The sequence below is a fragment of the Luteolibacter algae genome (assembly GCF_042683045.1).
Classification (GTDB): Bacteria; Verrucomicrobiota; Verrucomicrobiia; order Verrucomicrobiales; family Akkermansiaceae; genus Luteolibacter; species Luteolibacter algae.
The window spans coordinates 1-115,343 of the sequence record NZ_JBHUIT010000003.1; the positions used below are offsets into that span (position 1 = coordinate 1).

General features: G+C 52.3%; 83 protein-coding genes, 4 tRNA genes and 1 CRISPR repeat array (1 of these 88 running past the window's edge). Of the genes, 26 read left to right on the plus strand and 61 right to left on the minus strand.

Annotation, left to right across the window (positions count from 1 at the left end; genetic code table 11):
* Positions 1–247: 247 nt before the first annotated feature.
* The 4 genes from miaB to ACFSSA_RS04395 all read right to left on the minus strand — a co-directional run bounded on the left by miaB (position 248) and on the right by ACFSSA_RS04395 (position 5,072).
* Positions 248–1,618, minus strand: a complete 1,371-nt coding sequence (gene miaB / locus ACFSSA_RS04380; RefSeq protein ID WP_386818690.1) for a tRNA (N6-isopentenyl adenosine(37)-C2)-methylthiotransferase MiaB — start codon at positions 1,616–1,618, stop codon at positions 248–250.
* 13 nt (positions 1,619–1,631) lie between these two features.
* On the minus strand, positions 1,632–2,132 hold the full coding sequence (locus tag ACFSSA_RS04385) for a hypothetical protein (protein WP_386818692.1): 501 nt from the start codon (positions 2,130–2,132) through the stop codon (positions 1,632–1,634).
* A gap of 97 nt (positions 2,133–2,229) precedes the next feature.
* Positions 2,230–3,696 carry a DUF3482 domain-containing protein gene (locus ACFSSA_RS04390; protein ID WP_386818693.1) on the minus strand — a complete coding sequence of 489 codons (1,467 nt, stop codon included), beginning with the start codon at positions 3,694–3,696 and terminating at the stop codon, positions 2,230–2,232.
* Complete coding sequence (locus tag ACFSSA_RS04395; RefSeq protein WP_386818695.1) at positions 3,693–5,072, minus strand: DUF2868 domain-containing protein; 1,380 nt, start codon at positions 5,070–5,072, stop codon at positions 3,693–3,695. The genes ACFSSA_RS04390 and ACFSSA_RS04395 overlap by 4 nt, the downstream gene beginning before the upstream one ends.
* 193 nt (positions 5,073–5,265) lie before the next feature.
* On the opposite strand from ACFSSA_RS04395, the gene ACFSSA_RS04400 reads away from it, so the two are divergent.
* The 3 genes from ACFSSA_RS04400 (at position 5,266) to ACFSSA_RS04410 (ending at position 9,089) form a co-directional block, all read left to right on the plus strand.
* Positions 5,266–6,450, plus strand: coding sequence for a PA14 domain-containing protein (locus ACFSSA_RS04400; protein WP_386818697.1), 1,185 nt, complete (start codon positions 5,266–5,268; stop codon positions 6,448–6,450).
* 92 nt (positions 6,451–6,542) lie between these two features.
* Positions 6,543–7,883: a hypothetical protein gene (locus ACFSSA_RS04405; RefSeq protein WP_386818699.1), complete on the plus strand. Its 1,341-nt coding sequence runs from the start codon at positions 6,543–6,545 to the stop codon at positions 7,881–7,883.
* 108 nt (positions 7,884–7,991) lie between these two features.
* Positions 7,992–9,089: a CNNM domain-containing protein gene (locus ACFSSA_RS04410; RefSeq protein ID WP_386818701.1), complete on the plus strand. Its 1,098-nt coding sequence runs from the start codon at positions 7,992–7,994 to the stop codon at positions 9,087–9,089.
* A 29-nt stretch (positions 9,090–9,118) separates the two neighbouring features.
* Here the strand turns inward: ACFSSA_RS04410 and ACFSSA_RS04415 are convergent, their stop codons facing one another.
* Positions 9,119–9,937 (minus strand): helix-turn-helix transcriptional regulator, encoded by an 819-nt coding sequence (locus ACFSSA_RS04415; protein WP_386818703.1) that lies wholly within the window; start codon positions 9,935–9,937, stop codon positions 9,119–9,121.
* Between the two features lie 519 nt (positions 9,938–10,456).
* On the opposite strand from ACFSSA_RS04415, the gene ACFSSA_RS04420 reads away from it, so the two are divergent.
* The 7 genes from ACFSSA_RS04420 (at position 10,457) to cas2 (ending at position 18,585) form a co-directional block, all read left to right on the plus strand.
* Positions 10,457–12,826, plus strand: a complete 2,370-nt coding sequence (locus tag ACFSSA_RS04420; protein ID WP_386818705.1) for a CRISPR-associated endonuclease Cas3'' — start codon at positions 10,457–10,459, stop codon at positions 12,824–12,826.
* Between the two features lie 5 nt (positions 12,827–12,831).
* The gene (gene cas5c / locus ACFSSA_RS04425) at positions 12,832–13,545 is read left to right on the plus strand and encodes a type I-C CRISPR-associated protein Cas5c (RefSeq protein ID WP_386818706.1); all 714 of its coding nucleotides are present in this window, start codon (positions 12,832–12,834) and stop codon (positions 13,543–13,545) included.
* A 5-nt stretch (positions 13,546–13,550) separates the two neighbouring features.
* Positions 13,551–15,461: a type I-C CRISPR-associated protein Cas8c/Csd1 gene (gene cas8c, locus ACFSSA_RS04430; RefSeq protein WP_386818708.1), complete on the plus strand. Its 1,911-nt coding sequence runs from the start codon at positions 13,551–13,553 to the stop codon at positions 15,459–15,461.
* Positions 15,462–15,490: 29 nt separating this feature from the next.
* Positions 15,491–16,363 (plus strand): type I-C CRISPR-associated protein Cas7/Csd2, encoded by an 873-nt coding sequence (gene cas7c, locus ACFSSA_RS04435; protein WP_386818711.1) that lies wholly within the window; start codon positions 15,491–15,493, stop codon positions 16,361–16,363.
* 217 nt (positions 16,364–16,580) lie between these two features.
* A complete protein-coding gene (gene cas4, locus ACFSSA_RS04440) occupies positions 16,581–17,207 on the plus strand; it encodes a CRISPR-associated protein Cas4 (RefSeq protein ID WP_386818713.1) in 627 nt (208 codons plus the stop codon).
* 14 nt (positions 17,208–17,221) lie between these two features.
* On the plus strand, positions 17,222–18,262 hold the full coding sequence (gene cas1c, locus ACFSSA_RS04445) for a type I-C CRISPR-associated endonuclease Cas1c (protein ID WP_386818715.1): 1,041 nt from the start codon (positions 17,222–17,224) through the stop codon (positions 18,260–18,262).
* A gap of 32 nt (positions 18,263–18,294) precedes the next feature.
* Positions 18,295–18,585 (plus strand): CRISPR-associated endonuclease Cas2, encoded by a 291-nt coding sequence (gene cas2 / locus ACFSSA_RS04450; RefSeq protein ID WP_386818717.1) that lies wholly within the window; start codon positions 18,295–18,297, stop codon positions 18,583–18,585.
* A gap of 131 nt (positions 18,586–18,716) precedes the next feature.
* Positions 18,717–29,924: a CRISPR direct-repeat array (repeat unit 31 nt; unit sequence ATCGCTCCTTCACGGGAGCGCGGATTGAAAC).
* Positions 29,925–29,999: 75 nt separating this feature from the next.
* Here cas2 and ACFSSA_RS04455 read toward each other — a convergent pair.
* The 6 genes from ACFSSA_RS04455 to ACFSSA_RS04480 all read right to left on the minus strand — a co-directional run bounded on the left by ACFSSA_RS04455 (position 30,000) and on the right by ACFSSA_RS04480 (position 33,259).
* Positions 30,000–30,086: transfer RNA gene (locus ACFSSA_RS04455), tRNA-Leu, on the minus strand.
* Between the two features lie 129 nt (positions 30,087–30,215).
* Positions 30,216–30,677 carry a YraN family protein gene (locus ACFSSA_RS04460; RefSeq protein WP_386818719.1) on the minus strand — a complete coding sequence of 154 codons (462 nt, stop codon included), beginning with the start codon at positions 30,675–30,677 and terminating at the stop codon, positions 30,216–30,218.
* Positions 30,601–31,227, minus strand: a complete 627-nt coding sequence (locus tag ACFSSA_RS04465; protein ID WP_386818720.1) for a ribonuclease HII — start codon at positions 31,225–31,227, stop codon at positions 30,601–30,603. The genes ACFSSA_RS04460 and ACFSSA_RS04465 overlap by 77 nt, the downstream gene beginning before the upstream one ends.
* Positions 31,228–31,245: 18 nt before the next feature.
* Positions 31,246–31,830 carry a CAP domain-containing protein gene (locus tag ACFSSA_RS04470; protein ID WP_386818722.1) on the minus strand — a complete coding sequence of 195 codons (585 nt, stop codon included), beginning with the start codon at positions 31,828–31,830 and terminating at the stop codon, positions 31,246–31,248.
* 64 nt (positions 31,831–31,894) lie between these two features.
* Positions 31,895–32,440: a hypothetical protein gene (locus ACFSSA_RS04475; protein ID WP_386818724.1), complete on the minus strand. Its 546-nt coding sequence runs from the start codon at positions 32,438–32,440 to the stop codon at positions 31,895–31,897.
* A gap of 21 nt (positions 32,441–32,461) precedes the next feature.
* Positions 32,462–33,259, minus strand: a complete 798-nt coding sequence (locus tag ACFSSA_RS04480) for an SDR family oxidoreductase (protein WP_386818725.1) — start codon at positions 33,257–33,259, stop codon at positions 32,462–32,464.
* 442 nt (positions 33,260–33,701) lie between these two features.
* Between ACFSSA_RS04480 and ACFSSA_RS04485 the strand changes: the two genes are divergently transcribed.
* Genes ACFSSA_RS04485 through ACFSSA_RS04500 form a run of 4 tightly spaced genes read left to right on the plus strand, consistent with a single transcriptional unit; the run spans position 33,702 to position 40,023 of the window.
* Positions 33,702–34,223 carry a sigma-70 family RNA polymerase sigma factor gene (locus ACFSSA_RS04485; protein ID WP_386818727.1) on the plus strand — a complete coding sequence of 174 codons (522 nt, stop codon included), beginning with the start codon at positions 33,702–33,704 and terminating at the stop codon, positions 34,221–34,223.
* Between the two features lie 5 nt (positions 34,224–34,228).
* Positions 34,229–35,548, plus strand: coding sequence for a discoidin domain-containing protein (locus ACFSSA_RS04490; RefSeq protein WP_386818729.1), 1,320 nt, complete (start codon positions 34,229–34,231; stop codon positions 35,546–35,548).
* A 47-nt stretch (positions 35,549–35,595) separates the two neighbouring features.
* Positions 35,596–38,589, plus strand: a complete 2,994-nt coding sequence (locus tag ACFSSA_RS04495) for a PSD1 and planctomycete cytochrome C domain-containing protein (protein ID WP_386818731.1) — start codon at positions 35,596–35,598, stop codon at positions 38,587–38,589.
* 6 nt (positions 38,590–38,595) lie between these two features.
* Positions 38,596–40,023, plus strand: a complete 1,428-nt coding sequence (locus ACFSSA_RS04500; protein ID WP_386818733.1) for a DUF1501 domain-containing protein — start codon at positions 38,596–38,598, stop codon at positions 40,021–40,023.
* 45 nt (positions 40,024–40,068) lie between these two features.
* Here ACFSSA_RS04500 and ACFSSA_RS04505 read toward each other — a convergent pair whose 3' ends face one another.
* From ACFSSA_RS04505 to ACFSSA_RS04525, 5 genes are all read right to left on the minus strand, one after another.
* Positions 40,069–41,154 carry a type IV pilus twitching motility protein PilT gene (locus tag ACFSSA_RS04505; RefSeq protein WP_386818735.1) on the minus strand — a complete coding sequence of 362 codons (1,086 nt, stop codon included), beginning with the start codon at positions 41,152–41,154 and terminating at the stop codon, positions 40,069–40,071.
* A 23-nt stretch (positions 41,155–41,177) separates the two neighbouring features.
* Positions 41,178–42,230, minus strand: coding sequence for a type IV pilus twitching motility protein PilT (locus tag ACFSSA_RS04510; protein WP_386818736.1), 1,053 nt, complete (start codon positions 42,228–42,230; stop codon positions 41,178–41,180).
* A 98-nt stretch (positions 42,231–42,328) separates the two neighbouring features.
* Positions 42,329–43,444 (minus strand): prepilin peptidase, encoded by a 1,116-nt coding sequence (locus tag ACFSSA_RS04515; protein WP_386818738.1) that lies wholly within the window; start codon positions 43,442–43,444, stop codon positions 42,329–42,331.
* Positions 43,435–44,787 (minus strand): argininosuccinate lyase, encoded by a 1,353-nt coding sequence (argH, locus tag ACFSSA_RS04520; RefSeq protein WP_386818740.1) that lies wholly within the window; start codon positions 44,785–44,787, stop codon positions 43,435–43,437. The genes ACFSSA_RS04515 and argH overlap by 10 nt, the downstream gene beginning before the upstream one ends.
* Position 44,788: 1 nt before the next feature.
* The gene (locus ACFSSA_RS04525) at positions 44,789–46,168 is read right to left on the minus strand and encodes a UTP--glucose-1-phosphate uridylyltransferase (protein WP_386818742.1); all 1,380 of its coding nucleotides are present in this window, start codon (positions 46,166–46,168) and stop codon (positions 44,789–44,791) included.
* 315 nt (positions 46,169–46,483) lie between these two features.
* Here ACFSSA_RS04525 and ACFSSA_RS04530 point away from each other — a divergent pair, with 315 nt between their 5' ends.
* The 4 genes from ACFSSA_RS04530 (at position 46,484) to ACFSSA_RS04545 (ending at position 53,631) form a co-directional block, all read left to right on the plus strand.
* Positions 46,484–47,515 (plus strand): aliphatic amidase, encoded by a 1,032-nt coding sequence (locus tag ACFSSA_RS04530; protein ID WP_386818743.1) that lies wholly within the window; start codon positions 46,484–46,486, stop codon positions 47,513–47,515.
* 353 nt (positions 47,516–47,868) lie between these two features.
* Positions 47,869–50,148, plus strand: coding sequence for an NAD(P)-binding domain-containing protein (locus ACFSSA_RS04535; protein ID WP_386818745.1), 2,280 nt, complete (start codon positions 47,869–47,871; stop codon positions 50,146–50,148).
* A gap of 2 nt (positions 50,149–50,150) precedes the next feature.
* Entirely contained in the window at positions 50,151–51,635 is a 1,485-nt protein-coding gene (locus tag ACFSSA_RS04540) for a glycosyltransferase (protein WP_386818747.1), read from the plus strand.
* 4 nt (positions 51,636–51,639) lie between these two features.
* Positions 51,640–53,631, plus strand: coding sequence for an MptA/MptB family glycosyltransferase (locus ACFSSA_RS04545; protein ID WP_386818749.1), 1,992 nt, complete (start codon positions 51,640–51,642; stop codon positions 53,629–53,631).
* Positions 53,632–53,635: 4 nt separating this feature from the next.
* Here the strand turns inward: ACFSSA_RS04545 and ACFSSA_RS04550 are convergent, their stop codons facing one another.
* The 5 genes from ACFSSA_RS04550 to ACFSSA_RS04570 all read right to left on the minus strand — a co-directional run bounded on the left by ACFSSA_RS04550 (position 53,636) and on the right by ACFSSA_RS04570 (position 57,573).
* Positions 53,636–54,256: a hypothetical protein gene (locus tag ACFSSA_RS04550; RefSeq protein WP_386818750.1), complete on the minus strand. Its 621-nt coding sequence runs from the start codon at positions 54,254–54,256 to the stop codon at positions 53,636–53,638.
* A gap of 48 nt (positions 54,257–54,304) precedes the next feature.
* Positions 54,305–55,567, minus strand: coding sequence for a competence/damage-inducible protein A (locus tag ACFSSA_RS04555; protein ID WP_386818752.1), 1,263 nt, complete (start codon positions 55,565–55,567; stop codon positions 54,305–54,307).
* 104 nt (positions 55,568–55,671) lie between these two features.
* A complete protein-coding gene (locus ACFSSA_RS04560) occupies positions 55,672–56,118 on the minus strand; it encodes a hypothetical protein (protein WP_386818754.1) in 447 nt (148 codons plus the stop codon).
* Between the two features lie 18 nt (positions 56,119–56,136).
* Complete coding sequence (gene purC / locus ACFSSA_RS04565; RefSeq protein WP_386818756.1) at positions 56,137–56,853, minus strand: phosphoribosylaminoimidazolesuccinocarboxamide synthase; 717 nt, start codon at positions 56,851–56,853, stop codon at positions 56,137–56,139.
* A 51-nt stretch (positions 56,854–56,904) separates the two neighbouring features.
* Positions 56,905–57,573 (minus strand): lipoyl protein ligase domain-containing protein, encoded by a 669-nt coding sequence (locus ACFSSA_RS04570; protein WP_386818758.1) that lies wholly within the window; start codon positions 57,571–57,573, stop codon positions 56,905–56,907.
* A 175-nt stretch (positions 57,574–57,748) separates the two neighbouring features.
* On the opposite strand from ACFSSA_RS04570, the gene ACFSSA_RS04575 reads away from it, so the two are divergent.
* The 4 genes from ACFSSA_RS04575 (at position 57,749) to ACFSSA_RS04590 (ending at position 60,201) form a co-directional block, all read left to right on the plus strand.
* Positions 57,749–57,825 (plus strand) — tRNA-Asp (locus ACFSSA_RS04575).
* Between the two features lie 141 nt (positions 57,826–57,966).
* Positions 57,967–59,361, plus strand: coding sequence for a ribosome biogenesis GTPase Der (der, locus tag ACFSSA_RS04580; RefSeq protein ID WP_386818760.1), 1,395 nt, complete (start codon positions 57,967–57,969; stop codon positions 59,359–59,361).
* Between the two features lie 45 nt (positions 59,362–59,406).
* Complete coding sequence (locus ACFSSA_RS04585) at positions 59,407–59,751, plus strand: zinc ribbon domain-containing protein YjdM (protein WP_386818762.1); 345 nt, start codon at positions 59,407–59,409, stop codon at positions 59,749–59,751.
* A 15-nt stretch (positions 59,752–59,766) separates the two neighbouring features.
* Positions 59,767–60,201, plus strand: a complete 435-nt coding sequence (locus ACFSSA_RS04590) for a YiiD C-terminal domain-containing protein (protein ID WP_386818763.1) — start codon at positions 59,767–59,769, stop codon at positions 60,199–60,201.
* 13 nt (positions 60,202–60,214) lie between these two features.
* On the opposite strand, the gene rbfA is transcribed toward ACFSSA_RS04590, so the two are convergent.
* The 21 genes from rbfA to ACFSSA_RS04695 all read right to left on the minus strand — a co-directional run bounded on the left by rbfA (position 60,215) and on the right by ACFSSA_RS04695 (position 85,088).
* On the minus strand, positions 60,215–60,574 hold the full coding sequence (rbfA, locus tag ACFSSA_RS04595) for a 30S ribosome-binding factor RbfA (protein ID WP_386818764.1): 360 nt from the start codon (positions 60,572–60,574) through the stop codon (positions 60,215–60,217).
* Positions 60,575–60,673: 99 nt separating this feature from the next.
* Positions 60,674–62,806 carry a translation initiation factor IF-2 gene (infB, locus tag ACFSSA_RS04600; protein ID WP_386818767.1) on the minus strand — a complete coding sequence of 711 codons (2,133 nt, stop codon included), beginning with the start codon at positions 62,804–62,806 and terminating at the stop codon, positions 60,674–60,676.
* 62 nt (positions 62,807–62,868) lie between these two features.
* Positions 62,869–64,179, minus strand: a complete 1,311-nt coding sequence (gene nusA / locus ACFSSA_RS04605; RefSeq protein WP_386818769.1) for a transcription termination factor NusA — start codon at positions 64,177–64,179, stop codon at positions 62,869–62,871.
* A gap of 204 nt (positions 64,180–64,383) precedes the next feature.
* Positions 64,384–65,502, minus strand: coding sequence for a hypothetical protein (locus ACFSSA_RS04610; protein ID WP_386818771.1), 1,119 nt, complete (start codon positions 65,500–65,502; stop codon positions 64,384–64,386).
* A 107-nt stretch (positions 65,503–65,609) separates the two neighbouring features.
* Positions 65,610–66,224, minus strand: a complete 615-nt coding sequence (locus tag ACFSSA_RS04615) for a hypothetical protein (protein WP_386818773.1) — start codon at positions 66,222–66,224, stop codon at positions 65,610–65,612.
* A 146-nt stretch (positions 66,225–66,370) separates the two neighbouring features.
* Positions 66,371–67,531: a cysteine desulfurase family protein gene (locus tag ACFSSA_RS04620; RefSeq protein WP_386818775.1), complete on the minus strand. Its 1,161-nt coding sequence runs from the start codon at positions 67,529–67,531 to the stop codon at positions 66,371–66,373.
* 49 nt (positions 67,532–67,580) lie between these two features.
* On the minus strand, positions 67,581–68,462 hold the full coding sequence (locus ACFSSA_RS04625; protein ID WP_386818777.1) for a hypothetical protein: 882 nt from the start codon (positions 68,460–68,462) through the stop codon (positions 67,581–67,583).
* Positions 68,463–68,661: 199 nt separating this feature from the next.
* Positions 68,662–69,363 carry a PEP-CTERM sorting domain-containing protein gene (locus tag ACFSSA_RS04630; protein ID WP_386818779.1) on the minus strand — a complete coding sequence of 234 codons (702 nt, stop codon included), beginning with the start codon at positions 69,361–69,363 and terminating at the stop codon, positions 68,662–68,664.
* A 185-nt stretch (positions 69,364–69,548) separates the two neighbouring features.
* On the minus strand, positions 69,549–70,130 hold the full coding sequence (aat, locus tag ACFSSA_RS04635; RefSeq protein WP_386819246.1) for a leucyl/phenylalanyl-tRNA--protein transferase: 582 nt from the start codon (positions 70,128–70,130) through the stop codon (positions 69,549–69,551).
* Positions 70,127–70,522: a gamma-glutamylcyclotransferase family protein gene (locus tag ACFSSA_RS04640; RefSeq protein WP_386818781.1), complete on the minus strand. Its 396-nt coding sequence runs from the start codon at positions 70,520–70,522 to the stop codon at positions 70,127–70,129. The genes aat and ACFSSA_RS04640 overlap by 4 nt, the downstream gene beginning before the upstream one ends.
* The gene (gene obgE, locus ACFSSA_RS04645; protein WP_386818783.1) at positions 70,519–71,571 is read right to left on the minus strand and encodes a GTPase ObgE; all 1,053 of its coding nucleotides are present in this window, start codon (positions 71,569–71,571) and stop codon (positions 70,519–70,521) included. The genes ACFSSA_RS04640 and obgE overlap by 4 nt, the downstream gene beginning before the upstream one ends.
* A gap of 46 nt (positions 71,572–71,617) precedes the next feature.
* Entirely contained in the window at positions 71,618–72,034 is a 417-nt protein-coding gene (locus ACFSSA_RS04650) for a SufE family protein (protein WP_386818785.1), read from the minus strand.
* 54 nt (positions 72,035–72,088) lie between these two features.
* Positions 72,089–73,003 (minus strand): UbiA family prenyltransferase, encoded by a 915-nt coding sequence (locus ACFSSA_RS04655; RefSeq protein WP_386818787.1) that lies wholly within the window; start codon positions 73,001–73,003, stop codon positions 72,089–72,091.
* A gap of 50 nt (positions 73,004–73,053) precedes the next feature.
* Positions 73,054–74,343 (minus strand): DUF1552 domain-containing protein, encoded by a 1,290-nt coding sequence (locus tag ACFSSA_RS04660; protein WP_386818789.1) that lies wholly within the window; start codon positions 74,341–74,343, stop codon positions 73,054–73,056.
* Positions 74,344–74,378: 35 nt separating this feature from the next.
* Entirely contained in the window at positions 74,379–76,643 is a 2,265-nt protein-coding gene (locus ACFSSA_RS04665) for a DUF1592 domain-containing protein (RefSeq protein WP_386818791.1), read from the minus strand.
* Between the two features lie 148 nt (positions 76,644–76,791).
* A complete protein-coding gene (murJ, locus tag ACFSSA_RS04670; RefSeq protein WP_386818793.1) occupies positions 76,792–78,393 on the minus strand; it encodes a murein biosynthesis integral membrane protein MurJ in 1,602 nt (533 codons plus the stop codon).
* A 99-nt stretch (positions 78,394–78,492) separates the two neighbouring features.
* A complete protein-coding gene (locus tag ACFSSA_RS04675) occupies positions 78,493–79,560 on the minus strand; it encodes a hypothetical protein (RefSeq protein ID WP_386818795.1) in 1,068 nt (355 codons plus the stop codon).
* Between the two features lie 176 nt (positions 79,561–79,736).
* Entirely contained in the window at positions 79,737–80,687 is a 951-nt protein-coding gene (gene tilS / locus ACFSSA_RS04680) for a tRNA lysidine(34) synthetase TilS (RefSeq protein ID WP_386819248.1), read from the minus strand.
* A 2-nt stretch (positions 80,688–80,689) separates the two neighbouring features.
* On the minus strand, positions 80,690–82,468 hold the full coding sequence (locus ACFSSA_RS04685; RefSeq protein WP_386819251.1) for a sulfurtransferase: 1,779 nt from the start codon (positions 82,466–82,468) through the stop codon (positions 80,690–80,692).
* 73 nt (positions 82,469–82,541) lie between these two features.
* Complete coding sequence (locus ACFSSA_RS04690) at positions 82,542–83,027, minus strand: MOSC domain-containing protein (protein ID WP_386818797.1); 486 nt, start codon at positions 83,025–83,027, stop codon at positions 82,542–82,544.
* A 48-nt stretch (positions 83,028–83,075) separates the two neighbouring features.
* A complete protein-coding gene (locus ACFSSA_RS04695) occupies positions 83,076–85,088 on the minus strand; it encodes a beta-agarase (protein WP_386818798.1) in 2,013 nt (670 codons plus the stop codon).
* Positions 85,089–85,277: 189 nt separating this feature from the next.
* On the opposite strand from ACFSSA_RS04695, the gene ACFSSA_RS04700 reads away from it, so the two are divergent.
* On the plus strand, positions 85,278–85,991 hold the full coding sequence (locus ACFSSA_RS04700) for a 3-keto-alpha-glucoside-1,2-lyase-like domain-containing protein (RefSeq protein WP_386818800.1): 714 nt from the start codon (positions 85,278–85,280) through the stop codon (positions 85,989–85,991).
* On the opposite strand, the gene mobA is transcribed toward ACFSSA_RS04700, so the two are convergent.
* Complete coding sequence (gene mobA, locus ACFSSA_RS04705; protein ID WP_386818802.1) at positions 85,973–86,572, minus strand: molybdenum cofactor guanylyltransferase; 600 nt, start codon at positions 86,570–86,572, stop codon at positions 85,973–85,975. The two genes, ACFSSA_RS04700 and mobA, sit on opposite strands and share 19 nt — an antisense overlap.
* A gap of 173 nt (positions 86,573–86,745) precedes the next feature.
* Between mobA and ACFSSA_RS04710 the strand changes: the two genes are divergently transcribed.
* The gene (locus ACFSSA_RS04710; protein WP_386818804.1) at positions 86,746–87,870 is read left to right on the plus strand and encodes a M20 family metallopeptidase; all 1,125 of its coding nucleotides are present in this window, start codon (positions 86,746–86,748) and stop codon (positions 87,868–87,870) included.
* Between the two features lie 58 nt (positions 87,871–87,928).
* A complete protein-coding gene (locus tag ACFSSA_RS04715) occupies positions 87,929–88,456 on the plus strand; it encodes a phospholipase D-like domain-containing protein (RefSeq protein ID WP_386818805.1) in 528 nt (175 codons plus the stop codon).
* Between the two features lie 52 nt (positions 88,457–88,508).
* On the opposite strand, the gene ACFSSA_RS04720 is transcribed toward ACFSSA_RS04715, so the two are convergent.
* From ACFSSA_RS04720 to ACFSSA_RS04790, 15 genes are all read right to left on the minus strand, one after another.
* Positions 88,509–89,189: a hypothetical protein gene (locus tag ACFSSA_RS04720; protein ID WP_386818807.1), complete on the minus strand. Its 681-nt coding sequence runs from the start codon at positions 89,187–89,189 to the stop codon at positions 88,509–88,511.
* A 24-nt stretch (positions 89,190–89,213) separates the two neighbouring features.
* Positions 89,214–93,131, minus strand: coding sequence for a hypothetical protein (locus ACFSSA_RS04725; protein ID WP_386818809.1), 3,918 nt, complete (start codon positions 93,129–93,131; stop codon positions 89,214–89,216).
* A gap of 255 nt (positions 93,132–93,386) precedes the next feature.
* The gene (gene rpoC, locus ACFSSA_RS04730) at positions 93,387–97,538 is read right to left on the minus strand and encodes a DNA-directed RNA polymerase subunit beta' (RefSeq protein ID WP_386818811.1); all 4,152 of its coding nucleotides are present in this window, start codon (positions 97,536–97,538) and stop codon (positions 93,387–93,389) included.
* A 45-nt stretch (positions 97,539–97,583) separates the two neighbouring features.
* Positions 97,584–101,534 (minus strand): DNA-directed RNA polymerase subunit beta, encoded by a 3,951-nt coding sequence (rpoB, locus tag ACFSSA_RS04735; RefSeq protein WP_386818813.1) that lies wholly within the window; start codon positions 101,532–101,534, stop codon positions 97,584–97,586.
* 222 nt (positions 101,535–101,756) lie between these two features.
* A complete protein-coding gene (gene rplL / locus ACFSSA_RS04740; protein WP_386818815.1) occupies positions 101,757–102,134 on the minus strand; it encodes a 50S ribosomal protein L7/L12 in 378 nt (125 codons plus the stop codon).
* 140 nt (positions 102,135–102,274) lie between these two features.
* Positions 102,275–102,811, minus strand: a complete 537-nt coding sequence (gene rplJ, locus ACFSSA_RS04745) for a 50S ribosomal protein L10 (RefSeq protein WP_386818816.1) — start codon at positions 102,809–102,811, stop codon at positions 102,275–102,277.
* An 18-nt stretch (positions 102,812–102,829) separates the two neighbouring features.
* Positions 102,830–103,540 (minus strand): 50S ribosomal protein L1, encoded by a 711-nt coding sequence (gene rplA / locus ACFSSA_RS04750; protein ID WP_386818818.1) that lies wholly within the window; start codon positions 103,538–103,540, stop codon positions 102,830–102,832.
* An 84-nt stretch (positions 103,541–103,624) separates the two neighbouring features.
* Positions 103,625–104,053, minus strand: coding sequence for a 50S ribosomal protein L11 (gene rplK, locus ACFSSA_RS04755; RefSeq protein ID WP_386818820.1), 429 nt, complete (start codon positions 104,051–104,053; stop codon positions 103,625–103,627).
* A 53-nt stretch (positions 104,054–104,106) separates the two neighbouring features.
* Positions 104,107–104,676, minus strand: coding sequence for a transcription termination/antitermination protein NusG (nusG, locus tag ACFSSA_RS04760; protein WP_386818822.1), 570 nt, complete (start codon positions 104,674–104,676; stop codon positions 104,107–104,109).
* Between the two features lie 40 nt (positions 104,677–104,716).
* A complete protein-coding gene (locus tag ACFSSA_RS04765; RefSeq protein ID WP_386818824.1) occupies positions 104,717–104,944 on the minus strand; it encodes a preprotein translocase subunit SecE in 228 nt (75 codons plus the stop codon).
* A 28-nt stretch (positions 104,945–104,972) separates the two neighbouring features.
* Positions 104,973–105,048: transfer RNA gene (locus ACFSSA_RS04770), tRNA-Trp, on the minus strand.
* A gap of 109 nt (positions 105,049–105,157) precedes the next feature.
* Entirely contained in the window at positions 105,158–106,342 is a 1,185-nt protein-coding gene (gene tuf / locus ACFSSA_RS04775) for an elongation factor Tu (RefSeq protein WP_386818826.1), read from the minus strand.
* A gap of 48 nt (positions 106,343–106,390) precedes the next feature.
* Positions 106,391–106,465 (minus strand) — tRNA-Thr (locus ACFSSA_RS04780).
* Between the two features lie 174 nt (positions 106,466–106,639).
* Positions 106,640–107,500, minus strand: coding sequence for a TIGR00282 family metallophosphoesterase (locus tag ACFSSA_RS04785; RefSeq protein ID WP_386818828.1), 861 nt, complete (start codon positions 107,498–107,500; stop codon positions 106,640–106,642).
* Positions 107,501–107,572: 72 nt separating this feature from the next.
* Positions 107,573–110,233: a tetratricopeptide repeat protein gene (locus ACFSSA_RS04790; RefSeq protein WP_386818830.1), complete on the minus strand. Its 2,661-nt coding sequence runs from the start codon at positions 110,231–110,233 to the stop codon at positions 107,573–107,575.
* 472 nt (positions 110,234–110,705) lie between these two features.
* Between ACFSSA_RS04790 and ACFSSA_RS04795 the strand changes: the two genes are divergently transcribed.
* Positions 110,706–112,391: an apiosidase-like domain-containing protein gene (locus ACFSSA_RS04795; RefSeq protein WP_386818832.1), complete on the plus strand. Its 1,686-nt coding sequence runs from the start codon at positions 110,706–110,708 to the stop codon at positions 112,389–112,391.
* Between the two features lie 75 nt (positions 112,392–112,466).
* Here ACFSSA_RS04795 and ACFSSA_RS04800 read toward each other — a convergent pair whose 3' ends face one another.
* The 3 genes from ACFSSA_RS04800 to ACFSSA_RS04810 form a co-directional block, all read right to left on the minus strand.
* Positions 112,467–113,852 (minus strand): sigma-54-dependent transcriptional regulator, encoded by a 1,386-nt coding sequence (locus ACFSSA_RS04800; RefSeq protein WP_386818834.1) that lies wholly within the window; start codon positions 113,850–113,852, stop codon positions 112,467–112,469.
* 80 nt (positions 113,853–113,932) lie between these two features.
* Positions 113,933–114,880 (minus strand): trypsin-like peptidase domain-containing protein, encoded by a 948-nt coding sequence (locus tag ACFSSA_RS04805; protein ID WP_386818836.1) that lies wholly within the window; start codon positions 114,878–114,880, stop codon positions 113,933–113,935.
* A 43-nt stretch (positions 114,881–114,923) separates the two neighbouring features.
* Positions 114,924–115,343, minus strand: partial view of a S1C family serine protease gene (locus tag ACFSSA_RS04810; protein WP_386818838.1) — the 3' end only. The gene runs 558 nt beyond the window's last position; only the last 420 of its 978 coding nucleotides appear in the window; its start codon lies off the right edge, out of view; the stop codon is at positions 114,924–114,926.

Consider the following 115,343-nt stretch of genomic DNA (forward strand, 5'->3'; position numbering starts at 1 on the left):
CCGCCCCTCTCCTTAGACAAACACCAGCCACGTTAGCTCTAGTTTAGAACTGTCCAGAAAATGGGGTCAGGCCAAACTCATCTCCAAAAAGCAACCACGAACTAGCCTGCTAACTCCTTAACCAACTTTGATAAGGCTCCCCGAGTTCTAGGTCGTCGCAGACATCTCATCAAAAAACTAGAAGCCAACTCACCAATTCCCGCACTATTGTCGCTAGCCTCGATCTAACATTGTCTACACCCACGTCTCAAACCACGGTTCCGTAGGTCGTGAAATCATTGGCATGCGTCACATCCACTTGCAGAATTTGACCCGTCAATTTTTCCGCATCGCCCTCAAAAATCACGATCTTATTCTGCGGAGTTCTTCCTGAAAGCGTGAGCGGATTGGTCTTCGAGGGACCTTCACAAAGCACGCTTTGGCGGGTGCCCACGACTGCCGCCGTCTTCTGCTTTGCCAAGCGATTGACCACTTCCAGAAGGCGTTGATTGCGCTCTTCTTTCACGGTTTCCGGCAGCTGGTTCTCCATTTCCGCCGCAGGTGTGTCCTTGCGCTTCGAATAACGGAACACAAAGGCGTTATCGAATTCCAATCGTTCCACAACTTCCACGGTTTTCAGGAAATCCTCTTCCGTCTCTCCTGGAAAGCCGACAATGATATCCGTAGTAATCGCAATGTCCGGACGGGCAGCTTTGATCTTCTCACAAATCTCAATGAACTTCGCGTTCTTATAAGGACGGCGCATCACCTTGAGAATCTCATCGGAGCCGCTCTGCATCGGGAAATGAATGTGGGACATCAGCTTCGGGAGATAGGAGAACGCCGCCACCAGATCATCCCGGAAACCGATCGGATGCGGTGAGGTGAACCGGATCCGCTCAATTCCCTCCACTTCATGGACAGCCTCCAGAAGCTGCACGAATGGCGATTTTCCATCCACTTTCGGAAACTCCGTCCGGCCGTAGAGGTTTACGATTTGGCCCAGCAGAGTGATTTCCTTCACGCCTTGTCCAGCGAGGAATTCCACTTCCTTTACAATCTCCGCGATCGGGCGTCCGCGTTCTTTCCCCCGGGTATCCGGGACGATGCAGAATGAGCAGCGCATATTGCAGCCCTGCATGATCGAGACAAATGCCGAGGCATTGCGAGCCTTCGGCATGTGGTCCCGGATCGTATTCTGAGAGTCTGCCTCTTCCTCGGTATCACATACCGATTGCCCGCTTAGAGAGAGCGAAGGATCATCCATACGCGCCTCCAGGCGTCTCTGAAGGATCCCATCCACATACTCGAAGACTTTATGATATTTCTGCGTCCCGACGACGACATCCAGGTGTGGAATCCGCTCGAAAAGCTCCTGACCGCGGGACTGCGCCATGCAGCCCATAAATCCGTAAACGACATGGGAGCGCTGCTTGCGTTGTGCGCCCATGATGCCCATTTTGCCCAAAGCTTTCTGCTCTGCCTGATCACGCACGGAGCATGTGTTGATCAGAATCGCATCCGCATCGTTTTCTGTTTGCGTCAGCGTATAGCCACCCTCCGTGAACATTCGCGCCACCTGTTCGGTATCGCGCTCGTTCATCTGGCAGCCGTATGTCTTGAGGTAAACTTTGGGCATGATCAGGGAAAAATTACGCCAGTTTCAGACGCTCGTCGGATGCGAGCTTCTCGGTAAGTGTCGGGTATCCGCCAGCGACCTGCATGTTGAAGCAATGCAGATAGAGTGTGAAAATCTTCGGATCGAAAACATCGACAAGCTTGTCGACGGTCTCATCCAGTTTTGCCTTGTCCAGTTCTGCAGGAAGATCGCCGACAACGGAGCCTTTGCCATCATGCTCAATGCCCATGCCATCGCAGAACATGCCGAGCATCGATTGCTGGCCGGCCATGAGATACGCTTGGAGAATTTGCTCACCAATCGCATCGCAGGCTTTGATTTGCAGCGTTTTGTGGACCCACGCATATTGCTCGGGAAGAGACTTTTTCTGGACGAAAACCGGTCTCAGCTTGCGGTTGCCAGCCAGGGTAGCGATGGCGGACTTGTAGACATTTCTGTCATGAGCACGGAACCAATCGAGGATTTCGGTGACAACAGCAGGATCAACAGCGGCAAATATTTCGTGGGATTTCACAATGAAGAAAATTGAATGGGCGGGGAGTCAAATATTTCCAGATCAAGAAGGCAACCCTCTTCCACGCGGGAACGGCGACTTTCCGCGATTTCACCCGCTATGGAGCATTTCCCGAGCTTTCCAGCACCCGCTCCACATCGCCCAAAGACTCCTCCAGGGACAATAACACCCTGGTATCCACGTCTTTTCCGACTGGGCGGTTTCCCTTCGCGCACTCTGCAAACCACTTCCCGAGCACTTTCCGCCGCTCCGGGGGAAAATGCTTTGTGTAACCCTCTTCGTCGCTGGCTTCCAGGATTTCGACATCATGCCGCCCGTGGGCTTTCTCCAGTATTCTCCCATAGCGGACGAGGACGCCGTCGAGTAGTATCCAGGGAAAATTCGGGCTCGCTGGCGGACCGATCACCATCTCTTTGGTCTCGCCGGTGGAAAGCTTCAGCCCGCCTTTCATATCGACTTTGAGATCAGGTAACATCCCCCCCTTGAACCACGCCGCCCCTGCACCGCCGATACCTCCGATGAGCGTTCCCAGTCCGTGGGTGAGCCCGCCTGTGGAAATATCCACCACAGCCCCGCCCGCCGCACCGGTCGCCGCCGCGATCAAAGTCAGCTGGGTCCTGCTCAATCCCCATTTCATCCAGGTTTCCACGCTTTCGAGATCTATTTCCCTGAAATTTTCCGCAGCGCTTTCCACCTTCAGCAGATGATGGCGGTAAATTCTCAGAAGCTCGGAAAAGCATGTCTTCTCCAGCTTTTTAAGCTTCTCGAAATACTCGATCTTCAGCTCTTCCTCCTTCTTGTGACGGCGGCTCGGTAATGATTCATCCTTCTCGTCAATCCGCGCCTGCGCCCGCATCTTCAATGCCGCTGCCAAAAAATCCCGGATTATTTCCGCAGCATCCAGCCTCCGCTCCTCCCACTCCATTTCGATCAAAGAGATCGTCTCCTCCAGTTTTGCCCGATTCCTCTCCTCGATCTCCAAAAGTGATTTCATCAGCAACAGGCGCTGCTCGTATTTCGCATGGTGCGCATCAAAGGTGCGCACCAGATTAAAGGCACTGCCGAGCTTTTCCCGCCACAATTCCTCATGTTCCGTGCCTTTTCCCTCACGCAGGTTCAGTACTGCCAATCGCGGCCGTCCCGTCCACCGGAGGATTTCCATTTCTGCGAGAAAATCATCGCGCAGCGGCTTTGAGGGATCCACCACATACAGCACACCGGCCCCATCCAGCAGTGGCCGCAAAAGGTTTTTTTCATCCGCAAAGCCTGGCTCCTGCTCGACGAATTTGCGCAAGGCCTCCCGCCCCGGCGTCCCTTCACCGTGGATTTTCTGGATCTCTCTCATCGCCTCCACCGCTTGGGAAAAGCCCGGAGTATCGATAAAGCGGACACACTCACGCTTGCCGAACTTTACCGGATACGGCGTCGGCATCGTCGTCTCACCCGGCGTGGGGCTGATACGGATCAGCTCGTTGTCATCGATTTCCAAAAGAGTGGCGATCACCGAGCTTTTCCCCATGTTCACCCGGCCAACGACGGCAAATTCCGGTATCTTTTCACTCATGATTTTTCCTCCTCGTAGAAAAAAACCTCCGCCGACGCATCCGCGAGGCTATCGACGTAGTCTCTCCAGATCTTCTTTTCCTCCTCGGTCGCTTCGAGCGGGCGGCCTTCCGAACTAACGTTTGAAACAAGAAAATAAATCATCGTATTGGCGCCGGCAAGGCTCCTGACCTTTTCCCGAAGTGCGGACATACGTGGTGGTGCAAGCGCCCATCCTTCCGCCAGTAAAACCACTCCCGCAGGCCCGCTGCGAATGGAAGAAACCGCGGCCTCATCACCCTTCCGGTCCCATACGGCGACTTCGATCCACTCCCCGGGATTCACCCGTAATCTCCGCAGAAGAAAGCCTCTCAGTTGCTCCTTTTTCAGCCCGGTCCCCCCGACATCCAGCACCAGCACCCCATCGACTGGCGGCTCGCTTACATCGACCCGTAAGGTGCCCATCAGCCCCCGCCATAGCTCACGATGCCGCTTTGCCTGGAAATCCAGCGCTGCCATTGCCGCACGCTCCTTCCAGACGGCAAGCATCCACAAAATCAATCTCGGCAACAGCCCCCAGACAAAAATGGCAGCAAACAAAAACCGATACCAGCCAGCCGCCAGCGCGAAAATCTCATCCTTCGAGGCAGCATTCCACCGGGTCTTGCCAATGAGTTCCATAGTTGGAGCCCATTCCGGAAACAGCCAGCTCCATGGAAGGCTCAACCATGTGGAGAATTGCCAGATCTTCCCCATCATCCATTCCGGCGTGGTTGATTCCCAAAAAAAGCCCACCTCCAGGAACCAGATGCAGCCCAGAAGCCCTGCCATCAGACCAAGAGAGAACATCACTGCTCCTGCTTGAGTGAGCCGTAAGAGATTCCACCCCAGCGCCTCCCAGGCTTTGCCACCTTCCAACCGGAAGGTTTCCCAGGTTTTCCGCCATAATATCCTTCGCCGCCCGGTGGCCTTGCCGATGAGCCAGCCGAGGATGCGAGGCACAAAGCCAAGCCCTTTGGAAAAACGACTCCTCAGCACCCAAGTCATCGCGGCGATAATCAGAATCAGAACCTGGAGCCCGATGGTGACGCCCACGAGCATTGGCACGTGAAAGCCCATTCGCTCCCGGTTCAGCAGCCCGCTCATAACGCCGATTCCAGCGAGAAACATCAGCACGCCGATTAGTGCGCCGATCAAAAAACGGGAGTTTGACCATATTTCACCGGGAAATTCCCGTCTACTGCGGAGCGCTCTCTGCTGCTCTAGCCAGATTCTCATCCCCAGGCGCCTGGCCTTCGCTCCCTCCAGACCTTTCACGGACTCGCGCATTTCGGCTTCATCGGGAGCCCGGGATTTCTCGCCGGAAAGCAGGGACTCAAAATCCACCAAATCACGCAATGTCCACCTTTTCTTCAAGGGCCCTAGCTAACAACCCATCCAGGAAATTTGCAACAAATGATGAGCCCGGCATCGCTTTCATCCATCCCATTCTACCGGAATAACAAAGCTCCACTCCGTGGGATTCCCATGTGCTTTTTTCCCTAAGATAATCCAGCCGTGCCACGTTATCTTTTTCATACAATAAATTCCCATGAGCCTACACATCCAGCCAAACTCCGAAGTCTCCGCGTGGCTAAAACGGCGGAAATTCCTCCAAGCCTTTTCTTCCATTGCGCTATCCTTCCTGCTGATTGCGGGCGTCTTGCTCGCTCTTGCCTACTTCGTCCTCCCCACCTTGGAAAAAACGGTCGACATGGCCGTCGCCTATAGCGTCCCCAGTATTGAAGACGAACCCAACGAGCGGCCGGACAAGGTAAAGCTCCCGCAGAAACCCGCCCCTGCGGCAGCACCATCCATGTCCCAGAAAGTCATCAGCGCACAGAGCATGAATGACGTAGCCATTCCCCAGCTCGATACCGTGGATAGCCCCGATGTCATCGAATTCGGCTCCGGGATGGATGATTTCGGCGCCGGCTGGGCGGATACCGGTATGGGCGCCGGCGAAGGAGTCAGCGGCAGCTCTTTTGGATCGACACAGAAAATCGACTCCGCGCTAAAAGGTAATCTTTACGATTTCAAACAGGATCCCAAAGGCAATCCGCGCAGATTCGAGACATCGGAGGTCGGCCCCTATGCGAAGGCCGTGGAGTCCCTGCAGCGCTCCCGCTTCCGTGAATCCGCTTTCCGCGACTATTACAAGGCAGAACAGGATCTTTACCTCACCCACGTCGCAATCCCTCTATCAAATGCCGAAGTCGGCCCGAAATTCTTTAATGTCGAGAAGGAAGTGCAGCCAAAAGGATGGGTGGCGAACTATAGCGGCCGCATTATCGTCCCGGAGACAGGCACCTATCGCTTTGCCGGGATCGGAGATGATTACCTGGTAGTCTATATCGATGGCCGCCCACGGCTTTTCGGTTGTTGGCCTTCGCTCCAAAACACCGTCCGTGGCTCATGGGATCCCTCGGAAGAAGCACCCTCGCACAAAAGCCCGATCGGCCAGCCGATCATCTACGGGGATTGGATGAAACTCAAGAAAGGCGAGACCCTTGAAATGAACCTCGCACTTGGTGAGCGCCCGGGCGGAAAAGTTGGTTTCGTGCTGCTCATTCAGGAAAAGTCAGAGGATTACGAAACGGATGCCAGCACCGGCCGGCCGATCCTCTCGCTTTTCACCACCGGCCCCATCTCGGAATCCCGCAAGAAGGAGATCAGTGAAGAGTTCGGCAATTTCCGCTTTGATTGGGATAGGATGAAAATCTGGGGATTCCATTGAATCCCGAGCGGGAGGGCGCGGCTTCATTGTCCGACATGGCATGGAGGGTTGATGTTTGAAATTTCGAGCTTAGCTTGAACGTCTCCCTTTCCATGCGCAATCCCACCCCACTTATCGCCACGCTGTTGCTATGTGCGCTCAGCCTGTTCCTGATTTCGCGCTCGGAGAAGAGTAAGACATCCGCCGGAACCGATGATGGAAATACCCCTGCTCCACCGGATCATTCATCTCCCGGCCCTTCGCCGGACGAGACCTCACCTGAGCGACCATCGGCGGCGACAGCCCTTTCCCTACTCGCTGAAACGCCGGATTGGAGCACTCTGGACATCTACCAATACACCGTTTCCAGAAGCGATTTCGAGCGCTTGCTCACCGAGATTTTCACCACGGACGACACCTGGAAAAGCTATATCACGCTCCACGGAGACAGAGCCGAGATCCTGACTTCTCATGATCCTGCCGTGCCCTCCTTCACACTCCATTTTTCCACCCCGGAAAAACAAGTCCCGGCTCCGCGCCACTGGCAAAGCACTGATAGCCTGCCGATCCCGCCAGCGGATAAGCCTTTGGAGAACCTCCATATTGCGATTGATCCGGGACATATTGGCGGAGAATGGGCAAAAATCGAAGAACGCTGGTTCCGGATCGGTGCGGACAAGCCTGTGATGGAGGGCGAAATGTCACTTCATGTCGCCAATCTCCTCCAACCCATGTTGGAAAAACTGGGAGCGCGTGTCTCTCTGGTCCGCAAAACAACAGATCCGGTCACCACCCTTCGCCCGGAGAATCTTGCTTCATTGGCCACAGCGGAAACCGCCGGAGATGATCCGGAATCTTTGCGGAAATTTGCTGAAAAGCTCTTTTATCGCACAGCGGAAATCCGCGCCCGTGCAGAGCTGGTCAATCATACCCTCAAGCCTGATCTGGTGCTTTGCCTGCATTTCAATGCCGCCGGATGGGGAGATCCCACGCTGCCAACCCTCGTGCCGGATACCCATTTCCACATCCTCCTCAACGGAGCCTACACTCCGGATGAAGTAAATCTCTCGGACCAACGCTTCGCAATGCTCGAAAAGCTCCTCCAGCGGACCCACGAGGAAGAAGCTCTCGTTGGGAACACGGTAGCCAATACGTTTGCGGAGATCTCGAAACTCCCTCCCTACATTTATCCACCACTCGGCAACAATGTCCGCCCTGTCGCGGGAAATCCTTTCCTGTATGCCCGGAACCTACTGGCCAACCGTCTCTATGACTGCCCCGTCATTTATATGGAACCTTATGTAATGAACTCCGTCCACGACTACGCACGCATTCAGGCGGGCGATTACGAGGGCCTGCGCGAAGTCAACGGAGAGATGCTTCCCTCGATTTTCCGGGAATACGCCTCAGCACTTGCCCGGGGACTGGCAAAACATTACGCAAGATCGCAGTGAAACCTCTCCCGGCCGCCATCGGAAACCTTTGATTTATAAATAAACGATTTCCCTCAATCACCGCGCTGGATATTCCACAAAATTTATCGCATCTAAATCGCAACATACATGGCTCTTCTCGTTTTCTACGTCCTCATTGCAATCAGTGTCTCGTTTCTTTGCTCCCTCCTTGAGGCGACTCTGCTCACTGTAACCCCTTCTTCCATCAATCGTGCGAAACAAAGCGGATTGCCTTGGGGGCTGCGCATGGAAAAATTAAAAGAGGATATTGATCGCCCGCTATCGGCGATTCTTACCCTCAATACCATCGCCCACACCATGGGAGCTGCAGGAGCTGGTGCCCAATATGCCAAAATCAGTGGCAACACGGGAGAAGCCATCTTTGCCGCCGGGCTCACTCTAGCGATCCTGGTTTTCACGGAAATTATTCCCAAAACCATCGGAGCCCGCTTCGCCAACGCTCTGGCGCCCGCTTCTTCCACGGTTTTGAACTTTCTGATCACCGCGCTCAAGCCCCTCGTCCTGGCCTCGAAATCAATTACAGGGCTCATCGCTCCAAACTCCCCGGAGGCCGATCTCAACGAGCATCGCGACGAGCTCTTGGCCATGGCACGCATTGGTGAAGAGTCCGGCTCCCTCCGTGAGCGGGAAAGCCAGTTTGTCCAAAACCTCATTCAGCTAAATGCGATGAAAGCGTCCGATATCATGACGCCGCGCCCTGTCATATTTTCTCTGCCGAAATCCACCCCCCTCATTGATTTTGCCGCACTCATCGAGAACAAACCTTTCACCAGAATTCCCGTTTACGACAAGAACACGGATGATTTCACCGGCTTCATTATCCGTGGAGACGCGCTTCTCGCACACCTCAAGGATCATTACGATACCGGCACTTTGGGTGATGTGCTGCTACCAATCGCAATGACTGCGGAATACACCCCCGTAGACGCACTCTTCCAGCGCTTCATCTCGGAGCGCCACCACATCATGCTGGTTAACGACGAATTCGGCACAACGGTTGGCCTGATCACCTTCGAGGATATCATAGAAACGATCTTCGGCTTCGAAATCCTCGACGAAAAAGACACCGTCCCGGATCTACAGCTGCACGCCCGCAACCTTTGGCACGAGCGGGCAAAAAAAATGGGGATCGAGCTCTCGAAAAAATCCTCCCCGGACGAAAACCATACCGAGAAGGTCTCCTAGCCCGCCGGGCGCCCGTCCACAGGGCAGACTCAGACCTCTGCAATCTCCAGATGCGGTGGCCGCCCCTCGATGGGGATCCGGCAGTTCGCGAGAAAATACTCCTTCATCGCGGCCCGCACCTTCACGTGCAGCTTGCCATCCACCATTCCGTAATCCCGGATAATCGTCTCCCGCTGCTCCTCGTCCAGCACAGCATTCGGGCGTAGTTCCACCACTTCCACCCGCTCCCATTCCTCATCCGCAAGCGGAGGTGAAAACGCTTTCCCCGGCCATTCCGCGGACTCCATGCGGCTGAGCGCAAAATCCCGAAAGGCCTCCCGCTCAAAGCACCATGCCCGCACATGCCAGCGGGCCCCATCGTGCCCGAGAGCATGCGGCGCGATCTCTCTCTGCGTTCCACGACTACTATTGACCGACCAATATTTCACCCGCAGGCGGGATCCACTCTCCAATGCAAGGAATACCCTCCGCTCGACGGAACTCCCCGCGGATCGGATCAATGGTTTTACCAAATCCACCCGCGCATCCATCCGGAGCTCTGCCGCCATCTGGGGCACTGGAACTCCCACACCCAGAAAAAGCCTCACGGCCTCATCAATCCTGGGCTCATGCATCACACAAACCATCGCCTCTCCAGCCTCATAACGCTTGGCACGCATATTATATGAAAGAGCCGATGGGTTCATCTCCTGATACGCCTGCAAATCAGCCGATGCCTGGGCGGCGGATATACCAAAAACCTCTCTAACATCGGCACGATTCACTATACCTTTCCACCACGCCAGCCGCTCGATAAATAGTAATCTCTCGCGTCCTGCCCACTGATCCCTATTGCTCGTATTACCCATGTTCAAATATACATCGTTTTTATAAAGTATAGCGTTTTTATTGACGGACTAACAAATTTCTGCAAATTTGTGTTCGTAAACAAAAACGACCCACTCGATTTTTACTACATTACTCATAACTACCTGACCAGCATAAAGTTAAGTTCCGTTTACTATTCTCACTCACCCTCGATACCGCCCCAAAACCGAAGCTTTTCCTGCACAAATTTTCCGACTCCCACTTAGAAAACCCTTCGGTGCCCTCCCCCCTCCCTCTCTTCATCCGAAAAATCATTCTCCCCAAGAATAGCCCCCAAAGGTAAAAAATTTCCCGTGTCGTGGAAGCTCCTTAGCTGAACAAACGTCCGTTTGTTGCCAGGTGCTCATTGCACAACCACGGCACGGGAATCCTTCCCACAAACCGAAAAACTTATTATCTAGTCAATTCCATCGATATAGGAACCAAGCCAAATCGTTGCTTTTGGTATCGACTGGAATCCAGAATAACCAATCATACTTTTTCCTGTTAGAAGCTCCCCCATGAATTTCTACGCACATACAAAATCTCTCGCGGATGGCAGCCCCGCTCAAAAAGAGTTGTGGGAACCACTGTTCACTCCATTCGGCAATGATATAAATCAGTGCCAGCGTGAACTGTGTGAGCACTGTAGAAAACTCACCCCTGGGCACGGCCATCTGAATAAAGTTGCCTACTGGACTGCAAAATTTGCCGCCGAAATGTTCCCCGCAGATTCACCCGAATCAGCCTCCGCCCATCAATGGGGTTACCTCACCGGCCTTTGGCATGACTTGGGGAAGTTTGCTCCTAAGTGGCAAGCCTACCTGTATTCGAAGTCTGACCCTCACATCGCAGAGATGACAGGAAATGTCCCCCACTCCACAGCCGGAGCACAGTATAGTCACGCCAACCTTCCCAACTTCGGCACTCTCCTTTCTTACCTCATCGCCGGCCATCATGCCGGGCTCGCCAACGGAATCGACAGCTCCGAAAGCAATCTTTCGAATCGGCTTACCAAACGAGCCTCAGAACAAACTCCCGAGTTTATCCCACACGTCCCCACCAAAATTCTTCACTTCACGGAATCACTCCCACCCCTTGCTTTCACCCTCAAATCCGGAACCTCACTCGGGTTCTTCCTCCGCATTTTATTCTCCGCCCTCGTCGATGCCGACTTTCTCGCCACCGAGTCCTACATGAGTCCCTCGATAAAGAACCTCCGTCCTCAACTCAAACCCTCCATTTCCGATCTCGAAACCGCTTTCAACATCTACCTCGCCCAACTCTCATCCTCCGCACTGGCCACAGACGTCAATCGCTTACGTGCCGAAATACTCCACCACTGCCAGCAAGCAGCAGAAGACCACCCCGGCCTCTTCTCCCTCACCGTCCCTACAGGCGGCGGCAAAACTCTCTCATCTCTTGCCTTCGCACTCAAACACGCCCGCATCCACAACCTCCGCCGCGTCATCTACGTCATCCCCTACACCTCCATAATCGAACAAAACGCATCCGTCTTCCGCATGGCCCTCGCCGCATTGGGACCGGACGTCGTGCTAGAACACCACTCCAATCTCGACCCGGACTCCGAAGACGAAACCACCACCAACCGCCTCGCCTCTGAAAACTGGGACGCTCGCCTCATTGTCACAACCAACGTTCAATTCTTCGAATCACTCCACGCTAACCGCACCTCCCGCTGCCGAAAACTCCACCGTATCGCCCGTTCCGTTATCATCCTCGACGAAGCCCAGTCCCTCCCGGTCGAATTCCTCGCCCCCTGCCTCCGCTCACTCGAAGAACTTCACGCCCACTACCAGTCCACCATTGTCCTTTGCACCGCCACTCAGCCCGCCATCCATCGCCGTCCTGACTTTCCCATCGGTCTCGATTCCCCTCGCGAAATCATCCCCGACCCCTCTAATCTCTACGACAAACTCCGCCGCGTCCATACCAGTCGCCTACCCGGTCGAACCGACAACCCCACCCTCATCCACCACATTCTCCAGCACCCGCAATCCCTAACCATCGTCAACACCCGTCGCCACGCCCGAGAACTCTTCGACCTTCTTCCCAACGACGGCACCCGATTCCACCTCTCCGCCCTGATGTGCGCCAACCACCGCAGCGAGGTGCTCGAAATCATCAAAAAGCGACTCCACGAAAATCTCCCTACACGCCTCATCTCCACCCAGCTCATCGAAGCCGGGGTCGATATCGACTTTCCCGTCGTCTTCCGCTCACTTGCTGGACTCGACTCCATCGCCCAAGCCGCCGGACGCTGCGACCGCGAAGGACACCTCACCGCAGCAAACGGGAAACCCAGCGGTAAACTCTTTCTCTTCGAAAGCGCCGAACACAGATCCCCTGCCTTCATCATCTCAGCCACCAATGCAACCATCCAGGTTCTCGCCTCGAACCCAGCCGACATACTCGCCCTCAACAATATCCAAGATTACTTCCAACGCCACTACTGGGACCAGCGCGATATTACTGATCAAAAGCACATTCTAGAAAACTATCCCAGAAACCTCCGCGAACCCAGCGACCTCTTCTGCTTCAAATTCAAAACCTGCGCCCGTGACTTTAGACTCATCGACGATTACTCCGAACCCATCCTCATCCCCTACGGCGAAAAAGGACGTGCCATCTGCGATCAACTCCGCCAAACCTTCGACCCCACCGAAATCCGTCGTCTCGCCCGCAAACTCCAGCGCTACACCGTGGCCATCCCACCCCAGCAACACGCCGAACTCCTCCGCACCGGCATCCTCATCCCACTCCACGATGACAGTTTTCATCTCCTCAACAGCACGCCCCACTACGACGAACAATTCGGCTTACACCCAAAGCCCGAGCTCGAACTAACACCCGAAAACTCTATCCTCTAAACAACATGCCAGCATCCATCCAACTCCACGTCTGGGGCGACTTCGCCTGTTTCACCCGCCCAGAGATGAAAGCCGAACGCGTCTCCTACGACATCATCACGCCCTCTGCCGCCAGAGGAATTTTCGAAGCCATCTACTGGAAACCCCAGATCACATGGACCATCGAAAAAATCAACCTTCTCAAACCCATTCGCTTCACCAGTATCCGCCGTAACGAAGTTGGAAAAAAAGCACCATCTCCCGACAAGAAGGTCATAACGGGCGAAAAACAACCCTCGCCCATCCTTATCGAAGACGAACGCCAGCAACGCGCCTCCCTCGTCCTCCGCGATGTTGCTTACCTCATCGAGGCCAGCGTCCGCATCCACGATACCCGCATGGAACGCGGCGGCCCCAAAGTCCCCACCAACCATATCGCCGGCAAACACCTAGACATATTCAAACGCCGTGCACGCAAAGGCCAATACTTCCACCACCCCTACCTCGGCACCCGCGAGTTCCCCGCTTCTTTCGCCCTCATCGAGGATCCATCGGACACCCCGGCTTCCCAGCTCTCCCCAGCCGAACAAAACCGCGACTTCGGCTTCATGCTTCACGACATCGAATTCGACCAAGACCCCAAGTCCAAAAAAGTCAGATCCACCACACCGCGCTTCTTCCGCGCCGAAATGACCAACGGGGCAGTCATCGTCCCTCCCTTTCGAAACTCCATCGCCTAATCACTATGATCCTCCAAAAACTCAATCAATTCTACGAACGCATTCAAGGCGAGGACGGCAACCCTTACGGAGTCCCCACGCCCGGCTACTCCGTTCAGAACATCACCTTCCGCATCGTCCTCAACCCCGACGGTTCCCTCGTTGAAATCCAAGACACCCGTAAAACACTCACACAAACCACCAAAACTGGAAAAATAAAGACTAAACAAGTCCCACGCCAAACCCTCGTGCCCGGCGACAGTAAACCTCCAGGCCAAGGCATCAATCCCTGCACATTCTGGGACAACACCGCCTACCTACTCGGCTACAAAAAGCCCGATAAAAACTCCGCCAAAGCCGAAAAAGAAGCAGCCCGCGCCCTCGAAACCCTCGCCGCCACCAAAGAACACTACATCGCCCTCAGCGACGCGGCGGGCAGTGATCAGCCTGCCCTCGCCGCCATACGCTCGTTTTACGAGAACCACTGGAACGCCGAAATGGCAGTCGACCACGCCGAAAAACTCGACGACTTCGCAGCCACAGGATTCGGCGTCTTCCGCGTTCTCCCCTCCCAAAAAGACGTCCACGAACAAGACGCCATTAAAGCATGGTGGGCCACACGCCAACATGGGAACACACCCACGGATGACCTGGGATTCTGTCTCGTCACCGGCCAAGAACTCCCCATCGCCCGCATTCACGAACCCGCTATCAAGGGCGTTAACGGCGCAGCCCCCGGCGGTGCCAAATTAGCCTCCTTCGAGAAACACAGCTTCCGCTCATACGCCAAAGACCAGTCCTTCAACTCCCCCGTCTCTGAGCAAGCCGTCTTCGCCTACTGCAACGCTCTCAACGCCCTTCTTTCCGGCCCTCAATCCCACCGCCACCTCGTCACTATCGGCGATGTCACCACCATCTTCTGGACCGAGAAAAAATCCACCACAGAAAGCCTCTTCGCCCACCTGCTAGGCGGAAATATAGAGGCGGAACCCGCATCCACCAACACCGAGGACCAAATCAGACATAACCAACTCCAGGTCTTCCTCGATATTCTACGTAAAGGCGGCGGAGCCAGCGTCACCGATCTCGACGACAAACCCGATACCAAATTCTATATCCTCGGCCTCTCCGGCAACGTCACCCGCCTCGTCGTCCGCTTCTGGCACGTCAACACAATTGACGACATGATCGACCGCCTCCGCGACCACTATCAAAACCTCGCCCTCACTCGAAAAAAAGATTCGCACCCCTATCGGGAGCCAGAGTTTCCCAGCGCACAGCGCTTGCTAGAGCAAACAGCCCGTGATCGCAAAGCTATCTCCCCCCTGCTCGGTGGCCAGCTCATGCAGGCCATCCTCAATGGCTCACCCTACCCCATGACCCTCCTGCAAGGCGTCCTCAACCGCCTAAAAATTGTCGAAAAAGACCCACAGGGAAAAACACTAGAAAACGTCACCTATCTCAAAGCTGCCATTCTCAAAGCCGTCCTCATCCGCAACTTCAACCAAACCATCGATATGAGCCTAAACACAGAAAGAACAGAACCTGCCTACCTCCTCGGACGTCTCTTCGCCGCCCTTGAGAAAACCCAGCAAGATGCTCTCGGCCAAGTCAACGCCGGCATCAGAGAACGCTTCTACAGCAGTGCCTCCGCCACCCCCGGCAGCGTCTTCCCGCGCATCATGAGAACCTATACCCACCATCTCGCCAAAATGGGCAGCGGAGCATTGGCTGAGAGGATTGGTTCCGAAAAGGCCACAAAAGCCAAAATCGGAAGAGAAATACTCATCCAAGAGATCCACACTCCCCTCGAAGGCTACCCGACCCACCTCAACCTCGAGGAGCAGGGACTCTTCGCCATCGGTTACTACCACCAACGCCAAGACTTCTTCACCAAGAAAACATCCGACTCCCCAGAGTCACAAAACCCCCAATAACGATCAACAGCTAACCAATAATTAATACTATGAACAACCGATACGACTTCCTCTACCTCTTCGACTGCATTGACGCCAACCCAAACGGCGACCCCGACGCAGGCAACCTCCCCCGCCTAGACCCAGAGACAGGCCAAGGCCTCGCCACCGATGTCATGCTCAAACGCAAAATCCGAAACTTCGTTCAAACCACCAAAACTGATTCTAATCAACACATCTTCGTCCAAGAGAAGCGACCTCTGAATCCACTGATTGCTGAGGCCTGCTCCGAGTCCGGACTCGAATCTTATAAAAAATCAGACGGGTCTTGGGATAAAGACAAAGCCAAGAAGCGACCTCAAACAGAAATCAAAACCATCCAGCAATGGATGTGCAGCCGATATTTCGATATCCGCTCATTTGGTGCTGTATTATCTACCGGACCTAATGGTGGCCAAATTAGAGGCCCTGTGCAGATTTCATTTTCACGCTCAATCGACAGGATTGTAACAGCAGAGCATACGATCACACGCCTCACGGATGTAGATAAAGAAGAAGGAGAAATGGGCCGCAAGTTCACCGTCCCCTACGGCCTCTACAAAGCCCAAGGTTTTGTGAATCCCTTCCTTGCCGACCAAACCGGGTTCTCCGATGACGATCTCAAACTTCTCTTCACCGCCTTGGAGAACGCCTTCCAGTTCGACCAATCCGCAGCCCGCCCGGCAGGCAGCATGAACCCCCGCGCCCTCATCGTCTTCAAGCACGACAGCCAGCTCGGAAACGCGCCGAGCCACAAGCTTTTCGAGCTCGTCACGGTGGCGAAAAAGGACGGAGTGGAAGTGCCCCGCGCTTTCTCCGATTACGAAGTCAAAATTGACCGCGAAGCCCTGCCGAACGGGGTAGAAATCATCGAGCGCCTGTAATTCCATAATCGAAAGCACCGGCTCTGATTCCCATTCACGATACAGCGTTGCCGGATGATCCGGTGACGCTTATCGCGATGAATTAATTGATGGAAAACGGAAAAAAGATCCTCCACGTCATCCGCAGGTCTTTCATGTAAATGGTTGTCGAAATGCATAGCTTCCCCGGCGAATGATGAAATGATTTTTATGAACTTCGGATCGTCATAACTCTACCATGGATTCGTCCGCCTCAGCTATTCCCCTCTCCGCGCTACAGCATTATCTCTACTGCCCGCGTCAATGTGCTTTGATTCATAACGAGCAAATCTGGGCGGAGAACCGCTTCACTGCGGAGGGACAACTTCTTCATAAAAAAGCCAATGAAGGGCCGGATGAGCACAGATCCAGCGGATCTATCCTGCGGCATCTCCATGTGAGCTCCAATCAATACGGACTTTCTGGGATCTGCGACATTGTGGAGAAGCAGCGCGATGGAAACTTCGTTCCAGTGGAATACAAGCGCGGCAAGCCGAAGGCCCACCGCGCCGATGAAGTGCAGGTATGCGCACAGGCAATCTGCCTGGAAGAAATGTTTCATACGAAAATACCAGTAGGTTTGATCTTTTACGGTAAAACCCGTAGACGCATCGAAGTCCGGCTGGATGAAACACTGAGAACACTTACACTTTCCACAGTTAGTAAAGTGCGCAGGCTCAAGGAATGCGAGACCACCCCCAGTGCAGAATATGATCCCGGGAAATGCGCGGCTTGCTCTCTCATTGATCTTTGCCAGCCGAGGGCGCTTCGCTTCAAGCGCGGAGCCAGCGCCTGGTTTCTCAACCGGTTGCAATCCACAGAATAAGAATCTCACCTCCTATGAAAACCCATTTGAACACTCTTTTTATTACGCTGGAGGGTGCCTACCTACGTAAGGACGGTGCGGCTGTGGAAATCCGTCATGATGGAAAAAGCAAACTCCGTGTCCCGCTACACAATCTGGAAGGGATCGTGACATACGGATGGGACACGACGGTATCCGCCAGTCTCATGGCAGGCTGCCACGAATACGGGGTATCATTAACTTTTTTATCTCCACACGGAAAATTCATCTCAAGTTCCTATGGCGGCGTATCCGGCAATATTCTTCTGCGCCGGGAGCAGTATCGTCATGCGGAAAGCGAGGCATCATCTCTGGCCATCGCGCGGAATATGATCACGGCAAAGATTCATAATACTCGCACCATACTTCAGCGCGCGGCACGGGATCACGGCACAAAATGTCCTCAACGGGCCCACGTCCTTACCCAGACTTCTGATTTCCTCTTCAAAAGGATTTCCGCATGCAATCGTGCCACCAATTTGGACTCCCTACGAGGAATAGAAGGCGAATCAGCTGCTGCCTACTTCGCGGTCTTCAACCATCTGATCACGATTGAGGGTCCAGCTTTCCTTTTGAACGGTAGAACAAAACGACCTCCACTTGATCGGACCAATGCCCTCCTCTCTTTTCTCTATGTCTTGTTAGCACATGACTGCCGCTCCGCCTGCGAGACAGTCGGCCTGGACCCCCAATCGGGTTTCCTTCATCAGCCTAGACCCGGCCGCCACTCGCTTGCTCTCGATCTAATGGAAGAATTCAGGCCTCTTTTTGCAGACCGGCTCGCACTGAGCTTGATCAACCGCCAGCAAGTAAAAGCGGATGACTTCGAACTCCAAGAAAATGGTGCAACTTTTCTAAAACCAGACTCCCGCAAAAAAATCCTGACCGCCTGGCAAGAACGCAAGCAAGAGACTTTCACCCATCCATTTCTAGATGAGACGATCACTTACGGCCTTCTACCGCAAATCCAGGCCAGACTGCTCGCCCGTTATCTTCGGGGCGATCATGATGCTTATCCGGCCTACCTTCACAAGTGACCCTCATCCATCTCGCAACGCCCCATTTTCCCATGTATATACTCCTCACCTATGATGTCTCCACTGTTACCAAAGCTGGCGAAAAACGCCTGCGACGGGTTGCCAGGATTTGTATGGACTACGGACAACGAGTCCAAAACTCTGTCTTCGAATGCAAGGTCAACCCTGCCCAACTTGTCGAATTTCGCGGCAAGCTGCTCTCCATCATCGACACAGCCACAGATAGTGTGAGAATCTATCATCTCGGGAAAAACTGGGAGCAAAAGGTCGAGCACCATGGCAAAAATGATGACTATAACATTGATGCTCCGCTCATCCTCTAACTCCCCTGCGCGAACCTCTAGCGCTCGCGTTGATTTTTAACCCAACCATCAGCTCTTTGACATCACCAAAACCAAGGTTCGCGGAAACAAGGCTGGAACCCCTTGTAAAACCTTGCTTAAAATACCCCGCGATCGCTCCTTCACGGGAGCGCGGATTGAAACGGTCTTTGATCGATTTCCACGCTGTTTTTGCGCAATCGCTCCTTCACGGGAGCGCGGATTGAAACCTTGTGGGGCATTGCCTCAACGGGGTGCTGATGCATCGCTCCTTCACGGGAGCGCGGATTGAAACGATGACCGTCTTGGGCTGTTTAGCTTGTGCGCTCATCGCTCCTTCACGGGAGCGCGGATTGAAACATCCAAGAAATTAGAGCCATCGAGGGCGGCGTAGATCGCTCCTTCACGGGAGCGCGGATTGAAACGGCCGCAGCGGTCGTCGTCCACTTCGCGGAATCATCGCTCCTTCACGGGAGCGCGGATTGAAACGCTTTTCCTGCGAAGTCTTTAGTTATGGTCATTTATCGCTCCTTCACGGGAGCGCGGATTGAAACCCTCGCGACAAGAAGACTCTCTCACAAAATAGTTATCGCTCCTTCACGGGAGCGCGGATTGAAACCGTGGACGGGTGAGGAGTCCTACGCGATGGATCAATCGCTCCTTCACGGGAGCGCGGATTGAAACGAGGGATTCGGCCTGCGCTTCGGTGTCGTTTATATCGCTCCTTCACGGGAGCGCGGATTGAAACAAGCAACCTGCGAACTCTACGAGGACGTGATTGGATCGCTCCTTCACGGGAGCGCGGATTGAAACTGGAGTCACCCCGTAATGGCGCGGCAGTCCAGTGAATCGCTCCTTCACGGGAGCGCGGATTGAAACAGCAAGAGAGTCCGTCCCAACTCCGAAGACCGGAATCGCTCCTTCACGGGAGCGCGGATTGAAACGCTCGAATGATGGAACGTGAACGAAACGAAGCGCATCGCTCCTTCACGGGAGCGCGGATTGAAACAACGCTTTTACCGCCGGTAAAGACGGAGCTTATGCATCGCTCCTTCACGGGAGCGCGGATTGAAACAAACCCCAAGACTCAGAACCAATGAAAACGAAAAATCGCTCCTTCACGGGAGCGCGGATTGAAACGATTTCCTCGAAGTCGAAGCCGACCCGTGGATTATCGCTCCTTCACGGGAGCGCGGATTGAAACGGTCTTTGATCGATTTCCACGCTGTTTTTGCGCAATCGCTCCTTCACGGGAGCGCGGATTGAAACAGGTAGTTCGGAAGAGGATGAACAAGACGGAGAATCGCTCCTTCACGGGAGCGCGGATTGAAACATGGTGTTGGTTACAGGCAGGCCGTGGCTTTCTTATCGCTCCTTCACGGGAGCGCGGATTGAAACCTTGATCTCAGGGCCGCAGCAAAGGGGCACGGAAGATCGCTCCTTCACGGGAGCGCGGATTGAAACGCTCGAATGATGGAACGTGAACGAAACGAAGCGCATCGCTCCTTCACGGGAGCGCGGATTGAAACCGCAATGTAAGAGCGGCTAACAAGACGGAGATGGATCGCTCCTTCACGGGAGCGCGGATTGAAACCTAATTTCTACGCCCGATGGAAGAGAACCAGAAGATCGCTCCTTCACGGGAGCGCGGATTGAAACGAGGGATTCGGCCTGCGCTTCGGTGTCGTTTATATCGCTCCTTCACGGGAGCGCGGATTGAAACCCCTCCCTCCCGCAGTATGACGGGGAGCGCATCGATCGCTCCTTCACGGGAGCGCGGATTGAAACCTGTTCAACAAAGAGTTTCAATCTGCACACAGAGATCGCTCCTTCACGGGAGCGCGGATTGAAACGACCTTTAATCAAAGGCCATAAGCGAAAAGGAAAATCGCTCCTTCACGGGAGCGCGGATTGAAACTCGGTCATCATCTGATTTCTTGCTTCCGGCTGATATCGCTCCTTCACGGGAGCGCGGATTGAAACACCTCCTAACTGGTGGAGTACTTCCGGGGTTCTCAATCGCTCCTTCACGGGAGCGCGGATTGAAACTTGAAGCAAAAGCCTCATGCAAGACTGAGTGAGAATCGCTCCTTCACGGGAGCGCGGATTGAAACTCATAATATTCCTCTTCCTTGGGCACCGCCGGAATCGCTCCTTCACGGGAGCGCGGATTGAAACAGAAAGAGGTGGCTTTATACTGCAGTGACTCGCGATCGCTCCTTCACGGGAGCGCGGATTGAAACCAATTATCATTTCATAAGCTGCCTTGTCGTCAGGATCGCTCCTTCACGGGAGCGCGGATTGAAACAGTTGAAAGACTTGTGGATTCATAAACAGTCTTCAATCGCTCCTTCACGGGAGCGCGGATTGAAACCTTGAACATTGTGAGTATGTTGTTCCAAATGAAATCGCTCCTTCACGGGAGCGCGGATTGAAACTGTGGGCTGATCCGGAAGGGGTGGCGGTGGGATATCGCTCCTTCACGGGAGCGCGGATTGAAACTCGGCACTTACTCGGCTGTAATACCTGTTCACCATCGCTCCTTCACGGGAGCGCGGATTGAAACGACAAGAGCTTTTACGCTGTCACTCCTAAACTCAAATCGCTCCTTCACGGGAGCGCGGATTGAAACTCTACGAAACACCCCTCACGCTCACGGAAGATACATCGCTCCTTCACGGGAGCGCGGATTGAAACCGGGATGGGCTGGAAGACGGTGACGCGGGCGGAAATCGCTCCTTCACGGGAGCGCGGATTGAAACACACAGATGGAGAGCATGTATCTGCTGGTGACAATCGCTCCTTCACGGGAGCGCGGATTGAAACTGTGGCGACTGCCGCCTACCCTGGGGATACAGGAATCGCTCCTTCACGGGAGCGCGGATTGAAACTTTTCAAGGTTGTCCAATGCTGCTTGCGCCGCCTATCGCTCCTTCACGGGAGCGCGGATTGAAACTGTGTAAGCGTCCCGGCCCCGCTCGAACCAATCAATCGCTCCTTCACGGGAGCGCGGATTGAAACCTCTTCTTTGACTAATTTGAGGCCGAAGGACTGATCGCTCCTTCACGGGAGCGCGGATTGAAACGAAATTCCGGAGGACACCACGCTACTGCCATTTATCGCTCCTTCACGGGAGCGCGGATTGAAACAATCTGACTCTTGAACCCCAGGTTGTGGACGGGCATCGCTCCTTCACGGGAGCGCGGATTGAAACAGGTGATTATTCCAAACAGCCGCAAAAGCGTGTGATCGCTCCTTCACGGGAGCGCGGATTGAAACCTTCTGGACTTGCTGGTTGCCCTGCGAGCTGGACAATCGCTCCTTCACGGGAGCGCGGATTGAAACTCCGTGGAACCTCTCTTTTTGGGTGGTGGGCGTGTATCGCTCCTTCACGGGAGCGCGGATTGAAACATCATAATTGAGAACAATATTGGTATAAACAGTATCGCTCCTTCACGGGAGCGCGGATTGAAACATCATAATTGAGAACAATATTGGTATAAACAGTAATCGCTCCTTCACGGGAGCGCGGATTGAAACCGGCGGCTATACTGTCCGCTTCGGTCTCAACGGTATCGCTCCTTCACGGGAGCGCGGATTGAAACTTCCCCCCTGCCTGCTCCGGTGCTAATCCAGTTTATCGCTCCTTCACGGGAGCGCGGATTGAAACATGACAGCAAGGGAATAACGCCAGAGGAGCGCAAATCGCTCCTTCACGGGAGCGCGGATTGAAACAGTTTCCAGCAGTTGGAGACGCTTGGGAAACTTTATCGCTCCTTCACGGGAGCGCGGATTGAAACTATTTCTGGCACTATTGTCTATTCTGAGCGCGCTGATCGCTCCTTCACGGGAGCGCGGATTGAAACACGGGTACCTCTATTGCTTCAACTGGCAGCATTTAATCGCTCCTTCACGGGAGCGCGGATTGAAACCCGTGTTCGTTTTTGGCAGACTTCCAAAAATTTTATCGCTCCTTCACGGGAGCGCGGATTGAAACGGGCGGGAATGGATCCGGTGGTGACGGTGGCGGCATCGCTCCTTCACGGGAGCGCGGATTGAAACCACAAATGGAGATTTGCAATCTCAATTTGGAAAGATCGCTCCTTCACGGGAGCGCGGATTGAAACGGGAAATTTCCCTTACTGATTTACAGACTCCTAAATCGCTCCTTCACGGGAGCGCGGATTGAAACCAGGGCGCTCCGCCACTTTCCAAATTGAGATTGCATCGCTCCTTCACGGGAGCGCGGATTGAAACCTGGTCTAGTTTGTCTCCAGTTGTCCGCCTTTGTATCGCTCCTTCACGGGAGCGCGGATTGAAACCTGCGATGGCAGACGCTACCGATGTTACGTCTGATCGCTCCTTCACGGGAGCGCGGATTGAAACAACCGGCAGAGACACGCAAAAGGCCATTATGAGTGATCGCTCCTTCACGGGAGCGCGGATTGAAACTTATGTATGGCACCCGAAATCGAACTACTTTCAAATCGCTCCTTCACGGGAGCGCGGATTGAAACCACTCTTTAAACTCTGGGCTTTGTCCGGTTGGCATATCGCTCCTTCACGGGAGCGCGGATTGAAACCTGATACTTCTGCTTTGCAAGACATGCCTTCAAAATCGCTCCTTCACGGGAGCGCGGATTGAAACCAGGCCACCAAGTAAACTGATCTATGTCCCGAGAATCGCTCCTTCACGGGAGCGCGGATTGAAACGAGTGCTCGGTGATCGATTTAAACTTGGCCTCCATCGCTCCTTCACGGGAGCGCGGATTGAAACGCATTTGAATTATGAATAAACTACAATCATTCGCATCGCTCCTTCACGGGAGCGCGGATTGAAACCTCTCCTATTGGCCGGCCCGGGCTGTGGGTGGGATCGCTCCTTCACGGGAGCGCGGATTGAAACATAGCATAAAGGCCGCCCCCGGTTAAGAGGGCAGATCGCTCCTTCACGGGAGCGCGGATTGAAACCTTGGGCGTTCTCCAAGAAAATTATGAAGATACCAATCGCTCCTTCACGGGAGCGCGGATTGAAACGATTGGTGATTTGATAGCTCCTGCCTGCGCGTGATCGCTCCTTCACGGGAGCGCGGATTGAAACACACACCCGCTGAGCCCACAAGCCAGCGGGTTTCATCGCTCCTTCACGGGAGCGCGGATTGAAACAATCCGTCATCAAGAATCGTGAGGCAGACTTTAGATCGCTCCTTCACGGGAGCGCGGATTGAAACTTGAGTGTTCATAGGTTCTTGACAAATTCCTTGTATCGCTCCTTCACGGGAGCGCGGATTGAAACAACAACTTGCCGGCATTATGAATGCAATCCGAGATCGCTCCTTCACGGGAGCGCGGATTGAAACAAAATCCTCGATAAACTCTTCCGCCCGCCGGTCATCGCTCCTTCACGGGAGCGCGGATTGAAACATACTTTTCGTCCTGTTTATTGCTTACTTGGCGAGATCGCTCCTTCACGGGAGCGCGGATTGAAACAAGCAACCTGCGAACTCTACGAGGACGTGATCGGATCGCTCCTTCACGGGAGCGCGGATTGAAACGGGAGTTATTCGTTTTCGTTAACAAGGCGGAGCTATCGCTCCTTCACGGGAGCGCGGATTGAAACAAGAGCAATCCGCGCGATGTTTTCGCAAGATGAATCGCTCCTTCACGGGAGCGCGGATTGAAACGGCGCATCTCCGCGTCCTACCGTGATATTAAAAGGATCGCTCCTTCACGGGAGCGCGGATTGAAACAATCCGGTTTTGATCTCGTCGCTGCCATCCGTGATCGCTCCTTCACGGGAGCGCGGATTGAAACTGCGGGGCGTATTTGTCCCCGTTGTTCCGGGGCATCGCTCCTTCACGGGAGCGCGGATTGAAACCGAGAAAACAACAGTGCCGGAAACAGGCCCACAGAATCGCTCCTTCACGGGAGCGCGGATTGAAACTACAATCCCACCGCGCAGGCGGGGGTGGCCTTCATCGCTCCTTCACGGGAGCGCGGATTGAAACCGGCAGCTACTATATCAGCATTGCCGGGGAGAAAATCGCTCCTTCACGGGAGCGCGGATTGAAACGTCCGGACAAACTCCGCGATTAGCGCGGCGTCGAATCGCTCCTTCACGGGAGCGCGGATTGAAACGCAAGAGATGGTTCCGATCACGTTCGCTCGAATGATCGCTCCTTCACGGGAGCGCGGATTGAAACATGGATTGGAGCGTCACCGGGCTATTCGCCCCGGATCGCTCCTTCACGGGAGCGCGGATTGAAACCACCGCCGCAAGTGGAGTCTATCCCGCCACACGTATCGCTCCTTCACGGGAGCGCGGATTGAAACATCTACAATCGCATCCTTACCGATACGGAAAAAGATCGCTCCTTCACGGGAGCGCGGATTGAAACAAGACCGAGGGCAAAGACATCCGCTTTATGTCCATCGCTCCTTCACGGGAGCGCGGATTGAAACTCACGGAGACAGAAGCCAAACTCGAAAAGTGAAAATCGCTCCTTCACGGGAGCGCGGATTGAAACCTCTCCTATTGGCCGGCCCGGGCTGTGGGTGGGCATCGCTCCTTCACGGGAGCGCGGATTGAAACTTCCCCACATCCAGAACCACCACTGGGTCCAGTCATCGCTCCTTCACGGGAGCGCGGATTGAAACTCTCCGCGATCGGCTCGCCATTTGTGACGGGGGAATCGCTCCTTCACGGGAGCGCGGATTGAAACCCGCGCTCAACTCAGCCGCGACCGGAGCGCAAAAAATCGCTCCTTCACGGGAGCGCGGATTGAAACGAAACCCTTTAATCAAAAAAAACTAACCCAACGAATCGCTCCTTCACGGGAGCGCGGATTGAAACCGTCCGGCTGCGGTTGGTAGACGGTAAAGTCTGGATCGCTCCTTCACGGGAGCGCGGATTGAAACGTCGTCGCGTTGCTTTTCGAGACGATGATCTAGATCGCTCCTTCACGGGAGCGCGGATTGAAACGCAAAACTCCAGCACGTGCCCGCCAAGGTCGGCGATCGCTCCTTCACGGGAGCGCGGATTGAAACTTTGGGATCGTTAAAACCTCCACCGCAGCCAATGATCGCTCCTTCACGGGAGCGCGGATTGAAACCCCTTCGTCGAACTCATCAGGAGCATAGACTCCATCGCTCCTTCACGGGAGCGCGGATTGAAACATAGCATAAAGGCCGCCCCCGGTTAAGAGGGCAATCGCTCCTTCACGGGAGCGCGGATTGAAACAGGGCCTCAGAAAGATCAAACGAAGCTCCAGCTTATCGCTCCTTCACGGGAGCGCGGATTGAAACATTTCGCCAAAAAGGCGCCCGCACGGCATTTACCAATCGCTCCTTCACGGGAGCGCGGATTGAAACATTTTCGTTTTTGGTTGAGGTTAGCCGCCCCCGGTTATCGCTCCTTCACGGGAGCGCGGATTGAAACGAGGTTTGCTGCGCTCATGTCTTTTTGTTCAAATCGCTCCTTCACGGGAGCGCGGATTGAAACATGGCTGGTAAAAACGGCAATCACACATCGTGGCCGATCGCTCCTTCACGGGAGCGCGGATTGAAACACAAAGCCCGCGCCGCCGGTCGCTCCAATCGTAGATCGCTCCTTCACGGGAGCGCGGATTGAAACATTGATGACTTTCCAAAAGTGGAAATAGTTTCCCTATCGCTCCTTCACGGGAGCGCGGATTGAAACGATGAATGGCGTATCACTGCCCAGTTCATCTTCCATCGCTCCTTCACGGGAGCGCGGATTGAAACAGCGAAAGCTTTGAGGCGAAGCCGTTGAGGAAGGATCGCTCCTTCACGGGAGCGCGGATTGAAACTCCTGGTCATCGGTGATGGTCACATCCTTGCCCGATCGCTCCTTCACGGGAGCGCGGATTGAAACCTCTCCACTCAGCTCCTGCACCGCCACGTCGATCATCGCTCCTTCACGGGAGCGCGGATTGAAACCAGAATTTCCCCGCCGCATAGTCACTCTTCGCCGCATCGCTCCTTCACGGGAGCGCGGATTGAAACCCGTCCCAGGGCTGATTGTAGAGCGCATCCTGCTATCGCTCCTTCACGGGAGCGCGGATTGAAACCTTGCAGATCATATCGATACCACCACCTGGTCCAATCGCTCCTTCACGGGAGCGCGGATTGAAACTGTGTCCGCGTAGTATTTTGAGCGGTAAAGCAGGATCGCTCCTTCACGGGAGCGCGGATTGAAACACTAATGTTAGCCTGGGTGCAATTGATTTGATCGATCGCTCCTTCACGGGAGCGCGGATTGAAACGACATCGCCGTTGACTCGATATTCGAAGGTTGAGAATCGCTCCTTCACGGGAGCGCGGATTGAAACATAGAGATCTGGATCGACAGTGAGAGTAATAAAACATCGCTCCTTCACGGGAGCGCGGATTGAAACAACGCTTGTTTGTGCGAGGCCCTGACTTGTAGATGATCGCTCCTTCACGGGAGCGCGGATTGAAACTAAGCGCACGTGTGGACGCTGGAGGACCTCCACGATCGCTCCTTCACGGGAGCGCGGATTGAAACTCGTTTCTGGATCAGCATATGGTCGACCTTGCTGATCGCTCCTTCACGGGAGCGCGGATTGAAACGATAGTGCCTTATCAAGAGGGCGTTGCAATTTCCATCGCTCCTTCACGGGAGCGCGGATTGAAACTTAACTTTTACGATCTTAAGGCCAAGATAATCGGATCGCTCCTTCACGGGAGCGCGGATTGAAACCGTCCTCGGTGACGTTCCGCTTGCTTCTCCCCCCATCGCTCCTTCACGGGAGCGCGGATTGAAACAATCCGGTTTTGATCTCGTCGCTGCGATCCGTGATCGCTCCTTCACGGGAGCGCGGATTGAAACTGGCCGATCAAGCCGTTTGTTTGCGATACCTGGAATCGCTCCTTCACGGGAGCGCGGATTGAAACTGAGCCGTCCGGCGGTGGTGAGTGGATCGAGACAAATCGCTCCTTCACGGGAGCGCGGATTGAAACCACAAGTCAGGGGCTAGCTCAAACCAGTGTTGAGTATCGCTCCTTCACGGGAGCGCGGATTGAAACAAAGTGAAGTTTGTAGTTGTCCAGTTGGCCGTTAATCGCTCCTTCACGGGAGCGCGGATTGAAACAAGCCTGTACTTGTCGATGATGATCCAAGCATGGAATCGCTCCTTCACGGGAGCGCGGATTGAAACATGAAACGCGCCAGGGTAGAGTTTGGCACGCCGATCGCTCCTTCACGGGAGCGCGGATTGAAACTGCTGGTTTCCCCCTCGTTGCTCCCTCCGATTTATCGCTCCTTCACGGGAGCGCGGATTGAAACACCTGCTTCGATTACACCGGCCCCGGCATCGGAATCGCTCCTTCACGGGAGCGCGGATTGAAACTGGAATTCCTGGAGCACGCCGCCACCCAGTGCATATCGCTCCTTCACGGGAGCGCGGATTGAAACCGTCATTGTACCTTTTTACATCGTCAATAGCGGATCGCTCCTTCACGGGAGCGCGGATTGAAACCCGACGCATCGAGCCGGACCCTTTATGTCACTGGATCGCTCCTTCACGGGAGCGCGGATTGAAACCTTTTGGCCTTCCGGATTGCTTTATTGAGTGCTATCGCTCCTTCACGGGAGCGCGGATTGAAACGAAATATACCTCAATATTTGTAACGCAAGTTTGTATCGCTCCTTCACGGGAGCGCGGATTGAAACTGAAGCTTGGACGTAGCCGCCTGACGGACACCGAATCGCTCCTTCACGGGAGCGCGGATTGAAACGATCACTGAGGCCGTAGGCGCTGCAACTACCATTTATCGCTCCTTCACGGGAGCGCGGATTGAAACCAGTGGCTGGTCAAAGATCAGCTCGAAGGCCTCTATCGCTCCTTCACGGGAGCGCGGATTGAAACTACGATTTTTTTGGTGTATGTTAAATTTTAACGTAATCGCTCCTTCACGGGAGCGCGGATTGAAACGCTATGATGGCCAAGTTGGTGAGAGCGGGATGCCATCGCTCCTTCACGGGAGCGCGGATTGAAACACCGGGGACAAGACAGCCCCGGATCTGGCGGAGCATCGCTCCTTCACGGGAGCGCGGATTGAAACCGCTGCCGGTCTTGGTATTCTTGCCGTGTTCCTCATCGCTCCTTCACGGGAGCGCGGATTGAAACTGGCCGTGCTCATCCTGGATGGAGATGAGCTGCATCGCTCCTTCACGGGAGCGCGGATTGAAACCGCTCATTTGACAACATTAAAAAAATAGCCCCTAATCGCTCCTTCACGGGAGCGCGGATTGAAACCAGCAGTGCTAGTGGCTGTTTAAACCACACTCGCATCGCTCCTTCACGGGAGCGCGGATTGAAACAGCGTTTTAACTACAGGCCGTATTGCCTTAATTTATCGCTCCTTCACGGGAGCGCGGATTGAAACTATCGTCGGTGCGCTGGTCGCTCTAGGCTCTTCAATCGCTCCTTCACGGGAGCGCGGATTGAAACACCTACAGCAGTGTATCCAGCGGAATTTAAATGTATCGCTCCTTCACGGGAGCGCGGATTGAAACGTAGCGTTGAGTGATTGATAAGGTGATAGCAGTTGATCGCTCCTTCACGGGAGCGCGGATTGAAACATATGAGTATTTTGCGGAACTTAGAAGAGTCAGCAAATCGCTCCTTCACGGGAGCGCGGATTGAAACTTTTTGAGAATGAGAAGGCGGCGGGTCAATATCATCGCTCCTTCACGGGAGCGCGGATTGAAACATCCACAACATTTGATTGAGTCGGATCGTCAGAATCGCTCCTTCACGGGAGCGCGGATTGAAACCACCCCTCCCGGGCGACCAGATCATCGGGAGAGAATCGCTCCTTCACGGGAGCGCGGATTGAAACAGCTTGGAGTTTCTCCACGAGTGCCGCTTTCAGCATCGCTCCTTCACGGGAGCGCGGATTGAAACCGTTCTCCAGAAACCCTTTGATACCTGCGATGATTATCGCTCCTTCACGGGAGCGCGGATTGAAACACCGGCCAGATATTCCGTTTGCGCCACCTCACGGATCGCTCCTTCACGGGAGCGCGGATTGAAACTGGGTTGAGTTAGACGACGGTGACTGCTGCGGGAATCGCTCCTTCACGGGAGCGCGGATTGAAACATCACATTCACCTCGCGGGTGACGAGCAGTCCGCATCGCTCCTTCACGGGAGCGCGGATTGAAACCGAGTCCATAACTTGGTTAAGACCGCGCCACTCAATCGCTCCTTCACGGGAGCGCGGATTGAAACTTTGCGTCCTTATCCAGCCCGGCGAAGTTTTTCATCGCTCCTTCACGGGAGCGCGGATTGAAACCAAACGTTCAACAAGAAGTATGATCGCATTTCTGAAGAGATCATTATCTCCTCCGGATCCTTTTGGTAAAAAAAATGGTGCGCGCGACAGGACTCGAACCTGAACGGGGTTGCCCCCACTAGAACCTGAATCTAGCGCGTCTACCAATTCCGCCACGCGCGCACTTTAGGCCGACTCTGCAGTCGGGCGGAAAAAGAATCATGTGTGGGACGACTTGGCAATCACCATTTTACCAAAGAAATGAATTTCACACTTTTTGTGAGATCCAGGTGATGAAATCACGGGATATTACTAGAATTGACGCCGTTGTGCTGTATTCTGGAATGCGTTTTCGATGTGGGTCACCGAGGGCTTTTCTCCTTCCGTGACCTCTACTTCGATAACGTCGTATCGCCAGAGCACCTCGCGACTGCCTAGCCGTTTGAGCCATTCGTTTCCGCCGCGTTGTATCAGTGCTTGTTTCTTGCGATTTACGGCAGCCAAGCCCCGGATTTTCGAGCCGTGGCGACGTGTTTTTACTTCCACGAATAGTAGCTGTTTCCCCTTTTTCGCCACAATGTCCACCTCCCCGCCCTTCGGTCCTTTGAAATTTCTCGATAGGATCTTGCAGTTTCTGGCCCGCAGCCAATCGGCAGCGACCTTTTCGCCATAGTCTCCCATCCATTTCCTCGCTCCGCTAGTTCCCGAGCGCTGGCGATATGGTGAGTTGAGAAACCGGCTTAAACGAGCGACGATGATGGATACAAGGCCCATGGGTTTTTAATGCTTCGAGGTGGATGCGGGTGCCATAGCCTTGGTGCTTGGCAAAGCCGTATTGAGGGAATTCTGCGTCGATCTTTTCCATCATCCGGTCTCTTGTCACCTTGGCAATGACACTGGCGGCGGCTATGGACAAGGAGAGCCCATCTCCCTTTACCAGAGCTTCATGCTCCACGGGCAGCCCTTTCACCCGCAAGCCATCGACCAAAGCGATACACGGCATTACCGAAAGAGTGGAAAGCGCCATTGCCATGGCCCGGTGGGTCGCACGCAGAATATTGATGGTGTCGATTTCTTCCGGGCCGACGGTAGCAACCGCCCACGTGATCTGTGAATTTCCGGTAATCTCGGCGTAGAGTTGCTCGCGGCGTTTCTTGGAGAGCTTTTTCGAATCGTTCAGGTATGGGCACGAAAAAGATTTTGGCAGAATGACAGCCGCCGCAGCGACAGGTCCCGCCAAAGGTCCTCTTCCGGCTTCATCGACACCTGCCACCCGCAGAAATCCACGGGCCAGCAGGTTATTTTCATAGGTTAAATCCGGCACGCCGGGAGCCTAGCACATTCACCATACACGGGAGAAGCGGTTTGAAAGCTCTGTGTGGGAAGTGGTTTCAGCCGAGCCAAAGATCTGGGTGGAAATGACCAGCCCCTGGGAAGTTACCGCGGTGCCTATTCCGGTATATGTCCAGTCGCTGCGCATATTGTGCTCGTGGGATTTCGAGCGGGACCAGAGATCCACAAGATGTTTCGAGGAATGATCCATGGAGGTTACTACATTTTCACCAATGGTGGAAATGCGGTAGGCCTGGCGGGCGGCAAGAGCACGGCCTTCAAAGCCGTTGTGATTGATGGAACGGTTGGTAAGACCGTGACTCTGGATATTGCCGGCAAGATAATCGCAGTGTTTCTGCGCAATGGCATCCAAGCCGGAATGACGCTGGAGAGAGCTCTTTCCTTTTGAAGTCCGGTATTGATTTACCTCATCAAAAATCTGACCGCGCAGTGATTTATCCGCTCCTGTAGGTGACGCCGATACGGGCACACGGGTGACATCCGGCGGAGAAGAAGAACAAGCTGCCAAAAGCCCGGCTAAGGCGATGGCAGACATCTGGGTGTAATGGCTGGTATTCATAAGGGACCACTCCAAAAGACATTTTTACTAAAAAAAGTAAAGTTTTTTGAAAGATCCGCAATCCCTGAGCTTGAAGCAGCTAGAACATTAAAAACACTCTGACTATAAAGCGCAGAGTTCCATTAAAACGCTCACGATTCGCTACCAAAACACCCGAAAACCAACCGCCCTTCCCGGAGGCGAAACTTCTCGACCCCTCTTTTTGCGCCATTGCCTCAATGTATAAGCGGCCGAAGTCATACTTCTCCAGCGAGGGGTAGGAGACGGAAATATCGCCAAGCACATTCCACAGCAGTCCTTTCCCCTGGATTCCCAGGATCAGTAGCTCAAGCAGCTCAAACTTCCCCAGCTCGCCGATGCGTAGGCCATTGAAATCCATTCTCCAAAGTCCGATGCGGGCAAACATCCCGCTCATTGTTTGCTTGGCGCCATGGAGCTTGAGCTCTAGCGACTCGATGACTTGTTCCAGCTGACCCCGGTCGTTCTCGATCTTTTCCAAAAGACTTTGGAAAAACTCCCGTTCCTCCTCATCCACCGTATTTTCCAGAAGACGCTGAGTCATCAGTATTCCCGCACTGCTGCCAGCCAAATGATCATTCAGGTAGGATTCCAGATCGTCTTTCATAGGTGTGATTATATATATACTTCATCCCTGAAGCAAAGACTGTGCGCCATCGACATAAATTTCCGTTCCGGTGATGTGCCGCGCCGCGTCCGAGGCTAAAAACATGATTGCGCTGGCGACATCCCCCGGCGAACCGGATTTTCCATGGGTCAATGGCACCTGTCCTTCCGGATACTGCACGGGAATATGGAGTTCGTCATCACCGCGTATTTCCGTGGAATCATCGATCTGGGTATCGATCGCACCCGGGCAGACCGCATTTACCCGCACGCCGAATTCCGCAAACTCAAGCGCTGTCATTCTCGAAAAGGTCACTTGTGCCGCCTTCGAGCACGCATACGCTGTGGCACCGCTGTTACTAAACATGCGGTTCCCGTTTACCGAGGATACAATGATCACAGAGCCTTTGGATTCCTTGAGGAAAGGCAAGCCGAGCTTCACTGTTAGAAATGTCCCGCGCAGATTTACCCCGAGTGTCATATCCCACTCGCAGGTTTTGATCTGATCCAGCGGTGCCCAAACCCCATTGATCCCTGCATTGGCGACAACGATATCAAGCCTTGGCCAAAGATCCCGGATTTGTTGAAACGCGAACTCCATTTCATCATCTTTTGAGACATCGGCGGTCAGGATCAAATGACCGGCTTCCTCGCCGCCGATTTCCTCCGCCACTTCCTTTAGCTGCACGAGTGAGCGGCTCAGCAGTGCGACTTTCGCCCCTGCCTCGGCCAGGGCAACCGCTGTGCTTCTGCCAATGCCGGAACCTGCCCCTGTAACCAAGGCATACTTACCCTCGATATTGTAATTGTTCGTTTTCATGGTTCAAAAAAATACCTCTGATCGCCTCGAAGGATTTTCGGTAATCGTGCTGCCTTCGCAGTCCGGGTGCCATGTGAGGAAAATCCGTAAATCCCTGTATCTATCAAGAAATCATAGGAGTCCGTGCGGAATTGGAACCACTTCTCGGATTGCAGTTTGCAAATCCGCTGCATGCATAAAGCCTTTGCATATATTATTGGTATCCGGCACCTGGATGGACCTCGGAAACCATGAGCTACCAATATATAAATCCCGAACACCAATACCCTTGAAGCAATATAGAAACAGAAGCATTGAACTTGCCGCGTAGCCTTGTTTCCCGGGGATGGGTTTTGACCAATCCAGCGGTTGAACAACCCGCCGAGAAGGTGGTATTGGAAGAATCCGGTCCCAATAATCTCGCACGTGTCATATTTGAGCTTTTTCCGGTATAAAGCATGAAATGGATGGAAACAGTGAGACAGACAGCGTGATCGTCGGGGAGATCTCCAAAGCACAGACTCCTCTGCGTGCCTACATCTGGAAGCTTGTGGGCGATCGTCACCATACCGACGATATCCTTCAGGAAACCAATCTGGTCATCTGGCAGAAGCGGGCGGATTGGGATAGCGCCACAGTTTTTCTCAAATGGGCCTATCGCATCGCTTACTTTCAGACCAAGGCCCATTTCCGCGATGCCGGAAGAGATAAGGAACGTCTGGTCTTCACCGATGCCGTGCTGGAAACTTTGGCAAAGGATACTCCACGTTTCCACGAAAACTCGGCGCTTGAGGACGCTCTTGAGCATTGTCTCGAAAAGATGGACAGCAGCAAGCGATCACTCCTCATGCAGAGATATGATGGGGAAAACAGCCTCGAAACCATCGCCAAACTGCACAACCGCCAGCCGAACACCTTATCGCAGATGCTCCGCAGGCTACGTTCACAGCTCTCCAGCTGCATCGAAGCCCAAACCCAGAACTAACCTTCATGAAGCCACATTTCACAGATTTCGACGATCTCGTATGGAAATATCTGGATGGAGAGATCACTCCGGAAGAGTTTGATCAATTCCAGCGGTTGCTTTCCGAGCACTCCGACCTGTCCAGTAGATACCAGCTTCTGGTGGAGGTTCACAACGGCCTTGATATCTGCGCGAAACTTTCACCAGACAAGCTCCAGAAACCTCAGAATCTTCTCCATTTCCCCAACGGAAAACCCATCCTTCCACGCCTGTTACTCATTTCCGCAGCCGTCGTATTAGTCGGTGCGATCGTTACCTTTTTCGCAGCCCGCGGGCATACCATCCGTGTGAAATATGTAGCACTGAAGCAGACGGATTTCCGTGGTTCCGATGTTAAAACAGGAGACCCGGCAACAAACCGGATGATGCACCTGATGCGCGGCGCAGTGGCTCTGGAATTCCCGAGCAAGACCACTGCAATCATCGAAGGACCTGCTTGGTATCAGGTGCAGGACAATCATTCCATACTGCTTTCCTCCGGCACGATCACCGTGCACCACCAGGGAAAACCGGGGGCTTTCAAGGTGATCACACCCGTAGGCGACCTGACGGACCTTGGCACAAAATTCGGGGTGACGATCGGTAACGGAGTCACTGATTCGATGGTGATGACGGAAGTCTACGAAGGTGAGGTAATCTTCGACGATAAAACAAGCACGCCCATCAGTATAAAACAGGGCAAAGGTTTCGCGATTCTCGGTAATCACAAATCCCAACGTATTGTCGATGAGGTAAACGGAGAGGACGTGAAAGTTACCGGAACTTTCGCACTCACGGACGCGGACCGTGATTTAAAATCTCTCCATAATCTTGCCCTTGGGAAACCAGCGAGCAGTTCCAGCCATTACAACTCGATTGATAATGGTGAAACCTTCGGGCCATCTGCTCTCACAGACAACCGGGACGGCGACAGCGGATCCCCGTGGGATTGGTCCTTCTGGCTGGCTCCAAATGGCGAATCCGGCACCGTCACGGTGGATCTCCTGGAGACGCATAAAATCTCCCGGGTCGATCTACAGAATACCAGAAACCGCCATCACGCCGATAGAGGGCTTAAAGATTTCGAAATTCAGACCTCCGTCGATGGCGTGCATTACACCACACAGGTAGAAGCCCGGCTGGCAGCGATCGAAACGACGGAAAGCAGTGCCTACATCTATGAACGCTTTGACTTTCCCAGTGTGGAAGCCCGATACGTCCGCATTGTGGGCAAATCCCATTATAAAAAGGAAAAGCATCGTCACGAAGGCAGCGGCGGGCTCAACGAAATCCGGATTTTCGAATAAATAATCCTTCCCGCGTCACATTCTGCACTTCTTCGGTATAAATCCATATGCAGCATCCGAAGCATCACTGGATCCGACCTTTTTCCCGCGCGGCTATCGCAATAGGCCTGGCGATAGCCCCGAACGCTCTCTATGCCGAGAATACGAAGGAACAGGAGACGATCGATTTCAATCGGGATATCCGTCCCATCCTCTCGAACAACTGCTATTACTGTCATGGCCCGGATGTGAAAAACAACAAGGCCGATCTGCGGCTGGATATCCGCGCGGAAGCCATCGCGGCATACGCCATTGCTCCGGGAGAGCCCGAATCCAGCGATCTGGTCGAGAGGATCTTTTCCAAAGACAGCAGTGAGGTGATGCCTCCGCCGGAAGCTCATAAAAGCTTGAGCCCGGAGCAGAAGGAAAAACTGGTGAAGTGGATCCGGGAGGGTGCGGAATACGATAGCCATTGGTCCTACAAACGAGTGGAACGTCCGGAAGCCGGTTCCATCGATGAAATCGTAGAGTCCAATCTAGGAAAGAAGAAGCTGAAGCTCTCACAGGAAGCCTCCCGGGAAACACTCCTGCGCCGGCTTTATCTGGATACCATAGGCCTTCCGCCGACTCCGCAGCAGATAGAGAATTATTTGAGCGATCAATCGCCTGACGCCTATGAACGCTTGGTGGATGAGCTTCTGGCATCGCCGCATTTTGGAGAAAACATGGCTGCGTCCTGGCTCGATGCAGTCCGTTACGCGGATACCTTGGGTTATCATGGAGACCAAACCCGCGATGCTTCCCCGTTCCGCGACTACGTGATCCATGCCTTCAACACCAACAAGCCTTACGATCAATTCACCATCGAGCAAATCGCCGGGGATCTTCTTCCAAACGCAACGCTGGAGCAGCGCGTCGCTTCCAGCTTCAACCGCCTGAACCAGAGCAGCCAGGAAGGTGGAATACAGGACAAGGAATATCTCAAAAAGTATCAGGCAGAACGCGTCCGCACTACCTCTACGACGTTTCTGGGCTCCACGCTTGCCTGTGCGGAATGCCATGATCACAAGTTCGATCCGTTTACCGCAAAGGACTTTTATTCGTTTGCCGCCTTCTTCTCGGACATCTTGGAGAGAGGTGCCTACAACAATTCCGGAAGCTTTCAGGAAGAGGACCTCTCGAAATTCCTGAAAGATCCGGCTGTCAAAATAGATACAAAATTCGGCACTTCGCTTCGCGTTCCGAACCGGACCTTTCTTCAAGACAGTGATGAACTGGAAGCAGAGCTTGCGGAACGATGGAACGTTTTGAGGCATGGAACAAAGGCCGCCGAAGTTGAATTCCAGAAATGGCTTTCGGAGAAACGTCAGGCCTACGACAGCAAGCTTCCCGCCGAGTATCCCTTGCCCTCATTCGGAAAACACAGAGGCCTCCGGATTGCCAAGGGGCAACTGCCTGCTGAAAACGGCTACCGTTTTTCTTTGGAGATTTTTCCCGGCGAGCCTGACAGCTCGAAAAATGGTGCCGCGGTGGAATTCACATTTCCTGATGCCCGGTATGTTTTCTTCTGGGGAAAGTCCCCCAAAAAAGAATCCGACCAACGCATCCTGATCAACAAAGGCGCGATGCCGAAAGCCCGCGAATGGTCCACTCTCACCATCGACCTGCGTGAGCTTAAGAAGCACCGGCATGCTGAAGTTTCCGAAGTGACATTCATCGAAAATGCCCACGCAAAGGATGCAAAGCCGACCCAAATCCGGAATTTCAAACTACAGACCACCCTGCACGCGGTCCCAATCGGGAATTTGAGCAATGAAGCAATTAGGCTTCTCCGGCAATGTATCAACCATCCATCCGACACCCGATCCATGTCCGGGCTGAGGGAAATTTTCTTCACCACCCATGCTGGCAGCCCTGATCAAATCGCTCTCAGAGAGAATCACCAGCTCTTGGCGGAGTTCATCCACGGCACGCGTGAAACTCCCGTAACGATCAGCGCAACTCCCCGTGAAATACGTATTCTTCCACGCGGAAACTGGATGGACGAGAGTGGCGAAATCGTGCTACCTGCCACTCCCGAATTTCTCGATTTCTCGATCACCTCGGATTCCAGCAGAAGGCTCAATCGCCTGGATCTGGCCAGATGGATCGTCAATCGCGACAATCCGCTGGCAGCGCGAACCTACGTGAACCGCCTCTGGGCCGATTTCTTCGGGACACCCCTTTCCAGCGCTCCGGAAGACCTCGGACTCCAGGGAGAATACCCGGTTTATCCAGAGCTGATGGATTGGCTGGCTGCGGAATTCATGGAGTCCGGCTGGGATATCAAACACTTGATCAAAACGATACTTATGTCGAAAACCTACCGTCAGACCAGTCGATCTACCCCTGAGCTCGATCTGATCGATCCACACAATCGGCTGCTGGCCCGCCAAACTCCCCGCCGGCTAAAGGCGGAAAACATCCGCGATAATGTGCTCTCCGCTTCCGGCCTCCTCGTGCGCCGGATCGGAGGCGCAAGCAGCACCCCCTATCAACCTGCCGGCTATTACCGTCAACTGAACTTCCCGAAGCGCACCTATCAGGAGGATCACAACGAAAACCAGTATCGCCGCGGTTTATACACCCACTGGCAGCGCACCTTCCTGCACCCGATGCTTATGGCTTTTGATGCCCCCAGTAGAGATGAATGCGCTGTCTCCAGGCCTGTATCGAACACCCCGATGCAAGCTCTCAATCTGCTCAATGACCCGACATTCGTCGAGGCAGCCAGAGCCTTGGCTGACCAGGTCCTGACCGCTAGCGCAGACGACTCAAGCCGAATCGAGAGCCTCTATCTTCGCGTTTTGGCAAGATCCCCCAGCCCCCGGGAAGTCACCCGGCTGGCTTCCTTTCTGGCGAAAGAACGCCAACGCTTCCAGACCGCACCTGATCAAGCCGACGAGCTGCTCGGCATCGGTCTCTATCACAGCAAAAACAAAATCCCAGAGCCTGAAAAAGCGGCGTGGACCAGCGTCAGCCGTGCCGTCCTTAACCTCCATGAATCCATCACCCGATACTAAGTGTTTATGAAAATCGATCCCACCTCACTTGAAAATTTTCGGACATATACCAATCGGCGAACTTTTTTGAAACGATCTCTGAGCAGTCTCGGCGCGTTTGCCGTCGGCGACTTGCTGGCTAAATCCGGAGGTATTGATCCGCTGAGTGCGGCGGCCGGCGGCATCTCTCATTTTCAGCCGAGAGTCAAACGCGTGATTCATCTCTGCATGGCAGGCGGACCATCACACCTGGAGACTTTCGATCCCAAGCCGGAGCTCACGCGGCTGGAAGGTCAGGAAATGCCGGACTCCTTTACCAAAGGGCAGCAACTGGCGCAGCTCCAAGGCTCGAAGCTGAAGATAATGGCTCCGCGGTTTGGCTTCAGTCCCCAGGGAAAAAGTGGAATGATGATCAACGATCTCTTCCCACATATCGGCACCATTGCGGATGATATCGCCGTGGTCCGTTCCATGTATACGGAGCAGATCAACCACGATCCGGCGCACACGTTTATGAATACGGGCTCCATTATTCCGGGGCGTCCATGTATGGGAGCATGGACACTCTACGGACTGGGTAGTAGTTCGGAAAATCTACCCGGCTATGTCGTGCTCACCAGCGAGGGTGGCGGGCAGGCCCAGCCAATTTCCTCAAAGCTCTGGAACAATGGGTTTCTGCCCAGCAAGTTCCAGGGCGTCCAGCTACAATCAAAGGGTGATCCCGTCAGTTACGTGAACAATCCCGGAGGTGTAAGCCGTAATGCGCAGAAAGACCTCATCGATACGATCAATAGCCTCAACCACATGCAGCTTGATGCCAGCCATGACCGGGAAATCGCGGCCCGGATTGCCCAGTATGAACTAGCTTTCAAAATGCAGGCATCCGTGCCGGAGCTGACCGATTTCGGCCAAGAGCCCCAGCATATCCTCGATCTATATGGCTGCAAACCTGGCGATGGGAGCTTTGCGTCAAACTGCCTGATGGCACGGCGTTTGGCCGAGCGCGGCGTGCGTTTCATCCAGCTCTATCATCGCGGTTGGGATCATCACAACTCATTGGAAAAGAACTTCCCTGTCTCTGCAAAGCACGTGGATCAGGGCACCGCAGCACTGATCAAAGATCTCAAAGCGCGTGGCCTTCTGGAAGATACTCTGGTCATCTGGGGGGGAGAATTCGGACGGACTCCGATGGCTCAGGGCACAGGCCGCGACCACCACATCAAAGGATTTTCCGTCTTCTTTGCCGGAGGCGGCATCAAAGGAGGGACGGTATACGGCTCCACTGACGAGCTGGGATACTCTGCTGTGGAAAATCCAACTTCCGTGCATGATCTTCACACCACCATGCTGCACTTACTGGGAGTGGATCATAAGCGTCTCACCTATCGCTTCCAAGGTAGAGACTTCCGCCTGACGGATGTCCATGGCGAGCTGATCAAAGGTATTTTGAGTTAGCCTATCCTTGAGGAAGTTTCAGTCTTCCGGGCTCCTTCGTCATCCTCAGCTCCAGATGGATTTCGGCTTCTTCGGCGGCTCCGGATTTTCAAAGATACCGCGCTCGCGGCTATGAAAAATCGCATCCTCCCGTGTGATCAAGCCCTGTTCCAGGAGACTCTTTACGCTTTGGTCGATCGTGCGGTTTCCCTCTTTGTAGCCGATCTCCATCAGCCCGACAACTTGTTCGAGCTTATGCTCACGGATGCAGTGCCGGATCGCGTGATTGGGGCGCATGATTTCCGTAGCCAACACCCTCCCCTTTCCATCAGCTCTCGCAAGCAATCTCTGGCAGACGATCCCCTCAAGCACCGTGGAAAGCTGGGTTACGATCTGGGGCTGCTGATCCGCGGGAAAAACGTCCACCAACCGATCAATCGTCTGCGGCGCATCCGCCGTGTGCAGGGTGGCCAGAACCAAATGCCCGGTCTCCGCAGCTGTCATTGCGATACGAATGGTTTCCAGATCCCGGAGCTCCGATACGACGATGACATCAGGATCCTGCCGCAGCGCCTGACGCAGCGCACGCGGGAAACTCTTCGTATCGCTGCCGACTTCACGTTGTTTGATCAGGCAGGAACTATGGTTGAAAACGTATTCGATGGGGTCTTCCAGACTAATGATCACCCCCCTCCGACTATCGGAAATCCTGCGGATCATGGAGGCCAGCGTGGTCGATTTTCCAGAGCCTGTTGTGCCCGTCACCAGCACCAATCCACTGCGGATATTGCAAAAATGATGAATCACCGGATGATGTCCCAGTGTTTCCAGTTCCGGGATCTCATCTTTGATATGGCGGAAAGTCGCCTCCGCATTTCCGCGCACGATGTGAACATTCCCGCGAAATCTTCCCACGCCCTCGACTTGCAATGCGTAGTCCAGCTCCCACTCTTCATCGAGTGTGGCCCGCTGTGCCTCTGACATGGTGTCCAGTATCAGATTCTTCACAGCCTCCGAATCAAGTGCTTCATCATCCAGAGCGATGAGTGATCCGTTCAATCTCGCGCACGCCGGTGCCAGCGGGCTGAGATGTAAATCGGAGCCGCCTCTAAGGACGGTTTCCTGAAGATATTCCACTATTTCGCGGGGCATTTTTTTCGGGGATTGGTAGTTTTTCAGTGGATACCTCGCATGACGCGATCGAAATCCTGGGGACGTGCGGAAACGCCACGGGCGACTTCTGCCTCGATGAACCCTTGTTTCACAGATGCCACAAGATATTCCAGAAGCGAACAATTTGTCGGTTCCTTGGATTTCAGCAGATAATCCTGAAGCTCCGGAAGACGTTTTTCCATGATCCAGCGGCGGGTGCCCGCTTCATTTTGCATAAACTCAAGGACCGGGAACATTCCACCGCCGTTCCGCGGCAAAAGCTGCTGGGAGATAATCCCGATCAGCTGCGAGGCCAACAAATAGAGCGCACCACCGCTTTTTTCCGAGCCAATCAGGTGAATGAACCGATCCAGTGTATCAACCACGCCACTACTATGTAAGGTAGAGATCACCAGATGGCCCGTTTCGGCAGCATGCAGCGCGGTCAGAGCCGTTTCCGCATCGCGGATTTCACCCAGGAAGAGCACGTCTGGGCTTTGCCGGAGAGCCGAACGCAAGCCCTCGGCGAAACTCTCGGAATCCTGCCGGATTTCTCTCTGGGAAAAGAGCGATTGTTTATTGGTAAAAAGAAACTCGATGGGATCTTCCAGCGTCACGATGTGTCGGGGTAGCTGTTGATTGATCCATTCCAGACACGCGGCCACCGTCGTGGATTTCCCCGAGCCCGTGGGCCCGGTGACGAGCACCAATCCGAAGGGTTTTCTCATCCAAGCTTCCAGCTGCTGCGAGGGCAGGGAAAGGCCTTCCAGGCTTGGAATATCTTCCTTGATCGGGCGCATCACCGCAGCGAGCCGCCCCAGTGAATGATAGAGATTTACCCGTAACCTCCCCCCCCCGGGAACATGCCAGGAGACGTCCGCTTCCTTTCTCAGAGTTGGATTCACATCACAGCCGTGCCAAAGTTCCTGCAAACTTGCGCGGGAAATTGGCTCGGGATTGAGCGGCACGACAACGCCGGATCTCCGTATGCGGGGAGGCTCTCCTTCCATCAAAAAAACGTCGGATGCATCGTTCTCAAATGCATCACGGATAAGCTGATAGAGTGGATTTTCCATGGGTTTTCAGAAAAAAAATCGGTTTCAACCGATTTCCGGCCATACTACGGGGAGGCGGGATCGTTAGAAGCAAAATGATCCGGTTTCTGAAAAATCTCTCAGATACCCACGAGGTTCATATACCACTCCCACAGCTTGTAGCCTCCGAATAGCCACGCACTAGCACCCATCGCCAGAAACGGCCCGAAGGGCAACTGCTTGCCGAAGCCGATTCTGCCAATCAATGCCGCGATCAATGCAAAAAGGGACGCTGAGAACAGTGAGAAAAACACTCCACTGAATCCGAAGAACGCACCAATCATCCCCAGCAAATGGACATCGCCCATTCCCATGGCCTCACGAGGAATCACCGCGCCATTGGCACGTCCACTCAGCGAAACCATATTTTCCAGTTGGAAGGTGCGTCCATCCGCTAGCTCGATGTCTTGCTCACGGATAATCAGCCGACCACCACCGGTTTTCTCGCCGTCCACTACGACTTCCGTGGCATCGACGATCAACTTATCGGTCTTCCTTGAGAAAATATCCCACCAGGGCACGGAATCTTCCCCGATGACAAAACACAGGGGATCCTCGTCGCCCTCGGGTTCTCTCAGCTGCCAGTCGACTTCTTTATCGAATTTCATCTCCTTGCGCCCAAAAGCTTTCTTCCCTAATTCAACCACCGCCCAAAGCCCGAAAAAGCCAGCTACCCAGCCAATCCCGCCATCCACCAAGCCGTCGATCCAGCTCATATTGTAACCTGCCAGCTCGGATATCTCGGGCCACACCGCACAACCGATCAGGCCGATGAGCGAGCCGGCCCATGTAAGATTTGTCGGGATAATCAAATGCTCTGCATCGATATAGGTAATCACGACGAGAAGAGCCATCAACACCCACAGGAACAGCGCTATTTGGGGAGGGAAATTCCACCAAACCAGACCGAAAAGCACTCCGGTTAATATTTCCACCGCAATGTAGCGGAAAGGAATCGGAGCGCGGCAATGCGCACATTTACCGCGCAGACACAACCAGCTCACCACCGGCATATTCTGCCAGATTGAAAGTTGGTTTTTACAAATAGGACAAAACGAACGTTTTGGTTTATTCACCGACATACCCAACGGGATCCGGTAGATCACCACGTTCAAAAAAGAGCCAATACAGGCCCCGATCAGAATTGCGGGAATCAGCCAGATCCAGTGATCTATCGGCGGATAAATTACAGGCACGCTTGCCACCTTTCAACCTCACGCTTCACGTTCTCCACGGATGGAGCACCGACGTTTGTCCGGGCGGCTAATGCCACCTCCAGCGAAAAGACGGATTTCATTTCATCAGTGTAGGCATCATCGATTTCTTTCAGATCCAGCTGATCGAGCGGCACCCCGCTTTTTACAGATTCAGCGACCGCCTTGCCCACCAGCTCATGAGCGGAGCGGAAAGGAACGCCGCTTTTCACCAACGCATCGGCGAGGTCGGTGGCCAACAGCATCGGATCGCTTGCGGCTGCCAGGCATTTCTCCTCTCGCATTTCCATCGCGGCAATCATCTCGGTATTCACCGCGAGAACGAGCAGAAGGGTATCCACGGAATCGAAAAGTGGAGGTTTGTCCTCCTGCAGATCCCGATTGTAAGTAATCGGCAAACCCTTCATCGCAACGAGAAGATTCATGAGGTTTCCCACGAGGCGTCCCGTCTTGCCGCGGGTGATTTCGCACACGTCCGGGTTCTTCTTCTGCGGCATGAGCGACGAGCCCGTGGTATGTGCATCGGAAAGGTTCAAAAAGCCAAACTCACTACTGCACCACAGGATCAGATCCTCACTGAGACGCGAGAGATGGACACCGCACATGGAGATCGTGAAAAGCAGCTCTGCGATATAATCGCGGTCCGCGATCGCATCCATCGAGTTATGCGTGATACCATCAAAACCCAGCTCTTTTGCGATAGCATTTCTGTCCAAATTAATCGTGGACCCCGCGAGCGCTCCAGAGCCGAGGGGCGAAATATTCAGACGCTTCCGGCAATCCGCAAGGCGCCCCTTATCGCGCTCCAACATTTCCACATACGCCAGAAGGTGATGACCCGCCGTCACTGGCTGACCACGCTGAAGGTGGGTGTAGCCTGGCATCACCGTCGCCGCATACCGGGAAGCCTGGTCCAGAAGGACTTTTTCCAAACCAGTGATCGCCGTGAGCAAACCATCAATCTGGGTGCGACAATACAACCGGGTATCTGTCGCCACCTGATCGTTGCGCGAGCGGGCCGTATGGAGCTTTCCGCCGGCAGCACCTATGCGTTTGGTAAGCTCCGCCTCAATGTTCATGTGGATATCCTCGAGAGAAGTCCGGAACTCAAAGCGACCTTCCCGGATATCGGTTTCGATCCCGCGCAGCCCTTCTTCAATCGAGCTGAATTCCTCCTCTGTCAGCAACCCGGCGTTCAACTGTGCACGCGCATGCGCGATGGATCCCGCAACGTCGTGCGGAAACAATCTCCAGTCATATGAAATCGACTCGCCAAACTGTTCAACCAGCGACGACGTATCCTGTGCAAAACGTCCTTTCCACATACTAATAGCTTCCGTTTTTATAAGTTCCCGCGGCGATGACTTTTCGCTCCGCCTGCGGATTTTCAAATTTTACATCTCCTTCAACGATCACACCTTCTTCGAAAGCGATCAGACCGGAAACGACAAGTGAATCACATTTGATCAGGCTGGGAACGCCAAGTGCGTCCAAGGATTCCACTAGTTTATACTCAGCTGAAAGCGAGATATCCGGTGGCACGCCATTGCGTTCATTCCTCAATCTGACCTGGCCGTTTTCGAGGATTTCATAGGCATCCGATCTCAGCGCAAGCAGATCGGATGTGGTTTTCACAGGCGCGAAACGACTGCGCGGAACCTCAATGGCCAGCGCCCCCTCAAAGCATTCGATCGCGGAGCCCATAGCAATCTCCAGCTGAAAGACAGGCGTAGAGCCGGGATCACGAGGATCGACAGTTTTGCGGTTCTTAATCATCGGCAACGGAAGCACTCCAGAATCCGCACCAAGCTGGGCTTTCAATCTCTCCAGGTTCAGCCAGAGACTGTTTGTATTAAAATAGCGATGCTTCCCGATGTTCTGGAATTCCTCCAGGTTTTCCTCGGGACATTGGGCGACCTCCCGCAGCAAAAGCCGTCCATCGCGCTTCCGTTTGGCCAAATGTCCGCCCTTTTTGTCCGCAGCAGTGCGGCGGGTGACTTCCATCATAAACGGAGCGCCGGATTCCGCGAAAAATGCCAGCAGCGAAGGATCTAGGATTGCTCCGAGATTATCGGAATTCGAGACAAAAGCATACTTCACGCCTTCTGCCAGCAGGCGGTCCAGCCAACCGCTGCCCACCAAGGCGGGATACAGATCGCCATGCCCGGGAGGGCACCATTCCTGCTCCGGATCCACAGGCCATTCGACAGGCTTTAGCGTTTCCGCATCGATTTTGGGAATCATGTTCTGCATCATTTCCACCTCCGTGGCGGATGACAGACCATCCGACTCGTATTTCGCGAGATGACCTAGCGTTTCCTCACTGGTGCTAAAGCTGTTCATCAGCAGCAACCGGACCTTCTTTCCGCTCTGTTCTCGCAGGGACAGCGTCTGCCGGATCATCAGATCGAGGAAATTTACCCCCTTCCGAACCGCGAGAAGACTCTTCGGCCCCTGCAGGCCCATCCCCGTCCCGAGACCGCCATTGAGTTTTATCACCGCCACTTGCCCGAGCAGACCCGGCTCCTGATGCGATGGGAGTTCCTCCGCCTTCAGCAAATCGGCGTTCGGCTCAATGCTTTCTTCGGGGATCATACCCGTCTCATTGCGGAGGAGAGCCTCATAATTCCTGCGAAAGACAGCCACAGGAGCATCGCCCATCCCCGCAGTCCTCATTTTTATCTCAAATGCATCGAAATCGCTCATGGGCGTATACTTCACGAGACCCTCCGCCAGGTAAATCCCAAATATTCCTGCAATCGGTGGCTATAAAGCTGGTGCGCTGGGATATTTGTATCCGGGAAATCCGTTTATCTGGCACCACGATAGAGCTGCACAAAACCGGAAAAAGTGAAGCAACGCAGGCAGCTGGCCAACTAAAACCAGCGGTTTTGAGATATGGAAAATATCCGCACGTATGAGCCATTTTACTAGATCTACAGTATCCTGATGAAGCGGTTTAACGCCAGGATCTGGTATGGAGGATGCTGGGTAGCCGAAAGCTTAAATCAGATCGAACTTATGAGACACGGAGATATTTCCAGTAGCCCGGATACAGTAGGAGTAGCAGTTGTAAACTACAGGATGCCACGGCTTCACACGCGTGAAGATGTCTTGGAAAATGCAGCAAGAATTGCGGAGATGATCAAGGGGATGAAACTGGGGCTGCCTGGTATGGATCTCGTGATTTTTCCGGAATACAGCACCATGGGCATCATGTATGACCGGGATGAAATGATGGCTACTGCTGCCACTATCCCGGGAGATGAGACCAGGATTTTTAGCGCGGCTTGTCGGGAAGCCAATACCTGGGGTGTGTTTTCCATTACAGGAGAACAGCACGAGGATCATCCCAATAAAGCTCCATACAATACCCTCATTCTTATCAATAATTTGGGTGAGATCGTCCAAAAATACCGGAAGTGCATTCCCTGGTGTCCCATCGAAGGCTGGTATCCCGGCGATACCACCTATGTCTCCGAAGGCCCGAAAGGGATGAAAATCAGCCTGATCATTTGTGACGATGGAAACTATCCGGAAATTTGGCGCGATTGTGCGATGAAAGGAGCTGAGCTGATTGTTCGCTGCCAAGGGTATATGTATCCGGCCAAAGAGCAGCAGGTGATGATGGCAAAGAGCATGGCCTGGGCGAACAATTGCTATGTCGCAGTTGCAAATGCCGCCGGGTTCGACGGAGTTTATTCATACTTCGGTCACTCTGCGATCATAGGATTCGATGGTAGGACTCTCGGCGAGTGTGGAGAAGAGGATATGGGTGTCCAATACGCGCAGCTTTCGGTGAGCCAGATCCGTGATGCACGCGCCAATGACCAGTCTCAGAACCACCTTTTCAAATTACTACACCGCGGCTACACCGGGGTTCATAATTCCGGGGACGGCGATAAGGGGGTCGCGGCATGTCCTTTCGATTTCTATAGAAACTGGGTGATGAATCCCGGGAAAGCCCAGGCAGATGTGGAAGCGATGACTCGTGGAACCATCGGCGTGGCAGATTGCCCTGTGGGAACCCTACCGTGTGCCGACAAGGAGTAAACGGCCGGGTAAATCCGGAACTCCTATCCAGCCGGAATCATGTCAGTGATGTTCCGGCTGACAATAACCGGACAAAACCGGAGCCCGCGGCGCACTCGGCAAAATGGACGTCTCTCCCGGTTCCGTTTCGGCTCAGAACGGGTGGTCAATTTTCTCAAACCTGGAATTATCGGGCAAGTTCTGGCTCTAGACTCCGTTTGGCTCCGCCGATTCCGCTGACCGCGCTCTAAGAGCCGAGGAATATATTCATTTTTTACAACTTTTCTGGAATACTGCCGCACGCGAGGGCTCTTCCAAAGGTGTATCCGGGCATCTCGTTGATCCCGCGATTCGCACCTGCGGAACCTCTCAAAATGATGGCAAACCCTATTGCAAAATACTTCAACTGGCTTCACGGCAAATGGCCTGCCGGGAAAGTGGAAAAATCTCCGGAAGTCAATGATGACGGCACTTGCAATGTTCCCGGGATCTACATTGTCGGGGATCTGACCGGCGTCCCATTGCTGAAGTTCTCCGCCGATACCGGTGCACGGGCAGTCGCATCCATACTGTCTGAGCCCGGCTTCTCCAAAGGCGGTGCTGATACGGACTTATTGGATCTCGCTATCATCGGAGCAGGTGTTTCCGGTATTTCCGCAGCCATTGAAGCAAAAAAGAAAGGACTTCGTTACGCCATTTACGAGTCTGCCGAATCTTTCTCCACCATACGGAATTTCCCGAGAAAAAAGCCTATCTACGCGTATCCAACGGAGATGACCCCAGCCGGTGAAATGCGCTTTCATGCGGAGATCAAAGAAGATCTATTGGTGGAGCTAAACGCCCAGCGGGAGGAACATGGAATTGAGACAACCAAAGCTGCTATTGAGAAACTTACGCGCCAGGACGGATATATCGAGCTTCACTCGGATAGCGGCGTAATAAAGGCCAATCGGGTCATTGTTGCCATCGGCCGCACGGGGAACTTCCGCAAACTCAACGTCCCCGGAGAGGGCCTGGACAAAGTATCCAACCGCTTGATCGATGCTTCCAAATATTCGGCAAAACGAGTCTTGGTGGTAGGCGGAGGCGACTCTGCCATGGAAGCTGCGATTTCCCTCGCGGAGGCAGGAGCGAGCGTTGATCTATCTTACCGTAAGAAGGAATTTTCCCGCCCCAAGCCTGAGAACATCGAAAAGCTGCAAGAATTGGAATCGGAAGGCAGGCTCACTCTCCAGCTCGGCACAAATCTACAGGATATTTCAGACGAATCCGTTACTCTCTGTGGCGAGGACGGTTGTGATAACGTGATCGACAACGATTATGTCTTTACCCTCATCGGGCGTGAGGCGCCGCTGGATTTTTTCCGCAAATCCGGCATCAATGTCACAGGAGACAAAGGTCTGAAATTCTGGCTGACGATGTCATTGGCACTGCTCTTCTGCGTATGGATGTATCATTGGAAAAAGGGAGGCGATCTACCTTTTGGAGGCAAGCTGCCAGCATTTCTCAATCCCCGACCGGGTAATCTCTACACAATGTTTACCGGCTGGTGGGACACGCCGGGGACTGTAGGACAAATTGTCAAAAGCTCGATCAGCGATCCCGGATTTTACTACTCCCTGGCCTACTGCCTGTGCGTTTTCTTTTTTGGCCTACGCAGAATCCGCCGTCGTAAAACACCATATGTGAAGCGCCAGACTACGGTGCTGATACTCATCCAGTGGATCCCGCTATTTATACTTCCCTACTTTGTTTTCCCATGGATGGGCGGAAACGGCGTATTCACCTCCGGCGGCATCGGCCAGTGGTTCGGCGAGACTTTTTTATCCAATGGGCCCGGCACCGCACCGGATCAATATTGGCGGAGTTTCGGTTTCATTCTCGCGTGGCCGCTCTTTGTCTTCAATCTTTTCACCGATGCTCCAATGTGGGGGTGGCTGGTTCTCGGCTTCGTCCAGACTTTTGTGATCATCCCATTCATCGTCTGGCGCTGGGGAAAAGGCGCGTATTGTAGCTGGATCTGCTCCTGCGGGGCTCTTGCCGAGACCATGGGCGATGCGCAGCGACATAAAATGCCGCATGGCCCGTTTTGGAACAAGCTCAACATGCTTGGGCAGGTGATTCTTGCCTTCGCCTTCGTCATTCTCGGGGTCCGCATCGTCGGCTGGATCTTCCCCTCCACCGGACTGAACGATCTTTTCAAGCAATTGCTTTATGACATGCCAGTCCTCAATTACTCATATTTTGTAGATCTCTGGTTGGCCGGCGTTCTCGGTGTGGCATTTTATTTCCATCTTTCAGGTCGTGTATGGTGCCGATTTGCCTGCCCACTGGCGGCGTTGATGCACATCTACGCCCGTTTCACGCGCTTCAGGATCTTTGCCGACAAAGACAAGTGCATTTCGTGCAACGTTTGCACCACCGTATGCCACCAGGGAATTGATGTCATGGCTTTCGCTAATAAAGGCAAGCCTTTGAAAGACCCGGAATGTGTGCGCTGCTCCGCATGTGTCCAAAGCTGCCCAACCGGCGTTCTGAATTTCGGTAGATTTGGAAAAGAAACCTCTGGTGGGCGGGAAGTAATCTTCGATACCCTTCCTGCATCCTTGGTTCAACTGGCCGAGCGGCGCAAAAAAAACGCAGATAATTCTTAAGCATGTTCCTGGAAATTTTGCGTATTTTTGCGCTTTGTCTTTATGTCACCGCCAGCCTCGGACTCATTTTTTATGGGCTGAATTCCTACATACTCCTTTACCTATACAAACGCCGTGCACGAAGCACCGCCGAACGGCAAACTGAACAGGAGGAACAATGGATCAAGAACGTAGCAGACTCCGATCTTCCAATCGTTACCACTCAAATCCCGCTCTACAATGAACTGAATGTTGCAGGTAGAGTTATATCCGCCGTTGCCGCCTTCGATTATCCGCAAGGCAAGCACCAGATCCAGGTTCTCGATGACTCAAATGATGAGACCCGGGAACTGGTGGACAGACTGGCTGCCGAGCTCCGCGGAAAGGGAATCTGGATCGACGTTTTCCGTAGACAAAAGCGCCATGGCTACAAAGCGGGTGCATTGAATGATGCCATGCCGGAGGCCAAAGGCCAATTCATCGCCATTTTTGATAGCGATTTCATCCCTGCTCCGGATTTTCTCAGGAAAATGCTGCCCCACCTGGCCGACCAAAATACCGCTCTCGTTCAGGCACGATGGACGCATTTGAACCGTGAGCACTCACTCCTTACCCGTGCGCAATCAATCGGGATCGACGGTCATTTCCTCATTGAGCAAACCGCGCGTTCCGCAAACCGATTGTTTCTCAACTTCAATGGGACCGCCGGGGTCTGGCGGCGGACTGCCATCGACGACGCAGGTGGCTGGACAGCGGACACATTGACCGAGGATCTGGACCTTTCCTACCGTGCGCAGTTGCGCGGGTGGCATCTCGAATATGTGCCGGCAGTGACGGTTCCTGCCGAGCTTCCGGAAAGCTACACGGCTTTCAAAAGCCAGCAATTTCGCTGGGCGAAAGGCTCCCTGCAAACGGCTATCAAACTATTACCGACTGTCCTGCGGTCAAAGGAGAGCCTTTTCACAAAGCTACAATCACTCTTTCACCTTTGCCATTATTTCGCACATTTTCTGATGTTGCTGGTGGTTCTCCTGGCGTATCCGACATTCCGACAGATCGGGTCCGCCAGCTATCATCCGGTTATCGTCGCGATCTTTTCTGTGCCGTTGATTCTCGCCACTCTGGGGCCTTCCATCCTTTATATTTCCTGCCAGGTTCTTCTTTACCCGAAAGAATGGCCGCGCCGGGTCGTCATCTTGCCTGCGCTGATGCTGGTGGGCTTCGGTATTTGCATTTCAAATACCCGGGCGGTTTTCGAGGCACTTCTCGGCATCAAAAGCGGTTTTGTCCGCACACCGAAATCCGGCGAGGTTATCAAGAAGGCCTACCGGACAAGATCGAACCTGTTGCCGATGCTAGAGATCGGCGCCGGATTTTACGCGGCATGGTCCATCTATCTTCTCGCTCATTATGGGAATCTCACGATCCTACCTTTCATGAGTATCTACTTTTTTGGTTTTATGATGGTGGGCACTTCAAGCCTCCGCGAGCAACTACGGACAGCCTAGTTCCATGATTTCCCTCCGCCCTATTGCGTGGACAGTCTCGCTCATCCTCGGTTTGATCTTCGTCACGGCTTGGGCCTTGCTGCCAGCCTTGGAGAGCGAACCGGAGCTCCGTGTCTTTCTGTTCAGCGGACTAGGTATTACAATGCTCGGAATGGTTTTTACCTTCCCAGCAGTCACCGGTAAAAGTTCGATCGGGCTGCTTGTGTTTGGCGCAATTCTTCTACGGATATTGCTTCTTCCCTCTCCGGTCTCGGACGATGTGAACCGCTATCTATGGGAAGGAAAGCTGGTCTCCTCCGGGGAAAATCCGTATCTCAGCACAGCTGATGACCCACGGTGGATGGAGAGACGGGATATCTATTGGGAGGGAATGAATCATCGCGATCGTCCTACCGCTTATCCTCCGGGTATTCAGTGGATTATGGCGGGAACGGCAAGTATCCACTATCACCCGTTTTCATTCAAAATTTTATCGGTAGCCGCGGATCTATTATCCCTCCTGCTGGTTATCATCATCCTTAACCGTGAACGATTTCCCCTTCGGTGGGCCGGGTTCTATGCGTTCAATCCTGTGATACTGATCGCCTTTGCGGCGGAAGCCCATTTCGATTCCCTAATGATCGCCACAATTCTAGGCGCTCTGATGGCAGCAAAAGCGAAGCGGTTGTTGCCAGCCCTTTTTCTTTTAGCTCTTGCGGTCCAGATAAAATTTATCGCGCTGATTTTGTTGCCGCTGTTCCTTGTTCCGGACACGGGAAACGCCGGAAAAACCATAAAGCACGTAGCTACTATATTACCCGCATTCGGGGTATTTCTCCTGATGTTGATTGCTCCCTCGATCCCCTTTGGTGACGGACTGATCTCATGGATCAGAGGCACCTCCGATTTCGCGGGGAACAGCGCTTTCAACGGACCGCTATTTACTTTTTTCAGCGTTCTAGGCGCAAACGAACTACTCGTCCGTGCTCTCTGTTATATCGTCTTTTTTGTGGGCTTTACCGCAGTGTGTATCGCACGAATCCGCGGCCTGGCGTTAGCGGCATCATCGGGCATTGCATTGACATTGCTACTCATTTGCTCGCCGATTGTTCACTTTTGGTATCTTGCCTGGATTCTACCATTCGCCGCATTACGACCCTCTTTTGGTTGGACTACAGCCTCGATAACTATGGCCGTATATTTCCTCGCCTGGCGCACTCAGGCAGTCCATGGCTGGTGGGGATTCCAGCCCGAGGTTTCTTTATTCATATGGATTCCTGTGTTTTGCGCATTTCTTGCCCAGAACCGACACCTACCAGCTAGGATCGCTTACTTCCTGAAGACCGGGCGGCAATCCAAAGCCAGGAACGATCTTGGAATTGTGATCCCTGTAATAGCACAAGGCGCCCGATCAGAGGCACTCGTCGAAAGGCTTGGCAACGAGCTTCCCGCTGGAACTCAAATCATCATTGCAGATGCTTCACAACAACTGGGTCGTGGCAATCAGATTGCAGCTGGAATCTCCAAATTGGACACCGATTGGGTCCTAGTCGCCCACGCGGATACCATCTCGGCACAGGGATGGTATCAAAATCTTATGTTAGCTATCGAAGCGCATCCGGAGGCGGCTTTGATGGTTCTCGGGCAGAGGTTTGACAAAGTCTCTCCTGGAACATTGCTTGTGGAAATACTTAACGAACTTCGGGTTGTGTTCGGCGGAGTCGCATTCGGAGATCAAACCATGGTTATCCGGCGAAGTGCGCTCGATAGCCTCGGCGGGTTTCCTGCACAACCGTTGATGGAAGACGTTGAGGCAAGCCTGCAGCTAGATAAACGAGGACCTATCCTTTATCTCGGCCACGAGTGGTCGGTCTCGGCGGTGAAGTGGAATGATAACTTCGGCTTGCGCTTTCTGACAGTCATTCGTTTGGTGGCGACCTATCAATTCACCCGCCTGAAGGGCCCCACCGAAGCAGCCAAATGCGCGGAAAAACTATACACGCAGTATTACAAGTAATACCTTAGTTTTGCCCGGCGAGCCATCCGGCACAGAGCTGGCTCCACGTTTCCAATCTTTCGGATAATTCTTCGTTGAGCTCCTCGATAGTCGCCCACGAAAGATCTGTCAAAGCGTCTTCTCTGGATGAAACTTCCTCGCTTTCGAGCTCCACAAGATGGACAACTCCCAAGTGGACTTCACCCACCGGATTCGACTCATCATTGAGCAAGCCCACGATCCGCATCTCGTAATCGCAGAGAATCTCAAGCTCTTCATCTATCTCCCTTTGAACCGCTGAATAATAGGCCGCCGCGCCTTTTCTTCCATCCAGCATATCGATGGGATTGATGTGACCGCCCACCCCGATCGATAGTTTTGCATGAAGACGGTTCTCACCGCCTGCCTTACCCCGGGTATAATGCAGAACTTTTTCACCGCATTTAAAAATGCAGTAAGGGATGATCTGCTTGTGGCTTGGGTCCTCTTCCGCCTGCGCACGATCCATGAAGAAATGAGCATCGTCTTCCAGCAGAGCGGCCACTGCGTCATCGACACCATCGGCACGGAGCCCCTCGAACATTCCAATCTCTTCGAGCAAGGCACGTTTCACCACCAATACTTCTTCACCAGCATATTTCGACATGCGCGATCCTTCTGATTTCTCTCCTGCCAGACAACTCTGAAATCACATCTAGATTTTCATCAAATGTCTTCTGATCATATCCAATGCGGACTGACTGACAGACTCCTTGAAATCGAGACGATTGCGGGGATGGAAAAATCTTCTGGCACTGGTCCCGCAACCTTCTGCGGCAAGAGCAATCCATGCTGTGCCGATGGGCTTTTCAGGACTTCCACCACCCGGTCCGGCAATACCTGTCACCGAAATTGCGATATCGGCTCCACTCTCCTTCCTGGCACCTTCAGCCATTGCTATCGCTACCTCCTCACTCACAGCGCCATGAGCAGCGATCAAGGCCTCGTCTACGCCGATCTGACTTGCCTTTGCCTCGTTTGAGTAGGTTATCCAGCCATGGGTGTAAACCTCGCTCGAACCGGGAACATCGGTGATCCTACTTCCAATCAAGCCACCAGTGCAGCTCTCTGCAGATGCCAATTTCAGGGATTTTTCAGCAAGTAGCCGAACTACCGTAGCTTCAAGACTGGAGCCATCTTCGCTAATAAGACCGCCTGAAAAGCGATCGACCGCGAGATCTCTCGCAAACCGGATAACTTCGGGCTTCCCGATCAGTCGTAAATCCACCTCGCCGATCCGTGCGCAATAACCATACTCCAAACCGTCGATCGCTGCCAATTCGGCATCAATGCTCTGGTGAAAATCGCTCTCGCCGATTCCCGTGAACTTCAGTTCAAGCACATCAGAAATGTTCTCCACACCGGCCAGCGCTTTGATTCGCGGTTTCACCTCTTCGTGAAACATTGGATAAAGTTCACGCGGGGGGCCGGGCAGTAGAAAAATTGCACAATTCGAGCGACCGTTGATACGCGGCGGAAGGTAAAGCCCAGGAGCCGTTCCATTCGGATTGGGCAGAACATCAGCGCCGACAGGCACAAGCGCTTGTTTGAGATTGGCCTCTGCCATCACTTTGTTTCTTGCAGAGAAAAACACCTCCAAGGTCCTCATCGCCGCCTCATCCTGGACAAGCTCTATCCCAAGAGTCTCAGCCACGATCTCACGGGTTAAGTCATCACTAGTCGGCCCCAGACCACCGGTAATCAGAAGAACATCGGCTCTATCGACGATCTCTTCAAAAGCTTCGCGGATCGCATCGCCGTCCGGAACAGTCGCCTGCCGCGCCACTCTCAATCCCATTCCGAAAAGTTCCTTCCCGAACCAACCACCATGGGTATTTAGCGTATTGCCAAGCAAAAGTTCTGTTCCGGTATTGAGTATCTCGATTTTCACGCCGGAGATTCGGCGCGGCTTTTCCATCTCTCAAGCCCGATTATCCAAACTTTTGGTAAAAATGAAAAAAGCCGTCTGATGTTCTCCATTCAGACAGCTTGGTAAACCTTGATGACAGAGCTGTTTTCCAGCTATTCCCAAAGATAGGATTGCTTGGTCGAAATCGGCTCACCATCGACAATGAGACTCATCTTCCAGGCAAGCACCCGTCCATTTTCGAAATAATCCTTTCCGATCACCGAGAATTCTTCCTTTCCCCGGGCTCCAGATCCAGAAATATCACGGCGCATCGTTTTGACGCGGCTGCCGCTTTCTCCCTGCAGGTATTGGAAAAGCAGTTCCTTTTTCGCCCCTGCTTCGGCATTCCACAGCACTGTGAAATACTGTCCAAGACGATTGCCCCGCTCTTCCATGCTAACCGCCCCGTAGAGGCGACGCAGTTTTTCCTGCCGGACCATGGGATCGTCCGTCTTATCTGTTACCTGATCCCGCAGGGTGTATTGTTTCACCACCAGCGCTTCCTTGGGGCCGGCACAACCCGCCAGGGCACAAACCATTAGAATCAGGTAATTTTTCATAAAGAACAAGCAGTCTGTTTACGCGGAAAGGCGGGCTTTGAGACGACCGAGCACCTCCTCATAGGCCTCCATGACATTTCCCAAATCACGACGGAAACGGTCTTTATCCATTTTTTCTCCGGTCTTCAGGTCCCAAAGGCGGCACCCGTCCGGACTAATTTCATCCGCCAAGACGATTCTTGATGGATCACTGGCAAGACGCCCGAATTCCAGTTTGAAATCAACCAACTTCAATCCCACTTCCGAAAACAACTCACTGAGAATCCCATTCACCTTCAAGGCGGATTCCCTCAGAAATTCGAGATCCGAAACCGATGCCAGTTTCATTTCCCGGATATAATCATCGTTGATAAGCGGATCTCCCAATTCATCGCTCTTGTAGGAAAACTCGATAATCGGTGTTTCGAATGCTTTTCCTTCTTCCATCCCAGTGCGCTTGCAGAAACTCCCAGCGGAAATATTCCTTACAATCACCTCCACCATCAGGATTTCGACACGTTTCACCTCAACGTTTGTTTCGTCAATCTGACGGACAAAGTGAGTCGGCACCCCTACTTTTTCCAAATATTGATAAATCAGTGTGCTAATCGCATTATTGAGACGCCCCTTATTCTCAAAGGAAGCCTTCTTTTCACCATTGAAAGCCGTCGCATCGTTTTTAAACTCCATCCTTAGCGTTGTAGGATCTTCGGTTTCCCACAGTCGCTTCGCTTTCCCCTCATAAATTGGCTGCATGACTTGTGGTAAATTTTCCAACGAATCCGGTCAAGCTTCCTCAACGCCATCTTAACGCCTCCCCAGCCAGGTTGCGGTCCCATATTTGAGACCTATCAGCTCCGAAATCCGGGCGGAATCCACTGAAATTCTAGCCTCATGCCAATTCTCCGCAAGGCATCCGGCGAAAGCCTTGCCTCTAGCGGCCCGGTTATCTCCATCAGCTAACGCGACAGAACCCTGATGCAACAATCCATTTTTGCTCCGTCTTTGTGCGGCTCCAGCCAGCTTCCTTCCATCTTCCACTCCCACGACATCGAACTCCACCGGATTCTGGAAACAAAGATCTCCCGACTTTTCAACACCGCCAGAAAGAGCCACCATGACACCTTCCCGCGAAAGCACTTTCACCAAAACATCGTGGATTACCCGATAGCTCTCCGCACTCTTCATACGCGCCGCGGCAGAACCCCGGGGAATCATCAAACTATAAGTCCAGTCGTTTCGATGATCCACCACACCCCCACCCGTCCAGCGTCGGACCCATTTGAGATCCCCCATATTATACTGCGCTTCTGCGAGTTCCCCGAAGTAGCCGATGCTACCCCAGTTCCCGTCCCACTGGTAAACCCGTAGCAACGGTAACTCCTGTTTCTCCAGTAGCCACTCATCCACCGCCATATTTTCAGGCCCGGAACGTCGAAGAGGATCAATCCAAAGCTCCAAATCACGAAAAATCATGCACTCAGACTACTCACTGCAGACGTTTCGCCAAGCGTGGAGACTTTTTTCAACATCGCAAAACCCAGCTGTTTCAAGGGTTTGAAGACACCTTGGAAAAAAAAATGCATTTAGAGTAAAAAAGAGATTGCAGAAAACCGGAACTCCCAATAGCTTCCGCGCACCCGAACGGGATGGAGCGGTAGCTCAGTTGGTTAGAGCGCCAGCCTGTCACGTTGGAGGTCGCGGGTTCGAGCCCCGTCCGCTCCGCCATCCCTATTCGAGTTGACCCCGCCATCGGCTTTCAAAAGCCCATCGGCGGGGTTTTTCTTTATAGTAATCTCGCATCTACGCATCTAGCATCCCTCAGAGTTTTCCCTGTTCCGGGTAACCTGAAATCTGAAATCTAAAGTCATGCCCACAGTAGCAATCGTTGGACGTCCTAACGTCGGAAAATCCGCACTCTTCAATCGTCTTGCAGGACGTAAGATTGCAATCGTTCACGACCAGCCCGGAGTTACGCGTGATCGCATTTCCGCGGGTTGCACCCTCACAACGCATCCATGCACTCTGATTGATACCGGCGGTATCGGCGCAACCTTGGACGATGGCTTCGGCGAACAGGTGGCAATCGAGGCAGACATCGCCATGCAGACAGCGGATCTGATTTTATTTCTCGTAGATGCCCAGGAAGGACTCACCTCCATTGATCAGGCGCTAGCCCAAAAGCTGCGCAGAGCCACACCACCAGTTTTACTCGTGCTCAACAAGGTCGACCACGATAAGCACGAGTCCGCATTCTCGGATTTTACCAGCTTGGGTCTTCCCAACAGTGTCTTTGTTTCCGCAGAGCACGGACGAAACTTTTCTGAGTTGATCGAGAAAATCGATGAGGTCATTGAGCCATTGCATGTGGAGACGGAAGAGGTGATGGAAGTCGCCGAAGCCGCGGGTATCAAGCTGGCTATTGTCGGCAAACCAAATGCCGGGAAATCTTCTCTTATCAATGCTATCCTTCAGGATGAACGCACCATCGTCTCTTCAATTGCCGGGACAACGAGAGATGCTGTTGATCTCCCTTACACTTTCAACGGTGAAAATTTCACACTGATCGATACGGCAGGACTCCGCCCCCGGGGCAAGCGTGACAACTCAGTGGAAGTCTTTTCCGCAATACGCTCGGAAAAAGCCATCCGCCGTGCAGATCTTTGCGTTCTCGTCATCGATCTTTCCGCCGGAGTCTCTGCCCAGGATCGTAAGATCGCACAACTTATTCTTGAGGAGAAAAAGCCATGTCTGATCGTTCTGAACAAATTTGATCTCTATCATCCGGGCGCGGATTACAAAGATCGCGTAGCTGAAGCAGAAGTACATGTCAGACGGGAGCTTTTCTTCCTTTCTTACGCTCCATTCGTTGCCTGCTCCGCCAAAACCGGAGACTCTACCACACATGTTCTCAAGAAAGCCCTGGCCATCAAGAAGGGAGCCCAGGATATTCCGGGAACCGGCAAGCTGAATCGCATTTTGCAGACGGCCATGCTTAAGAATCCGCCGCCAACGGATAACAAGGCGAAGCGTCTCAAGCTTTATTACGCGACGGCTGCTCTCAACGAAAAATATTCTGTGATTCCTGTTCCTACCGTCGTCCTGTTTGTCAACGACAAGCATCTGATGAAGGATTCCTACCTGGCGTATCTAACCAATCAGTTCCGCACCGCGCATCCTGCACCGGGAATACCGGTAATCTTCTCGACCCGATCACGCACCCGCCGTGAATGGGAACCACCGAAGAAAGATCAAGGTCACTGACCATTCCTTTTCAAAATATCTCAAGAACCAACCCACCTACCTGATATGCCCGACTCTACCTGCCCTCTTTGCACCATGGACGAAATTCTCGTTTTAGCTGAACACAACGAATGTGTGACGTGCGGACATGAGTGGAGGCCAGAAACAAAAACAGAAATCGATGAGCCGGGTGAGCGGGTCGTGAAGGATGCCTACGGGAATGTTCTGGAAAATGGAGACATCGTCGCAATGATCAAGGACCTGAAGCTGAAGGGCAGCTCGGAAGTTCTTAAAAACGGGACCAAATCAAAACCTATCAGGCTCCGCGAGGGTGATCATGAGATCGATTGCAAGATGAATGGTCTCTCCATTGCTCTAAAGGCTATGTATGTGAAAAAGGTGAATCAGTGATCCCCCATCAGCATCATGAATTCCGAGGAGCTTGAGAACTTTCTCCATAAAAAGATTCCCGTCTCAAAGTTGATGGAAATCCATGTTGCCACCTGCTCTCAAAACAAAATCATTCTCGAGGCTCCACTCGATATCAACCATAACCATCTCGCTACTGCCTTTGGCGGGAGCCTCGTTGCCATAGCCACACTTGCTGGATACTGTATGTTATGGACGGCATTGGGAGATTCCAATGCCCATGTTGTAGTCAAGCGAAGTAGTATCGAATACTACCGCCCGGTAAAAAACAACATCAGTGCGCTGTGTTCGCTTCCGCAAAGCAGAGAATTTGAGCGCTTCAAGAATGCTTTCGAGAAGCGCCATAAAGCACGAATGCGCTTGGACGTCACGATCGCCGATGCAGGTGTGGAGTGTGTCCGTTTTTCGGGGGAATTTGTGGCGATTATTTAATTACTAGAAACGGTTAAATTTCCTCTTCCTCGGGTGCCTTTGGGAGCTTGTCCACCTCTTCGAGGAGATTCACGATCTCCACACCGCGGACGGCAGAAGCGTCATGCTTGAATCGGAGCACCGGGGTCGACTTGAGAACCACTCGTTTCATCACTGCGGATTGAATCGCGCCGTGGGCTTTGTTCAATTTTTCAATCACGGGGGCTGCAGCGCCGCCGATCACGCCGATCCATACTTTTCCTTCCTTGAGATCCTGTGTGACCTCCACTCCGCTTACTGTTACAAGCTTACCATTCCATTCGTAATCGTGTTGGATTACAGTGGAGATTTCTCGACGAAGTAGTTCGTTGACTCTGTCTATACGTCTGGACATGGCAAAAAGCGGATTAGGATGATTTGGAAGAAAAAACGGTCAAAACCTCCGGAGACTTATAAAAAGGCTCCAGAAGTCGACCGTTCAAAGGGTTTGGAATCAGAGAGTTTGTGCGACCTTATCGAGCTTATAGCATTCGATAATGTCACCTTCCTGATATTCATTGAACTCACCAAGGCGGATACCACACTCAAAGTTTGTGCGGACTTCCTCGACCTCTTCGTGGAAGCGACGGAGAGTGGACATTTTTCCATCGAAAACCGGAACACCGCCCCTAAGAACGCGCGCATGGGCTTTTCGATGAATTTTACCATCCGTGACAAATGATCCGGCAGCTTTTCCTTTGTTCACCTTGAATACCTGGCGGCACTCCGCATGACCAATGACTGTTTCGCGCGTCAATGGCTCAAGCAATCCGAGCATGGCTTCGCGAACTTGGTCGATAAGCTCGTAGACAATCGAGTAGAGCTTGATCTCCACACCCGCCGCCTTTGCTGATTTCACAGCCTTGGCTTCCACTTTGACGTTGAAGCCCATGATGATCGCGTCCGATGATGCAGCATACGCCACATCAGATTCTGTTACGGGACCAGCTGCCGCAGTAATGAACTGGCAATCGACTTTCTCGGATTCGATCGCGAGAATTGCTTTCTTGATCGCCTCCACCGAGCCTTGAACGTCACATTTCAGAATGATCTTGAGCTGATTCTTGCCACCGCCTTCGTTCACCATTGTGAAGAGATCTTCCATCCGGTTCCGGTGTTGTGGTTTCAAGCGCTTGAGACGAAGCTCTTCTTGCCGTTCCGAGCCCAAAGCCTTCGCTTCACGCTCATTTTTCATCTCAGTAAGATGGTCGCCGACGTGAGGTAACTCTTCGAAGCCAATAACTTCGACCGGCGTTCCGGGAAGTGCGACTTTTACATTCTTGCCCAAATCATTGATCAGGGAGCGGACTTTTCCGGCAAAAGGACCACAGATAAACGGAGTTCCGATTTTGAGGGTTCCAGATTCCACGATAACTGTAGCGGTAGTGCCACGTCCCGGAACAACACGAGCCTCGATTACTCCGGCACGGGCTGTTGCTTTGGGATTGGCACGCAATTCCATCACCTCGGCTTGAAGGAGTATGAGTTCAAGGAGAACATCCATACCATCTCCTTTCAGAGCGGAGATGCAGGCGAATTCGGTATCACCACCATAGTCGGTGGTTTGCAGCCCGTTCTCGGCAAGCTGGGTTTTTACCCGCTCCACGTTGGCAGACGGAAGATCGCACTTATTGATCGCGACGATGATCGTTTTCTGTGCTTTTTGGGCGAATTTGATGGCCTCCAGAGTTTGTGGCATGATGCCGTCATTGGCAGCCACCACGATCACCGCAATATCGGTGATGTTCGCACCGCGCTTACGCATATCGGCAAAAATGGCGTGACCGGGAGTGTCCAGGAAGGTGATCAGCTGATCATTGTGGCTAACCTGATAGGCACCGATGTGCTGGGTAATCCCGCCTGCTTCGCCAGAGACGACCTTACTATTGCGGTAGTAATCGAGGATTGAGGTCTTGCCGTGATCGACATGCCCCATGATCGTGACGATTGGAGGTCTTTCCTTTAGGAGGTTTTCAGGCTCCGCTTCAGGAGCTTCCGGTTCCACAATAACTTCTTCGACCTTATGGAAGCCTTTGTCCTTATCCCGCTTCTCGCGCTCAAAGGTAAATCCATGGATTTCACACACTTGCGCGGCAACTTCTGGCTCAAGTGGCTGATTGGGCGCCGGAAAAACACCGAGCTTGATCAGATCCGCCATCACATTAAATGGCTTCAGACCGAGACGAGCTGCAAGATCGGGCACAAGAATCGGTGGCTTGATAACAATCAGGTTCGGATCATCCGAAGCGACGGTCTCCTCGCCCGTAGTAGACTCGGTATCGGCTGCCGGTAATGGAGCCAAATCCTGATCTTTCACCAAGGCAGGATCTTCGGATTCCTTATCAAGAATTTTAGAAATGCTACCGAGAACATTTTTGCCAGCTGGTGCCTTCTTGCGCACCTTTGGTTTCTTGTCATCAGCGAAAAGATCGAGAGCATTTGCTTTCGCTGCCTCAACTTTGCTAGGGGCAGCAGCAGCCTCAGCCTCCTGCTTCTGGCGTTGCCTCCGGGATGGCTTTTTTGTGTCGTCGATCAGATCGAGGACCTTTTTCGGCTTTTCTGAGGATTTATCGCTATTCTTAGGCATTCGGCGTTCTGAAGTATGAGTAGTAGGCAAATTAAATTGTATCTCTGGAGTATCGTCTGAAATTAGTCCTGTGTGGCAAGTGTCGTATCGTCTTCCGAGTCAGTCTCCTCTTCCGGAGCGACTATGGCATTAGCACGGGTGAGAATATTTTCAGCTTCTTCTGTGGAAATTTCCAATGCTCCGGTCAGGAATTCGGCCGGCATATCGACAATCATCTCCGCGCTAACTCCACCAATAAGAGTGAGCTTTTCCGCGAGCTCATCGGTGATTCCCAGCTGCTCGCCGAGAGAGTGTGCAACACCTCCGATCTTCTCTTTGAATTGCTCCTCTTTGGTCTCGTCCTTACGGACCTGAACATCCCAGTTCATCAAGCGTGATGATAGGCGGGCGTTCTGGCCTTTGCGGCCGATTGCTTTGCTGAGGTCTTCCTCACTTACCGTTACAAGAACCACTTTGGATTCTTCGTTAACTGTGATCGAAATCAGTTCTGCCGGTTTCAAAGCCTCGCGGACGAGTTCGGCAGGGTCTTCGCTCCAGCGGATGATATCGACTTTCTCGTTGTTCAATTCACGGACGATATTTTTGACCCGGGCACCGCGCATTCCAACGCACGCACCTACTGGATCGACTTTTGGATCATTGCTGAAAACCGCGACTTTTGTCCGGAAACCGGCTTCACGTGCGATCGCACGGATATCGACCGTATGATCTGAAATTTCATTCACTTCCGCCTCGAAAAGACGACGAACAAAATTTGGATGGCTGCGTGACAGGATAATTTCCGGGCCACGACCTTCGTTTTCCACAGCGAGAACATAGCAGCGGATACGGTCACCGATGTTATAATCCTCTCCTTGGACACGTTCGCGGTTCGGCATGATGCCTTCGAACTTCCCGAGATCGATCATCACATCGTTGCGCTCGAAACGACGGACGGTGCCGGAAACAATATCCCCTGCCCGATCCTTGAATTCTTCGTAAATCATTTCCTTCTCCGCCTGGCGGAGCCGTTGCATCATCGTCTGCTTCGCCGTTTGCACGGCAATGCGACCGAAATCCTTAGGTGTCACATTGAACTCAAGCGTCCCGCCGATCTCAACCGACGGATCTTTTTTCTGAGCCAAACTGAACGGAACTTCGTTGAATTTATCCTGCTGTTCTTCGTCCGCGACTACGGAGAGGGAAGCGAAAATCTTCGTCGTGCCCTTTTTCGTATCCACATCTGCGCGCAGGGTTTCAATAGCATCGGCACCCGGAACCATTTTGCGATAAGCGGAAACAAAAGAAAACTCGAGAGCAGCAACGATCTTATTGCGATCGATACCTTTTTCTTTTTCGTAATATTCGATGAGTGCGACGATGTCGTTGGTCATGTGGTTAGCGGGCAGTGCTGCTGAGTTTTCAATACGAAACGTATGGTTTCAGTAGGATGAGGGGTTCAGCTGTATGAGAGTTGTAAAGACGCAAAAGAGTGGGCATAGACCCACTCTCCATGTGACAGAGGTTGTTCGTTGAACACCTGATACCTTCAAACTTACAAGCATGCAAGCCGAAAGTCTTGACACCTTCGGCTGCGATCAAGCTGCATTGGCCGGTGATTGGATCAACAAGCAGTCCTCAAGAAAGGGTTGGAGCGCGTGCATCAGTGCGGATCCCGCTTCCTGGAACCGCTCCCGGAAATGCTCCTCAATGCGCTTCAGGGAGAACTCCAGGTCGGCCAGCATCATTTCATTGGCTTGCCCCCGGACAATGGCAACCATGATGAGATATTCTCCACGTTCCGCGATCACATTTCTTCCGTCAGCAGCTTCAAATGAACGCCGGATCTCGCCATTATTTTCACGAATCTGCTGAGCGACGCGTTTCGCAGAGCCCTCCACTCTCTTCACCGTGGAATGCCGGGCGGGATCGCAGCTGGCGAAGGAAACCAGAGCCAGAGTTTGCGCATCCAAAAGATATACTTCCTCGACTTGGAAACGATGTGTTTTCTCGAAAAACACCTCTTCGTAGGTCCTACTTGAGAATAGCGCCTGCATTCTCCAAATTGTTTTATCGACGAATCCGGGCGCTTCAAACGGGCGCCTTGATGGACTATATTCCGCCAGTGCACGACGGACGGTCGCCCGAAGCATGGGTTCCAAGAGAGCGTCCAACTTATCACGGTCTCCGGTTACGACCACCCGCCGGGCGATGGACTCAATCAATGGAGCGAACGCCTCTGTAAGATCCTTATCGGTAAAGTCGGGTTCGGAGGGGCTTGGAGCAGCTTGTAACGGAACTTCACGCACGAAATCATTTTCCGGTTCCATGCGAGCTCCAGACACTTCTACTGCTGGCGGTTTGGTTTCACTGGCATGTGCTGGCTCCTCTTTCCGCACGCCGGACACATCTCCGCGCGGCTTTGTTTCAGATGGCAAAACGATATCCGGAAGCATCCTGAGTCCGCCCGAGCTACTCCCGGCATCCTCCGTCTCATTGATCCGATCCGCGGCTGTGATCGAAAGCTTCGGAATGTGGGAGAATTTTTCCGGTGGAAACACGATCTCTCTATAGTTATCCATCTCCTCCTTGGCCGCGGGATCAACTCCAGAAGGCATCGGCACCAATGACACCGGAGCATCCTTTGATGCCACGCCGGGATTAGTAGGCTGCGCCGGAACTGGAGGCATTACCACCAATGGAGGGAACCATTTCATCGGCTCATGTGCAGTTGACGCAGGCAGAACAGAGCCGAATTCAATGACCCGGTGTGGACCCGCACCAAAAGAGGCAGCCACCGGCAGCGAAGAAAGTGAATTCCGGTTCATTTCTCCTGACAGTTCGGATTGGCAGCGGAAGCCGCGCTATCGGCAAAAACCCGGGCAGCATTGGCTAGATCCTGCAGGCGCTTTTCGATATTTTTTGGCAATTTCGCTTCGATCTCCAGGAAACGCTTTTCCACTCCGGAGCGCAGCTCGTCCAGATCCGCTTTGAGTTGATTAAGGAGTTTCTCATCCCGGTTTTCCAGACGGAGGTGTAAGGATTTCTGCCACTCTGCCAGCCATGCACCCAGTTTGTTTTCAAGTTTTTGGACTGCCGGCAAAGCAGTTGCCTCCGCCTTTTCGCGGGCAATATCATTGATCTGAGCAGCAAGTCTCTGAGCATCCTGCCGATGCATTTCAGCCAACCTTTCCTTCTCCTCGCTCGTGGTTTCCAAACGTTGAACATGCTCTTGAAGAGCCTCGACTCTGGCTTCGGCAATCATCAGGCGATCCTCGAAAATGGGAGCGTCGGATACAGGCGCATTGGCAACGGTATCAGGAGCTGTCTCCAAGCGCGCAATGCGGCCTTCGAGACGCTCCAGATGGCGGCCTACGATAATCTCGCGGATCCGCTCAACCGTTTGCGACGGATTAAGGGTGGGGGGGGTGGGTGACATGGCAAACTCTCCGTGGGGGGTGATTCCGGAGGGGGGGTGATTCCGGAACTCGGCTGAGGTAGCGTTTCCTTTAATACATTAGCATCCTTGAGCATGTAAATAGAATCTACTATGATTCGTATTTACTGAAGATTCAGAAATCTAAATTAACTAGTATAGATTGCGACAGGTCCAATGCCGGAACCCTGTACGTTCCGGAGCTTCTCGACGCATTTCCTGACCTTTTCTGCGGCCACAAGTGTATCTCCAGAGCGATTTTCCCGTGAGAAGCTGAATCTCAGGCTGGTTTTCGCGCGGGATTCGGGGATACCCATTGCCAGCTGAACATGCGATGGTTTTTGTTTCCCCGTCATGCAGGCGGACCCAGCCGCACATGCCACTCCGGCTTCGTCCAGAAGTATCAACATGCCAGCCGAGTCACATCCTTCAAAAGAGAGATGCGAGGTATTCGGAAGCCGATGGGTAGGATCGCCGTTTCGAAGGCATCCCGGGACATTGGCGAGAAGGTAATCCTCAAACGCATCCCGTTCTGCTGCGATATTTTCTTTTCGATCGTGCTCCAGGTAGAATTTTGCCAATTGTGCAGCCATTCCCATCCCGACAATCGCTGGGACATTCTCAGTCCCGCTCCTCCGGTTTTTCTCCTGCCCTCCTCCGAAAATCAATGGCGCGAACTCCAGGCCTTTCCGGACATACAAGGCTCCGATACCCTTTGGACCATGGAATTTGTGCGCAGAAATCGACAACACATCCACGGGAAGATCCCGGACTGAAATGGAGATCTTGCCTGCCGCCTGGATGGCATCCGAATGAACTGGCAGCCCGTTCTCTTTGGCAATATTGATAATTTCCGCCAGCGGTTGAATCATGCCGGTTTCGTTGTTTGCCGCCATTGTTGAGACATAGCCGGCTCCTTTGCATAATTCGGAAAATGCCTCAAGATTGATCAAGCCATCCTGATTCACCGGACTCAGATCGTATGCACGCTCCCGTGATTCCACAAATCGTAGCACCGCACTATGCTCTATTGCGGAAACCAGGGCCCTCCCCTCACCTGTCAGTTTATCCAGAGAGTTAAGGGCGGTGTTTACACTTTCAGTCCCCGATCCGGTAAAGATAATTTCGTCCGGATGAGCCCCAATTAAATCAGCGACCTGTTCTCTTGCCTGATCGACAGCCTTTCGGGCGAGTTTCGCTGTTCTGTAACTGCCGGAGGGATTTGCCTGCACTCCGCTCAGCCACGGAAGCATGGCTTCAAGAACTTCGGGAAGCATCCCGGTGGTGGCGTTCGCATCAAGATTTATCACAGCTTTGATTTTCAGGTCCCACACGAAAAAAACAACCCGGAAACCGGACTTAAATTTCAGTCATAACCTTCGCCACGAATTGCTCCAGCCAATACAAGGTTTGGTCTCCCCATGTGGCAGCTGTGCCGAGCCAGGAAAAGCCGAACTCGCGAAAGCTCTCGAGAGGAGCCGGAGAGGAAAAACAAAGCAATGTGACGAGCACCAGGAGATTCCCAAACCAAATTAAAACCAGAGATAAAAATGTCCCGTTATCACTCAGATCCGGTTGATCTCTAGGAATCATCCATAAGGTCCAGGCCAGATGAAACGCCCAGGTCGCACCGATGACGCTGTAGAAGACTAAATTCCCGATGGGACGGATCTCGGTAAATATGCTGACGGTAACGTAGAGAATCAGCGCTATTACGCTCCAAAACGGCACGAAATATGGAGAAAGCGCAATGACCCAGTTGGTTTTATCCGTGGTGACGTAACCACCGTCCGCTCCCCACTCTATTTCCAATACCTTGCCTCCAAAGCATTTCACAAATGCCGCGTGGGTGACTTCATGACCAAAAACATATAGATACAGGAAAAAAGGTTGGGCCAATTTCGACCAGAACCAGCCCAGCATCAATACAACCCCAACGGTAAAATACCAGAACTGGGCGCTCTGCCAGAAACCTTTTTCAACTGTGGCATGCGAAAATGTCCGTAAAAATGTCCACGTCGTCACCCAACATAGTGGCAAAAGCACCAGCCCCAGCAGCAATCGATACAGCTGCCTAAATAGGCCGACGCCATCTCCCGCGTCCTGCTCGGCCATGTCTTCAATCGCGATTGAGGCCCAGATCGATTTTTCGCCTCTCCGGTTGACTCTGCGGTTCAAATCCAGCTGCCGTCTGGCTCTTTCATGAGCGCGACGGTTCATCGTCCCCAGACCCTCAGACACGGATGGTCTTGCCCGCTTGCGATTAGCCGGAATTTTGCCGGATCGTTTTCGTCTCCCCTCACTCATGCAAATCAGGGCGCCAAGATATTTCGCAAACCTTAAAGAATCAAGCTCCGGATTTTCCGGCTTTTTCCCACGCAATAAAAAACCCGCACCCTTTCGGGCACGGGAAACAATACATGAAATGTGTCGGAGGCCCTTATCTACGCCTTCTCGCACAGATTCCAAGCACGCCGAGCACGGAAAGAAGTGCTGTCGATGGCTCGGGGACTACGCTTGCTGTGATTGAATTGATCTTAAAGGCATCAATATATCTGCTATCGGAGACCAAACCGGTTTTTGGGCCGAACAGAATCGCGTTCACACCTGAGCTAGGGCTATTGATTGATACATTCTTTGCGTTACTGGTGGAATTTCCATTCTCCTGCTGCTCTCCCAGAAAGCCAAGTGCCGAGAGACCGCTGTAGGTAACACCATTCAGATTGGAGCTGTTGGTATTGCCTACCCAATAGGAAACATCCTGATCGTATGGACCTGGGGAAGCCTGGATCTTCACACTTTCCACATCCACGAGGGTATCAAAGGTGAAGAGGATGAAATCATTCTGTCCTTCATTGTCCACCTGATGCCATGGTGAAGAGCCGTTCTCTTCATTATTGATGACTCCCAGACCCGGACTCCATTGTCCAAGTTTGGAAGCTTCCAAAGCATTATTATTACTTCCCTTGGTGTAAGACCATGCACTGGCTGTTACCTTTACGCCATTCACCGTAAAGGATTTTGTGCCTCCTGTGGATGTGACGTTGGAGGAACCACCGAGGTTCCATGTGATAGATTGCCCGAAAACGGGCAACGAAGACGCGACGACAAGACCTGCCGCGAGGGCAATTAGTGTTTTCATTGGGTGGGGGGGATTTGGGGGGGTATTGTCCGCACAAATGCGAACAACCTATCCAGCTAAAAGCACTAAATATAATTCAGCAAGCATTTTATTAGAATACAAAGATCAATAAATGTTTAATATTAATCTGAACAAATTAAATACCCGTGAGCGGAAAGTGCCTCCGGAGGTAGAGCTTGGAGCGATCAAGCACCGATCGCTTCAGCCAGCAAATCAAGATATTGCTCTCTCTTGATTTCCAACCCGCCAAAGGTTTTCAAATGATCCGTAATCCATTGGGTATCGAGCAGCCGGAAATCCATGGATCTCAGATGATCCACTAAAAAAACTAGAGCCACCTTTGAAGCATCGGTCTTGCGGGAGAACATACTTTCTCCGAAAAAGGCTTTTCCCAGAGAAACCCCGTATAGGCCGCCCTGCAATCCATCATCATCCCAGCATTCCACGGAATGCGCATGCCCCCTGTCATGTAGGGCGCAGTAGCTTTCCAGAATAGCTTCCGTGATCCAAGTCTCCTCGCGGTCCGCACAACCGAGCATCACCTCTCTAAATGCACTGTTGATCCTTATTTCAAATGGACTCTTACGTAATTTTTTCTTCAATCCGTGCGGAATGTGAAAACGTTCGTCGAGGGGAATAATTCCTCTGAACTCCGGAGAAACCCAGATAATTTCCCCATCGTCACCCATGGGAAAAGCTCCCTGCGCGTAGGCACCAAGAAGGATATCCGGCGGAATGATATCTGGTGTCACGGAAGAAAATTTCAGCTAGGGTTAGGCTCGTAGTCCAGCCAATCGTCACCTTCCAGCGGGGTGGAATCACACAAATCGCCGATCCATTCCCATACCCACGCCTCTTGGATCGCGCCACTATCAAGCATCGTCTCGACCTTGATACGCCGATATTCCCTAGGCTCCTCGGCATCGGAAGTGATGCCCTCGAAATCATCCAACGCCTTGAGATGAGCGGTGCTTTTTATACGATAAAGCTCTCCACGGACCGATTGATCTCCTCCACAAACCAGTGCCGGATACCAATCGATTTTATGGATTTTCCCGGCAACTCTTCCGGATCCGATGAAATCCGCTCCGTTCATGCGAAAGTGGTTCGAGCCGCCACGCCGCAATGTTCCGTAGACGAATACATGCTCCGGATTCATTTCTTCGCCCGTTGTGAGACTTCGCTGTCCAACATCATTTTGAGATCGTCCAAGCCGTCGCCTTTGTCAGCGGAAATCGCGATGACCTCAACCTTGGGGAAACGCGACTTGAATGTCTCAAGGTTTTCCGCGGCCCCTTCCAGATCCATCTTGTTGGCGATGACCTTCCAGGGAAATTTCGCGAGATCCTCGTCGTATTCTTTGATTTCCTTCCGGAGAATTTCCAGATCGCTGATTGGATCACGGCCTTCCGAGCCCGCCATATCCAAGACGAAAAGAAGCACCCGGCAGCGTGTGATGTGACGCAAAAACTCGTGCCCGAGACCGCGGTTTTCGTGTGCGCCTTCGATCAGCCCGGGAATATCGGCAACGGTGCACCGCCGGAAACCGCCAAACTCGACCACGCCGATCATCGGCTGGAGAGTCGTGAACGGATAGGAACCAACCTTCGGCTTCGCATGTGAAAGTTTTCCGAGGAGTGTTGATTTTCCGGCATTGGGAAAGCCGACCAATCCAGCATCCGCAATGCGCCGGAGCTCCAGGTAAAACACCCCCTGTTCGCCAGGTGTGCCAAGGGTGAATTCCATCGGGGTCTGATTGGTTGCAGTGCGGAACTTGAAGTTTCCTTCACCACCCACCCCATTTTCGCATAGAACAATAGTATCACCCTCCTCCACGAGGTCTGCGATAGGATCGAGATCGATACCCTCATCACTCCGCTCATATTCCACGGCTTCGTTCACCGTAGCCGCATTGGTGCGATAAACAACCGTTCCGGGCGGAACTTTGCCGATCTTGTTTTTGCCACCTTTTCCGGTCTTTTTGTGCTTACCGCCCGGCTTGCCGTCTTCCGCGATCAGCTTGGGATCATAATGATACTGGCGAAGGGTATCCACGGAATTATCGACCACCAGGATCACCTTACCTCCATTGCCACCATCGCCACCATCGGGTCCGCCACGTGGCACGAATTTCTCGCGCCTCCATGAGACAGCGCCGTCGCCGCCATCGCCCGCTTTCGCCAAAATTCTGATGTGATCGATAAACATTTCCCGAGCTTCTATGCTTCCCAGCGGTTACGTCAACGGCAATGCGTCATCCAGCGAAAGCAAGTGCGCGCTGCTTCATCTGTGTGGCCATCAAATTGAGCGCATTTGCACGCGTTGGAGCCAAATGCTCCTTGAGCCCCGTCTTCTCAATAAAACCCATGTCCGCAGTCAGAATCGCATCTGGAGTTTCGCCGCTTAGCACGTCGATAAAGAGTGCAATCATCCCTTTTGTGATCAGAGAATCCGAGTCCGCATAATAGTAAACCCGCCCATCTTTCATCACCGCATCCAGCCAGACCTGCGACTGGCAGCCCTTGATCAGATGCTCGGAATCACGGGCGCTGTCCGCGATCGGTTCCAGCTTTTTTCCCAGTCCGATGACATATTCATACCTCTCGGTCCAGTCTTGGAAAATTCCCAGATCCTCCAGCAAGCGTTGTTGTTTCTCAGCGATTCCACTCATAAAAATTTCCTCACCGGCAATGGAGAGCACGAATGGAGAAACTTCAAGCCTAGATCAGGTCGCAGATGCCAATCTCTGGAGAACACGTCCGGAAACAAAACATACCGGGGCCAGAAGAAATGCCGTAAGACTCATCGGATCCATAACGGAAGTCCTTTCCAATTTCAGCCAAATCAGTCCCATTGGCAGCAGCGTCACCCAATCGACAAGTGGAATTCCGGCCAATAATGCGGAGACATGCACCGAAACAGGCGATTGGAATTTTGATAAGCAGAGCCGAAGCCATACGAAAAATGGTAAGAGGCCAATGAAGCCGAGCATCGGATAGGTCAGAACGGGCAGTACAGCGGCAATCATTCCCGCAGCGTAGAGCAGACTTTTGGACCGCCATCTTTTTTCCGCCGGCATGTCACCCTTTGCCTCCCAGCGCGCACTCAGGGACAGGGCGATGATATAAATCAGCAAAGCCAGCGATGGAAAAATCACAGGCCCGGCTAGTCCCCCACGCATCGCCACGTATCCAAGCAATGGCAGGCAAGCCCGGCAAAGCCCCATGGGAATAACTGACCAGGCTGCTGTTTTATGAACTTTCGTATACTGGACGATGAAACTCACCAATACCAACGCCATCAGAAAGGCGCCGAATCCATTGAGTGCGGCCAGGAACAACCCAGTAATTGTCCCGATAACGGCGGCTGCCAGATAGCTATTGGCGGAAAACATTCCCTGGGGTAAAGCGCGCTCCGGACGATGAATCCTATCCCAGTCACGGTCCGCCCAATCGTTGAAAAAATTGCCGCAGATGTAGAACAATATCGCCGCCAGGGATAGCAACCATGGCCACTGGAAGGATGCTCCATTTTGAATACTTCCCAGGAGCACCCCGACCCCAAGATTGCTCAAAACACTAGGCACATTTGCAATTCGGGCAGTGGCCAGCAGAGCGATGATTTTGCTATCGGATTTCATTTCAGCAAGTGCAGCCCCAAGCCGGCATAAAGTGCAAGCCTTGGGAACGCCTATGAAATCTTCTCAAACTTGCCATTCGAGTCTCCAACACGGTCCGCCCTCGCCCCCATACGATCGACTAGCGAAAGGTATAAATTTGTCATCGGCGTGCCCGCCTCGGCGTGGATAACGCGGCCTTGCCTCAAGTTCCCGCCGTGACCGGCCAGTAGCAGCGGAAGGTCATCATGGCTATGTCGGTTTCCGTCAGCGATACCGCCACCGTAGAGAATCATCGAATTATCGAGGAGATTGCCCTCACCGTCCGGCGTTTGTTTCAAACGCTCCAAGAACCAAGCGAATTGCTCGATATAGAAGCTATCGATTTTCGCAATTTTCTCCAGATTTCCAGCATCCCCTTTATGATGGGAAAGATCGTGGTGGCCGCTAGAAATGCCGAGATCCGGAAAGGCGCGCCCGGAGCCATCGTGAGCCAGGAGGAAGCTCGCTACCCGGGTGGTATCTGTCTGAAAGCCCAGCAACATCATTTCATACATCATGCGTATGTGCTCCTTGTAAGTAGGAGGAATCCCAGTCGGCCGCTCCGCATCAGGGGTTTTTATCTGAAATTTTTCCGCGTTCTCGATGCGACTTTCCACTTCCCGAAGCGCCGTCATATATTGATCCAGCTTCGCCTTGTCTGCGGCGTCGAGTCGGTTTTGCAGGCGTTTGGCATCGCTTGACACGAAATCCAGAATACTTTTTTGAGCAGCACGCCGGGTCATATCCTGCTTGATATTGCCAGATCCAAAGAGCTTCTCGAAAACCATGCGCGGATTGTTTTCGGCAGGCATGGGGGTATTGTGATTCCGCCACGACAAATTATAGACGTAGGCACACGAGTAACCGGAATCGCAGATCCCCGTATTGCGCGAGAGATCCGTGGAGAGCTCCAAGGAGGGAACTCTCGTCTGATAACCGATTTGTCGGGCAATAATCTGATCCACCGATTCCCCCAGGCGAATATCCGAGCCCGCGGTTTTACGGGCCTGGCAACCTGTCAGGAAAGTCGCGTTCGCCCGGGCATGATCGCCCGCTCCATCACCATTTGCCTTGGCCTTGTCATGATCCAGATGACGCAGGACAGAGTAATGATCGCGGAGTCCACCAAGTGAGCGAAGGCTTTTGGAAATATTCTGTGTGCCGTCCGGATACCATTCGGCACCGTTGACCCCGTTCGGAATATAAACAAATGCCACCCGTGTCGGCGGGGCTGCTTTTGCCGTAGAGGCTCCCAAACTTTGCATGCTTGGCAAGGCAAGGGTTGTAGCAAGTCCTTTGAGAAATGCGCGTCGGTTGTTCATAAATCAGGTTTTGTGGTTTGAAGAAACATTGTGGCTTAGTTTCTCCGATATTGAAACGGCACGGATTCGGCGATGGCATAAATCCATGTTAGTAAACGGCCCTCGTTTTGATCGCCTTTCATTACGATTTCATCGAGCGCCGGTCGGTCGAAGTATTCCACACCTCTTCCCAAACCGTAAGTCAGTAATTTCACCGCGAAAGCTCTCCGGAATTCTTCCTTGTAATCGCGGATAAATATATCCCGCATTTCTTCCGCCGTGGAGAATTCCTGTCCTGTCACAAGCTTCCCGGTCACATCGAGAGGCATTCCCCGGTCCTGATCCCGCCACCGTCCGACAACATCGTAGTTCTCCAGGCCGAATCCGATCGGGTCCATGAGCGCGTGGCAGGAAGAACAAGATGGATCCGCCCGATGCTGCTCAAGCTCCTGCCGCAAACTGAGACCTTTGTGATCTCCACCTTCGATGAGGGAAGGAATGTTCGGCGGAGCAGGTGGCGGAGGGGTATTGAGGAGGTTTTCCAAAACATATTTTCCCCGCAAAACCGGCGAGGTTTTATTCCGGTGTGATGTCAAGGTCAGCACCGCAGCCTGCCCCAGCAATCCGCGCCGTGGGGTGCCGACAAGTGAAACTTTACGGAAATCCCCACCTTCGACGCCCTCAATGCCGTAGTGCTTCGCCAAGCGCTCGTTAATGAATGTATAATCCGCACTCAGCAAAGTCTCGACCGGCAGATTCCGCCGGATCACATCCCAGATCAATAGCTCGGTTTCATGCCGCATATCCACCGGAAGCCTGCGATCGATCCCTCCGTAGGCACTGGAGCTAGGTTGGACAGAATCCATGTCGCGCAGCTGCAACCATTGGCCGACAAAGTTCTTCACCAGCGCTGCGGACTTTGCAGATTCCATCATTCGTTTGATCTCACCGCGTAGATTTTTGCGTAGCTCCCCGCGCGATGCCAGCTCGAACAGGCGTTCATCGGGCATGGTGGACCACAGGAAATAGGATAGTCGGGAAGCAAGCGTGTATTCGTCTACAAGCTGTTTGCCACGGCCCGGCGTTCCGGTCCCTCCCTCCTCGCGAAACAAAAACGAGGGTGAGACCAATACCGCACTCAGAGCCTGGCGGATTGCGTATTCAACGCCTTCCCCGTTGGCTTCGGCCACGTTCAGGAAATATAGATATCGCGCGACTTCCTCATTTTCAACGGGGCGCCGGAAAGCTTTTGGCATGAAATTTCCCAATACGGCTTGGAAATAATCCGCATCCGATTGCTCTGCAGCTCTTTCGACAAAAATCAATTGATGGGAATTTGGCTTTGGTAGAGGTGGACCATCCAGCGGCCCCTCAATGACCACATGCCGGATCAGCAAGTTACGATCTCTCATCCCTTCCTCCGCCTCCGGCTCGTAGGCATCGTTTAGAAAACTCAACCCAAGCTCGATCTTTCCGTCTCCTTCCAATTGTATCGCCTCTGTCTTATACTCGGAAGGTTGGTGAATGGAGCTTCCAACATCGAAAACCTCAATAGCCTTTCCATCTATCGAAACCTCCATTTTTGCAAGTTCATCTCCGCATCTGTCCGCTCCTGCAAGCATCCGAACACGATATTTTCCCGAGGTCTTCGGCCGGATCTGAGCGGTGGCCGTCCCGGAATATTTCATATACCAGGAATCTCCATTCACTTCGCCTACCCCCTTGAGCTTCCGTCCCTCCACCCAGGCCTCAGGATAGGCTGGCGGGGAAAAGTCTAGCGCCAGATCCAAGACCGTCTGGGCTGCCTGCAAATACCGCTCCATGTGCAGCGGAGAAATGCTCAGAACATCTCCGATATTGTCGAAGCCATAGCCACTGTCATCCGGGGGCAGAATGTTCGCGGCATCGATTTTCACATCCAGGAGATCCGCGATGGTATTCTCATACTCGGTTCGGTTCAGCCTGCGGATGGGTAGCGCACCGGGATCGGGATTTTCCGGATCGACGGGAAAAATCGCGTCATCGATCCATTTCACAAGCTTCTCACGCTCCGCATCTTCCGGAGCATATTCTTCCGGTGGGGGCATCAGCCGGAAGTCGATGTGATCACGGATCTTTTTCCATTGGGGGCGATTTTTAATCATCTCCGCCACCTGTTCGTAATCATCCAGCGCCAAGCCTCCTTCCTTTAAGCCATCACCATGGCAATCATAGCAGTAATTGACAAAAATCGGCTCGATCTCTGTGAAAAATTTCTCTTCCAGATCTTCAGCTCCTGCTCCGGAAACCCCCAGCCACCCGATGACCAACAGCTCTCCCATGATAGAGAATTTTCTAGAAAATCGCTGAATAGACATCGTCATCTTGAAAGGGAAATAGCACCTAACGTCCGCAGAATGCAGAAGTTCAAGAGGACACTACGTCGGGATTGCGGGAAATCTCGCAGAAAAATCCCATGAAAGCCGAAGTCTATTTTATTTTCCCAGCCTTCCGTTTGACGATCAATAGCATGTCGGTGACCTCTTCCACCTTCAGGATGAGGGCGATTGCAAAATAGATTCCGCCTGCAGCCGCCATTACCGCAGCCAGCCAAACGGCTTTCATCAGGAGCGCCATCCCAGTCAGATCGTTGAAAACGTAACGGTTGGCCGCGTGGCAGATGCCAGCCATGACAGCGGTAGCAACGCCGATTTTCAAAAATGCGCTCAACAGCCCTCTCGTTCCTATATCCCCCGCATAGCGAATCATCGCAACATAGAGGAAAATGAAATTCATACAGGCTACGATACTCGTTGTGAGAGCCAGAGACTCATGCCCCCACTTGAAAACAAATACGAACAGATAGTTACAGACGATATTCACAGCCAGCGCCATAAAGCTGGCGATCATCGGGAACCATCGCTTCTCGATCGCATAGAAAGCAGGCTGCAGCACTTTCAATCCCGCATAGAAAAGCAATCCATAACCATATGCCTGCAGAGCTCCAGCCGTCGCAATCCGGTCCGTGGCATCGAACTTTCCTCTCTCGTATAGTAGACTGATAATCGGACCCGCCAGCATCACCAGGCCAACGGTCGCCGGGAAAACCAGAAACATTACCAGTTTGAGCCCCTTGGCGAGCGTAGGACCGAAATCCCTGGAAACGCCATTGATTGCAGCTCTGGATAGCGCGGGCAAAGTCACTGTTGCCACCGCGACGCCGAAGACACCGATCGGCAATTGCATGAGCCGGAAAGCATAGCTCAGCCAGCTGACCGCGCCTTCCCCTACTCCGTAGGCGAACATCGAATTTACCACCACATTCACCTGGGTGACGGAAGCGGCAATGACCGCCGGTCCCATCAATTTCAAAATCTGCCTGACGCCATCGTCATTCCATTTGAAATCCGCAACAAAACGATAACCGACAGCACGCAGGGCGGGAAACTGACAGACCAACTGGGCGATTCCACCAATCACCACGCCCCATGAAAAACCCACAAGACTGCGGGGTCCCCAGCTGGGATCCATCCAATAGCCAAGAGCGGCGCCTCCGGCCATGGAGCCAATATTGAAAAAACACGAAGCCAGAGCCGGCATCCCGAAGATATTCCGGGCATTTAGCATCCCCATCACCAATGCGGATAAAGAAACCAGCGCGATGAACGGATACATCACCCGCACCATCTCCACCATCAGGGAAATCTCGGCAACATTGTAATCCCGGGCAGTCTCGCCACTTTTGGAAAATGAGGTAAGCAACTGGACAATCCACGGTGCCACGAAGATGCCCACCAATGTCACCAGACTCATGAAAATAGCGGCGAGCGTCATCATCCGGTTGGCCAGCACCCATGCCTTTTCAGGCCCATCGGATTCTACTTTTTTCGAGAAAGTTGTAACGAATGCCTGGGAGAGCGCGCCCTCTGCAAAAAGATCACGCAGCAGGTTCGGCACCCGGAAAGCCAGATAAAAACAATCCATCCAGCGGCTCCCGCCGAAAAGCCCGGCGAACATTGTCTCACGTGCAAGTCCCAGCACCCGGCTCAGCATCACCGCAGCACTAACTTTCCATGTGGCCTTCGCTGACATTGCCGCACTCTATCTCTTACACGCCGCAAAATTGCAACCAATAGTATCCGCCTCGGACACTATATATAATACAGGCAATTATATCTCTCGGAAGTGCGCCTAATTGGCCGTTTTCATCACCCAGCCATCCTCGACGAAGTCACTGATGAGAACCTGGTTTCCAGATTCCGCCCCTTCCGGGAAATGGATTTTGAGTATCATCGATACCGAGCTCGCATCGGATGGCCGGATACGCTGGTCCAATGGTGAGTTCCTCGCCACATAACCATACAAGGTCGTCTCGCCATCGACGGACAAAAGCCGATAGGAACGCCATTGGCTTTCGTCTGCGAATTCGAAATTATAATAATCCACCCATTTCACCTGCACCCGCACCAGAACGGGCCCGGTTGGACGTTTTTCCATAAAATCTTCCCAAGGCATTTCGCACCAGCCCACCCAGCTTTCCCAATCCACCTTCAACCCGTCCTCGGTATCGATAAACGCGATCTGTCGGGTTTCGTAATTCTTGTTCAATACCGAGACTGCTGCGAAATTGGCATCATAGGCAATGTTTCCGCCCGAGTTGAACTTGTTCAAACCTTCTGGCTCGATCTCACCGTCACCATAATATTCACGGACCTTTGGCTCCAGGTTTCCTGCATTGAAAATCAATGGCAAAATTTCCTCCACTGTGACCGCATTGTAAATTTTTTGGGCAAGCGGCTCTGCCTCTTTCACGAACTCCGCTTCATTGCGTTTCATCATCGCAGGCAGCTCAATGACATCCTCCTCTTTGGAGTCATCTTCTTGTGCAGGCACCGACGCCATGCCGACCAGGTCTTCAAAACTATCCTGATTTCCCTTATCCGGGGATCGTTTCACCGTCTTATCCTTACCGGCTCCCAATACAAAAAAGAGACTTACAAGAGTGACAGCTACCGCGGAAATAATCGCAAAAACTTTTAATCCATTTCCGGTTTTTTTCTTATGTTGCTTGCTTTCTCGCCACTTTCCGGCGCTGGCGTCCCAATCCGGAACTTCTGCTTCTGGCTCGATCTTCTTCCGCTTTCTCGTCGCTCCCGCTTCCGGGTCCACAGCACTTGTTCCCGGGTTCTTGTTCTTTTCTGCTGTGGACGGCCCGGATGAAGCAACTGCTTCATTGCCCTTGCCTGGTATTCTCATCATCAACCGGCAGGAAGGGCAAATAATCCCCAAGCCATCATGATCTCTAGGCACACGGAAAACAAACCGACAATCCGCGCATACAAACGCGCTCCAGCGTCTTCCTTTTGTAGCCTTTACTTCATTCATAGACACATCTGCAGACTGCTATCATCATAGTTATGAAAGCAAGCTTTGGCTTAATCCTTATCTATGAAAATTCTTCCCTCACGTCTTCTCAGGCGTGATCCACCAGGCAAATTCACCGATGAAGCCATTGTAATATTCTGGAGTTCAAGGCATTGCTCTACAAGTTTTGAGCTGACACCCGAAATATTATTTTCTCTTAAATAATCCACAAGAATACCGCGTTGCAGAGCCAGGGGTAGCTCCCGAAAGGCTTTGAGATGGATCCTTCCCTGTGGATCGCGCGCATGGGCTTGCTCCACAGCCCAGCTCAAGAGACCGCGCCATTCCTCATCCACGCAGGCCGCCTCATTCAGCATCGGAACAACATCCCGCCGGGCAATATCCGCGAGGAGAGGCAGAGCTTCATTCCGCATCCGGTTCCGGACGACATCATTCACCGAGTTGCTCGCATCTTCCCGCCACACATGAAAATTCCCTTTCATCCATTTCTCCAACCAAGACTTCCGTATATCCAGCAGCGGCCGGATGACCTGAACCATCGCTCTGTTCATACGAATCCCGGTAATCTCCCGCATACCCCTGCAGCCATGGGAACCACGTAGCAAATTCCATAAAACCGTCTCCGCCTGGTCATCGGCATGATGTGCCAAAAGCAAATTCCAGCACCCATGCTTCTCAGCACAGGCTCCGAAAAATTGGTGCCGGGCGAGTCTCCCCGCCGTCTCGAGCGACTCGCCGGTCTGCTTCATTCGCGAGCGTAAATCCACCGTCCCGAGCTCGAAATCATAGCCCATTTCCCTCGCCGCATTCTCCACGAACCTTGCGTCGCCGCCGGACTCGATTCCGCGCAACCCATGATCCAAATGACAAACGACGATCTCTTTGAAACCTTTTGCGTTCAGGAGATGCAAAAGCGCCATCGAATCCAGCCCACCGGAGACCCCGCACAGCCATTTTTCCGCCCGTGAAGCAGTCTCAAGCCAGCGACTCTCCGGTTCCATTTTCACGCTTTGTGCTCAAAAGCCATCCTTTGGCCCGTGATCGGGTGCGTGAAAGCAAGTTTCCATGCCTCCAATTCCAGTGGTGGATCGCCCACCTCCAGTGTCTGCTTATCCCCCATCTTGCCTCCGGACAGGTAGCAAGGGTCTCCCACTACCGGAAAGCCCAGCTCCCACAGATGCACGCGGATCTGGTTTGTGCGGCCGCTGCCGAGCTTTGCTTCCAGTAGACTGGTGCCATCTTCGCAGCGTTCTTTCACACTGAAATCGGTTCTAGCCTCCAGACCGTCCTCATCATCAATGATTCTACCTCCCGGTCCGGCTGGCTCGGAGGAAATGGCTGCTTCACATATCTTTTCGTCCCATTCCGGGTGACCCTGGATCCGCACACGGTAGATCTTATCCACTTTTCCTTCGATAAACTGACGTTGCAGCAATCTGCAAAAATGGCGGGTTCTGGCGAAGAGCACCAGGCCAGCTGTATTCGCGTCCAGACGATGCACAGGCCGCAAAAACTTCGGCTCGTAGACCTGATTCATCAAGTATTGGAGCGTATTGCGATGATAGCGGCCACTCGCATGCATCGGCAATGGAGCCGGCTTTTCAACCATGACAAATGCTTCGTCGTCGTAGATGATCCTTATATTACGGGCGACATCAGGCTCAATTGCCGGAGGAAAGATCTGTAAAATCCGCTCTCCCGCCCGGACGATATGATCCATTCCCCGGACCTTTCCGCCATAGCTTATGAAGCGACCTGCCGCGCATCTTTGCTCCCACTCCTCACGCGGAATCTGTGGGAATTGATCCACCAAGACATCGCCCAGGGTCCATTTGTCATATTTTGCGGAAACATTGACAGGCCTGCGGTTCTCCCGGGGAGTGGAACCAGGTAGGACCTCGCACACTTCATCGAGTTTTGCCTGCGCTTCATGAATTCTCTCCAGCATTTTTTCCGGTTCCGATTTGAAGCAATACGGGCAGATTTTTCCGGCCACATAACGCACATCTTCCTGATCTTCCGCATCCAATGGTGCCTGGCAGGCATAGCAAACGGCACTATCTGTTTCCTTCAGCGCGGGATCGACGCCCACTCTTTGATCAAAAACGAAACACTCGCCATCGTAATGATCTCCACCGCATTCCTCGAAATATTTCAGAATACCTCCGTCCAGCTGGTAGATATTCTTGAAGCCTTCCATCTCCATGAACGGACCGGCTTTTTCACAGCGGATCCCACCCGTGCAGAACATGACCACCGTTTCCTCCTTCATCTCATCCGGTAGCTCGCGCACAGCTTTCGGAAACTCCCGGAAGGTATGGATATCCGGCACGATAGCTCCTTTGAAGGTTCCCAGCTTCACCTCGTAATCATTCCGCGTGTCCAGAAGGGTGATCTTTCGCCCTTCGTCCAACCACTTTTTGAGCTCTTTTGCTTGGAGCTTCGGAGAAGTTTTCCGGCGGGGTTCCACGCCTTCCACTCCAAAAGAAATGATCTCTTTTTTTATTCTGACCAGCATCCTACGGAATGGCTGATCCTCGCTTTCGCTGACTTTCCCTTCGAAATCTTCCAACCCGGGGATTTTACGTAACCGTGCCATGAGGCCGTCCACCGCCGCCTTGGAGCCCGCGACAAAAAGATTGATCCCCTCCACGCTTAGCAAAATCGTTCCCCGCAAGCCGGAATCCTTGCAAAGTGCCAGCAACTCCTCACGCAGCTCTTTCAGCTCCGTAAGTTCTACAAAACGATATGCCGCCAAATTTGTAACCATCTCTTCAGTCATCACGTGGGAGGAAAAGTGCCTCTGTGTCCTGAAAAACTCAATCCCCAAAGAAATGTTGCACAGCTTATGAGAATTACGGCACGGAAACCCGCAACTCACCGCTGCTGAGGATCCTCGCCCGCAGGCCGCCCCTACAGTTCCCTTTGAGAAAATCTTCCGCTCCGGCACCCACCGCTTGATCCATCCAATAGCACGGTTTGCATTCCTCACTTCCTTCGAAGACCAATCCCTGTAGAGAGAATTTTCTTCCTACCAGAGCTTCCAGATCCATCCCGCTGACGATGATATTCCGCCGGAGCGCCGCAGGATCTATCTCTCCAAATTTTTCGGACAATTCATCAAGGATCCGCTTTGAAAAGAAAGTGATCTGTCCTTTGAAATGCTCTTTGAAATCGAAATACCGATCTCCTTCGATGCCTCTTCCGGCGACACACGACACTGACTCTTTGGAAACGACATCGTAATTCATGCGTCCCAAGCCATGCCGACCCCGAAAATCATGACCTTCTGAGATCATGATTTTTTCAATCAGTGCCGGAGTTTCGAGAATTTCGCCCATAACCCACGGTAGCATTTTCCACGCCACGGGAAAATCCCGTTATCGTTGCTATTTCACCGACGGCTGGGAAAATCTCGCACGGATTACCGCAGAACCAACGGCCCCATCTCCACCATCGGGGAACGATATGAGAATGTTATTTTCCTTCGCAAGTTTACCCGCTGGAATAGGGATCAACTTCGTCGATGCGTAGCCGTCATCACTGTCATCATAGCGTGTGGCGGAATCTTCCTGCGGAACATTCAAGGGCATGTGGTTCATCGAAACATTCACAAAATAGCTGGAATTCACTCCCCGATCGATTCCGATCCGCAACATGGAATCCAGAGCTTTCCCGCCGTCCGGCACTTTCACTTTGATCGTGGCAACAGGGTTCTCCCCATCGATTTTCTGGGTGATCCGGTCACCGTAGAAAACTTTCTCAAAGATTATGGACTTCTCTTTTACCTCCTCCGGAAAGGTTGAGATATAGACGATCACTTCACGGCTCCCAAGAACAATGCCCTTTGCCGTCTCCGGCTCACTGACGGTGTAGGACGGCAACATATTTTTCCCACGGCTGATGCGTCGCTCCTCATGCTTCGCGCCTTCCAAGCCGCTCAAGGTGATTTGATGTTCCACGGTCGAAAGGTTGTTTACGATTGTGTAGACCTTCTTTCCGTCCGCAAAGGCTCGGACCTGCAGATCAGGATCAGGACTATCTGCGATCACCCGACGGCCCTCTATACCCGCAAACAATTTATAAAACGAGGCGAGGAAACTTGCCTGAAGCTCCGCCCCTTTTTCGTATTCCTCCGGCGTGTAGACACTTGCGTAATACTTCGGATCCCACGCTTCTGTATTGGCCAGAATGAAGGGCACCGATTTCACCACCGATTGTGGACGATCCATGAATGTCAGAGTGTTCGCCAAAATACTGGAAACGTGTAGCCACTGAATCATTGACCGGCGTTCCATCTCCCCGGTGAATCCGTCCTTTTTTTCCTCTACGAGGGAGTCATAAAGCTCATCGGCAAGAAACTGCCCGTCGTAATCCATTTTATCTTCGCCAGGCTTGCTTGCGTAGCCACCGTGTTCACTCACCACAAGTTTGAGCTCCTTGCCGAAAGTGTTCACCGCATAATTGTTCACGAGATCCAGCACCCCTTCCAACGGCAGGCCGCTGGTGATCCGGGTGGCATTCTTGCCTGCCTCAGGATTTCTGTAATAATCGTAAACATGGAATGAATAGAAATCCAATTCGCCTCGGGTATTGTCGATGAAGCTCTTCATCCCCAACCAATTTTTGTAATAATCCTTATAAAAGTAAGCGACCGACATGCACAACCCTCCGACCTGGACATCAGGCGTGAGCTCATGGACTTTCCGCTTTGTGGCAAGATGCCAATCAGCCAGATGTTGATCCTTGAAAAATGACCAATGCGGCTCGTTCACCAACTCGTAGTAAGCGGGACGGGTAAAATCAGTGAATCCGTGCTTCAAGATCCGTGCGCTGAGCTCAGCCGCGGCTTCGATATCCTTCGGAATATATTGTGCATGGCTGCCTTCTTGAGCCGATTCCGGGGTCTCATATTTCCCCATAAATTCCGGGTAAGCATTATGGTGATCATGCGCCGCAATATTCATGTTCTCGCCGAAGATGGCCTTGAGCTTCCCGCTATCCGGCTGTCGCCTTTCTTCCAGCTCCCGGATCAGATTTTCAAGATCCACATAGCCTGGTCTCGCCGTATCTTCGCGGACGATTTTGGAATTTTTCACATAGCCTTTCACAGGTCCGAGAATCCTACCAAGGCTGATATCGAAGTCTTCAGTTAGCTCATCGAAACGCTCATCGGAGCCCACTCTCTTGTCTAGATTCTCACCATGATCCGCGAGCGCGAAATAGCGCTTCCGGTCCAACTTGCTGATCCCGTCAATGGATCGGGTCAGCTCCGGACTCACCTGAATCTGAATGGAATTGTCCTTAACCTCCACCAGCGGAGCTTCGGTCTTTTTACATGCGGAAAAGATCAGAACCACTGGACACAGCGTCGTGCCTAGATACTTAAAATACGGAAACATCGGGGATAATATGTTCTGCAGTGCTTCCTTTCTGCATAAAACTGTCTTCCCGGAACACCACCTGACCGAACGCCTCAAATGATTTCCGATGATTTATGAGAAATCAGTTCAAGTAAGGAAGTATCAGATAAAGATCGTGGCTTTTTTTTGGAAAAGCCAAATTTCCGACACAGTCATTCCTGCTATTTTATGAAAAAAACACTCCTCTCCGCCCTCCTGCTGTCATCCTTCTCAAGTGCCATGGCATCTGAACACGGCAAACTTCTTTTCGAAGACGATTTCAACCGGAATGAATCCCAGGAGTTCAAAGAAGAGATTGGCAATGGCTGGGCAAGCAACAGTGAGGGGCGTGCCGGAGGTAACAAGCAAGTCGATCTGCGTGACGGGACGATGCATATTTACATGCACGCGACTGCAGATCACGCGGTCTCCGTCACCCATCCAATGGGCTTCAAGGATGGCGCGGTGGAAGTCCGTTTCATGCTGGAAAATGAGAAGGATATGCTCGGGCTCAACTTTGCCGATCTTACCTTCAAGGAAGTCCACGCCGGCCATCTCTTCAAAGTGGAAATCAGCCGGAACAAAGCCAGCATCACTGATCTCAAAACCGGGGTGATGGCCAACGAAATTTATGCCCGCAGAAAGGCCGGCAATAGCACTCCGGAAGATCAGGAAATCCTCAAAACCAAACGCAAGTACAACCCAATCGACCTGAAAACCGGAAAATGGTATTCCCTACTTGTAACGGTCAAAGGCAATGTCGCCACGGCATCCATTGACGGGAAAGAAGTCGTGAGTTTCTCCTCGGAAGGGATCGCCCATGATAAAAAGGAAACACTTCGCTTATCCGTCCCTCGGGAAGTTGTGGTGGATGATTTGAAAATCTACTCTTCGGACAAGTAGCCACGGCCATCCCCATCATCCCGGGATTTTTCGAGAAATGCTCGGAATTCCTCTCTGTGATTAACATTCAGCAGCGCTCCCCGGCGTGGGAGGTCGAGGATTTTGACCTCGTTTTCGGATAAAATTCTTCGCAATCCCCACTCGCCGCGTTCTCTCGCTGTTTCGAGGATGTTCAGAGCGCCGTTTCCATAGAATCCGCACAATGGCTCCAGCCCGCCATCAAACTCACTGCGATACACCACAAACCGATCTTCATGTCCGCACAGCCCCTCGAAAATATCCACTTCCAAAGCCGGTAAATCGCACGCGGTGACGATACATCCCCCATCCTCCAGGTGCACCAAGCCTTCGATAATACCGTCCAGAGGCCCATTTCCGGAGTCCCTGACATAGCAGACCCCATCGATTTTCTCTTGGATTGCCTGACCCTCGCGTAGAGATACCACGATCCGTTCGCAACCGACTTCCCGAAGCAGATCTACAGTTCTTTTGAGAAAACTCCTACCATCCGGATGGAGCAATGACCCTTTTTCCCGCCCCATACGGCTCCCCTTGCCACCCGCCAATACCAGCCCATGCATTCACCCATGAAATGGAAACGGCGTGAATGTGAAAAGAGCAATTTCCGTCCTTACCGATAGAGCCACAAAAGGAAAGCCATCGTTTCGATCAACTTTTGTTCCCAGAGGTGATGCAGGCATTCTTGTCGCGCCTTGCAAGTTGAACTTCCACGCGAGAAATGTAAGGGTTCGACATGCTCCTCCTCCAACAGCTCATACGCATTCCATCCGTCAATCCGGAGCACACCCCCGATCGGCCGGATATCACGAACGAGCAGAAGATCGCAGAATTTGTCGCGGATTATCTCACAGATTTCGGCGCAAACGTGATCCTGGAGGAAATCGCACCCCAGCGGCCAAATCTTATTGCCCGCTTCGCTCCGCTCGATGGGCGCCCGCGTATTCTGCTTGGTCCACACCTGGATACCGTCAGTGTGGAAAATATGGCGATTGATCCTTTTTCCGGAGAGATCCGGGATGGCAAGGTCTGGGGACGAGGCGCATCTGATACAAAGGGTCCGATGGCCGCTATGCTCTCCGCACTGAAGGCAAACAAAAATATCCTAAGCGATCTGCCCATCGCGGTGGATTTCATCGCGTTCATGGGAGAGGAAGCCTCGCAGCATGGCTCCAAGCATTTCGCCGCGCATCATGCGAAGGATTATCAATTCGCAATCATCGGCGAGCCAACTTCAATGCAGGTTGTCCACACAACGAAAGGCTCTCTTTGGGCAACACTGAGCACCACGGGCGTTTCCGCTCATGCTTCCCAGCCCCACCTTGGCGAGAATGCCATATTGAAGCTCGGCGGGGCATTGGTCACTCTGCAGGAAAACCTTGCTCCCGTCCTCGCTGGCTACGATCACCCAGTGCTTGGCCACTCGACAATGAACATCGGCACAATCACGGGCGGAACAGCCCCGAACATCGTGCCCAATCAGGCAAGTGCCCAAATTGACATCCGGCTGACTCCTGCGCTACACGCAGCGGGCGGAGCACTGAAGATTCTTACGGAAATCATTGATGAACTCAAGTTACCGCTAGCCATCGGCAGCGCCCACGAAAATCCACCGATGGAAACCCGGGTGGACAACCCTTACATCCAGAAGCTTCTTGCAACCGATAGCCGCACCCTACCCGCCGGTGCTCCATGGTTCTCGGATGCGGCCCACCTATCGGCGGCCGGTTTGCCATCAATCTGTCTCGGTCCCGGCTCCATCGACCAAGCCCACACCAAAGATGAATTCATCGATCTTGCTCTTCTGAAGGAGGGAGAAGTATTTTTTTCCAACTTCATTCAATCGTTGGCTAAAAACTGAATCTTTGCGATCTGCGGATTTTTCGCGGGGGGCACTACAATCTTTCCATCGCCCTTCAATGACCGAGCTCATCCTCAACGAAGATATCTACGGCCGCATCATTGATCGGGAAATCCATTCCGCCGAAAAATTTCTCTGGATCATCACAGCCGACATCAAGGATATGCATGTGGTCAGGGGCAAGAGATCGCTTCCATTTCTGGCCTTGCTGGCCGAGCTGGTGGAGAATGGTGTCGCCGTGCGTTTGATCCATGCAAAGGAACCCGGTCCCAGATTCAGAAAGGATTTTGATCGTTATCCGGTCCTGCTCGAAAGCGATCTTTTCGAGAGAGTCCTGTGCCCCCGGGTTCATACCAAGGCAATAATCATTGATGGGACCAAAGCATTCATCACATCTGCCAATCTCACCGGCGCAGGCCTCGGTGCAAAACATCCGGACCGCCGGAATTTTGAAGCAGGCATCCTAACCAATGAATTAACGCACATCCGCCCGCTAATGGATTGGGCAGATGAGCTGTTTCTAGGAGAATACTGTAGCCGCTGCCGCCTTAGAGACCGATGCCCGGATCCTCTCGATAGGGAATAAAAAAACTCCGGCCTTCATGAAAAAGCCGGAGTCTTGAGAGCACGTTGTCCTTTTAATTGATGAAATCTCGAACTGCGTGGACCGTATATTTTTTTGTTTTGGCATCCCCGTAGACAAAGATCAACGCACGTGCGTTATCAGAAAGTGGCCAATTGGAACTGAAGATCCCTTTCCATTCTCCATCAAGTTTGACGGCAAAAGTAGATGAACAGAGCCCCTTATCGATATCACCTTTAGCTTCGACTATAGCTTTTCCGGCTGGCTTTATCTGAAATCGTTTATCTCCGATTTGGGCACCGACATCCTTATTTGTTACATTAAACACTAAGAATTTGCCCTTTCCAAAACCGGACTCGTTATCATCAAAGGCTAACATGCTAAAACCATCCGCATTTGTTTCACCTTTACGGAATAGGATAATTGACTGGTGTTTGGCGCCGGAAGAAGCACAACGACCCCAGACCTCGAATGTAGGTTTACCTTCCGCATCGACCCCCGGCTTGCCAACAACCCACTCCTTCATTCCGATCATTTTTATCGGCTTCGTGAATCGACCGCTCGTTGGATTGATTTCTTCAAACGCCCCTTCTCCTGCGATGAGGCTAATCGGAGTCTGATCAGAAGTCTTAGGAAAGACTAGGAATTTCCCCGTGATACTTGGGCCCTCCTGAGCAGAAAGAAGACCCAGACAAGAGTAGAAGCTAAGTAAGAGCAACGATCGGAATTTTGTCATGGATTTAGGTATGATTGAGTAAGGTTAAATTTCTGAAGGATTGAGGAATCGGAATTGAACCACCCGCATGCGACGGCCATATTGCTTATTAGCAGAGGAATTCAATTTGTCATACTCTTCATAATCTTCATCCGTTGGATCAAGATATTGAGGTGTTCTTTGGACTACAGCTTCGCACCAAGCTCTAGCAGTGACATTACCCGATGGGTCCAAAGCATCTCCGTATGCTCTTATCACAAATGTGTCGCCCCTGACAGTTAATTGTGCTGCCAGACCGCGAAGGACATCTGCCTGATCCACATATGCGGCGCTTCCATATGAAATCGGCCCGTCCAAGGCTTCAGGGAATTCAGGTGTATGAAAGCTTTTTTCCCCGCTCGACATTGAACGTCCAGCTTGTCGGAAATTTGCGTTTATACTTACACTATTGTCATCTAATGCTGCTTGCAAAGCGCCTTTTACCGCTAAGTCCTTATTCGATGAATCCAAGCGACGATTGACAAATTCTGATAGGGACAGAAACGGACCACGTTCCTTCACCTGTTCCACCATAGCTTCAGATAATTCGTCAATTTCCTTCTCAGTTAATTCGCGAAGTCCCAACCATTGATTTTCGTCCGAGGCACTACTAGGAGCAGAGCTTGGATCGCCCACCGGTAACGAGAATCCGGAGACGGCACCATCCTCGATTTCGTTAGAATCGAAGGTGCTTCCCCCGGTTTCCGGGAGAGAAGCCACCGACTTTTTCCTCATGGACGAAAACAATCCCTTCCATGCTTCCACCGAAGTTGAATTAACGTTGAATCCGCCTTCTACCATCATATGAGCTGCAAGGTGATGAACAGCCTTTGTAGTCGCAGGCGCGATGGCACCAGTAGTGGAAAACAACCCTGAGATTCCATCACTCGGCAAATTGGCCGTATAGGGAACCATCCGTGTATTTGGGAGTTTTGTAGTTCCGTCAAAAAATGCGGTAGCACGAGCTTGAGCGTTACCGCTGCCCATTACCGTTCCTCCTCCATTGGTAATAGATGAGAAGAAATAATCATCCCATAGCGCCTTATTGGCCACATACGACTGATCAACCATTACCTCGTTTGTCGGACCAGCAACGACATCATAAGTCATTTGCCACGTGCCGGTAGCCCGGTCCGGAGCGATCTCCGGGTAAGCATACGAATTTCCTATCGCCTGAACCATATGAGGGAACAGACCACTTTGACCGATCGCACGAACCTGACGATAGTATTCAAGGTTGTTTCCTCCAATCAAAGCCTCCTGAGCAACAGACATACCACCCAGAATAGCATGACTCAAACTACCGATTGAAATTGGAGGGACGAGGGGGATTTCTTGCTGCACCACTCTCGTCGTCCCGTTGGAAGCCGTGTAGCCGCCTCCATAGTAACCACGATTATCAGGAGCAGTGCCTAGGTTTGTAGGCAAACCACCCGAAAGTCTTTGGACCCACCACGACCATCCATGGTGATAGAAATCCTTTGGAGCCAATCCGCCGAGAGCTACGCCACCAGTAATGGGCGTGGAGTGAAGGAACGGTCTTGCAGGAAATTTACGACCTTCATATGCACCGAAGGCTGTCCCTTGATACGCTTCAGCACCTGCCATCATGTTTACAATGATCATCGGATAGGGCTCTGCTAACTGTGCAGAAGTGATCGACTCGGAATCTTCCAGCGAATCGGCATTCGGATCTTCAAAGCTTATTTGCATGAACTGCTTATTGAAGTTATTTTTCCAACCACCCCGTGGGGAGGAGAACAGATAATTATTAAGATCCCACTGCTGCGCCTTTGAAACACTACTCTGACGCATCAACATACGCATCGCGGAACCCTGGTTCAGCCCGACGCTACCTTGATCAGGAAAGACTGAAACAAAGATCTCATCTCCCGGGCTGAAAGTTAACGCAGCACCGCGAGAACCAGCATCCTTCGCTGTATTTCGAAGATATGCCTGAGTCAGTGGATTTTGATCAATCAATCTAAATTGATTATAGTCTGGCTCTTCATAGTAATCCAAATTCCGCATATCGGAATTTCTATAGGTGACTTCATTCCGTGTGTTGGGAGCGAAGACATCTCCATCTTTATTACGGGTAGCATCTACCGTGCTCCGGGTTTTCAAGAAATTCCGAGTGTCCCACCCTGGCACCAGAACGAGGTTACGAGAATTTTTATTCAAATCGTTGATCTGACTGAACTGAGCCCCAGGTGCTAATGAGAACACCCTAACTTCTCCGGGTTGGAAAACAATGTCAGAACTCCCGCCTAAAAAGACACTAAAAGATGCATCTGATCCGCCGAAATTATCCCGTTGAATGCCCGAAATTGCCGCTAGAGAAGACGCAGTTTCCGTTTCATATTCCAATCCAGTCTCAGCACTGATTTTCTTCCATTTGAAAGAGATCGGCATGTTATCAAGGCGCAGCTGGGTTGCTTCCGCATCACCACTTTTGAGGACAAGCGGCACATTGTAGGGGTTCCACAATGTAAACGCTGGTGAGATACCACCGAGCAAACGATATTGATCGAAGTTATAATATTTATTTCCATCAGAAAGCGTCACCGACGTTCCTTTCCTTCCTTCATTTGGAGTTCCTTTCAGCTCAGGGAAAGTTCTTAGATTAGAGCTACCAACACTCGCTGTTGATCGATCTTGGAGCTCAAAACTCACTACGAACTGTAGTTTGACGATTACAGGTGAGCGGTAAATATTAGTTGATTCTCTTGGAAGGTTACTACCATCAAGAAAATCAATATTTTTAACGTTATAACCTCTTGTATCAAGTTTTACAGCGTCTGAATTACGATACAATTGGTAATAATTTGCCAGGTCCTGAATTGGTATCGCATCTTGAATCCCGCTACTGAAGCGCGCCAACATATATTCATCGCTGGTCTGGGACGGATTGATCGGTTGATCAAGTAAGGTGCTCAGATCCTTTTTAAGACCGCCAGAGCGGACATCAGAAAGAACACTAAGTGAGTAAGTCGTAGCATGAAGGAAACTCCCCTTAAGCTGCTCACGATCCACACTTGCGATGCGTTCTAAACTATTGAACGTAGCAACCCGTTCGAATGATTCTTCCTCTGCAGCAGGAACATTCTCTAATCCAGCAAAAATTCGAGTCGCCGTTGAGCCTGGAGACTGATTTCTGAAAACCTGCTCATCCTTGTTCAAGGAACCTTTGAGTTCGTATTCATCGGCCATGATACGCGCCTTTTGACTTTCGTCACCTACCCAAAAACCATACCTACCTGTAACATCGCTGGTGTTGTCGGGGTCACCATAAACGTCGACCAATTCCACCGCGATATGCTCATTCTCGGGTGTAACCGCTGCCTCACCAAGAGTCCCGGTCCCAACGAGCGTAACCGATTTTGAATCCTTCTTAGGGGATACCACCTTTGGGACATTAGTCGAAGGAAGTGAGATATCTTTAGCATTACCTCTTGTGGAAACCAACCATTCACGGAAATGATCCTCGCGGTTCTCCTCGTAAGTGGGATGCATCGAATTCGCAATCGGTGCCCCCGAAGTAGCAATCGTTTGATGATGGCTGGCGGCATCATTCCCACTCGTTTCGACTCCTGCTTTCCAAGAATCCCACACGCCAAGATATTGCGGGTTGGCGATGTCGCTGTCATCGGTGATCGCGGCGTTTGCCGAAATCCTCTGATCAGCACCGAGCTCTGCCTGAAGGCGACCAATTGCAATCATCATCGCCATTCTGGCATTCGATCTAGCGGCAATCATCGCGTCATTCTTCGAAGATGATCGCAATGAAATTGTGGATAAGCTCAGCAGGCCGAGGGCGATAATCGTCAGCAGGATCATCAGCGACAATGTGACAACCAGCGCAAATGCGGGTTTACCTAAGGACGCTGGCCTCTTTAGGTTTTTGATAGTTAGCGGTTTCATAGGTTTTTTCGTTTTAGATTGTCTACAGTTCTCAGGCGAGAATAAGCAGCTACGCCGGAGTTTCAATAAGTTTTACGATGTGACTACAAGATTAGCACTCGACCGCACATTGTAAATACAATTTATGCACAGCCCTGAAAATTTGCGATCGTGGTCAATACGCTCGGGAAGATGTCTGCATCCCTGAACAATTGCACAAAAAACCCCGTCCACCTTGTGATGAACGGGGTTTGATTGATGACTTAAAGAGCTGGATTATGCCGAAACGACATCTTCCTCGTCCTCCAGAGCTTCTGGCTCCTCGATGATTGGCTCAGGTTCTTCGACTGTGAACTCGAACTCGGAATCACGGTGATGATGGAATCCTGTTCCTGCTGGAATCAGGTGACCCATGATCACGTTTTCCTTGAATCCGGTCAAGTAGTCGATGCGTCCAAGCGTTGCAGCTTCGGTAAGAACACGGGTAGTGTCCTGGAAGGATGCAGCAGAGATGAACGAATCAGTCTCAAGGGATGCTTTTGTGATACCGAGCAGGACAGGCTCGCCTTCAGCAGGCTTACCACCGTTTGCGATGATCTCTGCGTTGACCTTCTTGAAGGTAGTGCGCTCGACCTGATCGCCCCAGAGGAACTGATCTGCATCGCCGGGATCGGTAATTTTGATTTTCCGCAGCATCTGGCGAACAATGACCTCGATGTGCTTGTCATTGATCTCCACACCTTGCACACGGTAAACGGATTGTACTTCGTTCACCAGGTGTTCCTGGAGTTCGGTGGCACCACATGCCTCGAGAAGATCCTCAGGAGAAACAGGGCCTTCGGTGATTTGGTCGCCGCGTTTTACACGGTCCCCTTCTGTCACGATGACGTGTTTGCCCATTGGCACAAGGTGATCGATCTCTTCCCCGGTTTGAGGATCGGTAACAATTACCTTCTTCTTGCCGCGGACATTGCCTCCGAAGGATACATCACCCTCGATCTTCGCGATCACACAGGATTCCTTAGGTTTACGAGCCTCGAAAAGCTCTGCCACCCGTGGAAGACCACCGGTAATATCCTTGGTGCGTGCTACTTTCCGCGGAGTCTTGGCGAGCTGCGTTCCCGCAGTGATCACATCACCTTCTTTTACCGAAAGGTGGGCGCCGACAGGAATCGAGTAGCTGATGATCACCTCACCGGTTTTCTCGTTCGCGATGCAAACCTGGGGATGGAGGTCCTCCTTATGCTCGGTGACCATGGTTCCCTTCTTACCGGTCTCCTTGTCAACCTCGGAAGCTACGGTGATCCCGAGAATCATATCGCGGAACTCGACCTTGCCGGGCTTCTCGGTGAGAATCGGCACGTTGTATGGATCCCATTCGACAATGGTTTCGCCTTTTTTGGCGTCTTCACCATCCTTGACCTTAATCACGGAACCGATGATCACCTGGTGGTTCTCCAGTTCCAGACCGCCTTTGTCGCGAATCGAGACCGAGCCATTCTTGTTCAGTGCAACCCAGTTTCCATCCGCATCCTGCACAACGCGCAGATCTTTATAGACCAAACGTCCAGCATTCCGGGCTTTGATGGTAGGCTGTTTGAAGGTTGCGGAGGCAACACCACCGACGTGGAAAGTCCGCATGGTCAGCTGTGTTCCCGGCTCACCGATGGACTGTGCGGCAATGATGCCAACAGCTTCACCAATTTTTACCGGCAATCCTGTTGCGAGGTTAAGACCATAGCAGTTTGCACAGCAACCGCGATCGGCTTCACACGTGAGCACGGAACGGATCTTGAGTTTCTCGTGACCGATTTTCTCCAATGCATTTGCTTGTGCCTCAGTGACGATATCATCGATTTTTACGATGATATCACCGCTGACAGGATCCTTGACCTGCTCGCAGGAGACCCGTCCGTAGATACGTGTGGAGAGTGATGCCACTTCCTCATCGCCGTCATAGATCGCTTCGACGCTGATTCCATTGGCTGTATTACAGTCCTGCTGGAAAACGATCACATCCTGGGCCACGTCCACGAGCTTGCGGGTCATGTATCCGGAGTCTGCGGTCTTGAGTGCGGTATCGGAAAGACCTTTGCGGGCTCCGTGAGTGGAAATGAAGTATTCCAACACGGAGAGACCTTCGCGGAAGTTCGAGATAATCGGGCGTTCGATGATTTCGCCGGATGGCTTCGCCATCAGTCCGCGCATACCACCAAGCTGTTTGATCTGGGATTTGTTACCCCGTGCACCGGAATCGACCATCATGAAGAGAGGAGAAGCCTTCTTCTTACCTTCGTTATGCTCGATCTTACGATAAAGCGCATTCGCGATGGTATCGGTGGCCTGGGTCCAGATATCGACAACTTTCTGATAGCGCTCGCCGTTGGTAATGACACCATTGCGGTATTGCTTGGAGACTTTTTCAACCTCTGCGTAGGCATTGGCAATGACCTCAGGTTTTTCCTCCGGGATGAGCATATCAACGATACCGATGGAAATACCGGATCGCATTGCTTCCATGAAGCCAAGCGCTTTGAGTTTATCGAGAACCTCAACAGTTTTCTTCTTACCGGCAGCCTGAGTGCAGCGCCAGATGATATCTCCGATCTGTTTCTTGCCTACGGTTTTGTTGTAGAAGCCCAGTTCATCCGGCCAAATTTCGTTGAAGCGAACGCGGCCCGGTGTGGTCTCGATGACTTTGAGGTCGGACTCTCCATAGACGGTTTTCTTTCCGAAATCCTGATTCCGGATGCGGATCCAGGAATGGTAGTCGATCTTGCGGGAAGCAATTGCGAATTCTACCTCGGATGAGTTTTCGAACAATGGAAGGTGTTCCTGCTTGTCACGATCTGACTGGGTCCGGATACCGGCCCATGTGAGATAGTAGGTTCCAAGAATGATATCCTGGGATGGAACGGTGATTGGGCGTCCGGATGCAGGGGAGAAGATGTTGTTCGGAGCCAGCATCAGCTGACGGCACTCCATCTGTGCCTCGATTGACAGCGGAACGTGAACAGCCATCTGGTCACCATCGAAGTCAGCGTTATAAGCTGTGCAGACAAGTGGGTGAACGCGGATCGCGGAACCCTCGATCAATTTAGGCTCGAATGCCTGAATGGAAAGACGGTGCAGTGTTGGAGCACGGTTGAGGAGAATCGGGTGTCCCTTGGTTACTTCCGCAAGAATATCCCAAACCTCTGTGGTTTTCCGATCGATCATCTTCTTGGCAGACCGGACTGTGTGGCAGTAACCGAGCTCCTTCAGACGACGGATGATGAATGGCTCAAACAGGGTAAGAGCCATTTTCTTGGGCAGACCGCACTGACCTAGTTTAAGATCCGGGCCCACAACGATGACCGAACGGCCGGAGTAATCGACCCGCTTACCGAGAAGGTTCTGGCGGAAACGTCCACCTTTACCCTTGAGCATGTCACTAAGGGATTTGAGAGGACGGTTGCCGGCACCGGTAACCGCACGTCCGTGACGTCCATTATCGAAGAGAGCGTCAACCGCTTCCTGAAGCATACGCTTCTCGTTCCGGATAATGACCTCCGGAGTCTTGAGAAGAAGCAGGTTCTTCAGACGGTTGTTCCGGTTGATGACGCGACGATAGAGGTCGTTCAGGTCGGAAGTCGCGAAACGTCCTCCCTCAAGCGGAACAAGTGGTCGAAGATCCGGTGGAATCACAGGAAGCACCAGCTGAACCATCCACTCAGGGCGAGTGTTGGATGCTGCGAAGCCTTGGGTGATTTTGAGGCGTTTCGAAAGTTTCTTTTTATTCTGCTTCGATTTCGTTGTAGCAAGCTCCTCTTCCAATTCGACGGCGAGTTTGGCCAGATCGATTTGTTTGAGGAGTTCCATGATCGCCTCGGCACCCATCATGGCTTTGAATGAGCCATCGCCATAGGTGTCCTCTGCCTCACGAAGCTCTACTTCTGTGAGGAGCTGACCAAGCTCAAGAGCTGTGTTGCCCTGATCGGTCACCACATAGTCCTCGTAGTAGATCACGCGTTCCAACTGGCGGGCGCTCATGTCGAGCATGAGGCCGATGCGGGAAGGCATACATTTATAGAACCAGATGTGGGAAACAGGAACGGCGAGCTCAATATGGCCCATGCGCTCACGACGGACACGTGATAGAGTCACCTCAACGCCGCATCGATCGCAGACGACACCCTTGTGTTTGATACGCTTGTATTTGCCGCAAGCACACTCCCAGTCACGGGTAGGACCGAAGATGCGTTCACAGAACAGACCGCCTTTTTCAGGCTTGAAGGTCCGATAGTTGATGGTTTCAGGATTTTTCACCTCACCTTTTGACCAGGACCGGATGATTTCCGGAGATGCCACGGTGATGGATACTTGATCGAAGGCCTCTGGACGCTCGTCCACGCCAAAGATTTCGCGAAGGTTGTTTTCGACACTCATGATAGATAGTAGTTCGTTAGGTAGGGTTCGGTTTCGCGTTTAAAATTACAGAGTGAGGTCATCGAGGGAGAAATCATCCATACCACCGCCAGCCAATGGGGATCCATGGTTGGTCTGGCCCTGGCGTCCTGGACGGACATCGAGACCAAGCGATTGCATTTCCTTGATTAGAACGTTGAACGATTCCGGAGTGCCGGCCTCCAGGTTGTTGTCACCCTTAACGATCGCTTCGTAGATGCGTGTGCGTCCCTGGACATCGTCCGACTTAACCGTCAGGATTTCCTGCAAGGTATAAGCGGCACCATATGCTTCCAATGCCCACACCTCCATTTCCCCGAAACGCTGGCCACCGTATTGGGCCTTACCACCGAGTGGCTGCTGGGTAACGAGTGAGTATGGACCGACAGCACGTGCGTGAATTTTGTCTGCGACCAAGTGACCCAGTTTCAACATGTAGATGTATCCTACAACGATTGGGTTATGGAATGCCTCACCGGTGCGGCCATCGTAGAGTGTGGATTTACCAGCTACGCTTCCATCTTTGCCGTCACCAATCCAGGTATAGCCGGGAGTTTCCGGCTCGCCGGGAAGGCGCTCGCGTGCCTTCTCCCCACCACCGATCATTTTTACACCGTCGACCTTTTTGGCCTCCGACATGAAATTCCAGATGATATCCTCTTTGATTCCATCGAAAATCGGCGTGGCGACTTTGAAACCAAGAGCTTTTGCGGCAACACCCAGGTGGGTTTCGAGAACCTGACCAACGTTCATCCGGGAAGGAACACCGAGCGGGTTGAGACAGATATCGACTGGCGTTCCATCGTGAAGGAAAGGCATATCTTCTTCGGGAACGATAGTTGCGACAACACCTTTGTTACCGTGACGACCGGCCATCTTATCACCCACGGAAAGCTTACGCTTGGCGGCGATGAAGACCTTCACCTCTTTGATAACCCCTGGATCAACATCGTCACCAGATTCGAGTTGATCGAGTTTACGCTCACGATCTGTATCAAGTTCCTGGAAGCGACCTTCAAAAGAATTGATGATTTCGACAATCTTATTACGGATCGGGGAAGGATCGATTTCGATATGATCGTGAACCGAAGCAAGCTTGCGAAGTAGAGTCTTCGTGATCTTGCGGTTCGCAGGGATGATGATTTCACCTGTTTGCGCGTTTACGACATCGAGAGGAATCTTTTCGCCGAGAAGAATATCCGAAAGTTTTTCGGTGAGATCGTCAGTCAGCTTATCCGCCTTCTTTTTATGCTCGTCATTGATCTTCTTGAGATGCTTTTTGAGCTCTACGGGATCGACTTTTTCAGCGCGTTTTTTGGCAAGACCATGCGAGGAAACGCGCACGTCCTGGACAATACCTGTGCAGCCGGATGGCACACGCAGAGAGGTGTCTTTTACGTCAGCCGCTTTTTCACCAAAGATCGCGCGCAGCAAACGCTCTTCAGGCGCAAGTTCGGTCTCGGACTTTGGAGTGATCTTACCAATGAGGATGTCTCCTGGTTTTACCTCAGCACCGATGCGGATGATACCGTCGTGGTCAAGGTTGCGAAGTGCTTCCTCACCTACGTTTGGAATATCGCGGGTGATTTCCTCCGGTCCGAGTTTTGTGTCTCTAGCCGCTACGTCAAACTCTGAGATGTGGATCGATGTATAAACATCGTCTTTCACAACCCGCTCCGAGATCACGATCGCATCCTCGAAGTTATATCCGTTCCAAGGCATGAAGGCTACGAGAACATTACGACCGATGGCGAGTTCCCCGTCTTCGGTGTTTGGTCCATCGGCAAGGACATGGCCCTTTTTGATCTTTTGACCGACTTTGACGATAGGTTTCTGGTTGATGCAGGTGCCTGCATTGGAACGCATGAATTTACGCAGCGGATAAGCGAAAATCCCTTTGGTCACGTTCGTTTTTACAGACTCCGGCTCGCTGAGGAATTTCTCATCAGATACGGGCAGTTTACCATCGATACTGGTGATGATGATTTCGGCTGTAGCTGCTGCTACGATGCCGTCTGCCTCGGAAACCACCACTGCACGGGAATCACGGGCGGCTTTGCCTTCGAGACCGGTGCCAACAAATGGAGACTCGGACACAAGAAGAGGCACGCCTTGGCGTTGCATGTTGGAACCCATCAGAGCGCGGTTGGCGTCATCGTGTTCAAGGAATGGAATGAGTCCCGCAGCTACCGATACCAGCTGCTTTGGCGAAACGTCCATGTAATGAACCTCGGCAGGTGTGGACTCGATGAATTCTCCACGCTCACGAGCATCGATACGTTCATTATCGAAGCGTCCATCCTTATCGATGACGTTTGAAGCCTGGGCGATGAGGTAGTTCTCCTCCTGGTCCGCTGTGAGGTATTCAATCTCGTTGGTCACGATTCCATCTTTAACCTTGCGGTATGGAGTTTCGATGAAACCAAACTCATTGATCCGGGCATAGGTGCACATCGAGTTGATAAGACCGATGTTCGGACCTTCCGGAGTCTCAATCGGGCAGATACGGCCATAGTGGGAAGGATGAACGTCCCGCACCTCAAAGCCAGCGCGATCCCGGTTCAGACCGCCAGGTCCGAGGGCTGAAAGACGACGTTTGTGAGTCAGCTCCGCCAGAGGGTTGGTCTGGTCCATGAACTGTGACAACTGGGAGCGCCCGAAGAAATCGCGAACAACCGCAGAGAGTGCCTTGGGGTTGATCAGTTTCTGAGGGGTCATGCCTTCGATATTCACATCGAAAAGGGTCATACGCTCCTTCACCAAACGCTCTGTGCGAGCCAGACCCACGCGGCACTGGTTTGCAAGAAGTTCGCCAACTGCGCGAACGCGGCGGGAACCAAGGTGATCGATGTCATCGATGACGCCCTCACCTTTTTTCAGTTTGAGGATATAACGAACGGCCGCAAGGAAATCCTCGGGAACCATAATCCGTTGATCGGAATCCACGCCGATACCGAGCTTCTGGTTGATCTTGTAACGTCCGACGCGTGTGAGATCATATTTTTTGGCATCGAAAAAGAGACGCTTCAGGAGTGCTCTTGCATTCGAAGCTGTCGGAGGATCGCCCGGACGTAGCTTGCGATAGATATCTTTGAGCGCGGATTCTTCATCCTTTGCCGGATCCTTACGAAGGGATTTAAGGAGAATTTCGTCCTCACGGCCGTCAATCACTTCCAATTTCTTATGACCAAGGGCAAGAAGTTGCTTTACGATGCCAGCGGTGAGCGGCTCATATGCCTTCGCGATGACTAGCTCGCCATCAAGGATATCTTCAAATGGAACCTTGTGGCCTAATTCCGCCTCGTCCATCTTGCTGTTCAATGCGAGATTCTCGATCGAATAGAAATGGCTCACGATATCGCGATCGGTCGGATAGCCGAGAACGCGAAGGAAAGTGGTCGCAAGGAATTTTCTTCTCCGGCGACGGCGATCGAGATAAACGTAAAGAAGATCGTTGGTATCGAACTGGACTTCCAGCCATGACCCGCGGTCCGGAATAATGCGGAACGAGTGCAGCATCTTCCCGTTAAGGTGTTGGGAAGTCTCAAAGCAAATACCAGGAGAACGATGAAGCTGGGAAACAATAACACGCTCGGCACCATTGATAATGAACGTCCCGCGACGTGTCATCATTGGCAACTCACCCATATAAACCCGCTCCTTTTTGGTGCCGGTTTCATCCTTGAGTTTGAAGGTTACATAGAGCGCAGCCGAGAAAGATTCACTGTTGCGAAGAGACTCGAGAGAAGTGATTTTCGGATCTTCGATGTCGTAGGAAACGAAATCTAGTTCGATTGCCTCATCATAGGATTTGATTGGGAAAACTTCCCGAAATACAGCTTGGAGACCAGTGTCAGAGCGATCTCCCGGGGAGACATCCTTTTGAAGGAATTCGTCGTAAGACCTGCTCTGGACTTCAATGAGGTTAGGCGGGTCAATGACCTCTTCAAATTTACCGAAATAGAGACGTTCAGCCATGGTGTGCGGTGGTATTGGTGTTACGAGTTTGAGCCCGGGCCGGTTATGGCGCGGGCGGAATTGAGATCAGGAGATGGACGATTGGAACAAATGAGCGAAAGCGACGCGTAACACTGCGGTATAGGTAGTATCACGCGTCGTTTCCGATTTGCAAGTGATGAGAAATATAAAGATGGAAATACCCGGAGCGGTAATACCGCCCCGGGCGAAATCCGTAACGAATTACTTGAGTTCGATTTTTGCGCCAGCTGCTTCGAGCTTTTTCTTGGCTTCTTCGGCAGCTTCCTTGGCAGCGCCCTCGAGGACGTTGGCAGGTGCGCTTTCAACAAGCTTCTTAGCGTCAGCAAGGCCGAGACCTGGAGCCACTTCACGCACTGCCTTAATAACAGCGATCTTGTTGGATCCACAATCTACGATAACTACGTCGAATTCTGTTTTCTCTTCAGCAGCTTCGGCAGGGCCAGCAGCAGCAGCAGGGCCAGCAGCTACGGCAGCAGCAGCGGAGACACCCCAGGTTTCTTCGAGTTGTTTAACGAGGTCGACAGCTTCCAGAACGGTAAGTTTGCCGAGTTCTTCTACGAGGTTTGCAATATTTGACATGTATTTTCTCCTTTGCGGTATCGTCGCCTCCGGAGCTTCCGGAGATTTCAATTTCCCAGCTGGGAAACCGACGAGGAACCATTGTTAATCAAGCCATTGCGTGGAGGCGCGACAGGCTATCAGTTCAGATTGTTTTCTAATTACTCAGCAGCGGCTTCCGCAGTTTCCTCGGAATCTGCCTCAGCAGATTTGAAGTGTTCGCGTTCCGGATCGAATTTTTCGAGAAGGATACGCGCGATACGGGTAGCTGGCTCGTTGATGAGGCCAAGAAGCTGGGAAAGAACCGCTTCGCGGGATGGAATTTCAGCAATCGCGAGTAGTTTGGTGTTATCCAAAATCTCTTCGCCAAGAATACCTACCTTCATTTCAGGCTTCTTGAATTCCTTCTGGAAGCTCTTCAAAACCTTTGCAGCAGAGAAGACTTCTGCATCGCCAGTGACAAAGGCAGTCTGCCCGACCAGCTCGGCACCGATATCCGGAAGGCCGGCTTCGGTGAGCGCCTTACGCATATAGCTATTCTTGGCTACTGTGCATTTTGCGCCGCCGTCACTAAGGCGATTGCGAAGCTCACTGAACTGGGGAACGGTCAAGCCTGTGTAGTCGATAACGATTACATACGGGGAATCGTTAACGCGCGCCAGCAGGCTGTTGATGATGATTTGTTTATCTGGATTCATTTTCGTTGCGTGCTGGGGTTATGCAGATGCTTTGGTTGCGTAGGTGGCAGCTTCAAGAGGAAGGCCCGGAAGCATAGATGCAGCAAGTGTCACTGCTTGAACGTAGTTGCCTTTAGCGGATGCAGGCTTGGCGCGAACTACGCTTTCCACGAAAGCACGGGCGTTATCCTCGAGTTGTTTTTCGTCGAAATCAGCTTTGCCGATCGCGCCTGAAATATTGCCGTTCTTGTCGAGCTTGTAGTCAATACGACCAGCCTTAACTTCTTTGACAGCTTTCGCTACATCATCGGTAACAGTGCCGGTCTTCGGGTTCGGCATGAGACCGCGGGGACCGAGAACCCGAGCAATCTTACGAACTTCCGCCATGGCGTCTGGCGTTGCGATTGCTGAGTCGAAATCGACAAATCCTTCCTGGACTTTTTTGATAAGATCCTCGTAACCAACGTGCTCAGCGCCAGCTGCAACAGCAGCTTCGGCAGCAGCGCCTTGGGCAAATACTACCACCCGGACATTCTTACCTGTTCCGTGAGGGAGAGAAACCGAGCCACGGACCATTTGGTCGCTCTTCCGTGGATCAACTCCAAGACGGAAGGAAAGGGTTACAGTAGGAACGAACTTCGGGGCAGGAAGTTTTTTGACAGTGCTGATCGCTTCTACGAGTGAGAACGATTTGCCGGAACCGACGATCTCGGCAGCCTTATTGTAGCGCTTGCTATGTTTTTTTGACATTATTTTAGTGGTTTGCAGTGATAACGGATGGATACATTCCACCCTCTTGCGGGTGCTCCGTCCAAGAACGGAGCGGAGATAGACTTACATCCCCTCGACTTCAAGTCCCATTTGGCGTGCTGTGCCAGCGAGAATACGCGCAGCGGCTTCAGGATCCTTGGTATTGAGGTCAGGCATCTTGATGTTTACAACTTCCATCAGCTTTGCCTTTGTGATAGTGCCGACTTTTTTCTTGTTAGGCTCTCCCGAACCAGAAGCGAGACCTGCAGCTTTCTTCAAAAGGTTACCTGCAGGTGGGCGTTTTGTAACAAAGGTAAAGGACTTGTCCTTGTAGACGGAAATAACAACCGGAAGAACGTCACCGGACTGTGCTTGTGTAGCGGCGTTGAATTCTTTGCAGAACGCCATGATGTTGACACCCGCTTGACCGAGGGCAGGACCTACTGGTGGGGACGGGTTGGCGGCTCCAGCATTGATCTGGAGTTTGATGATTTTTACGACTTCCTTGGCCATGATATATTAATTGGGTAGAGATGCTAAATTATTGAAATTAACCGAGATAGAAATCACTCGCGTTCGACTTGCCAGTATTCCAGCTCGACCGGTGTGCTACGGCCAAAGATAGTTACGGAGACACGTAGTTTGCCACGCTCAGGATCGATCTCTTCGACCACACCGTTTTGGGATTGGAATGGACCATCCGCTACCTTTACGGTATCACCGACTTCAAAGGAAATTGCCGGACGGACAACCTCTTCCCGCTCCTGGATCTGTGAAAGCATAGCCTCCACCTCACGCGGACGCATTGGAGCAGGACGATCTTTTGTTCCAGCGAAACCGATCACTCCGTCCATCTCTTTGATGAAAAACCAGGTCTTCTCGACAAGCTGGTTATCTTCGGTAGCGAGATACATGTTCACGATGATGTATCCGGGAAAGAATTTCTTCTTCGTTTCGGTTTTTTTACCGCGTTTGATCTCGGAAACAACCTCCGTTGGAACGAGCACTTCACGGATATAGTCCTGCATCTCCTCTGCCTCGACCTGGCGCGCAATACGATCACGCACTTTGCCTTCCATTCCCGAAAGAACCTGGACGACATACCACTGGTCTTTGTAATCTTTAGCGTTGGGCATTAGGATCTAAGTTTGGCTGAAATGTGTATAAAAATGAAAATTAGCGGAAGATCTCCGTAAGGAAACCAACGATGAGAACTTGAACAAAGTCCCAAAACTGGACGAAACCAGCCAAAAGAATTACCGCGATCAAGACCACTACGGTCGAGTCGATAAGCTCTTTATATTTTTTAAAGCCCTTGACTTTGGGATCTGATTCCCATGGCCAGCTTGCTTTGCGGAGTTCACCTTTTACCTCGCCGATGAAGCCTGTGATTTTGGTAAGCATGGAATGAAAAAGAAGAACAAGAAAAGAATGGCACGCCAGGAGGGACTTGAACCCGCAACCCTCGGTTTTGGAGACCGATGCTCTACCAATTGAGCTACTGACGTGTTAGATAAATGAGATATTTAGGGGCGACTTAAGGGCACTCCGACTTGGAGTGCCCCGTAAGTCTGGGTTTACTAGCAGACGTGGTCAGCTAGTAAACCAATAATTGAATTATTTGACGATTTCACCGACGCGACCTGCACCTACAGTGCGGCCACCTTCGCGGATCGCGAAGCGCATGGTTGGCTCCATAGCGATAGGGCTGATCAGCTCAACTTCGAGGCTGATGTTATCGCCTGGCATAACCATTTCGACTCCCTCAGGAAGCTTGATGCTGCCTGTCACGTCTGTTGTGCGGAAGTAGAACTGTGGACGATAGTTCGAGAAGAATGGAGTGTGACGACCACCTTCTTCCTTGGAAAGAACATAGATCTCGGACTTGAAGATAGTGTGGCCTTTTACAGTGCCTGGCTTAGCCATAACCTGGCCGCGCTCTACCTGATCCTTTTTCAAACCACGAACAAGAAGACCAACGTTGTCCCCTGCGCGACCTTCATCAAGAAGCTTACGGAACATTTCGATATCTGTAACTGTGGTTTTCTGAGTATCGCGGATACCAACGATCTCTACTTCTTCCATTTTATGGATGATACCGCGCTCTACACGACCGGTGCAAACTGTTCCACGTCCTTCAATCGAGAACACGTCCTCGATAGGCATAAGGAAAGTCTTGTCGATTGGACGCTCTGGCTCAGGAATGTAGGAGTCAACCGCATCCATAAGCTTCATTACGTTCGCCATGTGAGTCGCATCTCCTTCGAGAGCCTTCACAGCGGAACCAGCAACGATAGGAATGTCGTCACCTGGGAAATCATAGGAAGAAAGAAGATCACGGATCTCCATTTCAACGAGCTCAAGAAGCTCTTCATCATCAACAAGATCAACCTTGTTCATGAAAACAACGAGAGCAGGAACACCAACCTGACGAGCAAGAAGGATGTGCTCACGTGTTTGTGGCATTGGGCCGTCAGCAGCGGAGCAAACAAGAATCGCACCATCCATCTGAGCCGCACCGGTGATCATGTTTTTAACATAGTCGGCGTGTCCTGGGCAATCAACGTGAGCATAGTGACGCTTATCGGTCTCATACTCAACGTGCGCTGTGTTGATCGTGATACCACGCTCACGCTCTTCGGGAGCAGCGTCGATATCTGCATAGCTTTGCTTTTTGGCGAAACCTTTTTCAGCAAGCGTATTTGTGATCGCTGCAGTGAGAGTTGTTTTGCCGTGGTCGACGTGACCGATTGTGCCGATGTTTACGTGCGGCTTGTTGCGTTGGAATGTTTCTTTGGCCATTGTGGTTGTGGTTTCGCTGAGACGTTTGAGAGTTTTACTTATGTATCCTGGAGCTCGTGGGGGGAATTGAACCCCCGACCTCATCCTTACCAAGGATGCGCTCTACCCCTGAGCTACACGAGCAAACTGGATTATTTTACCCTTCCTGCTACCGACAAAAGAACCGCGACCTGTCACGTTAACCCGGACTGGGCGCGGCACCCCTGACATGCTGTGGGGAAGAGCGGCGGGACAGTAACAATTAGCGGAACTCTGTCAAAAAAATTATGTTACTTTTCTCACTTTATCTGAAACCCTTTATTTTACCGACTTCCCAGCAGCAGGTGAAGCTTCATTTTCGGCCGAATTTGAAACTTTTCTCTCGAATCTTTCGATCCGTAAACATTTTCCAGACTCGGTATCTGCGTCAATTATCACGCCGCAGAGCTTTACATCGCCTTTAGCCACTGGAAATCGCGTAGGCATTCCAGACTTGAAACGCCATACCACGGATTCCACGCACCGTCCCAGAATCGATTCCTCCGGCCCGCACATCCCGGCATCGGTAAGGAATCCTGTCCCGCCGGGGAAAATCGTTTCATCGGCTGTCTGAACATGTGTGTGGGTTCCCACCACCAAAGAGGCTTTCCCATCCAACATCCGGCCCATCGCAATTTTCTCGGAAGTGGTCTCCGCATGGAAATCCAGCACAATGACTTTGACATTAAGCGAGCGCAATCGCTCCACTTCTGCTTCCACAGCGAGAAATGGGTTTTCCAATGGCGGCTGGATGAAGCTCCTTCCCTGTGCCTGCACGACTGCGACTTTCCCTTTCGCGGTAGTCAGCACAACACTTCCATTCCCCGGAGTTCCTTGCGGGTAATTTATCGGACGAAGCAACCGCGGCTCTGTAGGAAAATAATCGACGATTTCCTGCTGATCCCAGACGTGATCTCCGGTCGTAATAACCGCCGCACCCGCCCGTAACAGATCAATCGATATACGTGGCGTTATCCCCCTACCGCCCGCGGAGTTTTCCCCGTTTACGATAATGAAGTCCAGAGCGTGTTCCTCTTTAATTTTTGATAATTCCCCGATGACTGCCTTTCTCCCAGGCTCTCCGACAATGTCACCAAGAAAAAGAATACGTATGGATTCTGCGCTGTTTTCTGAACTCATCTGAGGTGAAATGTCCGTTATTTCGCAATCCAGACAATCACAAACTCCTAAGTTGCCAATTCCTCCGACTGATTATTGCGGCAATGGATCGAATTTGAAGCGTTCGTTCTGGCGCCGTATCATGGGGTCCAGTGGCTGAAACTTTACCGCCTTATCTGACCAGGCGATGGCAGAAGATCGGTCACCTTGAGCGAATTTTATCTCCGCCATGGTATCCAGATACGCAGGTTGCTCGGGGGATCGATCAATGGCTACCTGCAGGAGTTTCTGAGCAGCATCCAGCTGTAACCCAGCTCTCGAAGCATACCACGCCGCCGTATTCCTGGTATTATCCGAAGCTGGATATTTCTCCGCTACTTCGGAAATTTTTTGCCAGGATTTTTCAAACCAGACTTTATGTTCCTCCAATAGACCCGCCTCACGCACCAACGGGAAAAAGTCATCCGCCAGCACGCCATCTGTCATAAAGTTCGCGTGGATTTGATTCAACAGTGCGAGCGCTCCTTTTTTATCCTGCGGTAGAATCGCCAGAGCTTTGGCCAAGTCCGCGTTTAGCCGGGCCTTGGAAAAGGAAAGGAGTGAGCCTTCCACATATTCCTGCGCCGCGTAAACCTGCACCAAGGCTTCGTAGCATGAAGCGGCAATTCGCCAATCTTTACCCTGAAACATCGCGGAGGCATAACCGTCCAAAGTGTTGACGAAATCTCCGTCATGGACATCCGCCTGAATGACTGCTTTCCGGGACCACTCGGCAGCGCGGACATGATCCCCGCCATAGGAATAGTAGGCCGCGATTCTGGTGTAGCTGGCGGAATACCCCAGAGCTAGCTTTTCAGCCCATTGATCATGGATTTTCGCTTCCTTTTCCATCCCCGCTCGCCGCAAGTTCACAGCCAGGTATGCGTGGATTTCCGGTGAGCGGCTAATCCGTTTTGACTCATTTTTTCTGAGAATCTCCGCCGCGTCCTGCCACCGGCCGGCCGCACTAAGGTATTTGTCGATGGAGCCCCACATGGAGCTCGATTTTTCCTCGGGGCTCAATCTGTCCCAAGCCTTCAGGGCATTTTCCACGTCACCTTGGTCGACGCATAGGATTCTGATCGCCTGGATGTATTCTCTTCTACTGACATCATCGAGCGTCTCCAAAAAGTTCCAAGCTTTTCCCAGCCACTCTTCTCTCAATCCTCCCGGACTGTTGCTGATCTGGAAAAGTGCCATCGCTACGTTCAATAAATCCTTTCCTGTTAGATCCGGCTCAATCGCTGCCAACATCCCCAGCCACTTTTCTGTAATCTCTTCCTCTCCACATGCCACGATCAGGATCTCCTCCCAACGGGCCTTATCCTCCCCCGCCCACTCCGCAGCAGCTCTTGCGGCAAATTCCGGGGCACCGCTTTTCGGATCGAACAGGTTACGCAAGAAATCAAGAAAGTGATTTTGATTGTCTTGGGCATACTTGCTCAGCCTTTTGCCATACGATTTTGAAAGCCCTTCATGCAGTCCCCTCCGCTCCAGAAAACCTGCCAGCAGCAAAAGCTCGTCTTCAGCTGACAAACTGAGTTCGTGGCGATCCTCATCGCCTGTCAGAAGCTCGAATCGTTTTGCTACCCATCCCTCGAAATCAGGCATCTCCGGATCAAGCCCCAGAGCTTCCAGTGCCTCTGGAATCCTTTCCTGCGAAAGAAAGTAGGCAAAGGCCGTGCTGGGACTATCCTTTGCCTCTATTCTTTCAAGCGCCGGTAAAATCCCCAACGAGGCCAACGCGGATATTCCGTGGGCTTTTTCCTCGATATTTCCGGATTCCAACATTGCCTCAAGTGGCGTCAGATCCGATTTCCTAACCGTCTTTCCTTTCCAACGCTTCAGAGCAACAGCCGTATAAGCTTCGGGAGCCTGCTGGCGATCATCACCCAGACCGTTTTGCTCAAGCCATAGCACAGGATCGCCCGACAACACTCTCATCGCCGCTAACAACTGCACCTGATCCGTCGCCTTTGCATAAGCGATGATCTCCTCAAGATCCCCTTTCGCCTGAAGCAATATACTCTTCCACACTTCCGTCGGAACGTTCTCGGGCGGATCGAGATTCTCCAGTTGCTCATCCAACAATCCGGAATTTCGGTAAACACATGCCAGTGCCATCAAATCATTGTGGTTTCCGGCAGAAATCCTCAGTAGCTCGATCGCGGAATTGGCATCGCCATCAATCAAAGACTCCCGCGCACCGGAAATTGCCACACCGAGTATGCTGGAGGCCAAAGACATTTTCAGCTCCGGACGTTCCATGCTATAGAGCTTGAGAACCTGGAAAAAAGCGCCTTTGCGTTTGAGAAGACTGAGGTAGTTCGATTTCTGGTTCTGGGATGCCTCCCGGTATTTCTGTATCAGTTGAAGAATGTCATCCGGAGTCTCCGGCGTGATCTTTAGCTCCACCTTTTCCAATATATCGGTTGCTCTGAGCGAAATTTCCGGATCATCCGAATTCGCAGCGTCCCGCAGTGCCGGGATTGCCAAGCTACCTATTTTCCACAATTCCCTGGTGGCTTCCTCTCTCTTTTGGAACGAATCATCCGAAAGGCCCGCAATTAGTGTAGCAATATCAGCTCCCTGTCCGTCAGAGCCGGGGAGTTGGGTCGTTTTATCTGGGTTTCCGGCCCCAGAAGCAGTTTCCGCGTGCATCTGTGGCAGCATTGCCGCCGCAAAAAAGAAAAATACCAAAGCAGGACACCTCATGAGTCTGGAAACGTGAAGCATCCCCAGATTTATTCAAGGCATCTGTCCGGGAAAAGAAGTAACCGCTGTGCCGTCCTTGGGGCTGTGAGCCACGTTCCGGAGACTCAACAGGTGGGATCGTCCAAAGGGTTGCATGTCTTCCTGAGAAGGCATGACAGTCGCCAATCGGATAGTGATCCCTAATATTAACATCGGTCCGGGCCAGCTTCCAAAATGGTCGAACACAGCAGTAGACGGCGAATCTAGTCACGCTTGTGATCATGGCAAACCAGAATTTTAAAAGCCGACGTTTTTTTTCCGCTCTGTCACCCCACAGCGTGGGACCCAACGATTCCCGGAAAAATCAAACCAGGCTGCGCCTACAAATCGCGGAAGATTGTTTACTATTTATTAATAAGCCCTGTAGCTTCGGAGTCACTTAAATGCGAAATTCATCATTTTTCGCACATACTCTCCAGACGAAATAAAACCCATGAGCTACAAAAAACACCTAGAACGGAAAATTATTGCCGGATTTCTCCTTATCTCAGCCCTGTTCCAGTCAGCCCAAGCGGAGATCAAGCTATGGACGGAGCCAGAGAAACAGACTTCGATGGAAATCTCACAATGGCAGGTGAATGATCTCGTTTATCATTTGGATGAGAACATTGATTCTCCTTTCGCCAAAAAGGTATTTGCGATCGTAACAGCTGAGAATGACCAGAAAGAATCTCAAAAAATCCCCCTCTTCTACAATAGCGGCAACGAATGGTTGTTCCGTTACTCAAGCTCGACGGTGGGGAAAAAAAGCTTCGTTCTTGAGTCCGAGATTCCTGGATTGGACGGAGTAAAAGGCGAATTCATCGTCACTAGGAACACCTCTCCCAAGCGCCGCGGCGGCATAGTTCTCAACAAAGCCCACCCCCAGCATTTCTTCTACGAGGATGGCTCCCACTATTTCAATCTCGCTTTCGAATGCGACTGGCTATTCGCGCTCGATTATGGAACTCCCGACCTCCCGAAAACAAGGCATCTACTCGATCAAATTGAGAAAAATGGATTCAATCAAATCGTCATGAACGTCTATTCCTATGATGTCTCATGGCCTAAGGATCCACTCCTCAAAAAACACCCGGAGCATGAATATGGCGGGCGTGAAGATATTTTTCCCTTTCTCGGTTCGAATTCGAATCCTGACTATAGCTCGCTTAATATCGCTTTTTTCAAGCATTTCGACAAAGTCATCTCAGAAATGGATGATCGGGCGCTTGCCTGCCACCTGATGATCTATGTCTGGAACAAACTGGTCGCATGGCCGGAGATGGAATCCGAGGCAGATAATATGTATTACGATTATGTGGTGAAGCGTTATCAGGCCTTTCCGAATATGATCTGGGATGTCTCCAAGGAAGCACTTCACAGAACCCGGGCTACCAAAGAGTATATCTCTGAGAGGATTGAGCGGACCAGAGAACTTGATTCGTATGGCCGGTTGATTTCCGTTCACGATTACGGGTTTTGCCGCAATCATCCCGAGGAGGTCGATTTCATTTCCATGCAAAACTGGAAACACACACTTTATCAGCACATGCTGGAGGCAAGGAAGGATTTTCCCGGGAAGCCGATTTTCAATATTGAGCACGGAGGCTATGAGGAATCGCCATACGTTGTTTTTCCGGGTGCCTATGCGGACGCGGAAGCTTGTCTCCGCAGAAACTATCTCTGCCTGTTCGCCGGAGGATATACGACTTACTATTGGCAGGGCGCATCCTGGAATGTCCTAATTCACAATCCGTTTGAACAGCCTGCGGAATTTATCAAACCCCACTTCGACTATTTTTCCCACATGCGGAAATTATTCGACACCGTTCATTTCGAAAATTGTGTCCCTCTCTCAAATCAGAACTCCAGCGGCTACAATCTGACGAACAGAAAAGACGGAATCATCCTCATGTATACTCCAAAGGAAAACCATTACATTGGAGTGGATGGACAATTACGGTCGGAGTTCGACTACTCGAACGCCACCCAGCAATGGTTCAATACCCTGACGGGTGAATACAGCAAAGAGACAAAGTATATCGAAAAAGATCTCGGATTCTGGGACTGGCGTCCATGGCGTGGAGAGGCGGATGCCATTCTGATTATCCGGAATCTGAAACCGCTTCCCCGCAAATAATCCACGGGACCCGACGACTCAAAAAAAACTTCCGCAGCACCTGTTGTGGATTTCCTTTTTTGAGTCGATCCGGAATCAGACAGTTTTCGATGAAAGAATACGTTTCAGCTCCATTTGCTCCACTCCGAGCAAGATGGAAGCTTCTTTGAAATCGCCTCCGGAACGATCAAGAAGTCTGCCTGCCACTTGTTTGGTGATCCACTCGACCAATGGCGCATCAGACGGCGCGGAATTGATGATCTGATCCAGCCCATGGGCCAAGGCAGAGGTTTTGCCTGGCGCGGACGAAAGCGGAATATCTGCGGGAAGTAGGATTTGCGACGAAGCCAAGGCACACGCACGGGCAATGGTGTTTTCCAATTCGCGGACATTTCCCGGCCAATGGTGGCTGGCCAGCGATGCCGTGGCCTCGGCCGAAATACGGATTCTCGCCATACCATTCTTGCGGGTAATTCTTTGGAGAAAATATTCCGCTAGCAAAGGGATATCCTCAGGACGTTCCCTTAGTGGCGGGATACGCAGCTCCACAACATTCAGGCGGTAGAAAAGATCTTCGCGAAACCGGCCGGCGGAAACTTCCGCAGCCAGGTTCTTGTGAGTGGCTGCTACAATGCGAACATCGGTTTTAATCGTATCATTGGAGCCAACCCTGGAGAATGTGCCATCTTGGAGGACTCTCAGAAGTTTTACTTGGATGGAAAGTGGCATATCTCCGATTTCATCGAGAAATAGCGTGCCACCGTCCGCCTGCTCAAAACGACCGGAACGCTTGGCAATTGCTCCAGTGAAAGAGCCTTTTTCGTGTCCGAAGAGCTCACTTTCCAAAAGATTCTCGGGAATCGCGCCGCAGTTTATGGTGATCATCTCCTGCTGCCTGCGCGGGCTGTATTCATGCACCGCTTTGGCAACCAGCTCTTTTCCCGTCCCACTTTCTCCGGAAATAAGAACGGGCGCGTCCGATCTGGCCACGCGTCCCACCAGCTTGAAAACATCCTGAAGAGCCCGGGAAACTCCGATGATTTTCACGCGCCCATCGCCACTTGGCATTTCCGGCAATGGCTCCACCGCGCCACGGCGATCTTCCACCGTTTGCAAGGCGGACTCCACCACCGGACGCAACTCGAAAGAGAGCGATTCCTTGCGAAGGACATCGTGGGCACCCTTTTGTGTGGCTTCAATTATTTGCCCGGTGGTCGGAAAGCCGGTCGTAAGTATCACAAGCGTATCCGGGCTCTGGGTGCGGATACGGCTAAGCAGATCCAAGCCATCGAATGGCTGCAACAGCACAGCGGAGACGACTACGTTTACCGGAGTTTTCTCAATCACTTTGATTGCTTTGCCGGCATCATCGCAGCGTAAGATGCGTAATCCTTTGGCAGCCAAATGTTTCGTGGCCCAGTCGAGAAAGTCCAAATCTGGATCGACAAGTAATAAAGTTTCTTCTGGAAGAGATTCTGACATCAGGCGCTGGAAAGGTTGAAAATACGCAGCCCGTTGGCAAGCCACAACATACCGCAAATATTACATCCTTTCCGTGAGGATCATTCGGCAGCCTGTGCTATCATCCCTTTTGCGAGTTTCCGCACTTCTTCCACGGGGATCGCGAAAGTCTCCGCACGATTGGCACGTGCGATATTCATTCCAACCATACGGCCGTCCAAATCGATCACCGGGCCACCCATCGTGTGACTGTTGGCTAGAATGTCGTGCTGAATGATACGGGGGAAACCACTGCGACGCTTGGAATAATCGCCACTCATCTGGTCATTTCGTGTCACTTCCGCAAAAAGCTCCCCGCGGGCCGCGAGCCTCACCGAGAGTTCCAAAGTCTCCTCACCTCGTTTCAGCGCGACTTTGATCTTCTCACCTGCCTTTTTATCCTCAAGGGCCGCGGTTAGATCCTCAACCTCCATCACGGGAATCCCACCTACTGCCAGCACCACATCCCCGGCTTTCACGCCAGCATCTTCTGCGCCGCTTCCTTCTGTCACTTCCTTGACTTCCACTTCTTCGCCTTCCTCCTCCAGCTGCACCCCGAGGACCGCGCCTCCTTCGGGAAGAATTTCTCTGGGCCTCGCGCTGATGATACCGGCCAGCACACGACGCTTCGTGCGGCTGGTAGCACCATTGACAACGACCCAGGTCCCCTGCGGGATTTCACCTGTGGATGCGTATTCCACAGGAACCAGGCCCTTGCCATCGACTTTCAGCAAAGCAACATCCCAGCGTGGATCCACCATCACCAGCTTCACGCTTTTGAAATATTCCCGATCCACCCTCGCATCCAGATCGTTGATTTCCTGAACCTCGCTCGCTTTGGTCAAAATGTATCCATCCGGCGAAACGACAACGCCATAAGCGATTTCCTCACGTCCATTATAAATCACCGCGCTGGACTTCTGGATAACCTCCCTTTGTTCCTCGAAAGCGGATGTAACCCCCTCCCCGGAAATCCGATAGGTCGATTCCAAACTTTGTTGGGCGTCCAAGCTTCCGCAGACCAAAGCCTGAGACAAAATGACAATTCCTAATCTAGCGCTCGCCGAGTTCAAAATTGATGGTTCCTTCTTTTCCATTCCGTGTGAAATCTATTACCAAGGCATCGCCGGCAGCAAGCTCCGCCAAGATCCGCTTCAGATCATCGCGGGTTTCCAGAGCTTCTCCGTTAAGCGTCCGCAATAGGTCACCTTCCTGAATGCCTGCCGCCTCTGCAGGACTGCTCTTACCGACTTTGGTAACCTCGAGCCCACCCTGAACGTCTTTGGTAGCCACTCCGAGAAACCCTTTTCCTTTCTCCGGCTTCGTCGCGAACGGCCCCTCGCCAATAAACTCGGAAGCAAGCATTCTATCCCAGCCTTCGATGAAAATCTTCACGGGAACATGCATATTCATCGCCAACGCGGCTCCCACCCGTGAGTGAATTCCAATCAAGCGACCCTCCAGATCGAATAA

What these genes read in the sequence shown, in the direction of transcription:
- ACFSSA_RS04505 (WP_386818735.1), bottom strand. Translation starts at nt 41,154, where the DNA reads ATGCCCCGCGAAATAGTGGAATATCTTCAGGAAACCGTCCTTAGAGGC.
- ACFSSA_RS04525 (WP_386818742.1), bottom strand. Translation starts at nt 46,168, where the DNA reads ATGAGCGATTTCGATGCATTTGAGATAAAAATGAGGACTGCGGGGATG.
- tuf (WP_386818826.1), bottom strand. Translation starts at nt 106,342, where the DNA reads ATGGCCAAAGAAACATTCCAACGCAACAAGCCGCACGTAAACATCGGC.
- ACFSSA_RS04630 (WP_386818779.1), bottom strand. Translation starts at nt 69,363, where the DNA reads ATGAAAACACTAATTGCCCTCGCGGCAGGTCTTGTCGTCGCGTCTTCG.
- ACFSSA_RS04710 (WP_386818804.1), top strand. Translation starts at nt 86,746, where the DNA reads ATGCTCCTCCTCCAACAGCTCATACGCATTCCATCCGTCAATCCGGAG.
- miaB (WP_386818690.1), bottom strand. Translation starts at nt 1,618, where the DNA reads ATGCCCAAAGTTTACCTCAAGACATACGGCTGCCAGATGAACGAGCGC.
- ACFSSA_RS04490 (WP_386818729.1), top strand. Translation starts at nt 34,229, where the DNA reads ATGAAGCCACATTTCACAGATTTCGACGATCTCGTATGGAAATATCTG.
- ACFSSA_RS04400 (WP_386818697.1), top strand. Translation starts at nt 5,266, where the DNA reads ATGAGCCTACACATCCAGCCAAACTCCGAAGTCTCCGCGTGGCTAAAA.
- nusG (WP_386818822.1), bottom strand. Translation starts at nt 104,676, where the DNA reads ATGCCCAACGCTAAAGATTACAAAGACCAGTGGTATGTCGTCCAGGTT.
- ACFSSA_RS04660 (WP_386818789.1), bottom strand. Translation starts at nt 74,343, where the DNA reads ATGAACAACCGACGCGCATTTCTCAAAGGACTTGCTACAACCCTTGCC.
- argH (WP_386818740.1), bottom strand. Translation starts at nt 44,787, where the DNA reads ATGTGGAAAGGACGTTTTGCACAGGATACGTCGTCGCTGGTTGAACAG.
- cas2 (WP_386818717.1), top strand. Translation starts at nt 18,295, where the DNA reads ATGTATATACTCCTCACCTATGATGTCTCCACTGTTACCAAAGCTGGC.
- ACFSSA_RS04560 (WP_386818754.1), bottom strand. Translation starts at nt 56,118, where the DNA reads ATGAAAAATTACCTGATTCTAATGGTTTGTGCCCTGGCGGGTTGTGCC.
- ACFSSA_RS04420 (WP_386818705.1), top strand. Translation starts at nt 10,457, where the DNA reads ATGAATTTCTACGCACATACAAAATCTCTCGCGGATGGCAGCCCCGCT.
- ACFSSA_RS04475 (WP_386818724.1), bottom strand. Translation starts at nt 32,440, where the DNA reads ATGAAAGACGATCTGGAATCCTACCTGAATGATCATTTGGCTGGCAGC.
- cas8c (WP_386818708.1), top strand. Translation starts at nt 13,551, where the DNA reads ATGATCCTCCAAAAACTCAATCAATTCTACGAACGCATTCAAGGCGAG.
- ACFSSA_RS04610 (WP_386818771.1), bottom strand. Translation starts at nt 65,502, where the DNA reads ATGAAATGGTTCCCTCCATTGGTGGTAATGCCTCCAGTTCCGGCGCAG.
- ACFSSA_RS04415 (WP_386818703.1), bottom strand. Translation starts at nt 9,937, where the DNA reads ATGGGTAATACGAGCAATAGGGATCAGTGGGCAGGACGCGAGAGATTA.
- ACFSSA_RS04530 (WP_386818743.1), top strand. Translation starts at nt 46,484, where the DNA reads ATGAGACACGGAGATATTTCCAGTAGCCCGGATACAGTAGGAGTAGCA.
- ACFSSA_RS04500 (WP_386818733.1), top strand. Translation starts at nt 38,596, where the DNA reads ATGAAAATCGATCCCACCTCACTTGAAAATTTTCGGACATATACCAAT.
- der (WP_386818760.1), top strand. Translation starts at nt 57,967, where the DNA reads ATGCCCACAGTAGCAATCGTTGGACGTCCTAACGTCGGAAAATCCGCA.
- ACFSSA_RS04695 (WP_386818798.1), bottom strand. Translation starts at nt 85,088, where the DNA reads ATGTTTCCGTATTTTAAGTATCTAGGCACGACGCTGTGTCCAGTGGTT.
- obgE (WP_386818783.1), bottom strand. Translation starts at nt 71,571, where the DNA reads ATGTTTATCGATCACATCAGAATTTTGGCGAAAGCGGGCGATGGCGGC.
- ACFSSA_RS04800 (WP_386818834.1), bottom strand. Translation starts at nt 113,852, where the DNA reads ATGTCAGAATCTCTTCCAGAAGAAACTTTATTACTTGTCGATCCAGAT.
- rplA (WP_386818818.1), bottom strand. Translation starts at nt 103,540, where the DNA reads ATGTCAAAAAAACATAGCAAGCGCTACAATAAGGCTGCCGAGATCGTC.
- ACFSSA_RS04545 (WP_386818749.1), top strand. Translation starts at nt 51,640, where the DNA reads ATGATTTCCCTCCGCCCTATTGCGTGGACAGTCTCGCTCATCCTCGGT.
- ACFSSA_RS04715 (WP_386818805.1), top strand. Translation starts at nt 87,929, where the DNA reads ATGACCGAGCTCATCCTCAACGAAGATATCTACGGCCGCATCATTGAT.
- ACFSSA_RS04790 (WP_386818830.1), bottom strand. Translation starts at nt 110,233, where the DNA reads ATGAGGTGTCCTGCTTTGGTATTTTTCTTTTTTGCGGCGGCAATGCTG.
- ACFSSA_RS04690 (WP_386818797.1), bottom strand. Translation starts at nt 83,027, where the DNA reads ATGGGCGAAATTCTCGAAACTCCGGCACTGATTGAAAAAATCATGATC.
- rbfA (WP_386818764.1), bottom strand. Translation starts at nt 60,574, where the DNA reads ATGTCCAGACGTATAGACAGAGTCAACGAACTACTTCGTCGAGAAATC.
- ACFSSA_RS04555 (WP_386818752.1), bottom strand. Translation starts at nt 55,567, where the DNA reads ATGGAAAAGCCGCGCCGAATCTCCGGCGTGAAAATCGAGATACTCAAT.
- ACFSSA_RS04510 (WP_386818736.1), bottom strand. Translation starts at nt 42,230, where the DNA reads ATGGAAAATCCACTCTATCAGCTTATCCGTGATGCATTTGAGAACGAT.
- nusA (WP_386818769.1), bottom strand. Translation starts at nt 64,179, where the DNA reads ATGACCAACGACATCGTCGCACTCATCGAATATTACGAAAAAGAAAAA.
- ACFSSA_RS04540 (WP_386818747.1), top strand. Translation starts at nt 50,151, where the DNA reads ATGTTCCTGGAAATTTTGCGTATTTTTGCGCTTTGTCTTTATGTCACC.
- cas5c (WP_386818706.1), top strand. Translation starts at nt 12,832, where the DNA reads ATGCCAGCATCCATCCAACTCCACGTCTGGGGCGACTTCGCCTGTTTC.
- ACFSSA_RS04640 (WP_386818781.1), bottom strand. Translation starts at nt 70,522, where the DNA reads ATGAATCCGGAGCATGTATTCGTCTACGGAACATTGCGGCGTGGCGGC.
- ACFSSA_RS04665 (WP_386818791.1), bottom strand. Translation starts at nt 76,643, where the DNA reads ATGGGAGAGCTGTTGGTCATCGGGTGGCTGGGGGTTTCCGGAGCAGGA.
- ACFSSA_RS04725 (WP_386818809.1), bottom strand. Translation starts at nt 93,131, where the DNA reads ATGAAACCGCTAACTATCAAAAACCTAAAGAGGCCAGCGTCCTTAGGT.
- ACFSSA_RS04570 (WP_386818758.1), bottom strand. Translation starts at nt 57,573, where the DNA reads ATGATTTTTCGTGATTTGGAGCTTTGGATTGATCCTCTTCGACGTTCC.
- ACFSSA_RS04535 (WP_386818745.1), top strand. Translation starts at nt 47,869, where the DNA reads ATGATGGCAAACCCTATTGCAAAATACTTCAACTGGCTTCACGGCAAA.
- ACFSSA_RS04685 (WP_386819251.1), bottom strand. Translation starts at nt 82,468, where the DNA reads ATGACTGAAGAGATGGTTACAAATTTGGCGGCATATCGTTTTGTAGAA.
- ACFSSA_RS04485 (WP_386818727.1), top strand. Translation starts at nt 33,702, where the DNA reads ATGGATGGAAACAGTGAGACAGACAGCGTGATCGTCGGGGAGATCTCC.
- purC (WP_386818756.1), bottom strand. Translation starts at nt 56,853, where the DNA reads ATGCAGCCAATTTATGAGGGGAAAGCGAAGCGACTGTGGGAAACCGAA.
- tilS (WP_386819248.1), bottom strand. Translation starts at nt 80,687, where the DNA reads ATGGAACCGGAGAGTCGCTGGCTTGAGACTGCTTCACGGGCGGAAAAA.
- rplK (WP_386818820.1), bottom strand. Translation starts at nt 104,053, where the DNA reads ATGGCCAAGGAAGTCGTAAAAATCATCAAACTCCAGATCAATGCTGGA.
- cas7c (WP_386818711.1), top strand. Translation starts at nt 15,491, where the DNA reads ATGAACAACCGATACGACTTCCTCTACCTCTTCGACTGCATTGACGCC.
- mobA (WP_386818802.1), bottom strand. Translation starts at nt 86,572, where the DNA reads ATGCATGGGCTGGTATTGGCGGGTGGCAAGGGGAGCCGTATGGGGCGG.
- ACFSSA_RS04765 (WP_386818824.1), bottom strand. Translation starts at nt 104,944, where the DNA reads ATGCTTACCAAAATCACAGGCTTCATCGGCGAGGTAAAAGGTGAACTC.
- ACFSSA_RS04410 (WP_386818701.1), top strand. Translation starts at nt 7,992, where the DNA reads ATGGCTCTTCTCGTTTTCTACGTCCTCATTGCAATCAGTGTCTCGTTT.
- ACFSSA_RS04480 (WP_386818725.1), bottom strand. Translation starts at nt 33,259, where the DNA reads ATGAAAACGAACAATTACAATATCGAGGGTAAGTATGCCTTGGTTACA.
- ACFSSA_RS04495 (WP_386818731.1), top strand. Translation starts at nt 35,596, where the DNA reads ATGCAGCATCCGAAGCATCACTGGATCCGACCTTTTTCCCGCGCGGCT.
- cas1c (WP_386818715.1), top strand. Translation starts at nt 17,222, where the DNA reads ATGAAAACCCATTTGAACACTCTTTTTATTACGCTGGAGGGTGCCTAC.
- ACFSSA_RS04675 (WP_386818795.1), bottom strand. Translation starts at nt 79,560, where the DNA reads ATGATGAGAATACCAGGCAAGGGCAATGAAGCAGTTGCTTCATCCGGG.
- ACFSSA_RS04590 (WP_386818763.1), top strand. Translation starts at nt 59,767, where the DNA reads ATGAATTCCGAGGAGCTTGAGAACTTTCTCCATAAAAAGATTCCCGTC.
- ACFSSA_RS04615 (WP_386818773.1), bottom strand. Translation starts at nt 66,224, where the DNA reads ATGTCACCCACCCCCCCCACCCTTAATCCGTCGCAAACGGTTGAGCGG.
- ACFSSA_RS04585 (WP_386818762.1), top strand. Translation starts at nt 59,407, where the DNA reads ATGCCCGACTCTACCTGCCCTCTTTGCACCATGGACGAAATTCTCGTT.
- rplJ (WP_386818816.1), bottom strand. Translation starts at nt 102,811, where the DNA reads ATGAATCCAGATAAACAAATCATCATCAACAGCCTGCTGGCGCGCGTT.
- ACFSSA_RS04650 (WP_386818785.1), bottom strand. Translation starts at nt 72,034, where the DNA reads ATGAGTGGAATCGCTGAGAAACAACAACGCTTGCTGGAGGATCTGGGA.
- ACFSSA_RS04460 (WP_386818719.1), bottom strand. Translation starts at nt 30,677, where the DNA reads ATGGGCCTTGTATCCATCATCGTCGCTCGTTTAAGCCGGTTTCTCAAC.
- rpoC (WP_386818811.1), bottom strand. Translation starts at nt 97,538, where the DNA reads ATGAGTGTCGAAAACAACCTTCGCGAAATCTTTGGCGTGGACGAGCGT.
- cas4 (WP_386818713.1), top strand. Translation starts at nt 16,581, where the DNA reads ATGGATTCGTCCGCCTCAGCTATTCCCCTCTCCGCGCTACAGCATTAT.
- rpoB (WP_386818813.1), bottom strand. Translation starts at nt 101,534, where the DNA reads ATGGCTGAACGTCTCTATTTCGGTAAATTTGAAGAGGTCATTGACCCG.
- murJ (WP_386818793.1), bottom strand. Translation starts at nt 78,393, where the DNA reads ATGTCAGCGAAGGCCACATGGAAAGTTAGTGCTGCGGTGATGCTGAGC.
- ACFSSA_RS04655 (WP_386818787.1), bottom strand. Translation starts at nt 73,003, where the DNA reads ATGAAATCCGATAGCAAAATCATCGCTCTGCTGGCCACTGCCCGAATT.
- ACFSSA_RS04405 (WP_386818699.1), top strand. Translation starts at nt 6,543, where the DNA reads ATGCGCAATCCCACCCCACTTATCGCCACGCTGTTGCTATGTGCGCTC.
- ACFSSA_RS04700 (WP_386818800.1), top strand. Translation starts at nt 85,278, where the DNA reads ATGAAAAAAACACTCCTCTCCGCCCTCCTGCTGTCATCCTTCTCAAGT.
- infB (WP_386818767.1), bottom strand. Translation starts at nt 62,806, where the DNA reads ATGCCTAAGAATAGCGATAAATCCTCAGAAAAGCCGAAAAAGGTCCTC.
- ACFSSA_RS04390 (WP_386818693.1), bottom strand. Translation starts at nt 3,696, where the DNA reads ATGAGTGAAAAGATACCGGAATTTGCCGTCGTTGGCCGGGTGAACATG.
- ACFSSA_RS04785 (WP_386818828.1), bottom strand. Translation starts at nt 107,500, where the DNA reads ATGAGTTCAGAAAACAGCGCAGAATCCATACGTATTCTTTTTCTTGGT.
- ACFSSA_RS04720 (WP_386818807.1), bottom strand. Translation starts at nt 89,189, where the DNA reads ATGACAAAATTCCGATCGTTGCTCTTACTTAGCTTCTACTCTTGTCTG.
- ACFSSA_RS04550 (WP_386818750.1), bottom strand. Translation starts at nt 54,256, where the DNA reads ATGTCGAAATATGCTGGTGAAGAAGTATTGGTGGTGAAACGTGCCTTG.
- rplL (WP_386818815.1), bottom strand. Translation starts at nt 102,134, where the DNA reads ATGTCAAATATTGCAAACCTCGTAGAAGAACTCGGCAAACTTACCGTT.
- ACFSSA_RS04795 (WP_386818832.1), top strand. Translation starts at nt 110,706, where the DNA reads ATGAGCTACAAAAAACACCTAGAACGGAAAATTATTGCCGGATTTCTC.